The organism is Pseudomonas sp. KU26590, from assembly GCF_026153515.1.
Taxonomy (GTDB): Bacteria; Pseudomonadota; Gammaproteobacteria; order Pseudomonadales; family Pseudomonadaceae; genus Aquipseudomonas.
This window is the reverse complement of sequence record NZ_CP110644.1, coordinates 532,501-647,843: the sequence shown is the minus strand read 5'-3', so window position 1 is coordinate 647,843 and position 115,343 is coordinate 532,501. Positions and strand designations below refer to the sequence as shown.

Annotated in this window: 95 protein-coding genes, 3 tRNA genes, 4 rRNA genes and 2 pseudogenes (2 of these 104 only partly in view); 55 read left to right on the top strand and 49 right to left on the bottom strand. The window is 58.7% G+C overall.

Annotated elements, in window-relative coordinates; all coding sequences use genetic code 11:
* Positions 1 to 253, top strand: the end of a protein-coding gene (gene ggt / locus OKW98_RS02965) for a gamma-glutamyltransferase (protein WP_416147945.1). It extends 1,490 nt beyond the left edge of the window; 253 of the gene's 1,743 nt are visible here — the last part of the coding sequence; its start codon lies beyond the left edge, outside the window; the stop codon is at positions 251 to 253.
* Here the strand turns inward: ggt and OKW98_RS02960 are convergent.
* From OKW98_RS02960 to OKW98_RS02950, 3 genes are all read right to left on the bottom strand, one after another.
* Positions 235 to 570, bottom strand: coding sequence for a multidrug transporter (locus OKW98_RS02960; RefSeq protein ID WP_265387912.1), 336 nt, complete (start codon positions 568 to 570; stop codon positions 235 to 237). The two genes, ggt and OKW98_RS02960, sit on opposite strands and share 19 nt — an antisense overlap.
* 181 nt (positions 571 to 751) lie before the next feature.
* Positions 752 to 1,564 (bottom strand): bifunctional DNA-formamidopyrimidine glycosylase/DNA-(apurinic or apyrimidinic site) lyase, encoded by an 813-nt coding sequence (gene mutM / locus OKW98_RS02955; RefSeq protein ID WP_265387911.1) that lies wholly within the window; start codon positions 1,562 to 1,564, stop codon positions 752 to 754.
* Positions 1,565 to 1,602: 38 nt separating this feature from the next.
* Positions 1,603 to 2,469, bottom strand: coding sequence for an HDOD domain-containing protein (locus tag OKW98_RS02950; RefSeq protein ID WP_265387910.1), 867 nt, complete (start codon positions 2,467 to 2,469; stop codon positions 1,603 to 1,605).
* 168 nt (positions 2,470 to 2,637) lie between these two features.
* Here OKW98_RS02950 and OKW98_RS02945 point away from each other — a divergent pair, with 168 nt between their 5' ends.
* The 3 genes from OKW98_RS02945 (at position 2,638) to ilvD (ending at position 6,707) form a co-directional block, all read left to right on the top strand.
* Entirely contained in the window at positions 2,638 to 3,834 is a 1,197-nt protein-coding gene (locus OKW98_RS02945) for a class I SAM-dependent rRNA methyltransferase (RefSeq protein WP_265387909.1), read from the top strand.
* Positions 3,835 to 4,128: 294 nt separating this feature from the next.
* Positions 4,129 to 4,590: an REP-associated tyrosine transposase gene (locus OKW98_RS02940; protein WP_265387908.1), complete on the top strand. Its 462-nt coding sequence runs from the start codon at positions 4,129 to 4,131 to the stop codon at positions 4,588 to 4,590.
* 269 nt (positions 4,591 to 4,859) lie between these two features.
* Positions 4,860 to 6,707, top strand: coding sequence for a dihydroxy-acid dehydratase (gene ilvD, locus OKW98_RS02935; RefSeq protein ID WP_265387907.1), 1,848 nt, complete (start codon positions 4,860 to 4,862; stop codon positions 6,705 to 6,707).
* A gap of 56 nt (positions 6,708 to 6,763) precedes the next feature.
* Here the strand turns inward: ilvD and OKW98_RS02930 are convergent, their stop codons facing one another.
* Entirely contained in the window at positions 6,764 to 8,071 is a 1,308-nt protein-coding gene (locus tag OKW98_RS02930; RefSeq protein ID WP_265387906.1) for an ABC1 kinase family protein, read from the bottom strand.
* 8 nt (positions 8,072 to 8,079) lie between these two features.
* A complete protein-coding gene (locus tag OKW98_RS02925) occupies positions 8,080 to 8,544 on the bottom strand; it encodes a DUF3429 domain-containing protein (protein WP_265387905.1) in 465 nt (154 codons plus the stop codon).
* 143 nt (positions 8,545 to 8,687) lie between these two features.
* On the opposite strand from OKW98_RS02925, the gene OKW98_RS02920 reads away from it, so the two are divergent.
* The gene (locus tag OKW98_RS02920; protein WP_265387904.1) at positions 8,688 to 9,956 is read left to right on the top strand and encodes a DASH family cryptochrome; all 1,269 of its coding nucleotides are present in this window, start codon (positions 8,688 to 8,690) and stop codon (positions 9,954 to 9,956) included.
* A gap of 44 nt (positions 9,957 to 10,000) precedes the next feature.
* Here the strand turns inward: OKW98_RS02920 and OKW98_RS02915 are convergent, their stop codons facing one another.
* Together OKW98_RS02915 and OKW98_RS02910 are read right to left on the bottom strand one after the other, a co-directional pair.
* Entirely contained in the window at positions 10,001 to 11,056 is a 1,056-nt protein-coding gene (locus OKW98_RS02915) for a haloacid dehalogenase-like hydrolase (RefSeq protein WP_265387903.1), read from the bottom strand.
* A 303-nt stretch (positions 11,057 to 11,359) separates the two neighbouring features.
* Entirely contained in the window at positions 11,360 to 11,872 is a 513-nt protein-coding gene (locus OKW98_RS02910) for a dihydrofolate reductase (RefSeq protein ID WP_265387902.1), read from the bottom strand.
* Positions 11,873 to 12,004: 132 nt separating this feature from the next.
* On the opposite strand from OKW98_RS02910, the gene OKW98_RS02905 reads away from it, so the two are divergent.
* The 3 genes from OKW98_RS02905 (at position 12,005) to OKW98_RS02895 (ending at position 15,339) form a co-directional block, all read left to right on the top strand.
* The gene (locus OKW98_RS02905; RefSeq protein ID WP_265387901.1) at positions 12,005 to 13,384 is read left to right on the top strand and encodes a DUF2868 domain-containing protein; all 1,380 of its coding nucleotides are present in this window, start codon (positions 12,005 to 12,007) and stop codon (positions 13,382 to 13,384) included.
* Positions 13,377 to 14,762 (top strand): GTPase/DUF3482 domain-containing protein, encoded by a 1,386-nt coding sequence (locus OKW98_RS02900; protein ID WP_265387900.1) that lies wholly within the window; start codon positions 13,377 to 13,379, stop codon positions 14,760 to 14,762. Before OKW98_RS02905 ends, OKW98_RS02900 begins: the two co-directional genes overlap by 8 nt.
* Positions 14,763 to 14,883: 121 nt before the next feature.
* Positions 14,884 to 15,339, top strand: a complete 456-nt coding sequence (locus OKW98_RS02895) for a YkgJ family cysteine cluster protein (protein ID WP_074890161.1) — start codon at positions 14,884 to 14,886, stop codon at positions 15,337 to 15,339.
* A 209-nt stretch (positions 15,340 to 15,548) separates the two neighbouring features.
* Here the strand turns inward: OKW98_RS02895 and typA are convergent, their stop codons facing one another.
* Both typA and thiI read right to left on the bottom strand, forming a co-directional pair.
* The gene (typA, locus tag OKW98_RS02890; protein WP_133752346.1) at positions 15,549 to 17,369 is read right to left on the bottom strand and encodes a translational GTPase TypA; all 1,821 of its coding nucleotides are present in this window, start codon (positions 17,367 to 17,369) and stop codon (positions 15,549 to 15,551) included.
* 140 nt (positions 17,370 to 17,509) lie between these two features.
* On the bottom strand, positions 17,510 to 18,964 hold the full coding sequence (gene thiI, locus OKW98_RS02885) for a tRNA uracil 4-sulfurtransferase ThiI (protein WP_265387899.1): 1,455 nt from the start codon (positions 18,962 to 18,964) through the stop codon (positions 17,510 to 17,512).
* A 332-nt stretch (positions 18,965 to 19,296) separates the two neighbouring features.
* Here thiI and glnA point away from each other — a divergent pair, with 332 nt between their 5' ends.
* Positions 19,297 to 20,703 carry a glutamate--ammonia ligase gene (glnA, locus tag OKW98_RS02880; RefSeq protein WP_265387898.1) on the top strand — a complete coding sequence of 469 codons (1,407 nt, stop codon included), beginning with the start codon at positions 19,297 to 19,299 and terminating at the stop codon, positions 20,701 to 20,703.
* 219 nt (positions 20,704 to 20,922) lie between these two features.
* Here glnA and OKW98_RS02875 read toward each other — a convergent pair whose 3' ends face one another.
* The gene (locus tag OKW98_RS02875; RefSeq protein WP_265387897.1) at positions 20,923 to 21,333 is read right to left on the bottom strand and encodes a hypothetical protein; all 411 of its coding nucleotides are present in this window, start codon (positions 21,331 to 21,333) and stop codon (positions 20,923 to 20,925) included.
* Positions 21,320 to 22,435 (bottom strand): polymorphic toxin type 44 domain-containing protein, encoded by a 1,116-nt coding sequence (locus OKW98_RS02870; RefSeq protein ID WP_265387896.1) that lies wholly within the window; start codon positions 22,433 to 22,435, stop codon positions 21,320 to 21,322. The genes OKW98_RS02875 and OKW98_RS02870 overlap by 14 nt, the downstream gene beginning before the upstream one ends.
* A gap of 450 nt (positions 22,436 to 22,885) precedes the next feature.
* On the opposite strand from OKW98_RS02870, the gene OKW98_RS02865 reads away from it, so the two are divergent.
* The 6 genes from OKW98_RS02865 to ntrC all read left to right on the top strand — a co-directional run bounded on the left by OKW98_RS02865 (position 22,886) and on the right by ntrC (position 28,043).
* Positions 22,886 to 23,335, top strand: a complete 450-nt coding sequence (locus tag OKW98_RS02865) for a cupin domain-containing protein (protein WP_265387895.1) — start codon at positions 22,886 to 22,888, stop codon at positions 23,333 to 23,335.
* Positions 23,336 to 23,363: 28 nt separating this feature from the next.
* Positions 23,364 to 23,930 (top strand): chorismate mutase, encoded by a 567-nt coding sequence (locus tag OKW98_RS02860; protein WP_265387894.1) that lies wholly within the window; start codon positions 23,364 to 23,366, stop codon positions 23,928 to 23,930.
* Positions 23,931 to 24,056: 126 nt separating this feature from the next.
* Positions 24,057 to 24,593 (top strand): DUF4124 domain-containing protein, encoded by a 537-nt coding sequence (locus OKW98_RS02855; protein ID WP_265387893.1) that lies wholly within the window; start codon positions 24,057 to 24,059, stop codon positions 24,591 to 24,593.
* Positions 24,577 to 25,221 (top strand): DUF4124 domain-containing protein, encoded by a 645-nt coding sequence (locus OKW98_RS02850; protein ID WP_265387892.1) that lies wholly within the window; start codon positions 24,577 to 24,579, stop codon positions 25,219 to 25,221. Before OKW98_RS02855 ends, OKW98_RS02850 begins: the two co-directional genes overlap by 17 nt.
* 303 nt (positions 25,222 to 25,524) lie before the next feature.
* Positions 25,525 to 26,610 (top strand): nitrogen regulation protein NR(II), encoded by a 1,086-nt coding sequence (gene glnL / locus OKW98_RS02845; protein ID WP_074890143.1) that lies wholly within the window; start codon positions 25,525 to 25,527, stop codon positions 26,608 to 26,610.
* Entirely contained in the window at positions 26,607 to 28,043 is a 1,437-nt protein-coding gene (gene ntrC, locus OKW98_RS02840; RefSeq protein ID WP_265387891.1) for a nitrogen regulation protein NR(I), read from the top strand. The genes glnL and ntrC overlap by 4 nt, the downstream gene beginning before the upstream one ends.
* A 140-nt stretch (positions 28,044 to 28,183) precedes the next feature.
* On the opposite strand, the gene mgrA is transcribed toward ntrC, so the two are convergent.
* Positions 28,184 to 29,221, bottom strand: a complete 1,038-nt coding sequence (mgrA, locus tag OKW98_RS02835; protein ID WP_265387890.1) for an L-glyceraldehyde 3-phosphate reductase — start codon at positions 29,219 to 29,221, stop codon at positions 28,184 to 28,186.
* A 240-nt stretch (positions 29,222 to 29,461) separates the two neighbouring features.
* On the opposite strand from mgrA, the gene OKW98_RS02830 reads away from it, so the two are divergent.
* A complete protein-coding gene (locus OKW98_RS02830) occupies positions 29,462 to 30,214 on the top strand; it encodes an SDR family oxidoreductase (RefSeq protein ID WP_265387889.1) in 753 nt (250 codons plus the stop codon).
* A 111-nt stretch (positions 30,215 to 30,325) separates the two neighbouring features.
* Here OKW98_RS02830 and betT read toward each other — a convergent pair whose 3' ends face one another.
* Together betT and epsC are read right to left on the bottom strand one after the other, a co-directional pair.
* Complete coding sequence (gene betT, locus OKW98_RS02825; protein WP_265389634.1) at positions 30,326 to 32,281, bottom strand: choline transporter BetT; 1,956 nt, start codon at positions 32,279 to 32,281, stop codon at positions 30,326 to 30,328.
* Positions 32,282 to 32,702: 421 nt separating this feature from the next.
* Complete coding sequence (gene epsC / locus OKW98_RS02820) at positions 32,703 to 33,647, bottom strand: serine O-acetyltransferase EpsC (RefSeq protein WP_416148415.1); 945 nt, start codon at positions 33,645 to 33,647, stop codon at positions 32,703 to 32,705.
* Between the two features lie 215 nt (positions 33,648 to 33,862).
* Here epsC and OKW98_RS02815 point away from each other — a divergent pair, with 215 nt between their 5' ends.
* The 12 genes from OKW98_RS02815 (at position 33,863) to OKW98_RS02760 (ending at position 46,952) form a co-directional block, all read left to right on the top strand.
* Complete coding sequence (locus tag OKW98_RS02815) at positions 33,863 to 34,864, top strand: D-cysteine desulfhydrase (protein WP_265387888.1); 1,002 nt, start codon at positions 33,863 to 33,865, stop codon at positions 34,862 to 34,864.
* Positions 34,865 to 35,093: 229 nt separating this feature from the next.
* A complete protein-coding gene (gene tcyJ / locus OKW98_RS02810) occupies positions 35,094 to 35,891 on the top strand; it encodes a cystine ABC transporter substrate-binding protein (protein WP_265387887.1) in 798 nt (265 codons plus the stop codon).
* A complete protein-coding gene (gene tcyL / locus OKW98_RS02805) occupies positions 35,888 to 36,556 on the top strand; it encodes a cystine ABC transporter permease (RefSeq protein ID WP_074890131.1) in 669 nt (222 codons plus the stop codon). Before tcyJ ends, tcyL begins: the two co-directional genes overlap by 4 nt.
* Positions 36,557 to 36,559: 3 nt before the next feature.
* Positions 36,560 to 37,303: an L-cystine ABC transporter ATP-binding protein TcyN gene (gene tcyN, locus OKW98_RS02800; protein WP_265387886.1), complete on the top strand. Its 744-nt coding sequence runs from the start codon at positions 36,560 to 36,562 to the stop codon at positions 37,301 to 37,303.
* 571 nt (positions 37,304 to 37,874) lie between these two features.
* Entirely contained in the window at positions 37,875 to 38,609 is a 735-nt protein-coding gene (locus OKW98_RS02795; protein ID WP_265387885.1) for a hypothetical protein, read from the top strand.
* 496 nt (positions 38,610 to 39,105) lie between these two features.
* On the top strand, positions 39,106 to 40,347 hold the full coding sequence (locus OKW98_RS02790) for an SfnB family sulfur acquisition oxidoreductase (protein ID WP_265387884.1): 1,242 nt from the start codon (positions 39,106 to 39,108) through the stop codon (positions 40,345 to 40,347).
* Positions 40,348 to 40,384: 37 nt separating this feature from the next.
* Positions 40,385 to 41,596 (top strand): SfnB family sulfur acquisition oxidoreductase, encoded by a 1,212-nt coding sequence (locus OKW98_RS02785; protein ID WP_265389633.1) that lies wholly within the window; start codon positions 40,385 to 40,387, stop codon positions 41,594 to 41,596.
* Complete coding sequence (locus tag OKW98_RS02780; protein WP_265387883.1) at positions 41,596 to 42,954, top strand: LLM class flavin-dependent oxidoreductase; 1,359 nt, start codon at positions 41,596 to 41,598, stop codon at positions 42,952 to 42,954. The genes OKW98_RS02785 and OKW98_RS02780 overlap by 1 nt, the downstream gene beginning before the upstream one ends.
* 55 nt (positions 42,955 to 43,009) lie before the next feature.
* Positions 43,010 to 43,804, top strand: a complete 795-nt coding sequence (locus tag OKW98_RS02775) for a MetQ/NlpA family ABC transporter substrate-binding protein (RefSeq protein ID WP_265387882.1) — start codon at positions 43,010 to 43,012, stop codon at positions 43,802 to 43,804.
* Between the two features lie 2 nt (positions 43,805 to 43,806).
* The gene (locus OKW98_RS02770) at positions 43,807 to 44,934 is read left to right on the top strand and encodes a methionine ABC transporter ATP-binding protein (RefSeq protein ID WP_265387881.1); all 1,128 of its coding nucleotides are present in this window, start codon (positions 43,807 to 43,809) and stop codon (positions 44,932 to 44,934) included.
* Entirely contained in the window at positions 44,924 to 45,568 is a 645-nt protein-coding gene (locus OKW98_RS02765) for a methionine ABC transporter permease (protein WP_265387880.1), read from the top strand. The genes OKW98_RS02770 and OKW98_RS02765 overlap by 11 nt, the downstream gene beginning before the upstream one ends.
* 757 nt (positions 45,569 to 46,325) lie before the next feature.
* The gene (locus OKW98_RS02760; RefSeq protein WP_265387879.1) at positions 46,326 to 46,952 is read left to right on the top strand and encodes a class I SAM-dependent methyltransferase; all 627 of its coding nucleotides are present in this window, start codon (positions 46,326 to 46,328) and stop codon (positions 46,950 to 46,952) included.
* A gap of 79 nt (positions 46,953 to 47,031) precedes the next feature.
* Here OKW98_RS02760 and OKW98_RS02755 read toward each other — a convergent pair whose 3' ends face one another.
* The 11 genes and pseudogenes from OKW98_RS02755 to OKW98_RS02705 all read right to left on the bottom strand — a co-directional run bounded on the left by OKW98_RS02755 (position 47,032) and on the right by OKW98_RS02705 (position 61,566).
* Positions 47,032 to 50,178, bottom strand: a complete 3,147-nt coding sequence (locus tag OKW98_RS02755) for an efflux RND transporter permease subunit (protein WP_265387878.1) — start codon at positions 50,176 to 50,178, stop codon at positions 47,032 to 47,034.
* On the bottom strand, positions 50,175 to 51,245 hold the full coding sequence (locus tag OKW98_RS02750; protein ID WP_265387877.1) for an efflux RND transporter periplasmic adaptor subunit: 1,071 nt from the start codon (positions 51,243 to 51,245) through the stop codon (positions 50,175 to 50,177). The genes OKW98_RS02755 and OKW98_RS02750 overlap by 4 nt, the downstream gene beginning before the upstream one ends.
* Complete coding sequence (locus OKW98_RS02745; protein WP_265387876.1) at positions 51,242 to 52,381, bottom strand: efflux RND transporter periplasmic adaptor subunit; 1,140 nt, start codon at positions 52,379 to 52,381, stop codon at positions 51,242 to 51,244. The genes OKW98_RS02750 and OKW98_RS02745 overlap by 4 nt, the downstream gene beginning before the upstream one ends.
* Before the next feature lie 1,069 nt (positions 52,382 to 53,450).
* Positions 53,451 to 54,485 (bottom strand): ABC transporter substrate-binding protein, encoded by a 1,035-nt coding sequence (locus OKW98_RS02740; RefSeq protein WP_265387875.1) that lies wholly within the window; start codon positions 54,483 to 54,485, stop codon positions 53,451 to 53,453.
* Positions 54,486 to 54,572: 87 nt separating this feature from the next.
* A complete protein-coding gene (locus tag OKW98_RS02735) occupies positions 54,573 to 55,439 on the bottom strand; it encodes an ABC transporter permease (RefSeq protein WP_265387874.1) in 867 nt (288 codons plus the stop codon).
* 131 nt (positions 55,440 to 55,570) lie between these two features.
* On the bottom strand, positions 55,571 to 56,452 hold the full coding sequence (locus OKW98_RS02730; protein WP_416147929.1) for an ABC transporter ATP-binding protein: 882 nt from the start codon (positions 56,450 to 56,452) through the stop codon (positions 55,571 to 55,573).
* Between the two features lie 13 nt (positions 56,453 to 56,465).
* Positions 56,466 to 57,359 carry a TauD/TfdA dioxygenase family protein gene (locus OKW98_RS02725; RefSeq protein ID WP_265387873.1) on the bottom strand — a complete coding sequence of 298 codons (894 nt, stop codon included), beginning with the start codon at positions 57,357 to 57,359 and terminating at the stop codon, positions 56,466 to 56,468.
* A gap of 308 nt (positions 57,360 to 57,667) precedes the next feature.
* A complete protein-coding gene (locus OKW98_RS02720) occupies positions 57,668 to 58,456 on the bottom strand; it encodes a MetQ/NlpA family ABC transporter substrate-binding protein (protein WP_265387872.1) in 789 nt (262 codons plus the stop codon).
* Between the two features lie 217 nt (positions 58,457 to 58,673).
* A pseudogene (locus OKW98_RS02715) lies at positions 58,674 to 59,489 on the bottom strand (sigma 54-interacting transcriptional regulator); the annotation flags it as partial.
* Between the two features lie 134 nt (positions 59,490 to 59,623).
* A complete protein-coding gene (locus OKW98_RS02710) occupies positions 59,624 to 60,205 on the bottom strand; it encodes an alpha/beta hydrolase (protein ID WP_265387871.1) in 582 nt (193 codons plus the stop codon).
* 290 nt (positions 60,206 to 60,495) lie between these two features.
* Positions 60,496 to 61,566, bottom strand: a complete 1,071-nt coding sequence (locus OKW98_RS02705) for a fatty acid desaturase (RefSeq protein ID WP_265387870.1) — start codon at positions 61,564 to 61,566, stop codon at positions 60,496 to 60,498.
* A gap of 111 nt (positions 61,567 to 61,677) precedes the next feature.
* Between OKW98_RS02705 and OKW98_RS02700 the strand changes: the two genes are divergently transcribed.
* The gene (locus OKW98_RS02700; protein ID WP_265387869.1) at positions 61,678 to 62,685 is read left to right on the top strand and encodes an AraC family transcriptional regulator; all 1,008 of its coding nucleotides are present in this window, start codon (positions 61,678 to 61,680) and stop codon (positions 62,683 to 62,685) included.
* 12 nt (positions 62,686 to 62,697) lie between these two features.
* Here OKW98_RS02700 and OKW98_RS02695 read toward each other — a convergent pair whose 3' ends face one another.
* A complete protein-coding gene (locus OKW98_RS02695; protein WP_265387868.1) occupies positions 62,698 to 63,408 on the bottom strand; it encodes a Crp/Fnr family transcriptional regulator in 711 nt (236 codons plus the stop codon).
* A gap of 106 nt (positions 63,409 to 63,514) precedes the next feature.
* On the opposite strand from OKW98_RS02695, the gene OKW98_RS02690 reads away from it, so the two are divergent.
* Positions 63,515 to 64,051, top strand: coding sequence for a DUF962 domain-containing protein (locus OKW98_RS02690; protein ID WP_265387867.1), 537 nt, complete (start codon positions 63,515 to 63,517; stop codon positions 64,049 to 64,051).
* A gap of 284 nt (positions 64,052 to 64,335) precedes the next feature.
* Here OKW98_RS02690 and OKW98_RS02685 read toward each other — a convergent pair whose 3' ends face one another.
* The 6 genes from OKW98_RS02685 to dibA form a co-directional block, all read right to left on the bottom strand.
* On the bottom strand, positions 64,336 to 65,325 hold the full coding sequence (locus OKW98_RS02685) for a sulfate/molybdate ABC transporter ATP-binding protein (protein ID WP_122624358.1): 990 nt from the start codon (positions 65,323 to 65,325) through the stop codon (positions 64,336 to 64,338).
* A gap of 3 nt (positions 65,326 to 65,328) precedes the next feature.
* Positions 65,329 to 66,201 (bottom strand): sulfate ABC transporter permease subunit CysW, encoded by an 873-nt coding sequence (cysW, locus tag OKW98_RS02680; protein ID WP_074890084.1) that lies wholly within the window; start codon positions 66,199 to 66,201, stop codon positions 65,329 to 65,331.
* 12 nt (positions 66,202 to 66,213) lie between these two features.
* Positions 66,214 to 67,035 (bottom strand): sulfate ABC transporter permease subunit CysT, encoded by an 822-nt coding sequence (gene cysT, locus OKW98_RS02675; protein ID WP_265387866.1) that lies wholly within the window; start codon positions 67,033 to 67,035, stop codon positions 66,214 to 66,216.
* Between the two features lie 212 nt (positions 67,036 to 67,247).
* Entirely contained in the window at positions 67,248 to 68,258 is a 1,011-nt protein-coding gene (locus OKW98_RS02670; protein WP_265387865.1) for a sulfate ABC transporter substrate-binding protein, read from the bottom strand.
* Positions 68,259 to 68,340: 82 nt separating this feature from the next.
* On the bottom strand, positions 68,341 to 68,523 hold the full coding sequence (gene oscA / locus OKW98_RS02665; RefSeq protein WP_065990977.1) for a sulfur starvation response protein OscA: 183 nt from the start codon (positions 68,521 to 68,523) through the stop codon (positions 68,341 to 68,343).
* Between the two features lie 319 nt (positions 68,524 to 68,842).
* Positions 68,843 to 70,765 carry a phosphodiesterase DibA gene (gene dibA / locus OKW98_RS02660; protein ID WP_265387864.1) on the bottom strand — a complete coding sequence of 641 codons (1,923 nt, stop codon included), beginning with the start codon at positions 70,763 to 70,765 and terminating at the stop codon, positions 68,843 to 68,845.
* A gap of 176 nt (positions 70,766 to 70,941) precedes the next feature.
* On the opposite strand from dibA, the gene desA reads away from it, so the two are divergent.
* Positions 70,942 to 72,126 carry a delta-9 fatty acid desaturase DesA gene (gene desA / locus OKW98_RS02655; RefSeq protein ID WP_265387863.1) on the top strand — a complete coding sequence of 395 codons (1,185 nt, stop codon included), beginning with the start codon at positions 70,942 to 70,944 and terminating at the stop codon, positions 72,124 to 72,126.
* Positions 72,127 to 72,265: 139 nt separating this feature from the next.
* The gene (locus OKW98_RS02650; RefSeq protein ID WP_265387862.1) at positions 72,266 to 73,243 is read left to right on the top strand and encodes a GGDEF domain-containing protein; all 978 of its coding nucleotides are present in this window, start codon (positions 72,266 to 72,268) and stop codon (positions 73,241 to 73,243) included.
* A 28-nt stretch (positions 73,244 to 73,271) separates the two neighbouring features.
* On the opposite strand, the gene OKW98_RS02645 is transcribed toward OKW98_RS02650, so the two are convergent.
* The 3 genes from OKW98_RS02645 to gabD all read right to left on the bottom strand — a co-directional run bounded on the left by OKW98_RS02645 (position 73,272) and on the right by gabD (position 77,578).
* The gene (locus tag OKW98_RS02645) at positions 73,272 to 74,495 is read right to left on the bottom strand and encodes an HDOD domain-containing protein (RefSeq protein WP_265387861.1); all 1,224 of its coding nucleotides are present in this window, start codon (positions 74,493 to 74,495) and stop codon (positions 73,272 to 73,274) included.
* Positions 74,496 to 74,660: 165 nt separating this feature from the next.
* Positions 74,661 to 75,941 carry a 4-aminobutyrate--2-oxoglutarate transaminase gene (gabT, locus tag OKW98_RS02640; RefSeq protein ID WP_265387860.1) on the bottom strand — a complete coding sequence of 427 codons (1,281 nt, stop codon included), beginning with the start codon at positions 75,939 to 75,941 and terminating at the stop codon, positions 74,661 to 74,663.
* Positions 75,942 to 76,135: 194 nt separating this feature from the next.
* On the bottom strand, positions 76,136 to 77,578 hold the full coding sequence (gene gabD, locus OKW98_RS02635; protein ID WP_265387859.1) for an NADP-dependent succinate-semialdehyde dehydrogenase: 1,443 nt from the start codon (positions 77,576 to 77,578) through the stop codon (positions 76,136 to 76,138).
* A 365-nt stretch (positions 77,579 to 77,943) separates the two neighbouring features.
* Between gabD and OKW98_RS02630 the strand changes: the two genes are divergently transcribed.
* Positions 77,944 to 78,020: transfer RNA gene (locus tag OKW98_RS02630), tRNA-Arg, on the top strand.
* 362 nt (positions 78,021 to 78,382) lie between these two features.
* A complete protein-coding gene (locus OKW98_RS02620; protein WP_265387858.1) occupies positions 78,383 to 78,607 on the top strand; it encodes a hypothetical protein in 225 nt (74 codons plus the stop codon).
* A gap of 348 nt (positions 78,608 to 78,955) precedes the next feature.
* Here OKW98_RS02620 and OKW98_RS02615 read toward each other — a convergent pair whose 3' ends face one another.
* Both OKW98_RS02615 and OKW98_RS02610 read right to left on the bottom strand, forming a co-directional pair.
* Positions 78,956 to 79,942, bottom strand: a complete 987-nt coding sequence (locus OKW98_RS02615; protein WP_265387857.1) for a HEPN domain-containing protein — start codon at positions 79,940 to 79,942, stop codon at positions 78,956 to 78,958.
* A 914-nt stretch (positions 79,943 to 80,856) separates the two neighbouring features.
* A complete protein-coding gene (locus OKW98_RS02610; RefSeq protein ID WP_265385849.1) occupies positions 80,857 to 81,834 on the bottom strand; it encodes an IS5 family transposase in 978 nt (325 codons plus the stop codon).
* A 713-nt stretch (positions 81,835 to 82,547) separates the two neighbouring features.
* Here OKW98_RS02610 and OKW98_RS02605 point away from each other — a divergent pair.
* Positions 82,548 to 84,656 carry a P-loop ATPase, Sll1717 family gene (locus OKW98_RS02605; protein ID WP_265387856.1) on the top strand — a complete coding sequence of 703 codons (2,109 nt, stop codon included), beginning with the start codon at positions 82,548 to 82,550 and terminating at the stop codon, positions 84,654 to 84,656.
* Between the two features lie 503 nt (positions 84,657 to 85,159).
* Here the strand turns inward: OKW98_RS02605 and OKW98_RS02600 are convergent.
* Positions 85,160 to 85,318 (bottom strand): hypothetical protein, encoded by a 159-nt coding sequence (locus OKW98_RS02600; protein WP_265387855.1) that lies wholly within the window; start codon positions 85,316 to 85,318, stop codon positions 85,160 to 85,162.
* Between the two features lie 109 nt (positions 85,319 to 85,427).
* On the opposite strand from OKW98_RS02600, the gene OKW98_RS02595 reads away from it, so the two are divergent.
* From OKW98_RS02595 to OKW98_RS02585, 3 genes are all read left to right on the top strand, one after another.
* Entirely contained in the window at positions 85,428 to 85,868 is a 441-nt protein-coding gene (locus tag OKW98_RS02595) for a DUF3592 domain-containing protein (RefSeq protein ID WP_265387854.1), read from the top strand.
* 195 nt (positions 85,869 to 86,063) lie between these two features.
* The gene (locus OKW98_RS02590; protein ID WP_108120981.1) at positions 86,064 to 86,324 is read left to right on the top strand and encodes a hypothetical protein; all 261 of its coding nucleotides are present in this window, start codon (positions 86,064 to 86,066) and stop codon (positions 86,322 to 86,324) included.
* Between the two features lie 3 nt (positions 86,325 to 86,327).
* Positions 86,328 to 86,480: a hypothetical protein gene (locus OKW98_RS02585; RefSeq protein WP_265387853.1), complete on the top strand. Its 153-nt coding sequence runs from the start codon at positions 86,328 to 86,330 to the stop codon at positions 86,478 to 86,480.
* A gap of 57 nt (positions 86,481 to 86,537) precedes the next feature.
* Here OKW98_RS02585 and OKW98_RS27400 read toward each other — a convergent pair whose 3' ends face one another.
* A complete protein-coding gene (locus OKW98_RS27400; RefSeq protein ID WP_416148413.1) occupies positions 86,538 to 87,251 on the bottom strand; it encodes a methyl-accepting chemotaxis protein in 714 nt (237 codons plus the stop codon).
* Positions 87,252 to 87,392: 141 nt separating this feature from the next.
* A pseudogene (locus OKW98_RS27395) lies at positions 87,393 to 88,418 on the bottom strand (methyl-accepting chemotaxis protein); the annotation flags it as partial.
* 119 nt (positions 88,419 to 88,537) lie between these two features.
* On the opposite strand from OKW98_RS27395, the gene OKW98_RS02575 reads away from it, so the two are divergent.
* Positions 88,538 to 88,705: a hypothetical protein gene (locus OKW98_RS02575; RefSeq protein ID WP_265387851.1), complete on the top strand. Its 168-nt coding sequence runs from the start codon at positions 88,538 to 88,540 to the stop codon at positions 88,703 to 88,705.
* A 291-nt stretch (positions 88,706 to 88,996) separates the two neighbouring features.
* On the opposite strand, the gene OKW98_RS02570 is transcribed toward OKW98_RS02575, so the two are convergent.
* On the bottom strand, positions 88,997 to 89,623 hold the full coding sequence (locus OKW98_RS02570; protein ID WP_265389631.1) for a TetR/AcrR family transcriptional regulator: 627 nt from the start codon (positions 89,621 to 89,623) through the stop codon (positions 88,997 to 88,999).
* Between the two features lie 112 nt (positions 89,624 to 89,735).
* On the opposite strand from OKW98_RS02570, the gene OKW98_RS02565 reads away from it, so the two are divergent.
* The 4 genes from OKW98_RS02565 to OKW98_RS02550 all read left to right on the top strand — a co-directional run bounded on the left by OKW98_RS02565 (position 89,736) and on the right by OKW98_RS02550 (position 93,913).
* Positions 89,736 to 90,656, top strand: coding sequence for an NmrA family NAD(P)-binding protein (locus OKW98_RS02565; protein WP_265387850.1), 921 nt, complete (start codon positions 89,736 to 89,738; stop codon positions 90,654 to 90,656).
* Positions 90,653 to 91,807 (top strand): epoxide hydrolase family protein, encoded by a 1,155-nt coding sequence (locus OKW98_RS02560; protein ID WP_265387849.1) that lies wholly within the window; start codon positions 90,653 to 90,655, stop codon positions 91,805 to 91,807. The genes OKW98_RS02565 and OKW98_RS02560 overlap by 4 nt, the downstream gene beginning before the upstream one ends.
* A gap of 244 nt (positions 91,808 to 92,051) precedes the next feature.
* The gene (locus OKW98_RS02555; protein ID WP_265387848.1) at positions 92,052 to 92,477 is read left to right on the top strand and encodes a DUF2628 domain-containing protein; all 426 of its coding nucleotides are present in this window, start codon (positions 92,052 to 92,054) and stop codon (positions 92,475 to 92,477) included.
* Positions 92,478 to 92,782: 305 nt separating this feature from the next.
* Positions 92,783 to 93,913: a mechanosensitive ion channel family protein gene (locus OKW98_RS02550; RefSeq protein ID WP_265387847.1), complete on the top strand. Its 1,131-nt coding sequence runs from the start codon at positions 92,783 to 92,785 to the stop codon at positions 93,911 to 93,913.
* Positions 93,914 to 93,962: 49 nt separating this feature from the next.
* On the opposite strand, the gene OKW98_RS02545 is transcribed toward OKW98_RS02550, so the two are convergent.
* Positions 93,963 to 95,450: a YdgA family protein gene (locus OKW98_RS02545; RefSeq protein ID WP_265387846.1), complete on the bottom strand. Its 1,488-nt coding sequence runs from the start codon at positions 95,448 to 95,450 to the stop codon at positions 93,963 to 93,965.
* Positions 95,451 to 95,665: 215 nt separating this feature from the next.
* On the opposite strand from OKW98_RS02545, the gene OKW98_RS02540 reads away from it, so the two are divergent.
* Positions 95,666 to 96,358, top strand: coding sequence for an HAD-IA family hydrolase (locus tag OKW98_RS02540; RefSeq protein ID WP_265387845.1), 693 nt, complete (start codon positions 95,666 to 95,668; stop codon positions 96,356 to 96,358).
* A 163-nt stretch (positions 96,359 to 96,521) separates the two neighbouring features.
* Here the strand turns inward: OKW98_RS02540 and OKW98_RS02535 are convergent, their stop codons facing one another.
* Positions 96,522 to 97,487: a LysR family transcriptional regulator gene (locus OKW98_RS02535; protein WP_265387844.1), complete on the bottom strand. Its 966-nt coding sequence runs from the start codon at positions 97,485 to 97,487 to the stop codon at positions 96,522 to 96,524.
* 304 nt (positions 97,488 to 97,791) lie between these two features.
* On the opposite strand from OKW98_RS02535, the gene OKW98_RS02530 reads away from it, so the two are divergent.
* The 11 genes from OKW98_RS02530 (at position 97,792) to OKW98_RS02480 (ending at position 111,198) form a co-directional block, all read left to right on the top strand.
* Positions 97,792 to 98,670, top strand: coding sequence for an amino acid ABC transporter permease (locus OKW98_RS02530; protein WP_265387843.1), 879 nt, complete (start codon positions 97,792 to 97,794; stop codon positions 98,668 to 98,670).
* 21 nt (positions 98,671 to 98,691) lie between these two features.
* The gene (locus tag OKW98_RS02525; RefSeq protein ID WP_065990920.1) at positions 98,692 to 99,456 is read left to right on the top strand and encodes an amino acid ABC transporter ATP-binding protein; all 765 of its coding nucleotides are present in this window, start codon (positions 98,692 to 98,694) and stop codon (positions 99,454 to 99,456) included.
* Positions 99,457 to 99,478: 22 nt separating this feature from the next.
* Positions 99,479 to 100,300 (top strand): ABC transporter substrate-binding protein, encoded by an 822-nt coding sequence (locus OKW98_RS02520; protein ID WP_265387842.1) that lies wholly within the window; start codon positions 99,479 to 99,481, stop codon positions 100,298 to 100,300.
* A gap of 164 nt (positions 100,301 to 100,464) precedes the next feature.
* Positions 100,465 to 101,649 (top strand): MFS transporter, encoded by a 1,185-nt coding sequence (locus OKW98_RS02515; protein WP_265387841.1) that lies wholly within the window; start codon positions 100,465 to 100,467, stop codon positions 101,647 to 101,649.
* Positions 101,650 to 101,821: 172 nt separating this feature from the next.
* A complete protein-coding gene (locus OKW98_RS02510) occupies positions 101,822 to 102,826 on the top strand; it encodes an aldo/keto reductase (protein ID WP_265387840.1) in 1,005 nt (334 codons plus the stop codon).
* A 226-nt stretch (positions 102,827 to 103,052) separates the two neighbouring features.
* Entirely contained in the window at positions 103,053 to 103,796 is a 744-nt protein-coding gene (locus OKW98_RS02505) for a GntR family transcriptional regulator (protein ID WP_265387839.1), read from the top strand.
* A gap of 151 nt (positions 103,797 to 103,947) precedes the next feature.
* The gene (locus OKW98_RS02500) at positions 103,948 to 104,703 is read left to right on the top strand and encodes a thioesterase II family protein (protein ID WP_265387838.1); all 756 of its coding nucleotides are present in this window, start codon (positions 103,948 to 103,950) and stop codon (positions 104,701 to 104,703) included.
* A gap of 725 nt (positions 104,704 to 105,428) precedes the next feature.
* Positions 105,429 to 106,208 carry a DUF3050 domain-containing protein gene (locus tag OKW98_RS02495; protein ID WP_265387837.1) on the top strand — a complete coding sequence of 260 codons (780 nt, stop codon included), beginning with the start codon at positions 105,429 to 105,431 and terminating at the stop codon, positions 106,206 to 106,208.
* A gap of 49 nt (positions 106,209 to 106,257) precedes the next feature.
* Entirely contained in the window at positions 106,258 to 107,202 is a 945-nt protein-coding gene (locus tag OKW98_RS02490; protein WP_265387836.1) for a diiron oxygenase, read from the top strand.
* Positions 107,199 to 110,651 (top strand): non-ribosomal peptide synthetase, encoded by a 3,453-nt coding sequence (locus OKW98_RS02485; RefSeq protein ID WP_265387835.1) that lies wholly within the window; start codon positions 107,199 to 107,201, stop codon positions 110,649 to 110,651. The genes OKW98_RS02490 and OKW98_RS02485 overlap by 4 nt, the downstream gene beginning before the upstream one ends.
* A 43-nt stretch (positions 110,652 to 110,694) precedes the next feature.
* On the top strand, positions 110,695 to 111,198 hold the full coding sequence (locus tag OKW98_RS02480; RefSeq protein ID WP_265387834.1) for an SRPBCC family protein: 504 nt from the start codon (positions 110,695 to 110,697) through the stop codon (positions 111,196 to 111,198).
* Positions 111,199 to 111,281: 83 nt separating this feature from the next.
* On the opposite strand, the gene rrf (OKW98_RS02475) is transcribed toward OKW98_RS02480, so the two are convergent.
* From rrf (OKW98_RS02475) to OKW98_RS02450, 6 genes are all read right to left on the bottom strand, one after another.
* A 5S ribosomal RNA gene (gene rrf / locus OKW98_RS02475) occupies positions 111,282 to 111,397 on the bottom strand.
* 107 nt (positions 111,398 to 111,504) lie between these two features.
* Positions 111,505 to 111,620: ribosomal RNA gene (gene rrf / locus OKW98_RS02470) — 5S ribosomal RNA — on the bottom strand.
* Positions 111,621 to 111,766: 146 nt separating this feature from the next.
* Positions 111,767 to 114,657: ribosomal RNA gene (locus OKW98_RS02465) — 23S ribosomal RNA — on the bottom strand.
* A gap of 231 nt (positions 114,658 to 114,888) precedes the next feature.
* Positions 114,889 to 114,964 (bottom strand) — tRNA-Ala (locus OKW98_RS02460).
* A gap of 34 nt (positions 114,965 to 114,998) precedes the next feature.
* Positions 114,999 to 115,075, bottom strand: a tRNA-Ile gene (locus tag OKW98_RS02455).
* Positions 115,076 to 115,155: 80 nt separating this feature from the next.
* Positions 115,156 to 115,343, bottom strand: a 16S ribosomal RNA gene (locus tag OKW98_RS02450); it runs 1,349 nt beyond the window's last position.
* Together the 16S, 23S and 5S rRNA genes with 2 tRNA genes alongside form the textbook arrangement of a ribosomal RNA operon.

The window sequence follows — 115,343 nt, the reverse complement described above, 5'->3', positions numbered from 1 at the left end:
CACGCCGGATGTGGTCGAGTATGAGCCGGGCACATTTACAGAGCAGGAATTGGCTGACCTGCACGAGCGCGGTTATGCGCTGAAGGAGACGGCGAAGGATTTTGGCAATCAGCAGGTGCTACTGTGGCACAAGAACAGTGCCCGGGTCGAAGCGGCCAGTGACCCGCGGGGCATTGGCGTTTCGACGACCTTCAAACCCGATGGCGCGCTGAAGCTGATGCGCAACTGCGCCGATCAGTCCTGCTTGCCGTAGCCGTCACCGGTGCAACCCAGGCAGCGGACGAATGCCGCCTTGCCCGGATCCACGACCAGCGCCTTGCCGGTGCGGCCAATGCCGCCGCCTGCAGCGGTGAACGGCAGTGAAACCACAAACAACCCGGCGCCAATGATGGTGGCAGCGATGAGAATAGGCCGCGCAATCAGCAGGTCGCCGATCATGGCGTAGGCGGGAGGACTTTCGATTTCGTAGACGGGATCACCACTGCCGGTCGCGTCCTGAGCCATCGCAGGGGTGAATTGCAAGCCGAATAACACGGCCAACGTGACAGCAAGCATGCGAAACGGGCTCATGGCATGGTCCTTCAGGCTGAGGCAGATATGAAGCTGTTCACTATAAACAGGGCAGAGGCTTACGCAAGGGGCGGCGTGTCTCATTGACGACACACGCCCTGTAGGAGGGATCGGATAGTCCTTGGGGATCACGCGGCGGTCAGTCATTCCGGCCGACCGCGCTACTTCCTGCCGTCGGGAACTACTTCTGGCACTTCGAGCAGTAAACGCTCGCCCTCTGCCCCAGCTTCACTTCTCGCAGCGTGGTCCCGCACACCTTGCACGGCTGCTCGCGGCGTCCGTAGGCGAACAGCTCCTGCTGGAAGTAGCCGGGCTGGCCGTCCCCGCCGATGAAGTCACGCAACGTCGTACCGCCCCGCTCGATGGCTGCGGCCAGGATGCGTTTGATTTCAATCGCCAGCTTTATATAGCGTGCCTTGGAAACGCTCCCGGCGGCGCGGCGCGGATCAATGCCGGCGGCGAACAGTGCTTCGGTCGCATAGATATTGCCGACGCCCACGACGATCGCGTTGTCCATGATGAACGGCTTGACCGCCATCGCCCGGCCGCGCGACAGCTCTAACAGCCGCAGACCATCGAACACGTCCGTCAGCGGTTCCGGCCCGAGTCGCGCGAGCAATTCGTGGTTGAGCGGATCAAGGCTCCAAAGCATGGCGCCGAAACGCCGAGGGTCGGTGTAGCGCAAGGCCAGGCCGGACTCGAGTTCGATGTCGACGTGCTCGTGCTTGAGCGGCGGCAAACCGGCGTCCACCAGGCGCAGATTGCCCGACATGCCGAGGTGGCTGATCAAGGTGCCGACCTCCGCCTGGATCAGCAGGTACTTGGCACGACGCTCGACGGCCATGATTTTCTGCCCCGACAAGCGCACGTCGAGGTCTTCGGGGATTGGCCAGCGCAGGCGACGATCACGCACGATCACCCGGCTGACGCGCTGGCCCACCAGATGCGGCGCGATGCCCCGGCGGGTGGTTTCGACTTCAGGTAACTCAGGCATGCGGCAGCTCTATGAAGGGCGAGGTCAGGCGGGCAGGGTCAGTGCGCGCTCAGCTCACGAATGCTTTCTTTGAGGTTTTCGAAGTCGTAGCCGGACAAACCGACGTAGTCGAGGACCAGATGACCAATGCTGTTCCACTCGTGGTCGACGGGCTCGTTGCCAAGGACCCGGTGGGACTCGCAGACGTGCTCGGCCATTTTCAAGATGGCCAGCATGTTTTTCAGAGGTGCATTGCGACCCGAATCGTCCTGAAAAATCGCCAGCGCATTGTGGTGATTGGCGATCGCATTGCTGACATGTTCAGGCAAACGCCAGGACTTGGCGGTGAAATAACCGACAACGGCGTGATTGGTGTTCAGCAGCCTGTTCTCGGTGTCGACCACCCGGCACTCGGCGGTGGCGTTGGAATAGGCTTCTTCGAGCACGCTCATGTAATCGGGGAACCGCTTGATCATCAGCGGCACGCCACAGTCATGAAACAGACCCAGCGCGTAGGATTCGTCGACTGTTTGCGAGCCGATGCGCTTGGCGATCGTCAGACTGGTCATCGCCACGTCTTGCGCGGTGTCCCAGAAACGGTTGAGCACGACGATGGTTTCGTCGCTCATCTCGCCCTTGATCGACTGCGCGTTGATCAGGTTGATGACCGAGCGACTGCCGAGCAGATTCACCGCCCGTTGAATTGAAGCGATTTTGTTGGTCAGTCCGTAATGGCTGGAGTTGACGATTTTCAGCAGCGCGCCGGAGAGCCCCGGATCCTGGGCGATCAACCGGGCGATGGCACCCAGGTCAGGGTCGGGCATGTACTGCTCCATCTGCAAATCCACCATGATTTGCGGCTGGGGCGGAACGCTGATGCCTTGTAACGCCTGCTGGATCTGCTCGGACGTAAGCTCTTGGGACATAACTTCGCACTCGGGGTAAGGGCTCGATTCTAACCCCTCGCGCCCATGCATCAACAACTGTGTGACGATTCAACGGATCCGACGGACAGCCAGGCGGTAATCGAGCACGGCGCGCCCGCCAGCAGCGGTCACGCGCTATACTCCCGCTCTTTTTTCCGGAGCGACGTCATGTCCCTGCCTAGCTTGCGCCTCAAGCCCAACGCCGATCGCCGTTTGCGCAACGGTCATTTGTGGGTCTACAGCAACGAAATCGACGTCGCTGCCACCCCGCTCAACGGCTTTGCTCCGGGCGCTCAAGCCATTCTCGAAGCTGCGGGCGGCAAGCCGCTGGGCATCGTCGCGATGAGCCCGCAAAACCTGATCTGCGCGCGTTTGCTGTCCCGCGACGTCAAGCTGCCACTGGACAAGTCGCTGCTCGTTCATCGTTTGAATGTCTGCCTGTCGCTGCGCGAGCGTCTGTTCGACAAGCCGTTCTATCGCCTGGTCTACGGCGACTCCGACCTGCTGCCGGGTCTGGTGGTGGATCGCTTCGGCGACATCCTGGTGGTGCAGCTGGCGTCAGCCGCCATGGAGCAGCTCAAGGACGACGTGCTCGCTGCGCTGATCCAAGTGATCAAGCCGAGCGGCATTTTGCTCAAGAATGACTCCGCCGCGCGCGACGCCGAGGGCTTGAACCGCTACGTTGAAACCGCGTTCGGCCTGGTGCCCGAGTGGGTCGCGCTGGAAGAAAACGGCGTGAAGTTCGAAGCGCCGGTGATGGAAGGCCAGAAGACCGGCTGGTTCTACGACCACCGCATGAACCGCGCGCGCCTGGCGCCGTATGTCAAGGGCAAGCGCGTGCTGGACCTGTTCAGTTACATCGGCGGTTGGGGCATCCAGGCCGGTGCTTTCGGCGCCAGCGAGGTGTTCTGTGTGGATGCGTCCTCCTTCGCGCTGGACGGAGTGGAGCGTAACGCGGCACTGAATGGCTTCGCGGAAAAGGTCACCTGCATCGAAGGCGACGTGTTTGAAGCGCTGAAGGAGCTGAAAGCGGCTGAAGAGCGTTTCGACGTGATCATCGCCGACCCGCCTGCGTTCATCAAACGCAAGAAAGACATGAAGAACGGTGAAGGCGCCTACCGCCGCCTGAACGAGCAAGCCATGCGCCTGCTCAGCAAGGACGGCATTCTGGTCAGCGCTTCCTGCTCGATGCACCTGCCGGAGGACGACCTTCAGAACATCCTCCTCACCAGCGCCCGCCACCTGGACCGCAACATCCAGCTGCTCGAGCGCGGCGGCCAGGGCCCGGACCACCCGGTCCACCCGGCCATCCCCGAAACGCGCTACATCAAAAGCATCACCTGCCGGTTGTTGCCGAACAGCTGATAGCTGATAGCTGATAGCTGATAGCTGATAGCTGTAACATGCCGCACACTCCTACGGGCAATCTGCAGAACCTGTAGGAGCGTGGCTTGTCCCGCGATCTGCCGGGAACCGGCAGTAAAACCAGACGCCTGTGGTGTGCCTGGTTAAATGCATTCGCAGGGTTGCTGTCGCTTCGCAACAGATCGCGGGACAAGCCACGCTCCTACAATTCCGCGATCTTCTGTCACACAATTTCGCGCTGATACGATCCTCAAGCCGCTAACGTCTCTCACTTCAATAAGTGAGGACGAGTGGGTGGCTGAGATATCCAATGGAACGCATCGCTTACGCTTGGGACGGTTTTCCGAAAGCGGCCAAATTTATCTCCTAACCAGCGTGACACGAGGGCGCGCGCCTTACTTCAGCGACTGGCAAATGGGGCGTCTACTGGTAAACGCGTTTCGCCAAGCAGAGGAAGAAGGCGCCGCGAAATCGTTGGCGTGGGTCGTCATGCCAGACCACTTTCATTGGTTGGTTGAACTTCAGAACGCTCATCTACCTGTCTTGATGTGTAAAACCAAGTCAAGAACAGTGCGGGCATTCAACGAGCTGAGTGCAGGTAGCCATCGACTATGGCAGAAGGGTTATCACGATCGAGCGGTTAGAAAGGAGGAGGATTTGCAAGCGATTGCGCGTTACATCGTTGCGAATCCGATAAGAGCAGGGCTTGTGACCCGTATCCACGATTACCCGCTCTGGGACGCTATATGGGTTTGATGTCCTATTGCAGTTTGGCGGGAGAAGGTCGGTGCCTCATGACAGGGATCATACCCTCGCGTCTTCCCACCATTCCCTCCCGCCCTCACAGGTGTAGAATCAGCGCTATTCATCGCCAGTCATCCCCGGCGGGTTTATGAGCTCAGGCTGGGCGTACGGTGATCCCGTATCGTTCGGTTTCTTCGCTGCATCCGGTCACTGCCTTTTGCACACGACGTCACTAGAAGCTCACTCCCTTCCTCATTCAGCCGATTAGCCGGAGTGTTCCAATGCCTGATTACCGTTCGAAAACGTCCACCCACGGCCGCAACATGGCCGGCGCGCGCGCTTTGTGGCGTGCCACGGGCATGAAGGACGACGATTTCAAAAAGCCGATCATCGCCATCGCCAACTCGTTCACCCAGTTCGTGCCGGGCCATGTCCATTTGAAGGACCTGGGTCAGCTGGTGGCGCGCGAGATCGAAAGAGCAGGTGGCGTCGCCAAGGAATTCAACACCATCGCGGTGGATGACGGCATCGCCATGGGCCATGACGGCATGCTGTATTCGCTGCCCAGCCGCGAGATCATCGCCGACTCGGTCGAGTACATGGTCAACGCCCACTGCGCCGATGCCATCGTCTGCATCTCCAACTGCGACAAGATCACCCCCGGCATGCTCATGGCTGCATTGCGCCTGAACATCCCGGTGATCTTCGTTTCCGGCGGCCCGATGGAAGCCGGCAAGACCAAGCTCGCCAGCCACGGCCTGGATTTGGTCGACGCCATGGTCATTGCCGCCGACCCGACCGCATCCGACGAGAAAGTCGCCGAGTACGAGCGCAGCGCTTGTCCGACGTGCGGTTCGTGCTCCGGCATGTTCACCGCCAACTCGATGAACTGCCTGGTTGAAGCCCTGGGCCTTGCGCTGCCGGGTAACGGTTCCACGCTGGCGACTCACTCCGACCGCGAACAGCTGTTCCTGCAGGCCGGCCGCACCATCGTCGACCTGTGCAAAACCTACTACAAAGACAACGACGACTCGGTGCTGCCACGCAACATCGCCAACTTCAAGGCGTTTGAGAACGCGATGACCCTCGACATCGCCATGGGCGGTTCGACCAACACCATCCTGCATTTGCTGGCCGCTGCCCAAGAAGCGGAGATTCCGTTCGACCTGCGCGACATCGATCGGTTGTCGCGCCGCGTACCACAGCTGTGCAAGGTCGCGCCGAACATCCAGAAGTACCACATGGAAGACGTCCACCGCGCAGGCGGTATCTTCAGCATTCTGGGCTCGCTGGCCCGTGGCGGCCTGCTGCATACCGACTTGCCGACCGTGCACAGCAAATCCATGGAAGCAGCCATCGCCAAGTGGGACATCACCCAGACTGACGACGAAGCCGTGCATCACTTCTTCAAAGCGGGCCCTGCCGGTATTCCGACCCAGACGGCCTTCAGCCAGTCGACCCGTTGGGAAACCCTGGACGACGACCGCGAGAACGGCTGCATCCGTAGCGTCGAGCACGCCTACTCCCAAGAAGGCGGCCTGGCCGTGCTCTACGGAAACATCGCAGTGGACGGCTGCGTGGTGAAAACCGCAGGCGTGGACGAGTCGATTCACGTGTTCGAAGGCAACGCCAAGATTTTCGAAAGCCAGGACAGCGCCGTACGCGGCATTCTGGCGGACGAGGTGAAGGCCGGCGACATCGTGATCATCCGTTACGAAGGCCCGAAAGGTGGCCCGGGCATGCAGGAAATGCTGTACCCGACGTCGTACCTGAAATCCAAAGGTCTGGGCAAAGACTGTGCGCTGCTGACCGACGGGCGTTTTTCCGGCGGGACCTCGGGCCTGTCCATCGGCCACGCTTCTCCTGAAGCCGCAGCCGGCGGTGCGATCGGCTTGGTTCGTGACGGCGACAAAGTGCTGATCGACATTCCGAATCGCTCGATCAATCTGATGATCGACGACGCAGAAATGGCCGCACGCCGCGCCGAGCAGGACAACAAAGGCTGGAAGCCGGTCGAGTCGCGCCCTCGCAAGGTGACCACCGCGCTGAAGGCGTATGCGTTGCTGGCGACCAGCGCCGACAAGGGTGCCGTGCGTGACAAGGCGATGCTCGACAAGCTGATGCCGTAAGCATCAGCGCGTACTGAAAAACACCCCGCAGGTCGGGGTGTTTTTTTGTCTGCCGCTTACAGGAGGTAAGGCTCGAACACGGTTCGAACATCCACCCGGGCCTTCAATTTCGCCGCCAACAGATAAAGCCCGGCGACCTTACGATGCAGGAACAGCACATCGACCGGCGGTGTGTGCCAGAAATCCCGGTCAGTCCCCAACTGCCACCCGGCATCGCGCAGCTGCAACGCCAGATCGGACGTGCCGAAATCGTAAGCGCCGTCATACCGCAACGGCTCGCAGGCCTTGATGATCAGGTCGATCAAAATCTCGCGATGACGCGGCAGGTTTTCACCCTGAAAATAACCCACCTCAAGCGCCTCTTTCTCCAGTGTCGTCCTGTCTGCGCGCAGTCCCGCATTAAGTAAACGGCGATAGGCCTGGGCGGTGTCCGGTGCATACAGTCGTGTGGCGCCGAAGTCGAGCAGCACCAACCGGCCGGTATCCTGCTGGTAGCGATAGTTGGCAAAGTTTGGATCGGTCTGCACGCGACCAAACTCGAAAACCTCGCGCAGTAACAGGCCAAACAGCAACGTGATGATCCGGTCACGCACTGGCTGAGAAGCCTGCTCCAGCGACTCCACGGCAACGCCATCGGCAAACGACATGACCAGAATATTTGATGTACTCCACTGCCCATGGGCATCGGGCACCAGAAAGTCGCTACTGTCGGCCAACAACTCCCCGAAAGCGCGCAAATGCTCGGCCTCCTGCAGGTAGTCGGCTTCATCCTGCAATTGACGCTTGCCCTCGTCGAGCAACGGTTTCACGTCCATTTCCTTTGGTAGCAGGCCCGACATGCGCAACAACGTCGCCACGTTGTCCACATCACTGGCGATGCTCTCGCGCACGCCGGGATACTGGACCTTGATCGCCAGACGTTGACCGTCCTTGCTGACGGCCTCATGCACCTGGCCGATAGACGCGGCCGCCAGCGGTGCGAAGGAGAAACGCTCAAAGCGCGTTTCCCAGCCTTTGCCCCAGGCCTCGTTGAGGACCATCACCAATTGGCTCATGGGCATCGGACTCGCTTCAGAGCGCAGACGCGAAAGGACCTCACTAAGCTCTGGCGGCAACAGATCACCGGCGTCCATCGACAACAGCTGACCCACTTTCATGGCGGCACCGCGCAGTTGCGACAACTGCTCGGTTACCCGGTGCACATTGCCTGGCGTCAGCAACAAATCACTGAGCGAGGGTCGTTTACCCTGCGCCCATTGCCGCGCACCTTCAGTCAGCACCGCACCCGCAACGCCCGTGGCCAGGCCGCCGAAGCGCATCAGTCTTGAAAGGCGACCGCTCGGTACAGGCGAAGAACCGGACACCGGGGGTTTCATGAGCCAATGGCTACAGTGATCGCGCCCAGCAGCAGGCAGAGACTGGCGACCAACGTCAAACGCAGACGCATCGGCAAATACCAGGCGGGCAGTGTCGCGGCTTTCGCCAGACGCCGGTCCTGCCAGTAGTGCGTGACGAAACCGAAAATCAACAGCAAAAGCCCCAGCGGTGCCGGTAATAACAGAGCGGGCCAGGCGATCAGCGCCGGGATGACACTCCAGATGAACCGCTCGCGACACTGATCGGCACTCAAGCCTTGCAGGGTCATGGCGAACCCCCAATGCAGCGCGCCCACAAAGCTCAGGATCACGGCCCCGTAAGCGACCAGCGCTTGCGTCAAGAAAGGGCGGTATTCGACTGAAAACAAAATCAGCAACAGCAGCCCCACGAACGGCAGCAACCCCCCATAACCCAGCAGGGCGACATACCGTGGCGACGAAGACAGCGACGACGCTTTCATTTAAACCCCTTGCAGTCATTTACCAGGAAGACTATGGCTCAAAAGTGCAATCCTGTTTAGCTTCTCTTCGCTCGACCGGAAAAAGGACCTCGTCCTGTCACCCACTGATCAAGGCCTTGATCCATAGACACTGAGACCTTCACATGAGTACGTTGATCTATTGGTTCCGTCAGGACCTTCGGCTTGCCGACAACCCTGCTTTTACTCGCGCGTGTGAGCAGGCAGACACGTTGCTACCGGTTTACTGCGCGCCGGTGGCGACTTCAACGCCATGGGGATTCGAGCGTATTGGCGCCCACCGCGAGTATTTTGAGCAGACAGCGGCCAGCGCACTGGCCGGGCAGTTGAGCGCACGAGGCAGCGCGCTGATGCAGATTGAAGGCGATTCGGTTGAACGGCTTGTCGCCCTGGCTCACGATCTGAGTATCGATACGATCGTCTGCGAACGCATCGCAGCGCCGGAAGAAGAAGCTCAGGTGAAGGCCCTTCGCGCAGCGGGACTGACGGTGGAAGATCACTGGCAGTCGACACTGTTTACGCTGGATGAATTGCCCATGGCGGTCGAGGAGCTTCCCGACGTATTCAGCACCTTTCGGCGTCTTGTGGAAAAAGCCCACACCGCGGCGCGCGCTGTCATACCGACGCCAACGACAATTCCTGAGCTGCCCCGAGGCGTGAGCATCGAGCCGGTCACGCCGCACACGCCTCCACATCTCGACTCCCGCTCGGCGTTTCCTTATCAAAACCAGACGTTCCAAGGCGGCGAGCAGGCGGCCATTGAGCATCTGCAGCAGTATTTCCGCCGGGGTCTGGCGAACAGTTATAAAGCCACCCGCTACAACTTAAGCGCGGTGGACGACTCGACCAAGTTTTCGCCGTGGCTTGCACGCGGTTCGCTGTCAGCACCGCAGATTGATCAGGCGCTGAAGGCTTTCGAGGGCGAACACAGCGCCAACGACAGCACGTACTGGATCTATTTCGAGTTGCTCTGGCGTGATTACTTTCGCTTGTTACACCTCAAATACGGCCGCCTGCTGTACCGCGCCAGCGGCCTGAAAGGTGGCAGCGACCCGGGCCACAACCCACAGGGGTTTGCGCGCTGGTGTCGGGGTGAAACCGGAGAGGCGTTGATTGACGCTGGCATGCGGGAATTGGCGGCGACCGGCTATATATCTAACCGCGTGCGCCAGATCGTCGCCAGTTACCTGATCTTCGATCTCAAGGGCGATTGGCGCGCCGGGGCCGCGTGGTTCGAGGCGCAACTGGTGGATTACGACGTTTACAGCAATCAGGGCAATTGGCTGTACATCGCCGGCTACGGAACGGACCCGCGGGGCGGTCGACGCTTCAACACCACGAAGCAGGCCGACGAACATGATGCCGACGGCGCGTATCGCAGCTTATGGGCCTGACAAGGCGCGGCGCGGCAAATCGCCGTGCCGCGTCATGAGACGGCTTACTGAATCTCGTCCGGTTTGACGATCACCCAGTTCTTGTCCGCCGTGACCGGCAAACCCTCTTTGGCCTGAGCCTCGGCGTTGGTCTTCATCATGCCGTTGAGCTGGGTCATGTACTTGTCCTTGCGATTGACCCACAGATGAACGCCGCCTTTGCTGACGTCGACGCTGTGGAACAGCATGTAACCGTCGCTGGTAGGGGTGTCGCCGCCGACCAGCACCGGTTTTTTCCATTGATCGATGTAGGTCAGAATCGCCGCCTGCTTGCCGGCCATCCAGGTTGCCGGGGTCCACAGGTAAGGCGTCAGCTCAAGGCCGAGGTTGGCTTTCTCATCGTATTTGCCGGCGGTGATCTGCTTGCGCGCGGTGGTCAGTTCGCCTGTCTCGCGGTTCTTCAGCAGCGTGGTCACACCGATGACGTTCTGCGGCTTCACGTTGTAGCCGTACTTGGGATCAGCGGCGACCATGCGCACCAGCTCTTCGGAGGCCGCGGTCATCACATAGACCTCAATGCCGTTTTCCATCAGCTTGTTGTACAGCTCGGCCTGACCGGTGAAGACCTTAGGCGGCTGCACCTCGATGGTCTTGACCACGTCGCCTTCGTAGTACGTGCTCGGCACAGGTTTGCCCGAGGCCATCAGCTCGTCGACGTAGCCTTTGAGTTCCTTGAGGGTGAAGCCGGAGAACACTTGCGCGACCCACGGATAGCAGACCATGTCGTCGATTTCGCAGAGCCGGTAGTAATAGCTGAACAGGCTTTCCTTGTGCTCAGCGGTGTCCTTGAACGGGATGAGCTTGAGGGAAGGATCGAGCGTGTCGCGGGTGATCAGCCCTTTGTTTTCCATGAACGGCAGCAGCGACTCTTCCAGGTCGTAGCGGTAGCTGGTGTTGTCCATGTCGAAAACGGCGAAGTTACCTTTGTTGGCGTTGGCCGCAATCATGGCGTTGAGCTGCTTGGCCGCAGGCGCGGGCCAGTGGGTCAGTTCAGTGGCAAACGCCTGTCCGGCAAGGCCCAGACACAGCGCGGTGGCCAATAATGTTGGTACGAATTTCATGGTGATCTCCTCCCCTTTTTTGGTTCGAGGAGGACCCTAACAAAAAGCCATGACTGTTTCGATGCGTCCGCGACAGTATCCGTTCTCATGGCGTCACCTTGATCGCCATTTGCGACAGATGACAGGAAAACGACGTTTTTGTGACAATGCTTACCCTTCTCAAATCTGTGGGAGCCGGCTTGCTGGTGAAAGCGGCGTGTCAGGCGATTGGTGGATGGCAGACACAACGCAATCGCGGGCAAGCGCGCTCCTACAGTTGACCGCGTTCACCCTGTAGGAGTGAGCTTGCTCGCGATGGCGATATCAGGCCCGTTCCCATACCTCGAAACTGTACGCAGGCTTGTCGTCCAGTGCCGGGTTCTCTGTATTCGAGACCAGCGTCCACTGGCCCTCGTCAAACTCCGGAAACCACGCGTCGCCTTCAGGACTCAACGCCACGCGGGTGAGGTACAGGCGGTCAGCGTGCTCGAGGGCTTGGCCGTAAAGCTGGGCGCCGCCAATCAGCATCACTTCGCTGACACCTTGCTCGCCCGCCCACTCTTCAGCGCGATTCACCGCTGCTTCAAGAGAGGTGAAAACCTCGGCGCCCTCAAGCTGCAAATCCTGTTGGCGCGTGACCACCAGATTCAACCGGCCCGGCAGCGGACGGCCGAGTGAATCCCAGGTCTTGCGACCCATGATGATCGGCTTGCCCAGCGTCGTCGCCTTGAAATATTTGAAGTCCCCCGGCAGGTGCCAGGGCATGGAATTGTCGACGCCTATGACCCGGTTTTCAGCGAGTGCGGCGATCAGGCTCAGCGGGAGATTTTTTTTCATGGCGCGAGGATATCAGAGCGCCCTGCCCCAGCACATTCGCTCGCCACGCGGTCCAAGCACCGATACCCGTTCGCTGCGCGATCGCAGCCACACCGGTTATGCTCACCTACGACTTTACCGACGAGACGCCGCGTGACTGCACTGACTCCCCTTGATGAACTCTGGCTGACCGAAGCCGTGCGCCTGCGTGAAGAACACGCCGGCGCGCTTGAAGATGAGGAAGCCACCCGCCGCGCACGCGCCAGCGGGGGCGATCTGCAAACCCGGATCAAACACCGCGCCCTATGGCTTGCCGAACGTGACGGCATGCTCAAGGCTTTGCACCACTGGAAACAAGGCGCACGCCTTGCGCTGATCCTGCTGGCGGTTTTCGCGGTGGTCAGCGGCGCCGGACTGGCGTTCGCGGCATTGGGCGACGGACAGACGCCCGTCAATGTGTTCTGGGCGTTGGGCAGCCTGCTCGGGCTTAACCTGATTCTGCTGGCAAGCTGGGCCATGGGCCTGCTCTTCGCCGGAGAAAGCACCGCCGGCCTCGGTCGCCTCTGGATGTGGCTGAGCGAGAAACTGGCGCGCGACGCCCAAGCCGCGCAACTGGCCCCCGCGCTGATTTTGCTCCTGCAACGCAGACGTCTGAATCGCTGGGTGCTGGGCATCTGCGTCAACGGCCTGTGGCTGCTCGCCCTGCTCAGCGCCTTGACGCTGCTGCTGTTGCTCATGGCGACAAGGCGCTACGGCTTCGTCTGGGAAACCACGATTCTGGGCAGCGACACCTTTGTCAGCCTGACCCGAGGCCTGGGAGCGATCCCCTCGCTTCTCGGTTTCAGCGTGCCCACCGAGTCGATGATCCGCGCCAGCGGGGACAACGCGCTGGCCATCGAAAACGCACGTCAGGCCTGGGCGGGATGGCTGGTCGGCGTGCTGGTGGTGTTCGGCATTTTGCCGCGTCTGCTGCTGACGACGCTGTGTTACCTGCGTTGGCGCGTGGGTCGACGAGGGTTGGCACTGGATCTGAGTCACCCCGGTTTCGTAGAGCTGCGCGAGCGCCTGATGCCCAGCAGCGAACGGCTGGGCATCAACGATGCAGCGCCTCCTGAGCTTCACGCGGTCACCACCGGTCCGTCGGCGAGCGAAAGCCAGGGCGCGCTGGTAGTCGCCATCGAGCTGGACAATCAGCAGCCGTGGCCGCCCGCGCTTTCCGACAGCGTGGTGAACGCCGGCATTCTCGACTCCCGGGAATCACGGCGTACGCTGCTCGACCAATTGACACGCTATCCGCCCGCGCGCCTTGCCATCGCCTGCGACCCACGTCGCTCGCCGGACCGCGGCAGCCTGGCGTTGATTGCCGAACTCGCGCGATGCGCCACCGCGACGCGCATCTGGCTATTGCCTGCCCCCGCAGGACAGGCTCTGGACGCCGACCGACTGGAAGACTGGCACACGGCGTTGCAGCAGCTTGAACTGACCTGGACCGACAGCGCGCCAGTGACCTGGCTGGAGAGCGGACATGACTGACAAGGACGCGATTCGCCCGCTGAAACTGGCCGTGGTTGGCCACACCAACGTCGGCAAAACCTCGCTGTTGCGCACGCTGACGCGCGATGTCGGCTTCGGCGAAGTCTCCCACCGCCCGAGCACCACCCGGCACGTCGAAGGCGCGCGTTTGTCGGTGGACGGCGAGGCGTTGCTGGAGCTGTACGACACGCCCGGCCTGGAAGACGCCATCGCCCTGATCGACTATCTTGAGCGGCTGGACCGACCCGGCGAACGGCTCGATGGCCCGGCGCGGCTCGGGCGTTTTCTTGAAGGCAGCGAGGCGCGCCAGCGTTTCGAGCAGGAAGCAAAGGTGCTGCGCCAGTTACTCGCCTCCGACGCCGGCCTGTACGTGATCGACGCGCGGGAGCCGGTGCTTGCCAAGTACCGCGACGAGCTTGCCGTGCTTGCCAGTTGCGGCAAACCGTTGCTGCCCGTGCTCAATTTTGTCAGCAGTTCGCAGCAGCGCGAACCGGACTGGCGTGAAGCGCTGGCGCGTCTTGGCCTGCATGCGCTGGTGCGCTTTGACAGCGTCGCCCCGCCCGAAGATGGCGAACGCCGTCTGTATGAAAGCCTCGCCCTGTTGCTGGAAACCTCACGGGGAAGACTTGAGCGTCTTATCGCAGATCAACAGGCGCAGCGTGAAGCCCGCAAGCAGAGCGCAGCCAGACTGATCTCCGAACTGTTGCTGGACTGCGCAGCCTGCCGCCGAAGTGTTGCGACGGATTCCGGTCAGGTGCAGGCCGCCATCGACGATTTGCGCAAAGCCGTGCGCCAGCGCGAACAGCGTTGCGTCGAATCGCTGCTCAAGCTCTACGCGTTTCGTCGTGAAGACGCCTCGGCCAGCGACTTACCGTTAATGGATGGCCGCTGGGGCGATGATTTGTTCAACCCCGAAACCCTGAAGTTGCTTGGCGTGCGCGTGGGTAGCGGTATCGCTGCGGGCGCGGCGGCAGGTGCGGGCGTGGACTTGCTGGTCGGCGGCATCACACTGGGTGCGGCGGCACTGGTCGGCGCGATTGCCGGCGGCGCTCTGCAAACAGCGCGCAGTTACGGCGGCCGGCTGATGGACAAGTTCAAGGGTCAGCGCGAACTGACGGTCGACGATGCGGTGCTGCGACTGTTGGCGCTGCGCCAACGCCAGTTGCTGCAAGCGCTGGAGGTGCGCGGCCATGCTGCAATGGAGAGCATCAAGCTGACCGCCCCGCTGGACAAGACCTGGCGCGAAGGCAAGCTGCCGGAGGCGCTGCACAAGGCGCGGGCGCATCCGCAATGGTCGTCGCTGAATCCGGGGGCAAAGCTGAACCAGAGCGAGCGGCAGGAGCAAGTCGAGGCGTTGGCGAAGACCGTGCTGGTCTGAGATGAGCGGCAGGAATGATCTGCCCGGCAGCAGCCGACAGTCGCTCCGATGATTTTGCGGTAGGGGAATTGCGCGTGGACCGGTATGATCCCGCGCCCGATACACCCGGAAGCACACGCGCATGAAACCCACCTTGATCGCCGCTGCAGAACTCGACCGCATCGAGACCTGGCAGAAATACTCCAGCTATATGTGCGGAGGCTGCGTTTCCAGCTGCTGCACGCTGCCTGTGGAAGTGAAGATCAAGGACCTGATCCGCATAGGCATCGTTGACGAGTTCGAACAGGGTGATAACCCGAAGAACATCGCCAAGCGGTTGCAGAAGGACGGGATCGTCGAGCGCTTCAACCAGAAGTCCGGGATCTTCACCCTCCAGCGCATGAGCAACAACGACTGCCTGTACCTGGATCGCAAGAGCCGTCTGTGCACGATCTACGACAAGCGCCCTGACACCTGCCGCAACCACCCGAAGATCGGCCCGCGCCCGGGTTACTGTGCGTACAAGCCAAAGGAAGTCGTGCGCGAAAGCACCGGCACGCTGAATTCGAACTCCGGCCGGGTGCCGTTGAAGTTCTAAAGCTCTATAGGGGTCGCGTACGCCTTCCCGGCTAAAGCCGGTCCTACCAAAGGCGCGCGGGCTTCAGTGGGACCGGCTTTAGCCGGGAAGACGCCGTTTGGAGCGCCATAGGCTTGCGGCACCGACATCGGCTAAACCAAACCCACACAAACAAAAACGCCCCCGGCCTTTCGACCGGGGGCGTTTTTTTACGGCTGACTAAACGTTAATCAGTTGCCGCTTTTCTTGGCAGCGCGGGTACGCTCGCTTTCGCCAAGAATTTTCTTACGCAGGCGGATCGACTTCGGCGTCACTTCGCACAGTTCGTCTTCTTGAACGAACTCGAGTGCTTGTTCCAGCGTGAAGCGGATAGGCGGAACCAGAGCGATGGTTTCGTCTTTACCGGAAGCACGCATGTTGTCGAGCTTCTTGCCTTTGGTTGGGTTGACGCCCAGGTCGTTGTCGCGGCTGTTGATGCCGACGATCTGACCTTCGTACACGTCTTCGCCGTGACCCAGGAACAGTTTACCGCGAGCTTGCAGGGTTTCCAGCGAGTAAGTCAGAGCCTTACCGGTCGCAACCGAAACCAGCACGCCGTTCTGACGGCCGGACATGTCGCCGGACTTCATCACGTCGTAACGGTCGAAGATCGAGGTCAGGATGCCTGCACCGGAGGTCAGGGTCAGGAACTCGTTACGGAAGCCGATCAGGCCACGTGCCGGGATGTTGTACTCAAGGCGAACACGGCCCTTGCCATCCGGAACCATGTTGGTCAGATCGCCCTTACGGATACCGATCTGTTCCATGATTGCGCCCTGGGACTCTTCCGGCAGGTCGATGGTGACGTTTTCGTACGGTTCGTGCTTGACGCCATCAACCATGCGGATGATCACTTCAGGACGACCAACACCCATTTCGAAGCCTTCGCGACGCATGGTTTCGATCAGTACCGAGAGGTGCAGCTCACCACGGCCCGAGACCTTGAACTTGTCAGCGGTGTCGCCTTCTTCAACGCGCAGAGCAACGTTGTACAGCAGCTCCTTGTCCAGACGCTCTTTGATGTTACGGCTGGTGACGAACTTGCCTTCTCGACCGCAGAAAGGCGAATCGTTGACCTGGAAGGTCATGGATACGGTAGGTTCGTCGACGGTCAGCGGCTTCATCGCTTCAACATTCTGTGGGTCGCACAGGGTGTCGGAGATGAACAGCTCTTCGAAGCCGCTGATGCAGACGATGTCGCCGGCAGCAGCTTCTTCTACGTCTACACGGTGCAGACCGTGGTGACCCATCAGCTTCAGGATACGGCCGTTACGGCGCTTGCCGTTGGCGTCGATCGCCACAACCTGGGTGTTCGGCTTGACCTTGCCACGGGCAATACGGCCAACGCCGATGATGCCCAGGAAGCTGTTGTAGTCCAGTGCCGAGATTTGCATCTGGAACGGACCATCACGGTCGACTTTCGGCGCAGGTACGTTGTCGACGATCGACTGGTACAGCGGCGTCATGTCTTCGGCCATGGCGGTGTGTTCCAGACCGGCAATACCGTTCAGCGCAGAAGCGTAAACGACTTTGAAGTCCAGCTGTTCTTCGGTGGCACCCAGGTTGTCGAACAGATCGAAGATCTGGTCCAGAACCCAGTCCGGACGCGCGCCCGGACGGTCGACCTTGTTGATGACCACGATTGGACGCAGGCCGGCTTCGAACGCCTTCTTGGTCACGAAACGGGTTTGCGGCATAGGGCCGTCTTGAGCGTCGACCAGCAGCAGAACGGAGTCAACCATCGACATCACGCGCTCTACTTCACCACCGAAGTCGGCGTGGCCCGGGGTGTCAACGATGTTGATGTGGTAGCCATTCCAGTTGATCGCGGTGTTCTTCGCGAGAATGGTGATACCGCGCTCTTTTTCCTGGTCGTTGGAGTCCATCACGCGTTCGTCGTTGAGCTCGCCGCGTTCCAGGGTGCCCGATTGACGCAGAAGCTTGTCAACGAGGGTAGTTTTACCGTGGTCAACGTGAGCAATGATGGCGATGTTGCGTAGATTTTCGATCACTTGTGTATCTCGATCAGAGGATTCGGTCAGCTGCCTGATTGTAGGCAGCTATGAACGGTAGAGCCGGCGAAAGCCGTTACGGCTGACGACTGGTGTCGGGGGGCCGGTGACGCAAGCCACAGGCAAACAGCCCCGGGCACTTAGCTCGGTCGATAAACGCGCACATTGGCATGCCCCTCACTGAGCAAATGATGAGCATGCAGGCGACTCATGACGCCTTTGTCGCAATAGAGCAGGTACTGGCGCGTGTCATCCAGTTCCTTGAAACGGCTGTTCAATGCAAAGAACGGCAGCGTTTGTACTTCAACGCCAGCCAGACCCAGCGGGCGGTCTTCAGCGTCATCCGGGTGACGGATGTCGATAACCACTTGCCCGGCCAGTGCCTGACTGACTTCTTCAATCTGAACGTCCTGCCCCAACTCTTCGATCACGCGATCTATCGGTACCAGACGAGCGTTTTCGAGCGCACGCTCAAGCACGGCCATGTCGAACGACTTTTCTTCGTGCTCGACCCGATTGCGCTTGGCGGCGGTCTTCGGATTCACCGAAATCACACCGCAGTATTCGGGCATGTGCCGGGCAAAATCGCCAGTGCCGATCTGATCGGCCAGGTCGATGATGTCCTGCTTGTGACTGGCGATCAGCGGTCGCAAGACCAGCTTCTCTGTCACGCAATCGATGACCGACAGGTTGGGCAGCGTCTGGCTGGACACCTGGGAAATCGCCTCGCCGGTGACCAGCGCGTCGATTTCCAGCCGGTCGGCAATGTTGCTCGCGGCGCGCAACATCATACGCTTCAATACTACGCCCATATGACTGTTATCGACTTTTCCGAGAATTTCTCCCAGAACTTCCTCGAACGGTACGCTGACGAACAGCACTCGCTGGGAGCTGCCGTACTTCTTCCAGATGAAGTGCGCGACTTCCATCACGCCCAGCTCGTGGGCACGTCCGCCCAGATTGAAGAAGCAGAAATGGCTCATCAGGCCACGACGCATGATCTGGTACGCCGCCACGGTGGAGTCAAAACCACCGGACATCAGGATCAGGGTCTGTTCAAGCGAACCCAGCGGATAACCGCCAATGCCGTTGTGCTGGCTGTGGATCACGAACAGACGCTGGTCCCGAATTTCGATTCTGACTTCGACTTCCGGCGCCTTTAGCGAGATGCCGGCGGCGTTGCATTCACGGCGCAGCCTGCTGCCGACGTATTTTTCAACGTCCATCGAGCTGAAGTCGTGATGACCGGCGCGCTTGCAGCGCACCCCGAATATCTTGCCGGGGATTGCATCGCCGAAGTGCAGCTTGCACTTCTCGTAGATGTCGTCCATATCGCCCAGCGGATACTGGTCAACCTGCAGAAAGTGCGTGATGCCAGGCATGCAGCTAAGGCGCACGGTCATCTCGTGCAGGGCTTTAACGTCTTCGACCTTTGTTTCGACCTCAAGGTTGTCCCACACGCCATCCACCACCAACGCCGGGTCCAGATCGCGGAGCACCGTACGGATGTTCTTGGCCAGCTGTTTGATGAAGCGCTTGCGCACAGGCCGGCTTTTGATAGTGATTTCTGGGAAGACTTTGACGATTAATTTCATGAAAACAGCGCGCTAGGTCCCGGTCGAAAAAGGGGGGCGCGGATTATAGCGGAAATTGCTCAAGGTTTAACCAGTTATCGTGCAGCCAATCGTCCGCGCACCAAAACAGCCCTGTATACAATTACTTGGCACTACAACGGTGCGCCCGTTTTCGAATATGCGACGTTTAACACGCTTAAAGGCAGGTATTCCCACGGAAAACCCAACACAGGGCACTGGCATGCAAATTGCTCCCTTGTGAGGCAGGTTGCCTTGGTCGAGTATCGCGCCCGGCATCACCCAAATTGAAGGGCCAACCACTACTCAGGCCCTAATCCACCCCGGAGGACAACATGTCGAAGTCGGTTCAACTCATCAAAGATCATGACGTTAAGTGGATTGATCTGCGCTTCACGGACACCAAAGGCACTCAGCACCACGTGACCATGCCGGCCCGCGATGCGCTGGAAGACGACTTCTTCGAAGTCGGCAAAATGTTCGACGGTTCCTCCATCTCGGGCTGGAAAGGCATCGAAGCCTCCGACATGATCCTGCTGCCGGACGACGAAACCGCCGTCCTGGATCCGTTCACCGAAGAGCCTACCCTGATCCTGGTTTGCGACATCATCGAACCGTCGACCATGCAAGGTTACGATCGCGACCCACGCGCCATCGCTCACCGCGCCGAGGAATACCTGAAGTCGACCGGCATCGGTGACACTGTATTCGCCGGCCCTGAGCCAGAATTCTTCATCTTCGACGAAGTGAAATTCAAGTCCGACATCTCCGGTTCCATGTTCAAGATCTACTCCGAACAAGGTTCGTGGATGTCCGACGCCGATATCGAAGGCGGTAACAAGGGCCACCGTCCAGGCATCAAAGGCGGCTACTTCCCGGTTCCACCGTTCGACCACGACCACGAAATCCGCACCGCAATGTGCAACGCTCTGGAAGAAATGGGCCAGATCGTCGAAGTTCACCACCACGAAGTGGCAACCGCTGGCCAGAACGAAATCGGCGTGAAATTCAACACGCTGGTTAAAAAGGCTGACGAAGTTCAGACCCTGAAATACGTCGTGCACAACGTTGCCGACGCTTATGGCCGCACCGCAACCTTCATGCCCAAGCCTCTGTACGGCGATAACGGTTCGGGTATGCACGTTCACATGTCCATCTCCAAAGATGGCAAGAACACCTTCGCAGGCGAAGGTTATGCCGGCCTGTCCGACACCGCTCTGTACTTCATCGGCGGCATCATCAAGCACGGTAAGGCCCTGAACGGCTTCACCAACCCGGCAACCAACTCGTACAAGCGTCTGGTTCCAGGCTTCGAAGCACCGGTCATGCTGGCCTACTCGGCCCGTAACCGTTCGGCTTCGATCCGTATTCCTTACGTCAACAGCCCTAAAGGCCGTCGTATCGAAGCACGTTTCCCGGACCCGGCAGCCAACCCGTACCTGGCCTTCGCTGCACTGTTGATGGCTGGCCTGGACGGCATCCAGAACAAGATCCACCCTGGCGATGCTGCTGACAAAAACCTGTATGACCTGCCGCCTGAAGAGGCTAAAGAGATCCCACAAGTTTGCGGCAGCCTGAAAGAAGCCCTGGAAGAGCTGGATAAAGGTCGTGCGTTCCTGACCAAAGGCGGCGTGTTCAGCGACGATTTCATCGACGCTTACATCGCGTTGAAATCCGAAGAAGAAATCAAAGTGCGCACCTTCGTACACCCACTGGAATACGAGCTGTACTACAGCTGCTGATCCAGTCGCGCCGGCGAAAGCCGCGTGAACAAGAGGCCTCCTTCGGGAGGCCTTTTTGCAATATGTGGAAAACAAACTTGGATCAAATGGCCTGAACCTCGTCTGCAATCAAACCGGACGTTACTCCACCCTCGAAGTAGCATCCTTGGCATTCACTACTGTATTCCAGCTCCAAACGAACCAGGAGCTAACGAAGGCGGAAACAACCTCTACCCAGCTTTACATTTTTGCGGAATCCCATTCGCACGCCTTTAACCGTGCCACAGTGGTGCCGCTGCTTTCATGCATATCAATTTCTCCGTTCAAGTCCAGTTGAATATGAACCTCAAACCAGCCGGGCGTGATACTCACACAGTGCCTTCGTCCTCCTGTATCTTTCCACCAGTTGAACTCCATAAAATAATCATCGCCCGGGAACAAGTGTCCCACATCATACGCTACACCCCCAGGTTTCATCCCACCCTTATAAATCTCGTCCTGAACATTCCATATATACCTAATCTCTCTTTCACCTTCGGCAGGATACCTAACCGTAACCGATGGCCAAATAGCTTTAAAAATCAGATTGCCAAATAATAAAATCAACAACGCGTAAAAAAACAATCTGAATTTCTTTTTAGGTTTGCTCACATTTATGCACCTGTGCTCCATCCCCCCAAAGAGCTGGCTCAAAGGCCAAAACTTCATCCATAATCAAACCGGCCGTTAATCCACCTTCCCAATATTCTCCAGCCAGCTTAATTCCAATGCTGATGGAGACTCTATCAGCGACATCATCCCACGACCGCAACGAAGTCCGAGGGGTGGCTGTAGCATGAGGCCCCGGAAGCTCCCATTCGTTCCCAGGCTTGTTCCACACCTCTTTTACTTTCCTGAGAGTGTCTGAGGCAATCTGCTCAAGGCCGGCACCGTCCAACAATGCACTTTCGGAAATCCCACCGATAGTCCCTACATACCCATAATGGATGTTCGACCATATATCGTAGTAATAGTCGTACTCACCGTGCTTATGCCAAACACCTCCGAAATTTTTACGGATTATCGGTTTATGATCCCATGGCCGATTCTGCCCCACCCGCTCGGTCCACAACGCAAACGCCTCAGCTTTTTTCCCTAGCTCGATGGCATTGAAGTTAGGCACATGCCCCATCGTCAGATAAAACGGCTGTTCAAAGTATTTTTTGGTCTCTTCTACCGCATCATAACTATTCAACTCCCTCATCTTCAAAACCGAAGGATGCCGAATATTGCCATTCATCTCATCGGCAATGTAACCGGCAAGTTCATGCATACGATCAGGATGAGGACAGCTTGCCGTCACGAGCACCGGTGCGACCGTGAAAGCCGGAGGTTGCTGGGCTGCAAACGGCGACATCGGCGACGCCGAGGATGATGATGTGAAAGGCACCTGCGATGTACGCGCCGTAGCAACTCCAGGTGAGCGCATAGAGGCCGTAGCGCTTTCATAGGTGTCGCTATCTATCGAGTGCAGCAGCTTGGACTTGCATGGACACCCACTAAAACTGTCAAGCGTGCCAGCCACTCGCCGTCCGTGATAGGTAAAGTAATCAATACCGCCAGTAACTTTGTATGTACTGCCGTCCTTGCCGCAGCTCACGGGATCATCTTCACAAATACGCTCGTATCCATTGAGCGTAAAGCTAGGTGAACCCGCCAGAATTTCTCCGCCGCACGAAGTTTTGTCGCCCCGTACAAGAAAATAACCTTCCATTTTTTATTACTCTCCTTTGATGGGTTATACATCCTTCCAACCTGGAGGCGCTGCCCTAAGAACGTGAGTTCGCCTCAGCAGATCTCGCATCGCCGGTATGCAACACAAACCGGAATGCAGCCAAATCCGATTGATTGTCATCCTTGATGAACAGTTAAAGTGTCCTGGCATCCCACCAACCACGTCAGATAACGCTGATACAGAAGGAGGGCTTTTCTGTCAGATACAGTCAGCATCCAAGTAGGTAAATGAACGCCAAGTTAGCGGATAGCGACTAACTGATCTGTGGGACGAATCCGATTTTGTGTGTGATTGAACAAACGTCCTTCGGGATGTCTTTATTGTTACCGAGCGTATTTTTCGGTCGCTATAAATATGTACCGCAGATGGGAATGACGCTTCCGGCAACCTTGTGTTTTCTGCTGTTCAAAAAGCACAAGGATTTCGCTCATGTTCAATATCACCCCCGCTTGCCTGCTGCTGGCAATGATTGCCCTTGGCGGATGCGCCACCGCCCAACCGCCCAGCTCCGTTCCGGTATCAACGGTCGAGTCCACCGTTCTGCTCAAAAGCTCAAGTTCCTGGGATGGAACGGCCTATGACGCCTACCCGGTCGGCAAGCCTGAGCTGACCGTCCTCAACATCAAGATCCCCGCCAACACCGCACTCAAATGGCACGAGCACCCGATGCCCAATGCGGCCTATGTCGTGTCCGGCAATCTCACGGTGGAAACCCGCGAAGGCGGCAAATCGATCCTGCTCAATCCAGGCGATGTGCTGCCTGAAATGGTCGACAGGCAGCATCGTGGCCTGACGGGAAACACCGCAGTGGAGCTCGTCGTTTTTTACGCCGGAACACCGGGAATGCCACTTTCTACCAGCCAAAGTGTTAAACAATGATCGCTTGGTCATACGTGAGGACATAACAATGCTTAAACAGCTCCAACTCGCTGCCTTAGCCTGCGGCCTGATGTCGACCGGCCTTCACGCGGCTCCTGCTCAGCAACCTCCTGCGCAGCTTCAGCCGCTCATCGCGGCCATGGAGCAAAGGCTGGAAATCGCCAATGACGTGGCGCGTAGCAAATGGCACAGCGGCAAGCCGGTGCAGGACAGTGAGCGCGAGCGCCAGGTGATCCAGAACGCCGAATCACGGGCGGGCGAATTCAAGCTGGCCGCAGACGACGTGCGCGATTTCATGACCGCCCAGATGGAAGCCAACAAGATGGTGCAATACGCGCGCATCGAGCAGTGGCGTGAAACCGGACACTCCCCGGAGAAACCCGAATCCAGTCTCACCGATGGCATACGGGGTCGGCTGGATACGCTGCTGCCGGTGTTGATGCAAAGTTACTCGGCGTTTCAGCCTTACCGCAGCGATGCCAAATGCCTAGGGTGGGTGCAGTCGGGAATCCAGCGACAGGCCAGTGATCCTGTCATCGTGACCGCGCTGCAACGGGCCACAGGCGACCTTTGCCGGACCACGGCAGGCCAGTGAGCAGGCGCGCAGATCCGTTTCTCAAATGACACCGTCGATCAGTATTCCTCTATGCTGACCCGTGCCGCGCCATGCATTCAGCGCGGCACCATTGTGGGTTGTCCTGATCGCTGCACTGGAGTGTTCATGCGTCAATGTCTCGCCCTTCTGTTGCTGGTGTTCGCACTGCCCGCCGCCGCGCAGATCTACAAATACACCGATGCCTCCGGGAACACGGCGTACAGCAATCAGCCGCCGAACGGCACCAAAGCCGAAACCGTCGAGTTGCCGCCACTCAACAGCGTGGAGACCGTCGTGCCTGCCGCGCCGCCTCCACTGCCCGCAACCCAGAACCAGAAACAAACCCAGAACCCGCAAAGCACCGCTGTCTATCAGGTGCTCGCGCTGAAAGACCTGCCTCAGGACGAAGCGCTCCGCGCCAACAACGGCTCGTTCACCGTTGGCGTCGCCATAGAGCCTCGTTTACAGCCCGGGCATGTGCTGCAATTGATTGTGGACGGCGCGCCCTACGGCCAGCCCACCAACATTCCGCGGCTGCAGGTCATGGAGCTTGAACGGGGCGAGCACAGCTTTTCGGTTCAAGTGCTGGAGAACCAGCGGTCCATCCAGCAAAGCGAGACGGTCAACCTGACAGTGCAGCGAGTCCATGTCGGCAGACCTTAAACACCTTTGCCGGTTGGCCGTTGCCCTGTGCCTGCTGCTCTGCGTGAGCCAGACCGTTTTGGCCGAGGTGTATACCTACGTCGATGCGGACGGCAATCGGGTCTTCACCGATCAGCCTCACCGCAATGCGAAGAAGGTCGACATTGCGCCGACCAACCGGGTCGACCAGCCCACGAAGGCGCCCAGTCGGGCATCCAAACCGAAGCCAGCGGCGAGTCCCATCTTTCATTACCAGTTGCTGCGCATTCTGGCGCCGGAGCCTGACAGCACGATCCGCGACATCGAGGGCAACCTGAACGTCACCGTCAGCAATGATCCCGAGCTGCAGCCAGATCACTTGTACCGATTACTGCTCGACAGCAAACCCTATGGCGAGCCGACGCGCAGCCCGGTTTTCCCGCTGACGAACATCGACCGTGGCACTCACCAGCTGTCCGTGGAGATCATTGATCAGTACGGGCGAGTGCTGGAGCGAACCCCCAATCAGCCCTTTCACCTGATACGCATCTCTCTGGCCCAGAAGCGACTCGCACAGCCCTGCAAAACCGAAGATTACGGCGTGCGCCCCGAATGCCCCATCAAGGACAAGCCGGAAGAAGAATCGAGCTTCTTTTCGTTTTTCCGCTAAACCCTGCCTGACCGGCTATGCTCTATTATGGTGCGCAACCTGAACGAGGTTTCGTAGAAAAAGCCCATTTTGGTTCGGCCGCTTGGAATCCATGCACTGTCGCCGGGCCTGCCGTCCAAAAAACGCTCGCAATTCCTCTATCCGCGCTTCTTTTCGGAGCCTTGGTTTGGTTTTTGCATTTTGTAATGAATGCGCGAGCACATCACACGTTTCAGCGGTTTCCATACGCTGGCAAAGACCAATCAGCGCCTGCACCCACGGCCCAGTCCGTGTGCATAGAGCCAAAAGAGGTCACCGGGATTCATGACTATCAGCGATGCGTTGCATCGGTTGTTACTCGACAACCTGACCACTGCCACGATTCTGCTCAACTCGGACCTGCGCCTCGAGTACATGAATCCTGCCGCTGAAATGCTGCTGGCCATCAGCGGTCAGCGCAGCCACGGACAATTCATCAGCGAGCTGTTCACCGAATCTGCCGAAGCGCTCAGCTCGCTTCGTCAGGCCGTCGAACAGGCCCATCCGTTTACCAAGCGTGAGGCCATGCTGACCGCTCTGACCGGCCAGACGCTGACGGTCGATTACGCCGTGACGCCGATCCTTTCCCAGGCCGAGACCATGCTGCTGCTGGAAGTCCATCCCCGTGATCGCTTGCTGCGGATCACCAAGGAAGAGGCTCAGCTGTCCAAGCAGGAAACCACCAAAATGCTGGTGCGTGGCCTGGCCCATGAAATCAAGAACCCCCTTGGCGGGATTCGCGGCGCCGCGCAGTTGCTGGCACGTGAGCTGCCGGAGGAGAGCCTCAAGGACTACACCAACGTCATCATCGAAGAGGCCGACCGTCTGCGTAATCTGGTCGACCGCATGCTGGGCTCGAACAAGCTGCCGATGCTGGCGATGACCAACGTGCACGAAGTGCTCGAACGCGTGTGCAGCCTTGTCGAAGCCGAGAGCCAGGGATGCATCACCATCGTGCGCGACTACGATCCGAGCATTCCCGATGTGCTGATTGACCGCGAGCAGATGATTCAGGCGGTGCTCAATATCGTGCGCAATGCCATGCAGGCGATCAGCAGCCAGAACGAGCTGCGTCTGGGCCGCATCAGCCTGCGCACTCGCGCCATGCGCCAGTTCACCATCGGCCACGTGCGCCATCGTCTGGTCAGCAAGATCGAAATCATCGACAACGGCCCCGGCATCCCGCCGGAGCTGCAAGAAACCATTTTTTATCCCATGGTCAGCGGCCGCCCGGATGGCACCGGGCTGGGCCTTGCCATTACCCAGAACATCATCAGCCAGCACCAGGGGCTGATCGAGTGTGATAGCCATCCTGGCCATACAACATTCTCGATCTTCCTGCCGCTGGAACAAGGAGCAGCGTCGACATGAGCCGTAGTGAAACTGTCTGGATCGTCGATGACGACCGTTCCATCCGCTGGGTACTGGAGAAAGCCCTGCAGCAAGAGGGCATGACCACGCAAAGTTTCGACAGCGCCGATGGCGTGATGAGCCGCCTGGCCCGCCAGCAACCGGACGTGATCATTTCCGATATCCGCATGCCCGGTGCCAGCGGCCTGGACTTGCTGGCGCGCATTCGCGAACAGCATCCGCGCCTGCCGGTCATCATCATGACCGCGCATTCGGACCTCGACAGCGCCGTGGCGTCCTATCAGGGCGGTGCCTTCGAGTACCTGCCCAAGCCGTTCGATGTTGACGAAGCCGTTTCGCTGGTCAAACGCGCCAATCAGCACGCTCAGGAGCAGCAAGGCCTGGCCGTTCCGCCCACCCTGACCCGTACCCCGGAAATCATCGGTGAAGCGCCGGCGATGCAGGAGGTGTTTCGCGCCATCGGCCGCTTGAGCCACTCCAATATCACCGTGCTGATCAACGGCGAGTCCGGGACCGGTAAGGAGCTGGTTGCCCACGCCCTGCACCGCCACAGCCCACGTTCGGCGTCGCCGTTCATTGCGCTGAATATGGCCGCGATTCCGAAAGACTTGATGGAGTCCGAGCTGTTCGGCCACGAAAAAGGCGCGTTCACCGGCGCGGCCAACCTGCGGCGCGGGCGTTTCGAGCAGGCCGACGGCGGCACCCTGTTTCTCGATGAAATCGGCGACATGCCGGCCGATACCCAGACCCGACTGCTGCGCGTGCTGGCCGACGGCGAGTTCTACCGGGTGGGCGGACACGTGCCAGTCAAAGTCGACGTGCGCATCATTGCGGCGACTCACCAGAATCTGGAAACCCTGGTCCAGGCCGGCAAGTTCCGCGAGGACTTGTTCCACCGCCTGAACGTGATCCGCATTCATATCCCGCGCATGTCCGACCGTCGCGAAGACATCCCGACACTGGCACGCCACTTCCTCAGCCGCGCTGCGCAGGAACTGGCGGTTGAGCCGAAGCTGCTGAAGACGGAAACCGAGGAATACCTCAAGCACCTGCCGTGGCCGGGCAACGTCCGCCAACTGGAAAACACCTGCCGCTGGATCACGGTGATGGCGTCGGGCCGCGAAGTGCATGTCAGCGATCTGCCGCCCGAACTGCTGAGCCTGCCGCAGGACGCTGCTCCGGTCACCAACTGGGAACAAGCACTGCGCCAATGGGCCGATCAAGCGCTGGCCCGTGGACAATCCAGCCTGCTGGACAGTGCTGTGCCGACGTTCGAACGCATCATGATCGAGACCGCGCTCAAGCACACCGCCGGCCGTCGTCGCGACGCCGCCGTGCTACTGGGCTGGGGCCGCAACACCTTGACCCGCAAGATCAAGGAGCTGGGCATGAAGATTGATGGTGGGGATGACGACGAGGGTGATGAGGGCTGAACGGCTTCAGACCTCGTGTGTTGATGGGCTAGACCAAAAATTGTAGGAGCCGGCTTGCTGGCGAACGGAACACTGTCAACGATAGAAACGTCGCCTGACATGTTGAGTTCGCCAGCAAGCCGGCTCCCGCAGCCCTAGCGTCACTCAGCCGAAGACGGCTTCTCCCACAAGTTGATTCCGCCTTCCACCGCAAACCGGTCGATCTCGGCCAGTTCTTCCTGACTGAACTCAAGATTGTCGAGGGCGCCAACGTTCTCGATGATCTGCTCCGGACGGCTTGCACCGATCAGTGCGGACGTGACGCGCGGATCGCGCAGCGTCCAGGCCAGGGCCATTTGCGCAAGGCTCTGACCACGACGCTTGGCAATCTCGTTCAGCGCACGCACGTGCTCGATGTTCTGCTCCGACAAATGCGCCGCCTGGAGCGAGCCGCCACCGGGACGGTTGACTCGTGCATCCTTAGGAATGCCGTTCAGGTATTTATCCGAGAGCAGACCTTGGGCCAGTGCGGTGAACGCGATGACGCCCGAGCCGAGTTCTTCGGTGGTGTCCAGCAGGTCTTTTTCGACCCAGCGATTGAGCAGGTTATAAGCCGGCTGATGAATCAGCAGCGGCACTTTCCACTCCTTCAGCAGGCCTGCGATTTCCCGGGTTTTGGCGCCCGAATACGACGAAATCCCGATATACAGCGCTTTGCCCTGCTGCACGGCAGTGGCCAGTGCGCTCGCGGTTTCTTCCAGCGGGGTGTCCGGGTCGAAGCGGTGGGAATAGAAAATATCAACGTAGTCCAGGCCCATGCGCTGCAGGCTCTGGTCGAGGCTGGCGAGCACGTACTTGCGCGATCCGCCGCCCTGACCGTAAGGCCCCGGCCACATGTCCCAGCCGGCTTTGCTGGAAATAATCAGCTCGTCGCGGTACTGCCTGAAGTCTTCTTTGAGCAGGCGGCCGAAGTTGATCTCGGCACTGCCGTAGGGCGGGCCATAGTTGTTGGCGAGGTCGAAGTGGTTGATACCCAGATCGAAGGCCGTGCGCAGCATGGCGCGCTGGGTGTCGATCGGCGTGCTGTCGCCGAAGTTGTGCCAAAGCCCCATGGAGAGCGCTGGCAACACCAGGCCACTGCGGCCTACGCGACGATAGGGAATGCGTTCATAACGGTTTTCGGCAGCGATGTAAGTCATCCAGTCCTCTCTTTCTTGTATGGAAGTCAGGTCACATAACGAACCCGTGAGATTACTCGGATTTCCGTACGGTGAGGGGGTTCAAGCAAGTGGACGAATGCCACCCCTTCAGTGCAGGTAGGCAGCGATGCGCCTTCTATTGTTCGCTTTGATCGAACAACGAAGGCATTTTTGGGGCATTTATCAGGGCGCCCTGGCGTGTGAAGCTGCATGCACTTTCACATGAATCGGAGACTCACCATGACGCAGTCAACGCCAGACACCCCTCGCCCTGTCGCCATCGTCACCGGTGCCTCCCGTGGCATCGGCGCGCAAATAGCGCGGCGGTTGAGCCGTGACGGCTTTGCGGTGGTCGTGAATTACGCCAGCAGCGCGGCAGAGGCCAACGCCCTGGTTGCGCAGCTCCATGCCGATGGGGGTCAGGCCATCGCGATCAAGGCTGACGTTGCCAAGGCCGACGAAGTCCGTGCGTTGTTCGAGCAAACGGAAACGCAGTTGGGCAAGGTGGATGTGTTGGTCAATAACGCGGGCGTCATGAAGGCCTTGCCGCTGGCAGACACCAGCGATGAGCAGTTCGATCAGGCGTTTAATATCAATACCCGAGGCACCTTCAACACGCTGCGTGAAGCGGGCGCCCGGATGAACGATGGAGGCCGCATCATCAATTTCTCCACCACTGCGCTGGCGTTGAACCTGCCGGGCTACGCGATTTATAACGCGACCAAGGCGGCGGTCGAGGCCTTCACCCATGTGTTCGCCAAGGAGTTACGCGGGCGGAATATCACCGTGAATGCGGTTGCACCGGGGCCGGTGGCCACCGAGCTGTTCCTGCAAGGCAAAAGCGAGGAGCAAATCCAGCACTTCGCCAACATGCCGCCGTTGCAGCGGCTGGGGCAGCCGGAAGACATCGCCAGCGTCGTGTCCTTCCTTGCCGGCCCGGATTCAGGCTGGGTGAATGGTCAGGTGCTGCGAGCCAATGGTGGGTTGGCGTAAAAAACGAGGCTGTAGAAGCGCGCGTGCCCGCGAAGATTTCGTGTCAGTCCCCGGTGAGGTGACCGACACGACGCCGTCGCGGGCACGCGTGTTCTTACAAAACAATCAGCCTCAACGCACCAGGTGCAGGAACTGCATATGGCGTTCGTACTGGTCGAGGATGTCGTTGATGACCTGTTCCTTGGTGTAGCCCACCAGGTCGTAGTCCTGACTCCCTTCGCTCAAATGCACTTCGGCGCGGTAGTAGCGGCGGTTGTTCAGCTGCTTGGAGCCCATGCCGCCGCGTGCGAAGGACGGCGTGAAGTAGCCACGCATGGTCACCTGGTACACGAACGGACGCTCTTCACCGTGGCCGATTTCCAGGCCCACGGTGTCGTTGGCCGGATCCGGCTGGGTCACGACGGTCAGGCCCTTCTCGACGAACACTGCCGTCACTTCTTCAATCGCCGGGCGCACGGTCTGATCCAGGAAGCGGTAAACCTCATCGCGCGACGGGAATGCCACCGCCTGGGTCAGACGCTGACGCCAGCCGCCACGCCGAGCTCCGGAAACCGGTGCCAGTGAATACAGCTGCGCGATTTTGCGCTGGGATTCCATGTAGAACGCCTTGTGCAGCCCCCACATCATCAGCAGCAGAATCAGCGAGAATGGCAACGAAGTCAGCACCACCGCAGACTTCAGCGCATCGATGCTGCCCGAGAACAGCAGGCCGCTGGTGATCAGCGCGGTCATCACGCCCCAGAACACGCGCAACCATTTCGGGCCGTCTTCGTCCGGGCTGCCGCCTTTGGCGGACAGCGTCGACAGCACCACGGTGCCGGAGTCGGCCGAGGTTACGAAGAACACGAAGCTAATGAACACTGTTACGGCAATGACCGTCCGGCTCCACGGATAGGTTTGGAGCATCAGGTACAGGGTCATCGAGGGATCGTCGATGGCCGACTGGCCCAATGCAGCCATCCCGTGGTTCAGCACCAGGTCGATTGCGCTGTTACCGAAGATCGACATCCAGGCCAACGTAAAGCCCAACGGGATCAGCAGCACGCCACAGACGAATTCACGAATGGTGCGGCCACGGGAGATACGCGCAATGAACAGACCCACGAACGGCGACCAGGCAATCCACCACGCCCAATAGAACACGGTCCAGCCGCCCAGCCAGTCACTCGGGCCGTCGTACGCATACACGTCGAAGCTCTTGACCGGCAATGCGCCGAGGTAATCGCCGATGTTCTGCACCAGCGTATTAAGCAGGTGCTGCGTGGGTCCGGCAAACAACACGAACAGCAGCAGCGCGCAGGCCAGCAGCATGTTGATGTCGGACATGACGCGCACGCCCTTGTCGACGCCCGCGATGGCCACCAGGATGGCCGCGCCCATCATCAGGGTAATCAGACCGACCTGAATCCATTGGGTGTGCGGCACGTTGAACAGGTAGTCCAGCCCGGAATTCAGGTGCAGTACGCCAAAGCCCATGTCGGCGCCGAGGCCGAAGATGGTGGCGATGATGCCGAAGCCGTCGACCGCATAGCCGATCGGGCCGTTGATGCGCTTGCCAATCATCGGATACAGCGCTGAACGCAATGCCAGCGGCAGGTTATGGCGATACGCGAAGTAGGCCAGCGCCATGCCGACGAACGCGAACACGCCCCAACCGTGCAGGCCCCAATGCAGAAACAGCAGCTGCATGGCCTGACGCGCCGATTGGGTGGTCCCGCCTTCGCCTTGCGGCGGCGCCAGCATGTGGGTCAATGGTTCGGACACACAGAAGAAGAACAGCGTGATGCTGATCCCGGCAGCGAACAGCATGCCAGCCCAGGACAGGTAGCTGAACTCGGGTTCGTCGTGGTCAGCGCCAAGCTTGATCTTGCCGTAGCCTGAAATCGCGGTGACAACCACAAACAGCAGATACAGGGTCATGGCCAGCATGTAGTACCAGCCAACGGTGTTGGCGGCCCAGTTCTGCGCGGCGAGCAACCAGGCGCCCGATGCTTCCGGGAAGGCGACGACCACCAGTCCGAAGATCAGAATGAAGCTGGCGGCAAAGTAGAAAACAGGGCCGTTCATGCGAACGGGCGAGCTGCTTGGAGCGCTTGAATTATTCATATGAATACCGCCGCGCGGGCGAGGGGATCGATCATGCAACGTGTATGCGGCAAAGGTAGGCCTCCTGAGATCAGCGGGCAGCGAACCACCGGTTTAACTTGATTGAACGTTCAATTAAAGCACGAAAAGACCGCCAGAGACTAATGCACAGTGGCGTGACGCTCTCTCAGGCGAGGGTAGGACGGACGACGAAAGCCTTTCGTTCCGTGGGTTTTGGAGGGTTTTTAGAGCGATGAAGAAATTGTGGGAGGCATCAGCGATATGACGACTGACGCCTTTCCGGCTAAAGCCAGTCCTACGAAGCGTACGCGATCGATTCGTGGGACCGGCTTCAGCCGGGAAGAGGCCAGTGTGCGCGCCGTTGGATTTGGGATATGAACGGCTACTTCGGACAGCCGTCCTCGTGCTGAAGACTCGCCTGATTGACGTTGCTGCCCGCCGGGACGCCGCGGGTCAGCCACACGTTGCCGCCGATGGTCGAGCCCTTGCCAATGGTGATGCGACCCAGAATTGTGGCACCGGCATAGATCACTACGTCGTCTTCGACGATCGGGTGGCGCGCATGGCCTTTCAGCAACTGACCATCCTCATCGGACGGGAAGCGTTTGGCGCCCAGCGTGACGGCCTGATAAATGCGCACGCGCTCGCCGATGATTGCCGTCTCGCCAATCACCACGCCTGTTCCGTGATCAATAAAGAAGCTCGGGCCGATTTGCGCGCCGGGATGGATGTCGATGCCGGTCGCAGAATGGGCGAGTTCGGCGCTGATGCGCGCCAGCAGCGGCAAACCGTTGTGATAAAGATGATGGGCCAGACGGTGGTGAATCACCGCCAGAATGCCCGGGTAGCAGAGCAGCACCTCGTCAACACTGCGCGCGGCGGGGTCACCGTGATACGCCGCCAGCACGTCAGTGTCGAGGATGCGGCGAATCGTCGGCAGCGCACTGGCGAAATCCTGAATCAGCCGTTCCGCATGCACATCCGCGCAACTGGCATCCTGGCCTTTCTGCCGGGCGGCGTAGCGCAGCTCAAGCCGCGCTTGATCGAGCAACGAATTCAGCGCCACGTCGAGGGTATGCCCAACGTAGAAGTCCTCGCTCTCTTCGCGCAGGTCCACCGGGCCCAGCCGCATCGGAAACAGCGCGCCGCACAGCGCATCGAGAATGTCGCGCATGGCTTCGCGCGAAGGCAGCTCGCGGCCGCCCTTCTCTCCGCTGATTCGGCCGTTGCTGGTACGCCAGTCATCACGCGCGGCGCGCAATTCACCCACAATCCGCTGCAACTGCCAGTGGCCGGTCACGCCCTCGGCGCAGGATTCCGGGGACAGGTCGGGAATAGTGCTCACGCAGATTTCTCCTCAATTCAACGGCGAGTCAGGCTGTAACGGCCGAAGTGGAATCACTCTACGACATCCCTTCGCGGCAAAAAAATAACTATTTTTGTGGGGCTTCTGCTCAGGGGATGAAGGACGGCGGGCGGTTGCCCTGTGGGAAACGTCTGCCTATAGTCCTGCGACTCAATTGCAGACCTGTCGACGCCACCATGATCAAACAACAGCTCGCCCGTTTTAATCGTCTGGAATTGCTCGTCGGCCCGACGCCCTTTGAAAAGCTCGAACGCCTTTCGACCTGGGCCGGCCGCGACATTTACGTGAAACGCGACGACATCACGCCGTTGGCCATGGGCGGCAACAAGCTGCGCAAGCTGGAATACCTCGCGGCCGATGCCCTTGCTCAAGGGTGTGACACGCTGATCACCGCGGGCGCCATTCAGTCCAACCACGTGCGTCAGACGGCTGCTCTCGCCGCCCGCCTCGGCCTGGGCTGTGTCGCGCTGCTGGAAAACCCGATTGCGACCGACGACAGCAATTACCTGGGCAACGGCAATCGCCTGTTGCTGGACTTGTTCGATGCCAAGGTCGAGTTGGTCGAAAACCTCGACAACGCCGAGGAGCAACTGCAGGCCCTCGCCAGCCGACTGCGTCTGAGCGGCAAGAAGCCGTACCTGGTGCCGATCGGCGGTTCGAACGCCCTCGGCGCACTGGGTTATGTGCAGGCCGGTTTTGAACTGGCCGAGCAAATCAAGCAAAGCGGACTGTCATTCGCAGCCGTCGTGCTCGCGTCGGGCAGTGCCGGCACTCACAGCGGGCTGGCTTTGGCCCTGGCGGAAGAACTGCCCGAGCTGCCGGTGATTGGTGTGACCGTGTCGCGCCCGGAAGAAACCCAGGCGCCCAAGGTTCAGCGCCTGGCCGAGCAAACCGTCGAGCTGCTGGGCGAATCATTGCCCGCCGCGTTCAAGGTGCAGCTGTGGGATGAATACTTTGGCCCACGGTACGGCGAGCCAAATGCCGGCACGTTGGCGGCGATCCGGCTGGTGGCCAGTCATGAAGGGCTGTTGCTGGACCCGGTTTACACCGGCAAGGCCATGGCCGGACTGCTCGACGGCATTGGCCGGCAGCGCTTCGAAGACGGCCCGATCGTCTTTCTCCACACTGGCGGCGCGCCTGCGTTGTTCGCGTACAAGGACGTCTTTTCAGCGGAGTAGAGCGTACATTCCGCTCTGCTCGAAGGACGATGCGAACGTCATATTCTAAAAACTGATAAGCAATCCGCTTTTAATTATTTTTCATCGCTTGGTTCCGGTCATATGATCGCCGCCAGCCGGCGCGCAGCGCCTCGCAGGCGACTGAAAAAGCTGGATAAACGCGTGATGCCAACGTAGCTTCGTCGGGTCTGATACTTGCCTGACATTCCAATTAAAACAGGGGACTTTCATGAACATGTCTGCAATCCGCCGCACCTTTCTGTTGTCTGCCTTCAGCCTGGTGCTGGGCACCGGTCTGGTCAGCCAGGCTATCGCTGGCGATCAACTGGCAACGATCAAAAAGAACGGCACCCTAAACGTCGGCCTGGAAGGCACTTATCCCCCGTTCAGCTTCGTGGGTGAAGACGGCAAACTGACTGGCTTCGAAGTGGAGTTCTCTGAAGCACTGGCCAAGGAACTGGGCGTCAAGGTCAAGCTGCAAGCCACACCGTGGGCTGGCATTCTGGCCGCGCTGGAGTCCAAGCGTCTGGATGTCGTGATCAACCAGGTGACCATCTCCGACGAGCGTAAGAAAAAGTACGACTTCTCCGAACCCTACACCGTGTCGGGCATTCAAGCGCTGGTGCAGACCAAAGACGTCGGTGTGATCAAAACGGCTGCCGACCTGAAAGGCAAGAAAGTCGGTGTCGGCCTCGGCACCAACTACGAAGAGTGGCTGAAAGCCAACGTGCCTGATGCCATCGTCAAAACCTACGACGATGATCCAACCAAATATCAGGACCTGCGTGTCGGCCGTATCGACGCCATCCTCGTCGACCGCCTCGCTGCCCTGGAACTGGTCGCCAAGACCAAGGACAAGCTGGCCGTTTCCGGCGAAGCGTTCTCCCGTCAGGAATCCGGTGTCGCACTGCGCAAGGGCGAGCCTGAACTTCTCGACGCGATCAACAAAGCCATCGACAAGCTGCGCGCCGACGGCACCCTCGCCAAGCTGTCGGACAAGTACTTCAAGGCTGACGTGACCAAATGATTCCAGAGAGCCTTCAGCTCGCGCTGGACTCCGCGCCTTTTCTGCTCAAGGGCGCGTACTACACGGTGGGCTTGAGCCTGGGGTCGATGTTTTTCGGATTGGTGCTGGGCTTCGGCCTGGCACTGATGCGTTTGTCGAAGATCTGGGTCATCAGTGCCGTCGCCAGGGTTTACGTGTCGTTCTTCCGGGGTACGCCGCTTCTCGTCCAGCTGTTCATGATCTATTACGGCCTGCCGGACCTGGGGATTGAACTGGATGCGATCACCGCAGCGCTGATCGGCCTGTCACTGAACATGGCCGCGTATGCCTGCGAAATCCTTCGGGCCGCGATCGCTTCGGTGGACCGAGGGCAATGGGAAGCTGCCGCGAGCATCGGCATGACGCGCGCCCAGACCATGCGCCGCGCCATCCTGCCGCAAGCTGCACGCACCGCGTTGCCGCCACTGGGCAACAGCTTTATTTCGCTGGTCAAGGACACGGCGATGGCCGCCACCATTCAGGTGCCGGAAGTGTTCCGCCAGGCCCAGCTGATCTCCTCGCGAACGCTGGAGATTTTCACCATGTATTTCACCGTTGCGGTGATCTACTGGGTGCTGTGCAGCATCCTGGCGCATTTTCAAAATCGCCTGGAAGCACGGGCCAACCGCCACGATGTGGAGTCCTGAGGCATGATCACGGTTGAAAAACTGACCAAGCAATTCAAGGGCAACGAAGTGCTCAAGGGCATTGACCTGAAGGTCGAGCCGGGCGAAGTGGTGGCCATCATCGGCCCTAGCGGGTCGGGTAAAACCACGCTGCTGCGCTGCCTGAACCTGCTGGAAGTACCCACGAGCGGCAGCATTGTCGTGGGCGACATCAAAGTCGATTTGAGTCGCCCGTTGAGCCAGCAGCAGGGTCTGATCCGGCAGCTGCGTCAGCACGTCGGGTTCGTCTTCCAGAACTTCAATCTGTTCCCACATCGCACCGCGCTGGAAAACGTCATCGAAGGCCCGACAGTGGTCAAGAAGATGCCGCGTGAGCAAGCCATCGAGCTGGGCCGCGCATTGCTGGCCAAAGTAGGCCTCGCGGGCAAAGAGGACGCTTATCCGCGTCGTCTGTCCGGCGGCCAACAACAGCGCGTGGCGATTGCGCGGGCGCTGGCCATGGAGCCGGAAGTCATTCTGTTCGATGAACCAACGTCGGCGCTTGATCCCGAGCTGGTGGGCGAGGTGCTGAATACGATTCACGCCCTGGCCCTGGAGAAACGCACGATGGTGATCGTGACCCACGAGATGAGCTTCGCGCGGGACGTCGCCGACCGGGTGATCTTCATCGACAAGGGCGTCATCGTGGAACAGGGTGAGGCGAAAGAGCTGTTTGCCCATCCCAAAGAAGAACGCACAAGGCAGTTTCTTGAGCGAAGCAGGAATTAGTCCGACACGTTATGTGTTCAAAACGGCGCCAACAGGCGCCGTTTTCTTTGTCGTTCATATTTAGAAAAGCGTTGATCCACTAAAAGTCCTACTGTTTCGGCGCCGGCTAACCGTAATCAATCTATCTATTTTTTCTATACGAACAGCACTCACTCTCCTCGTTTGCCCGCAACGTTGATTGACTATTTCTCCGTCCACAAATAACTGGCGCTGACATTTTTCATCCGCTTGCTGGCTGTGGGATGCAGCGCGCCCGGCCGCTCAGGTAGGACCACAGTCGCAACTCCCTCCCATAAGCAACGCCCGAGTGTAGGAATCTTCTGCATTTGCATTACACAGACTTTAAAAACTTAAATGCCGTTGACACAAACACCGCAACACAATTAGCTGAAATCGCTCCCTGCTTATTTTCTTTCCAAAACAGCAACTCACTAATTGCCACCATTTGTAATGTTTGCCATGCCTGCGCATCCCGGCGTGTACTAGTGCCAGTCGTTTCCACGTTGCAGTTGCGATGAATTAATCACCTGAGCTGCCTTGAACCAGGCACACATTCGAAGAGTATTAAAAGATGATCCATACCCCTGTAATGACTCAGTCTTTCAAGTTGATGGCCCCGTATCTTCCGCAGTCGAACAAGCACGGGATTGGCGCCCTGGCGGCGGCCGATCTGCGCGTACACATTGACCCCTGGCCAGAGATGGACTGCGGCGACTTGATCGAATTGTTTTGGGGAGGCTGTTATGCCGCGTCAAAACTTTTATCGGAGTCCGACATCGGTCATACATCCGTCCTACATGTACCCGAAAGTTTTCTTCGAAGTGGGAAAGTGAAAACCTACTATCGCGTTACCAAAATTGGCAGCGAACCCATTAAGTCTCCTGGCGCCAAGCTGTGGGTCAAACTGGAGACTCCCGGCGGTCAATTGGTCAGCGGCGACGGTGATGAGAATCAGGGACTGGCGCCGGTGACGTTCGCCGAGTCGGTCATGCAGGACGGTTTGACCGAGCGCCACTTCGAAGAGGGCGTTCAACTCACCCTCGACGCTTATCCCAACATGGATGCCTACGATGAAATCACCTTGCGCTGGGGCGACATGCGTCTGGATTTGCCAGCGCTGAGCCAGGACGACATCGGCCTGCCCATCGTTGTTGACGTACCGGCGGAGTTGGTGCGCGAGGCCGGCGATGATCCCCATCTGGAGGTGAGCTACTGCGTCATCGACCGTGTCGGCAACAACTCCCGCTGGGCCCCGGCGCGGCTGATCAAGGTATCGACCGACGTGACCAACGAGGCCGAAGCTTGATATCGGCGCTGTCCAGGATGCTGTCGCGGCGCACCATCAGCGCGCTGCGACACATCTGCAGCACGCCGTCTGGCGTCCTGCAACCGTGAACGACGCCACAGATCAGCCACGGAGAAGAAACCTCCCACATCATCTGCAACAGCGTCCTACAGCCTCCCCCCTCGCCACGGGAAAAAGGGCTGCTAGCCTGCGGTGAAACCCTTCACGAGGCGTTCGCCATGCCCTGCAGACATATCGTCAAGTACATGATTCTGGCGCTGGCCTTCGGTTCATGCCTGACCTACACGCAAGCCACGGCGCTGGCGACGGCAGCCGCCATTTCGCCTTCTATGCTTATTCCTAAATGTGAGTTTATTTAATTTTTATACACGCTTAGGGTATATGCACCGGACCACCGGACCATCGTCAATTTTCTCGCCGCCACCGCGGTATTGATTCGAGGTTCGAATGGTCAAGCACAACGACCCCAGTGCTCGCGCTCGTGAAGGTCACCACCATGACTGATCTGAACGCCCTTTCTGTCCAGCACACCCTGGACGTGGCTCCCCCGCTGCTCCCTGCCAACGTACTGCACAACGACGCCGACGCCATTGCTGCGGCCCATGAACTGGCCGCCGCCGTACGCACCCATGCCGCCACGCGAGACCGCGAGCGGCAACTGCCTTGGTCCGAAATAGAGCTGTTTACCCGAAGTGGCCTGGGCAGCATCTCGGTCCCGCGCGCGTATGGCGGACCGCAAGTGTCATTCGTGACCGTTGCCGAGGTCTTCGCCATCCTGTCAGCAGCCGACCCTGCCGTGGGCCAGATTCCGCAAAACAACTTTGGCATTCTCAATTCGTTGATCGGCAGCGCCACCGAGGCGCAGAAACAAACCCTCTTCGCCAGCATTCTCGGCGGCGCACGCATCGGCAATGGCGGCCCCGAGCGCGGGACCAAAAACACCCTCGACGTGAGAACGCGACTGACCGCAGACGGTGATCATTTTTTGCTCAACGGCCGCAAGTTCTACTCGACCGGTGCGCTGTTCGCCCACTGGGTGGCGGTCAAAGCCATCAATGACGACGGCAAACAGGTGCTGGTGTTCGTGCCACGCGGGACGCCCGGGCTGCACATCATCGACGACTGGTCCGGCTTCGGTCAGCGCACCACCGCGAGCGGCAGCGTGCTGCTGGAAAACGTGCGTGTGAGTGGCGAACTCGTCGTTGATAACTGGAAGCTGGCCCTGGCGCCGAACATTCAGGGCGCGATCTCGCAGCTGATTCAGGCGGCCATCGATGCAGGCATTGCCCGGGAAGCCATCGACGAAAGTATTCGTTTTGTGCGCGAGCGCTCGCGGCCTTGGATCGACGCCCATGTCGAGCGTGCCAGCGACGATCCGTATGTGATCGCCGACATCGGCAAACTGAAGCTCGAACTGCACGCCGCCGAGGCGCTGTTGCGCAAGGCTGGCCGCGTGCTGGATGAAATTGCCGCCGAACCCATCGATGAACAGTCGGCGGCTCGGGCGTCCATCGTGGTCGCCGAAGCCAAGGTGCTGACCACGCAGATCGCCCTGCTCGCCAGTGAAAAACTGTTCGAGCTTTCGGGCAGCCGCGCGACGCTGGCCGAATTCAATCTTGATCGTCACTGGCGCAACGCGCGGGTTCACACCCTCCACGACCCGGTGCGCTGGAAGGTCCACGCCGTCGGCGCCTGGCACCTGAACGGCGCCCTGCCTGCCCGTCACTCCTGGATATAACCAGACCACTGGAAGCACACCTATGAGCCTTCAAACCTTGCCGCGTGACACGCAGGCGACCGCCGTGACCGCGATCATTCGTGACGACGCCGAGGCGCTGCGCATCGCCCGCACGCTGGCGGAAGATTTCAAACAGCAGAGCGCCGCGCGTGATCGCGAACGTCGCCTGCCATATCAGGAACTGGAAGCGTTTTCCCGCTCGGGCCTGTGGGGCATCAGCGTACCCAAGGCGTTTGGCGGCGCTGGCGTGTCCAATGTCACCCTGGCCGAAGTCATTCGGATCATCTCCGCCGCCGACGCTTCTCTGGGGCAGATTCCACAGAACCACTTTTACGCGCTGGAAGTTTTGCGGGTGAATGGCAGCCCGGCGCAGCAGGCGCGACTGTACGCCGAGGTCCTCGCCGGTCAGCGCTTCGGCAACGCGCTGGCCGAACTGGGCACCAAAACCGCTCACGACCGCACCACCCGCCTGAGCCGCGACAGCAATGGCGACGGCTGGCGCATCAACGGCCGCAAGTTCTACGCCACCGGCGCCCTTTACGCACACCGCATACCGACCTCGGTGGTCGATGACAATGGCGTGCAGCAGTTGGCATTCGTGCCGGCGAACGCCCCGGGGCTGAGCGTGATCGACGACTGGAGTGGTTTCGGTCAGCGCACCACGGGCAGCGGCTCGGTGGTGTTGGATAACGTGTATGTCGAGCCCGATGACGTGGTGCCGTTCCAAACCGCCTTCGAGCGCCCGACCACCGTCGGCCCGCTGGCGCAGATCCTTCATACCGCCATCGACACCGGCATCGCCCGCGCCGCGTTTGAAGACGCGCTGCATTTCGTACGCACGCGCACTCGGCCGTGGATCGACTCCGGCATCGAAAAAGCCGTCGATGACCCGCTGACGCTGCACAGCTTCGGCAAACTCGGCATTCGTCTGCACGCCGCCGAAGCCTTGCTCGAACGTTCGGGCGAATTCCTGGATCGGGCCCAGGCCGAGACCACACCCGAAAATCTGGCCCAGGTATCGATTGCGGTCGCAGAAGCGCGGGCGATCAGCACCGAAATCGCTTTAGAAGCCGGCAGCACCTTGTTCGAACTCGCCGGTTCCCAGGCCACGCTGGCGGAGCACGGCCTTGACCGGCACTGGCGCAACGCGCGGGTTCACACGCTGCACGACCCGGTGCGCTGGAAGTATCACGCCATCGGCAACTACTACCTCAATGACGTCAACCCGCCACGTCGGGGGACGATCTGATGAGCAAGAAAAAGATCCTGCTCAATGCGTTCAACATGAACTGCATCGGCCACATCAATCACGGCTTCTGGACGCACCCCCGGGACACGTCGACCCAGTACAAGACCCTGGAATACTGGACAGATCTGGCCCAGTTGCTGGAGCGCGGGCTGTTTGACGGCTTGTTCATCGCGGACATCGTCGGGGTCTATGACGTTTATCAGAAGTCCGTGGACGTGACGCTGAAGGAATCGATCCAGTTACCGGTAAATGACCCGTTGCTGCTGGTATCGGCCATGGCCGCCGTCACCAAAAACCTCGGCTTCGGCCTGACTGCCAACCTCACCTACGAGGCGCCCTATCTGTTCGCCCGGCGCATGTCGACGCTGGATCACCTGACGCGCGGACGCGTGGGCTGGAACATCGTCACCGGGTATCTGGACAGCGCCGCGCGCGCGATGGGCCTGACCGAGCAAATCGAACACGACCGCCGCTACGACCAGGCCGACGAATACCTGGAGGTTTTGTACAAGCTGTGGGAAGGCAGTTGGGAGGACGACGCGGTGATCGAGGACCGTCAGGCACGCATCTACGCCCAACCAGAAAAGGTCCATTACGTGCGGCACAGCGGCGAGTTCTATCAGGTGGAGGGTTATCACCTCTGCGAGCCGTCGCCCCAGCGCACGCCGGTGTTGTTTCAAGCCGGCAGTTCCGAGCGCGGTTTGCAGTTCGCCGGCAGCAACGCCGAGTGCGTGTTTATCAGCGGGCAGAACAAACCCGCGACCCGCGAGCAGGTCGACAAGGTCCGCGCCAGTGCCGTGGCCGCCGGGCGCAATCCTGATGACGTCAAAGTATTCATGGGCCTCAACGTCATCGTCGGCGCCACCGAAGAAGCAGCGCGGGCCAAGCATGCGGAGTACCGGTCTTACGCCAGCGCCGAAGCGGGACTTGCGCATTTTGCTGCGTCCACCGGCATCGACTTCGCCGAATACGAGCTGGACGAGCCGATCCAGCACGTGAAAGGCAATGCCATTCAGTCAGCCACGAAGATCCTCAAGAACAACGACTGGACGCGCCAGAAGTTGCTCGATCAACACGCCTTGGGCGGCCGTTACCTCACGCTGATCGGCTCGCCCGAGCAGGTCGCCGACGAACTGGAATCGTGGATCGCCGAAACCGGTCTGGACGGCTTCAACCTCACCCGCATCGTCACCCCGGAGAGCTACGAGGATTTTATCGACCTAGTCATCCCTGAGCTGCAACGACGGGGCTCATACAAGACCGCGTACGAGCACGGCACCTTGCGCGAGAAGTTGTTTGAAGGCGACGCGCGACTGCCGGAACGGCACGCGGGGGCGAGCTATAGAACGCGCCCCTAAAGGTTTCTCCATCGCTCACACATTCAAACCAGACCACTGACCCGGATTACCCGCCATGACCAAAACCCTCCTCACCCTCGCGCTGTCCCTGGGCCTGTTTACCGGGATCACCCACGCCGCCGATCAACCGCTCAAAGTCGGCACCACGGCGGCGTTCGCCATTCCCCTGGAAGCAGCCGTCGCCGAAGCCGAGAAGCAGGGCCTGAAGGTCGAGCTGGTGGAATTCACCGACTGGATCGCGCCCAACGTGAGCCTCAACGCTGGCGACATCGACGTGAATTATTTCCAGCACATTCCGTTTCTGGAGAACGCCAAGGCCGCGTCCGGCTTCGATCTGGTGCCGTACGCGCCGGGCATCATCAACAACGTCGGGTTGTATTCGAAGCACTACAAAAGCTTCGATGAGCTGCCGACCGGCGCCACCGTCGCAATCGCCAACGATCCCATCAACAGCGGTCGCGGCCTGCAACTGCTGGCCAAGGCCGGTTTGATCACATTGAAACCGGGCGTGGGCTACAAGGCCACCGAAGACGACATCACCGCCAACCCGAAGAAGATAAAGCTGATCCAGGTCGAAGCCGTGCAGCTGGTGCGCGCCTATGACGATGCCGATCTGGTGCAGGGCTACCCGGCCTACATTCGTTTGTCGAAGACCTTCGATGCCGGCTCGGCGATTCTGTTCGACGGCCTCGACCATCCGGAATACGTGATTCAGTTCGTCATCAAGCCGGACCACAAGGATGACCCGCGTCTGGCCAGGTTCATCGACATCTACCAACACTCACCGGTCGTGCGCGCCTCGCTGGACAAGGTCAATGGCTCGCTGTATCAGGTCGGCTGGAAGAACTGATCATGACTGCATCCGCGCAACGCGCTTTACCTCTTGAGGCTGCTGCACCGCATGCCGCCGAGCAAGCCGAACTGCATCCGCAGAAGCAACACGCCCATGTGCGCTTCATCAATCTGGGCAAGGTCTATCAAGGTCCGCAAGGGCCGGTGCCGGCACTTCAGGGCATTGATCTGGATATCCAGCGCGGTGAGGTGTTCGGCATCATCGGCCGCAGCGGCGCAGGCAAATCGTCGCTGATCCGCACCATCAATCGTCTGGAAAAACCCAGCAGCGGGCGCGTGCTGATCGATCAGGTGGACATCGGTGAGTTCAACGAAGACGAGCTGGTGGAGCTGCGCCGACGCATCGGCATGATCTTTCAGCATTTCAATCTGATGTCCGCCAAAACCGTGTGGCAGAACGTCGAGCTGCCGCTGAAAGTGGCGGGCGTGCCGAAGGCGCAGCGTCAGCGCAAAGTCGCCGAGCTGCTGGCGTTGGTGGGGCTGGAAGGCAAGCACGAGGCGTATCCGGCGCAGTTGTCGGGCGGGCAGAAGCAGCGCGTCGGCATTGCCCGGGCGTTGGTGCATGATCCGGCAATTCTGCTGTGCGACGAAGCCACTTCCGCGCTGGACCCTGAAACCACTCAGTCGATTCTCGGCCTGCTGCGCGAGATCAATCAGCGCCTGGGGCTGACGATCATTTTGATCACCCACGAGATGGCGGTGATCCGGGAAATCTGTGATCGCGTGGTGGTGTTGGAAAAAGGTGAAGTCGTCGAGCAAGGCCCGGTCTGGCAGGTGTTCGGCAACCCTCAGCATGAGGTGGGCAAAACGCTGCTGGCGCCACTGCAACACCCGCTGCCGGAGGATGTGCAAGCGCGTCTGCAGCCGCATCCTTCCGAGTATCACGCCAGCGTGGTGCTGGATCTGCAATTCACGGGTAGCGACAGCAAAGAGCCTGACCTGTCAGCGTTGTTCAATGCCTTTGGCGGGCGCGTGAGCCTGCTGCATGGCGGCGTCGAACGCATTCAGGGGCGCGTCCTCGGGCATCTGCTGCTGGCGGTGAGTCATTCGCCACTGTCGGTTGAAGAACTGCTGATTCGCGCCCGCAAACAGGCGCAACACGCGGAGGTACTGGGTTATGTGGCTTGATCGTCTGTGGCAGGGCGTCATCGACACCTTTCTGATGGTCGGCGTGTCGTCGCTGATCGCGTTGATGCTGGGCATTCCGCTGGCCGTGATTCTGGTCACCAGCGGCAAGGGCGGCATCTTTGAAGCACCCAATGTGAACCGGGTGCTGGGCGCGTTCGTGAATATTTTCCGTTCGGTGCCGTTCCTGATTCTCATGGTGGCGCTGATCCCGTTCACGCGGCTGATCGTCGGCACGACCTACGGCGTGTGGGCGGCGGTGGTGCCGCTGACCATCGCATCGACGCCGTTCTTTGCGCGCATTGCGGAAGTCAGCCTGCGGGAGGTGGACCACGGCTTAATCGAAGCGGCACAGGCGATGGGTTGCCGTCGCTGGCACATCGTCTGGCACGTGCTGCTGCCCGAAGCTCTGCCGGGCATCGTTGGGGGATTTACCATCACGATTGTGACGATGATCAATTCATCGGCCATGGCGGGCGCGATTGGCGCCGGTGGATTGGGCGACATCGCGTATCGCTACGGTTATCAGCGGTTTGATACGCAGGTGATGCTCACCGTGATCGTGTTGCTGGTGATATTAGTGGCAGTGATTCAGCTGGGTGGGGACCGATTGGCGTTGCGTTTGAACAAGCGCTGATCAGAAGAAGCCTTGCCTGTAGGACCGGCTTTAGCCGGGAAAGCGGCAGGTGCCACACTGCAAAATAGATGGCGCTGCCACGGGCCCCTTCCCGGCTGAAGCCGGTCCCACTATCGGCATGCGTTCATTCAGTAGGACTGGCTTTAGCCGGGAAGGCGTCGGGTGTCACACTGCAAAATTGATGGCGCTGACACGGGCCTCTTCCCGGCTGAAGCCGGTCCCACTATCGGCATGCGTTCATTCAGTAGGACTGGCTTTAGCCGGGAAAGCGTCAGGGGCCACACTGCAAAATTGATGGCGCTGCCACGGGCCTCTTCCCGGCTGAAGCCGGTCCTACTGACTGACCGCATGCACTTAGTAGGACAGGCTTTAGCCGGGAAGGCGTCGGGTGTCACACTGCAAAATTGATGGCGCTGACACGGGCCTCTTCCCGGCTGAAGCCGGTCCTACTGACTGACCGCATGCACTTAGTAGGACCGGCTTTAGCCGGGAAAGCGTCAGGCGGCGCACTGCAAAATTGATGGCGCTGACACGGGCCTCTTCCCGCCTGAAGCCGGTCCTACTGACTGACCGCATGCACTTAGTAGGACCGGCTTTAGCCGGGAAAGCGTCAGGCGGCGCACTGCAAAATTGATGGCGCTGACACGGGCCTCTTCCCGCCTGAAGCCGGTCCTACTAACGGCATGCGGTCCCGACAGGAGATCGCAACTCGCGAGCGGGGTATATTGGCGGCCTTATTCGCCCAGACACTCGCCCCATGAAACTCGACTCAGAAGACCTCGCTCAGATCACGGCCACTACCCTCGGCAATTATAACGAGGTCGCCGAGGGCTTTCGCGAAGGGACCCGCGACCATGATGTGAGCCAGAACATCGATGCGCTGCTGCGCAATATCACTGGCACGGCGCCGTTTCAGATTCTCGATTTTGGCTGCGGGCCAGGCCGTGATCTGCAGACATTCGCCGCTATGGGCCACATCGCCACTGGCCTGGACGGCTCTGACCGCTTCGCCGAGATGGCCCGTGTCGACAGCGGCTGCGAAGTGCTTCACCAAAACTTCCTTGAGCTGAAGCTCCCTACTGAACGTTTCGACGGCATCTTCGCCAATGCCTCGCTGTTCCACGTGCCGCGTCAGGAATTGCCTCGGGTGCTGCGTGAATTGCACGCCGCGTTGAAGCCCGGCGGCGTGCTGTTCAGCTCCAATCCCCGAGGCGACAATCAGGAAGGCTGGAAAGGCGAGCGCTATGGCGCGTTCCATGATCTGGCGTCATGGACCGTACTGCTGACCGAAGCCGGGTTCATCGAGGTCGAGCACTACTACCGACCGCCGGGATTGCCGAGGGAGCAGCAGCCGTGGCTGGCGAGTGTCTGGCGCAAGGCTTGAGGGGGTTTCAGGCTTTTCACGCAGCAAAAGATTCGTCACCCACAAGGCGAGCCGGAACAGATTCCGGCTCGCCTTTATTTTATCGAGCAGGCGTCGGCTTTTCGTCCGCGCCGCCTTGATCGCGCTCATTCTCCGCGCTCTTTTCCTGCTTCTCCCGCTCGGCATTGCGGCGGTCTTCGTCACTCGGCTCTTTGATCTTGTACCAGGCCACATACAGCGCCGGCAGGAACAGCAACGTCAGCAGGGTCGCGATGATGATCCCGCCGATCATCGCGTAGGCCATCGGTCCCCAGAACACTTCGCGGGCGATGGGGATCATGCCCAGGCTCGCTGCCGCTGCGGTGAGCAGGATCGGCCGACGGCGGTGCTCGGTCGCTTCCGCCACCGCATCCCACGGCAGATAACCGGCCACTTCGTATTCGTGGATCTGCGTCACCAGAATCACCGAGTTACGGATGATGATGCCGATCAGTGCCAGAATGCCGAGGATCGCCACAAAGCCCATGGGCGTTCCGGTCGGCACCAGCGCCAGTACCACGCCGATCAACCCTAACGGCGCGACACTGGCGACGATGAACATCTTCTGCACGCTGTGCAGCTGGATCATCAGGAAGGTCGCCATCAGGAAGATCATCAACGGCACGACCTTGGCGATCGGCCCTTGGGCCTTGCCGCTCTCCTCCACCGTGCCGCCCGTGGCAACCTTGAAGCCCACCGGCAAACCGGCGGCGAACTTGTCGATCTCGGGCTTGAGCTCCTTGACCAGATCCGTCGGCTGCATGTCGTCGCTCACGGCGGCCTTGAGCGTGATCGTCGGTTTGCGATCGCGACGCCACACCAGCGGCTGTTCCAGTTCATAGCGCACGTTGGCGAATGCCAGCAGCGGAATTGACGTGCCCTGGGGCGTGACGATCTGCAGGTTCTGCAGGGTTTCCGGCGATCCGCGCTCGGAATCCACCGCGCGACCGACGACGTTGATCAGGTAAATGTCGTCGCGCACCTGGGTCACCGCCGAGCCCGTGACGATGCTGTTCATCAGCTGTGCAACGTCCTCGGACGACAAGCCCAGTTGCCGCGCCTTGTCCTGATTGATGTCGATGCGCAGGACTTTGCCGGGCTCGTTCCAGTCGTAAATCATCTCGCCGATGTGCTGGTTTTTGTCCAACAGCGTGGCGAGTTCGATGGCGTGCTGGCGCACTTCATCAATGTTCTCGCCGCTGACCCGGTACTGAATCGGGCGCCCTACCGGCGGGCCCATTTCCAGCGCCTGAACATAGGTGCCGATGCCGACGAAGTCATCACGCAGGCGTTTTTGCAAGCGCTCGGTCAACGCGCCGCGCTCTTCCAGCCCTTTGCTGACGATCACCAACTGCGCGTAGTACGGGTTTTCCAGCTGCTGATCCAGTGGCAGGTAGAAACGCACCGCGCCTTCGCCGATGTAGGTGCTCCAGCTAACGATATCCGGATCGTCCTTGAGGGTCGCTTCAAGCTTGTCCACCGCGCGGCGCGTCTCGTTGATCGACGCGTTCTGCGGCAGGTTGAGGTCGACCAGAATCTCCGGCCTGTCCGATGACGGGAAGAACTGGTTCTGGACGAAACGCATGCAGAACAGCGACGTAGCGAACAGCAAAATCGTGATGATAATGGTCAGCCAGCGATGACGCATGGCCCAGAACATCGAGCCGTTGAAGGCCCGTGCGATGCGTCCGGGCTTGGCGTTCTCGTCGTGCTTTTTCACGTTCTCGCTGAGGATGTGCACGCCGATCACTGGGGCGAACAGCACGGCGACGACCCAGGAAACCAGCATGGCGACGGCAATCACCGCAAACAGGGTGAAAGTGTATTCACCCGCCGAGCTGGCGTTCAGGCCGATCGGCACGAAACCCGCGACCGTCACCAGCGTACCGGTGAGCATCGGGAACGCCGTCGAGGTGTAGGCGTAGGTCGCGGCTTGGGCTTTGGTGTCACCTTTTTCAAGGCGCGACACCATCATCTCTACCGTAATCATGGCGTCATCGACCAGCAGGCCGAGGGCGATGATCAGGGCGCCCAGGGAAATACGCTGCATGGTGATGCCGCTGTATTCCATGAACACGAAGACCATCGCCAGCACCAGCGGGATCGAGCAGGCAACCACCAGACCCGCACGCATGCCGAGGCTGATGAAGCTGACGATCAACACGATCACCACCGCCTCGAACAGCGCGCTGGTGAAGCCGCCGACGGCTTTCTCGACCACCTGCGCCTGATCGGAAACCACATGCACGCCGACGCCGATCGGTAGTTCGGCGGTCGCGGCGGTCATGCGCTCGTGCAACTGCTTGCCGAACGCCTGCACGTTGCCGCCCTTCTTCATGGCGATGGCCAGGCCGATAGCAGGCTTGCCGTCGAAGCGGAACAGCGGCTTGGGCGGATCAACGTAGCCGCGGGTGATTTCGGCGATGTCGCTCAAGCGATAAAAGCGATCGTTAAGGCGCAGATTGACGTTTTCGAGGTCTTTCTCCGACGCGAACTGGCCGGAGGTGCGTACGGAAATTCGTTCTGGACCGGCCTCGATGACGCCGGCGGGCGTCACGGTGTTTTGTGATTGCAGGCTCTGCACCACCTGACGCTGATCAAGCCCCAGGGCCGCCAGCTTGCGGGTGGAGAAGTTCAGATACAGCACTTCGTCCTGCTCGCCGATCATTTCGACTTTGCCCAGGCCCGGCACGTCGCGGATCTGGACGCGCACTTGCTCCACGTAGTCGCGCAACTGGCGCAGGGTCAGGCCATCGGAGGTGAACGCGTAGATCGAGCCGTAGACGTCGCCGAACTCATCGTTGAACGCCGGGCCTTGGATACCTTGGGGGAATTGCCCGCGAATGTCGTCGATCTTCTTGCGAACCTGATACCAGATCTCAGGAATGGCCTCGGCGCTGGTGGTGTCGCGCAGGTAAACGAGAACAGTGGACTCGCCCGGTCGGGTGTAGCTTTTTACATAGTCGAGGGAGTCGAGCTCTTCGAGCTTTTTCTCGATGCGGTCGGTGACCTGCTCCAGGGTTTCATCCACGGTCGCGCCCGGCCAGCGGGTTTGTATGACCATGGTCTTGATGGTGAACGAAGGGTCTTCTTCGCGGCCCAGGTTCATGTAGGAAAACACGCCCATCAGCAGGCCGACGAACATCAGGTACCAGACGAACGACTGATGCTTGATCGCCCAATCGGAGAGGTTGAACGTCCCTTTCATCGCGGGCTTTCCTTATCGACTTTGATTTTCTGCCCCGGCTTGAGGCTGTTGACCCCGGCGGTTACAACGCGATCACCGTTGTTGACGCCACCGGCCAGTACCACTGAATCATCACTGCGGCTGAGGACCGTGACGACGCGTGGGGAAACCGTCTGATTCTGCATATCGATGACCCAGATCTGCGTCTTGCCATCGATCTCCTGCAAGGACGTGGCGGGCAGTTCGATGCGCGGTTTGATCGCCGAGCTGAGGGTCACGCTGATCGCTGTGCCCAAACGGAAGGCCGCCGGCGTATCCGCCAGGGTCAACCGTGCGCGACGGGTGCGCGTGGTGCTTTCGGCCTGGGGCTCGAGTTCTCGCACCGTCGCGGTGGTGTTGATCTCCGGCTCCAGTTGGCTGGCGACTGTGAACACGACATCGCTGGGCAGTTGATCGCCCAGTTGCGCCGGCAGGTCAATCACCGCCTCTTTGATGTCCGGGCGCGCCAGTGTCACCACCTGCTCACCTGCGCTGACCACCTGCCCGGCTTCAACCTTCCATTCAGTGACGACGGCATCGTGATCGGCACGCAGCTCGCTGTAGCTCAGCTGATCCTTGGCCTGCTGCATCGCAGCCTTGGACTGATCGTAGGAAGACTGCGTGGTTTTCAGGTCGGTGACCGCGACATCCAGCGCGGCCTGGGCGCCGACGCCACGATCGAACAATTCTTGCTGCCGACGGGCGTTGGCCTGGGCGTTGATCAGCTGGGCTTCGACCCGGGCCAGATCGCCCTGGGTCGAGCGCACCTGATTCTGTTGGTCCGTTGGATCAAGCACGGCGAGCATGTCGCCCTTCTTCACCTGTGCGCCTACATCGACACTGCGCTGGGCTATGCGACCCGAGACGCGGAAGCCCAACGTGCTTTCATAGCGCGCAGCAATGTTGCCGGCGAAACGACCAAGGCTTTCCTGCGCCTGGGGCTTCACCTCGATGAACAGCACCGGCCGAATCGGCTCCGGCGGCGGCTCTTCCTTGCTGCAGGCGCTCAACAGCAGACCGGTCAGCACGATTCCCGACAGGCGCTTCATTGCCGGGCTCCCGTCGGTTGCTTCGCGGCCTCGGGGTGCACGTCGGCGAGTTCGACCTGCATATCGGGGTGCAATAACTGGTTACCGGAAACAACCACTTTTTCACCGTTTTTCAGACCGTCGACAATGATCACTTTACCTGTGAGGTAGCGCCCAACGGTGACGCCGCGCAAGCTGACCTTGTTGTCGCCATCAACCACCCAAACGGCAGGCTTGCCGAGTTGATCGCCCAGGCCTTTTGTCAACGCCGACCATGGCAGCTCGACGCTGGTCTTGGCCGGTACGGCCAGGGCTGCACTGACCACCGAACCCAGGTCCATGCCCGGCGGCAGTGAGCTGAGTGCGATTTTCACTTGCAGCGTGCCCGTCTGCGCTGAAACGGCCGGGGTGACTTCGCGGACTTTACCGACGGCCTTGACCTTGGGGTTGTCCAGCAACGTGACTTCGACCGGCTGGTCGGTGGGCGGGTTGACGAACAGCGATTCGTAAACGTCGAACACGGCGTCACGCTCGCCATCGCGGGCCAGGCTGAAGATCGGCGCCGTTGGTTGCACGACTTGGCCTACCTCAGCCTGCCGCGCGGTAATGATGCCAGGCGCATCGGCGATCAATGCGGTGTAACTCAGTTGCTCGCGGGCGTTGGCCAGTTGCGCCTGGGCGGCTTTGAGCGCGCTCTGACTGCCGCGCAACTGCGCCTGGGCCGAGTCGTATTCACTGCGGCTGGTGTAGCCCTTGGGCAGAAGCTTTTCCTGACGCACGAAGGCGGCGGAAGTCTGTTTCACCCGCGCCTGCTCGGCAGCAACAGCGGCGATGGCGGATTCGACGTTGGTTTGCAGGTCTTTGGGGTCGAGTTTGGCCAGCACTTGCCTGGCCGACACCCGAGCGCCGACATCGACCGTCCGCTGAATGATCTTGCCGCCCACCCGGAACGAAAGCTGCGTCTGCACGCGCGCCTGCACGTCCCCGGTGAGCGCGACCGCAGCGGCGTATTCACTGGTTTTGACTTCCTGGATCTGGACCCGGGGCAACACCGGTTCCTGGGGTTTTTCCTTCTCACAGCCGGCGAGAACGGCCAGGCACAGACCGATGGAGAGAACAGTCAGACGACCACGAAAAAGAGAGGGTTGGGCGGGCATGCAAGCTCCTTGTGCCAATGCCGTTGCGACACCGCGCTGCCGGACGCCGTTGCGATGTGCTAATGCGACTGTGAGCGTAGATCAGGGTTCCTTGGCGGTACTGAACTCTGCCGGAATCTACAGCGCACGCTAATCTACGCTAGAGCGCGCCGGTCCGCGATGGGGGGGGTGGTCTGTGACATCGATGTTGGCGGACATACAGCGTTCGCGGGCAAGGTGGAGCACCACCCCGGTCACTCCCACAGGTTCATGCCGCGCCAAACATCTGCGCCGGACGCAAATCCCGCTGTAGGCGCGTGGCTTGTCCCGCGATCGGCCGGGAACCGGTCGTGGAATCGGTTCGCGCGGTGGGTCAGGCAGAAACCGGTGGCAAACCTGCTGCCGCTGCGCGCCAGATCGCGGGACAAGCCACGCTCCTACCGATATTTCATACGCCAGACATCCCGCGCCGGATATAGATCAGTGCAGGAGCGCGCTTGGCCTGGGCCGCATCCGGACGAAGGCGGTGGGTCTGTGACATTGATATTGGCGGACACAACGCGTTCGCGGGCAAGCGCGCTCCTACAGGTTTCGTGCCGTGCCAAACTGCATCTGACGCAAATCCCCCTGTAGGAGCGTGGCTTGTCCCGCGATCGGCCGGGAACCGGTCGTGGAATCGGTTCGCGCGGTGGGTCAGGCAGAAACCGGTGGCAAACCTGCTGCCGCTGCGCGCCAGATCGCGGGACAAGCCACGCTCCTACCGATATTTCATACGCCAGACATCCCGCGCCGGACATAGATCAGTGCAGGAGCGCGCTTGGTCTGGGCCGCATGCGGACGAAGGCGGTGGGTCTGTGACATTGATGATGGCAGACACACCGCGTTCGCGGGCAAGCGCGCTCCTACAGTCATGCGCCGGGCCCAGCATCTGCGTCTGACGTAGATCAGTTTTGCGTCCGCGGCGAATATCTTCGACGGACGCCAATCCCCTGTAGGAGCAATCGGAGGTTACGACGGTCGCGAAGCGGGGTGACTGACACACCGCCTCCCCTATATGGCCTATCTAAACAACCCGATCAAACATTGAGGATCAACTCCCCGCGCCACCATGGGCTTCTTCGAAGAAGAAATCCTTCCAGCTGTCGGCCTTGTTTTTCAGCACACCCAGCTCGTGCAGTTTCTCGGCGTAGATAAACGTGCGTTGAGGCACGACGGTGAAGTCGATTTCTGGGTCGGAGACGATCTTCTCCACCAGCGGCAATGGCAGTTTCGATTTCTCGACGTCGATGTAGGTCTTCGCCGCCCCAGGCTTGTCGGCCTTGATGATTTGTTCGGCCTCGGCCAGCGCGTCGTAGAACGCTTTGTAGGTCTTGGGGTTTTCGTCGTGGAATTTCTGAGTGGTGTAGAGCACGTTGAAGGTCGCCTGACCGCCCAGCACATCGTACGAACTCAGCACCTTATGCACCTTGGGGTTTTCCAGTTCCTGGTACTGGAACGGCGGGCTGGAAAAGTGCGCGCTGATCTCCGAACCACCGGCGATCAGCGCCGACGTGGCATCCGGGTGCGGCAGGCTGACGGAGATGTTGTCGAATTTCTTGAAATTGTCGTTGCCGAACAGCTTCGCGGTTTCGATCTGCAAGGTGCGCGACTGGAAGCCCACGCCCGCCGCCGGCACCGCGATGCGGTCCTTTTCGGTTAAGTCGTTGAGGGTCTTCACGTTCGGATTGTTACTGAGCAGGTAATTGGGCATCGAGCCCAGCGAGGCAATCGCCTTGACGTTCTGCTTGCCCTTGGTGCGGTCCCAGATGGTCAGCATCGGTGGCACGCCCGCCGACACCACGTCCAACGCGCCAGCCAGCAAGGCCTCATTCATCGCGGTGGCGCCGGAAATGCTGTTCCAGTCGACCTTGATGTCCAGGCCCTGCTCCTTGCCGTGCTTCTCGATCAGCTTCTGCTGCTGAACGACGTCCAGAATCAGATAACCGATGCCGAACTGCTGGGCGATGCTGATCTTGCCTTCAGCGTGGGCGCCGCTGCTCAACAAGGCGCCAGCCAGACCCAGTGCGGCGGCGAACGCGGTCAGTGCCGGACGCTTGAACGGTACAGCTGTCTTTGAAAAATCCATACATTGCTCACGATGAAGGCGAAAGGGGGTGACGGCCTCATTGCCCATCCAGCTGCCACGAGGCGAAGCGTTCGTAGTTAAAGCAGATCAGCGCTGCATGCCCCACCGCTTCACAGTCAGGCGTTCGACGTTGCTGAACAGCAGGTTTTCCACCAGCAGACCGATGATGATCACTGCCGCCAGGCCCGCGAACACTTTGTCGGTGTACAGCTCGTTGCGATTCTGGAAGATGTACCAACCCAGACCGCCCTTGCCCGAAGACGCGCCAAACACCAGTTCAGCGGCGATAAGGGTTCGCCAGGCAAATGCCCAGCCGATTTTCAGGCCGGCAAGAATCGACGGCAGCGCGGCAGGAATCAGGATGTACCAGACGAACCGCAGGCCCTTGAGGCCGTAATTGCGCCCGGCCATGCGCTGGGTTTCAGAGACGCCGAGAAACCCCGCGTACGTATTCAACGCCAACGCCCAGAGCACGGAATGCACCAGCACGAAGATCAGGCTGTTTTCACCCAGGCCAAACCACAGAAGCGACAGCGGCAGCAGCGCGATGGCCGGCAGCGGGTTGAACATCGCCGTCAGCGTGCCGAGCAGGTCGCGACCCAGCTGGGTCGACACCGCCAGCGTGGTCAGGCCGAACGCCATAACGATGCCGATCAGGTAGCCCTTAATCAGGACCGTCAGGGAGATCCAGACCTTGGTCAGCAATTCTCCGCTGGCGATGCCGTCGATAAACGCCGAAGCGGTTTGCAGAAAGCTCGGCAGCAGCAGATCGTTGCCCTGAATCCGCGCGGCGATTTCCCAGATGATTGCCAGCGCCACGAGGATGACGGCTTTACGCACCCAGCTGACCTGCCAGATGCGTTGCGCGAGGGAAATGTCGCGGGCCAGGTCTTCCTGAGTGAAAGGCTCCAGCACGACTTCGTATTCTTGCCGCAGAGGGGGTGAAAGGCTCATGGGTGCAATCTCATGTGCGCCACGCCCCTGTAGGAGCGCGCTTGCCCGCGATTGCGGTGTGCCTGTGACATTGATGTCCTCTGACACACCGCAATCGCGGGCAAGCGCGCTCCTACAAGGGGATGTGCATGTTAATAGGCAATACGAACATCCTGAAACCGCAGATCCGGCTCGACCGCAGGCGCTTCGCCTTCGTCGAACAGCAGCCGGTGAATTCGCTGCGCAGACGCTTGAAACTCAACGCCGCCGAGGCTTTTCAGGGTGTACTGATGGCTGTTGATCTCGGCGCGCACGCGGCCCGGATGGGGCGACAGCAGCAGAATCCGGTTGCCCACCACCAGTGCTTCTTCGATGGAGTGGGTCACGAACAGCAGGGTGAAGCGCACCTCTTCCCACAGCTCCAGCAACTCTTCCTGCATCTTGCGGCGGGTCAGCGCATCAAGCGCGGCGAAGGGCTCGTCCATCAGCAGGATTTTCGGCTGCATCGCCAGCGCCCGGGCAATCGCCACGCGCGCCTTCATGCCGCCGGACAACGTGTGCGGATAGGCATCGGCGAAGGCGCTCAGGCCGACCTTCTCCAGGTAATACCGCGCACGCTCCTCGGCTTCACGACGCTTGAAGGTGCGCGAGGCCAGCAGCGGAAACATGACGTTCTGAATCACCGTCTTCCACGGCGGCAACTGGTCGAATTCCTGAAACACCACAATCCGGTCAGGCCCCGGTTCCGTGACCTGCTGTCCGGCCAGACGAATCTGCCCTTCGCTGGGCCGGATAAACCCGGCCACGGCCTTGAGCAGCGTTGACTTGCCGCAGCCCGACGGGCCGAGCAGAACAAAACGATCAGCAGGATCAATTTCAAAGCTGACTTGATGGGTGGCCCGCACTACGCGTTCGGGCGTGCGGTATTCAAGGCTGACGCCCTTTACTTGCAGCAGCGCTTCAGCGGTGGGCTGATTGACCTGTTGCGCGTTCAAGCGATCGCTAGCCGTGTGGCTTTGCAGAGCGGCATTCATGGAGCTCTCCTGATCAGAACGGCGCATCGCCCTGAATGGTGGTGCGGTGCAAGCGACGGCGCAGGTGATCGGGCGTGCCGCCGGCCAGATGAATCAGCGAACGGTTGTCCCAGAACACCATGTCGTTCTCCTGCCACTTGTGGCGGTAAACACCTTCCGGGCGAACGCTGTGGGCGTACAGCTCAGTCAGAATCGCCTGGCTCTCATCGTCCGGCAGGCCAACGATATGGGTCGTGAAGCCTTCGCTGACGAACAGCGCCTTACGCCCGTTTTCCGGGTGGGTGCGCACGATCGGATGGCTGACCACCGCGACCTGTGCCAGCTGTTCAGCGCTGAGGGTCGGGCGCCAGTTATCGGCGTTATGCCCATGGCTGTAACGCGAGGTGTAACTGTGCGCGGCGTTGCGCCCCTCGACGGCCTTGCGCAGATGCTCGGGCAACGTCTCCCAGGCCAGGTGCATGTCGGCGAACAACGTGTCGCCGCCTTCGCTCGGCAGTTCCTGGGCGTAGAGCATCGAGCCCAGGCTCGGCAGCTCTTTGTAGGACAGGTCCGAGTGCCAGTATTTGCCGGCATCGCCCAGCCCGACCGGCTGACCGTTCTCGACGATGTTGGAGACGATCAAAATCTCGGGATGATGGGTGAGCAGGAACTGCTTGAGCACGTGAATCTGCAGGACGCCAAAACGGCGGCTGAAATCGATCTGCTGCTGCGGGGTAATGTGCTGATCGCGAAAAACGACCACGTGGTAATCCAGATGCGCTTGATGCACGCGGGCAAAATCAGTGTCGTTGAGCGGGCGGGACAGATCCAGACCGACAATTTCCGCGCCCACCTTTTCGGCGAATGGACGCACATCGAACGGCTGACCGGGCGCTTGCACGGACGAAGCGTGGGAGGCTGCTGGCATGAGAACTCCGACTCCAAGAGGTGTGGCTAAGGAGGGAGGACTTTAAAGCTATAAGAACGGAATTTTAAATATCGATAGAGCATATGCATAGCGCCGAACGACCTAGGGACAGCCGTCGGCCATCATCGTCATCAGCGCGGCCGCAGGCCCGGAAACATTGACGGATCTTTAAGCTTCAAACGCAAAACGCGCTTACCCGCTGCGATTCCGTGCACCCGATGACAACAAGTCAGCAGACAGATGAACCAACATCGGACAAGCGCGTTTTGTACACATGAACGCGCTGCAATCGCGCATTCAGGCCTTCATCAGAACGCCGGGATAACTGCGCCGTCGTACTTCTTGTTGATGAAGTCTTTGACTTGCTGGCTGGTCAGCGCTTTGGACAGCTTCTCGATCGCGTCGGTGTGGGCGTTGTCGGTACGGGTCACCAGGTAGTTCACGTACGGCGAGTCGGCACCTTCCAGAATCAGCGCGTCCTTTTTAGGGCTGAGCTTGGCTTCCAGCGCGTAGTTGGTGTTGATCAGATCCAGGTCAACCTGATCCAGCGCGCGCGGCAGCAGCGCCGATTCCAGTTCGCGGAACTTCAGGTGTTTAGGGTTGGTGGCGATGTCTTTCGGCGTAGCCAAGGCGTCGGTCGGATCTTTCAGGGTGATCAGGCCGTTCTTCTGCAAAAGCAGCAGGGCACGACCGGCGTTGCTGCCTTCGTTGGGGATGGCAACGGTTGCGCCGTCAGGCAGCTCGGCGAGCGACTTCCACTTCTTCGAGTAGCCGCCGAACGGTTCGACGTGTACGCCGACGCCGGTCACCAGGGTAGCGCCCTTGCCTTTGTTGAAGCCGTCCAGGTAAGGCTTGGTCTGGAAGTAGTTGGCGTCCAGACGCTTCTCGTTCAGTTGCACGTTCGGCTGCACGTAGTCAGTGAAGACCTTGATCTGCAGGTCCACGCCTTCTTTGGCCAGCTCAGGCTTGATCAGCTCAAGGATCTCGGCGTGCGGAACAGCGGTGGCGCCCACGACAAGCTTCTCGGCAGCTTGTGCAGCGCTGATGCCCAGGGAGAGAGCAGCCGCCAGTGCGGTGAACAAAAACGTCTTCTTCATGCGATGTCCTTAATAGAAATCGGGTCGCCTCATGGGCGACTGTGCCTTCGGTCTGCCGCGGGATCGACCCTTGGCAGGGTGGCGGCTGATGCGGACAGTACCGAGATTTTTTATTCCGAGACAATACTTTTTAGTCGGATGGTTATGCTTTTTGGTTCTCAGTAAGCATTTTGCCATCTGGCTATCCGATGCATGAGACCCAGAGCCCTCAGCGAACCGGCAGATTCAGGTGCTCGGACAGGATCTCCGCGCCGCTGCTGACCAGCAGCGCGAAGTGAATGACGTTCTCCAGCTCCCGCGTATTGCCCGGCCAGTAATGGGCTTCAAGCACGCGCTGCGCGTCCTCGCTGATCAGCGGCATCTGGAAATCAAAGCGCTGGCTGTAGACCCCCAGGAAGTACTCGGCCAACGGCAGGATGTTGCCGGGCTGCTCGCGCAACGCCGGCAGGTCGAGACGCCCTTCGTTCAAGTAGCGATAAAGCCGCTCGTGGAATTTGCCGGCGGCGACCGACAGGCGCAGGTCGATGCTGGTCGCTGCGACCAGCCTGACGTCGACCTGGCTGGGCTGCGTGGCGCCGACGCGGGTGACTTCGTGGTTTTCCAGCGCCGCCAGCAACTTGATTTGAATCGCCATCGGCAGGTCGGCGATCTCATCCAGGTACAACGTGCCGCCGGTTGCCGAGCCAAACCAGCCGGCCCGACTGCTGGCAGAACCGCTGTGGGCGCCGGCGGCGTAGCCGAACAGTTCGGCGTCGGCGTATGTCGAGCTGATGGCGCCGCAGTTGACCGACACGAACAACCCGGCCCGGTCGCTGCCACGGTGGATATGACGCGCGAGCAATTCCTTGCCTGTGCCGGATTCGCCGCGGATCAGTACCGGCAAGTCCAGCGGCGCCAGCAGCTCCATCTCTTCGCGCAACTGCCGCGATCGTGGATCGATGAACACCAAGGCCTTGGCGCGGATGCTCAGCGGGCTTTTTTCAGCATCAGGAAAGGTCAACAGCGGGTGGCTCGAAACGTCGGAAAGGCTCATGGCAGGCTCCCGCCCCGGCCATCCAGTGACCCGAGCGTTTTAAAAAAAAGGCCGCAGCGCCTGTCGGTTCACTGCGGCGAAAATGATCGTGAGAAAAGTGGGCTCAGGCGCAACGACCGTTGCGAATGCGGTGGTCATGCGCGGCGGCGGTTGAATTGCTCGATACGCCCTTGCAGCCGGTACAGGTAAGCGAAACCCTGTTCCCAGCGCTGATGGCCGGACTTCACGTTGATATGGCCAGCGCCGCTGAGGATGCCGATTTCGGCGCCCCAGTTGCGGGCCATTTCCATCGCGCGCAACGCGCTGACGGCTGAATCGTTGTCCGAACTGACCACTTGGGTCGGGAACGGCAGCAGGTGCTCGGGAATCGGCGCGAAATTACGGATCGCCGGCGGGCAATTGGGGCGTTCGACGTCAGCGGGGGCCACCAACAAGGCCCCGCGCACCTGACGCAGACTCGCCAGTGGCGCCAGCTGCGCCCAATGGGCGACGGTGACGCAACCCAGGCTGTGGGCGATGAGAATCACCGGTGTGCTGTCGGAGGCGATAGCACGTTGCAGCTCACCCACCCAATCTTCGCGGCGCGGCTTGAGCCAGTCGGCCTGCTCCACACGCACGCTGTTGGGCAGACTGTTGTGCCAATGGGTTTGCCAATGGTCGTCGGCAGATCCTTGCCAGCCTGGCACGATCAGGTAACGGATCGATTCGTGATGCATGGCCTTCGCCTCCTGCATGTTGCGTTCATGGGGGCGAGTATAGGGACCGGACATATATTCGAAAAAGAATAAGAAGCTATTTATTAATAGCTCGAAAATATATGCCGAAGCTTCGGGGATGTCGCAAAAAAGAGGGCCACCCCCTGCCTTAAAGGGGTGACCCTGAGAATCACGCTGTCTGCCCCCAGCTCGCCGGGGATGAGCAGAGATTAAGGACCGGTTGTTACAGAAATCTTTATCCGGAAAAATTTCTGAAAGCCGCCGTCATTGGCGCAGTGGGCAGGCAGGTATCAACCGCGCGCAGTCTTGAGCGCCGTGTGGTTTTCGGTAGCCCGTTCAAACCGGTTAGCCCGCCTGAAGGTGCCGAAATCATTGAAGCGCACCCCCATCTCGGCCATCACCTTGTGCGCAACGGACGCCGTCATCTGGCGGATGTAGAACGGCTCCTTCACCACGAAGTGATGAATGCCATGGGTGCTGCCAAAGTTGAAGCAGAACGCCTGCAGCGGCCACATCCACCACGGGTTGAGCACTTGGGTCTGCTGCATGACATTGCCCATCTCGACGTCGCCGTAGTAGTGCATGTTCGAACTGACGAAATGCAGGCAGAAGGTACGCAGCACGTTCGGGCCGACCAGTACCACGACAGCGATGTCGATGACGTGCATGACCGCCAGCGTGTTCGCCGACCAATCAATCGGGCTGCCCATCTGACCGGCAATGCCATTGGCAGCATGAAAGCCAAGAAACACGTACCACGCGCCCCAATTCAACAGCGCCAGCGGCGCATAGACGCGCAGGGTGCGCTTGAGGATGCTGAATTTATGCGCCCAGGTTTTCGCCCGTAGCATGCGGATCAGCGACGACATGACGTTATCGCCCACCATCAGCAGCCGCGCCAGACCCCACGGCTCGCCATTGGTGATGGCGCGCTCTTCCATATCCGCCTCGGTGCCGGAGACCTTGTGATGATTGAGGTGCAGATGCCGACGAATCCAGGGATTGATCGTGCTCGGCCGCGCCATCCAGACCAGTGCCAACATGAGGTTATGGGGCACGCGCCGTTTGCGGAAATACATGCTGTGGATCAGGTCGTGTTCAAGCTCGTGGGTCAGCGACGCGAAGAACGCATTCAGCAGCATACACACCCACCACGCCAGATAACCCCCGAGATAGAGGGCCGCGCTGCCGATCATGCCGGCCAGTGCGCAGAACAGGATGCCGGCGCCGATGGCGTCCTGATGCCGTAGCAGCGGATAGCGCTCACGCAGCGCGGCGCCGTGGGCGGAAACCACCGCACGAATATGCGCTGATCGTTGTTGTGCATTCAGTCCGGCAGCACTTGCAGAAGTGTCGTGCATGCTTCCATTCTCCGGTTTCAGGATGAAAAAAACGTGGCACCACTGTGCCGCGTCAGAAGGGACGCTGCCTGACCGTGAACGCCAATCTGTAGACCGGAAGCGCCAACCTGTATGCCTGAGCCGAGCATCCTCGCCAGCTGGACCCGCGCCTTGCGCAAGCAACTCGATGCCCTCGGCCTCGACAGCCTCGCACTGAGCCGGGCTGCGGGTCTGGATCCGCAGCTGATGGATGATCCCAACGCGCGATACCCGGTGACGGTGACCACCCGTTTCTGGGAGCTCGCGGTGCAGGCCAGTGGCGATCCGGCGCTGGGCTTGCGGGTGTCACGTTTCGTCAGCCCGACGACCTTTCACGCGCTGGGTTACGCCCTGGTCGCCAGCGGCTCGTTGCGTGAGGTCTTCGAGCGCATCGTGCGTTATCACCCGGTGGTGAGCGACGCGCTGGTCATGAGCTTTGAACGTGTGGACGAGCGTTACGAGTTTCGTTTCCGCGTGCCCGACGGCAGTCCGATGCCGGCCAATGAGGCCATGGACGCCTTCGCCGCAATCTATGTGCGCACCTGCCGCAACCGTCTGGGGCGTCATTACGCGCCGCTGGCCGTTCACCTGATGCGGCCGCAACCGGAAGACCCGCAGCCATGGCATGACGTCTTCCGGGCGCCGCTGTTCTTCGGCGCGGCGGAGAATCTGCTGAGTTTTGCCTGCGAGGATTTCGACAGGCACCTGGACGATGGTAATCCGGAGCTGGCCGTGCACAACGAGGCTGTGCTCAACCGCACCCTCGAGCAACTCAGTGCACTGACCTGGGAGCGCAAGGTACGGGGCGCCATCGAAACTCAATTGCCGGAGGGCGAGCCGTCCGCCGAGCACATTGCCCACACGCTGCACCTGAGCCTGCGCAGCCTTCAGCGCCACCTGGCCGACGAGGGTTGCCGCTACGATTTGCTGCTCAATCAGTGCCGGCAGAATCTGGCGCTGCAGCATATGCGTGACCCCGGTTGCTCGCTCAGTGAAGTCGCCTACCTGCTTGGCTTCGCCGACACCAGCAGCTTCAGCCGGGCGTTCAAGCGCTGGACCGGCATGACGCCCAGCCAGTATCGCGAAGGTTTGAACCACTGACCGGCGGCGCCCTCACCCGCCTGCGCCGGTCAGGCGATGAAGGGCTGCCTCGCGCAGCCACTCGACGTCCAGCACGCAGATCTGATCGTGATGGCGGCGCACGATCTGCCGTTCGGCAAATTCTCCCAGCACCCGCTCGACCACCTCAGCGCTCAGCCCAAGGCAGCGATTCGACGCCATGTCTGCAAGGGGCACGCTGCGCACGGAGCGATCCATCTCGCCATAGGCTTCGGCCAGCATCAGCAGCCGAAACGCCACGCGCTCTACAGTGGGCATCAGGGTGATGTCTTCAATGGCAGGCACGGCGAGCCCGAGCTTGCGCCCGAGCAACTCGCGGAAATGCCGCCAAAAGGCTGGGTGTTCAGTCAGCAGTTGCTTGAGTGGCGCGTGGGGCATGTGCAGAAGAATGACCGCGTCCTGGGCGAAGACATCGTGGGTCGCGGGCAGGTCGTCGAACAACAAGGCTTCGCCAAACCAGAACGGCCGATAGCTTTCTGCCGGGGGCATGTCGGTTTGCTGCGGCTTGAGGGGATTGATGCGTAACGAGCCCGTGAGCAAGGCGTACAGGCCAGGCGCCGGATCGCCGCGCTGGAAGATCGATTTGCCGGGCGTCACCCGGCGCTGCCGCATGCCGATCAGCAAGCTATCCTGCAACAACGCAGGCAGATCGCGGAACCATCGGTCGTTGATAAACCATGAGCGCCATTGGGTTCCATTCGTCATGTGAATCTCCTTTTGATAACCGGCGTTTTGTAGCAGGCTGAGCCGTCCAGCGGGCTTAGCCGAAAAAAATCAGCGGCATGATCCACGTATCCATAGAGGAATAACAATGAAAAACCTCGTCGATCACCTCAGTCAGTACGCGGCCTACCATCGCGACACCCGCAATATCGTTACCCACTTCGTCGGCATTCCCCTGATCGTGATCGCGGTGGCCGTGCTGTTGTCACGCCCCGGCTGGACCAGTTGGTCCCTCGGCGGGATCTGGGTGTCGCCGGCCTTGCTGGTGAGCTTGGCCGCGACGTTGTTCTACCTGCGGCTGGATGCCTTCTTCGGCGTGCTGATGGGCGTCCTGCTCGCGCTGTGCCTGTGGCTGGGCGCAAACCTGGCGCAACAAACCACCATGGTATGGCTCAGCGCGGGCGTCGGGTTGTTCGTACTCGGTTGGGTGATTCAGTTTGTGGGCCATTATTACGAAGGCCGCAAGCCGGCGTTTGTCGACGACCTCACAGGCCTGATCATCGGCCCGCTGTTTGTCGTCGCCGAAGCGGCTTTTTTGCTGGGAATGAGAAAGAAGTTGCAGCACGCCATCGAGGCGCGGGTGGGCAAGACGCACCGGCGGGATCTGAAAAAGGCTGCGGTCTAGAGCTCGCGTCACTGTGGGAGAGCGGTTGCCCGCGAATGCCTGGGGTCAGCCGACTTGGATGTCACTGACCCACCGCCTTCGCGACCGTCGTAACCTCCGATTGCTCCTACAGTAGCTTTGCGTCCGGCCCGGATTGTGAGACACCGCACGAACCTGTAGGAGTGACCGGGGTGGCGCTCCACCTTGCCCGCGAATGCATTATGTCAGTCAGTGATGCGTGGACTGATCCACCGCTTTCGCGGGCAAGCGCGCTCCTACAAAGTCCGGTGTGAGCCTGTGACCGGTTAAATGCTCTCCCGCTTCTGCCAGACCTTCGGCTTGAAGAACAACGTCTCGCCCCGCGCCAGTCCGGTCAGGCTGTCGTGGTCTTTCACCACTTCGGCTTCGATCAGCTCCGGTTGCCCTTCGACCTTCAGCGTCACCCGCGTCGTTGCGCCCAACGGGCGGATGTCCCGCACTTCCGCCGCGTGGTGCCCTTCCACTTCATGCCGTGACAACGACACCTCGTGCGGGCGGAACAACACGTGGTTGTCATCGCCCAGGTGCAGGCGGTTCGAGTCCCCCAGAAAGTGATACACGAAATCGCTCGCCGGGTTCTCGTAGACATCGCCGGGCGAGCCGATCTGCTCGATCACGCCCTTGTTCATCACCACGATGCGGTCCGCGACTTCCATCGCCTCTTCCTGGTCGTGGGTCACGAATACCGAGGTCAGGTTGATGTCTTCGTGCAACCGCGCCAGCCAGCGACGCAGCTCCTTGCGCACCTTGGCATCCAGCGCGCCGAACGGCTCGTCCAGCAGCAAAACTTTGGGCTCCACCGCCAAGGCCCGGGCCAGGGCAATCCGCTGACGCTGACCGCCCGACAGTTGTTCCGGATAGCGATCCGACAGCCAGTCCAGCTGCACCATGTTCAGCAGCTCGTGCACTTTGACGGCGATCTGGCTCTCGTTCGGGCGCTGGTTTTTTGGCTTCATGCGCAGGCCGAAGGCGACGTTGTCGAACACGGTCATGTGGCGAAACAGCGCGTAATGCTGGAACACGAACCCGACGTTGCGATCGCGCACGTCGTGGCCGGAGACATCCTCGCCGTGGAAGACAATGCTGCCTTTGTCCGGCGTTTCCAGCCCGGCAATGATGCGCAGCAGCGTGGTCTTGCCACAGCCGGACGGGCCCAACAGCGCCACGAGCTCGCCACTCTGGATATCCAGACTGATGCCGTCGAGGGCTTTGAAGGCGTTGAAATTCTTGCTGACGTTACGGACTTCGATCGACATGAATTATTCCTCCGCCGCGTTTTTACGCAGACGGCTAATGCGCGCTTCGCTCCACTGCTTGAGCAGCAGGATGAACAGCGCAAGGATCAATAACAGGCTCGCCACGGCAAACGCAGCCACGTGGTTGTACTCGTTGTAGAGAATCTCGACATGCAGCGGCAGGGTGTTGGTCACGCCGCGAATGTGGCCCGACACCACCGACACCGCACCGAACTCACCCATGGCCCGCGCGGTACACAGCACCACGCCGTAGATCAGGCCCCACTTGATGTTGGGGACGGTCACGTGCCAGAACATCTGCCAGCCATTGGCACCGAGCAGACGCGCGGCTTCCTCTTCCTGCGTGCCCTGCTCCTGCATCAGCGGGATCAGCTCGCGGGCCACGAACGGCACCGTGACGAAGATGGTCGCCAGTACGATGCCCGGCAGGGCGAAGACGATCTGGATGTCGTGGTCCTGCAGCCAGGGGCCGAATACGCCGCGGGCGCCGAACATCAGCACGTAGATCAGACCGGCGATGACCGGCGAGACCGAGAACGGCAGGTCGATCAGGGTGACCAGAATCGCCTTGCCGCGGAACGAGTACTTACTCACGCACCAGGCCGCCGCGACGCCGAAGACCACGTTGAGCGGCACCGAGATCAGCACTGCGAACACGGTGAGCTTGAGCGCTGACAATGCGTCCGGCTCCAGGATGGCGGCGAAGAATCCGCCGAGGCCGTTACTCAAGCCCTGGCCGATCACCACCACCAACGGCAGCAACAGGAAGAACGCGAAGACCAGCCAGCCAAGGCCGATCAGAATGCGCCGCGACACCGCGCTGCCACGACGGGCAGCATTGGCGGAGGACGCAGCAATGAGCGATGAATCAGACATACATGCGCCTCCTCAGTTAGGGGTTTCGATGCGTCGCTGCAACAGATTGATCAGCAGCAACAGCACGAACGACACCAGCAGCATCATTACGCCAATTGCCGTGGCGCCGGTGTAGTCGTACTGGTCGAGCTTGACCATGATCAGCAACGGCAGGATTTCGGTCTTCATCGGCATGTTGCCGGCGATGAAAATCACCGAGCCGTATTCACCCACGCCACGGGCGAAGGCCAGCGCAAAGCCGGTCAGCCAGGCAGGCAACAAGGCCGGCACGAGGATGTGACGGAACACTTGCAGCGGTTTGGCGCCAAGGCACGCCGCGGCTTCTTCGACTTCGCGGGGGATGTCCGCCAGCACCGGCTGAACCGTGCGGACCACGAACGGCATGGTGACGAAGGTCAACGCCAGGGTGATACCGAAGGGGCTGTAGGCGATCTTGATGCCCATGTCGGCGGCAAACTGGCCGATGAAACCGGTCGGCGTGTACAGCGCGGTCAGCGCGATACCGGCAACGGCGGTGGGTAAGGCGAAGGGCAGATCGATCATTGCATCGATGATCTTGCGACCGGGGAAGGTGTAGCGCACCAGCACCCAGGCCAGCAGCGTGCCGATGATGCCGTTGATGATCGCCGCACAGAACGCCGTGCCGAAACTCAGCCTGAGTGCTGCGAGCACACGAGGCGCCGTGACGACGTTCCAGAACTGCACGGCGCTCAGCTGGGAGGCGTGGATGAACATGACCGCAAGCGGTATCAGCACAATCAGGCTGAGGTACACCAATGTGTAACCCAGCGTCAGCCCGAAGCCGGGTATGACGGGGGATATGCGTCGAGACATAAAAGTCCTTGGTTTACACACGTTACCCGGAACAAGTCCGGGTCCATTTATTCCGATTCAGGCGCGCGGCGGAACATCTGTCAGATATTTTATTGTCCGCCACGGCATCCCCTGTAGGAGTGAGCTTGCTCGCGATAGCCATCTGCATGTGCCAAATGCATTGACTGACACGACGCCTTCGCGGGCAAGCGCGCTCCTACACAGTTCAGCGACTACTGCGGGATGTAGATCTGATCGAACACACCGCCGTCATCGAAGAACTTGGGTTGAGCCGATTTCCAGCCGCCGAAGTCTTTGTCGATGGTCAGCAAATTCAGTTTAGGGAACTGCTTCTCGTACTGGGCGGCCACTTCCTTGTCACGAGGACGATAGAAGTTCTTCGCCGCGATTTCCTGACCTTCCTTGCTGTACAGGTGCTTCAGGTATTCGGTGGCGATTTCAGTGGTGCCGTGCTTCTGGGCGTTCTTCTCGACGACGGCCACGGGAGGCTCGGCCAGAATCGACAGTGAAGGGACGACGATGTCGAACTTGTCCGCGCCGCCGTCTTCTTTCAGCGCCAGGAACGCTTCGTTTTCCCACGCCAGCAACACATCACCCTGACCGTTGTTGACGAAAGTGATGGTCGAGCCGCGTGCACCGGTGTCCAGCACAGGCACATGTTTGAACAGCTTGCCGATGTATTCCTTGGCCTTGGCTTCGTCGCCGCCATTGGATTTGAGACCGTAGCCATAAGCCGCCAGGAAATTCCAGCGCGCGCCGCCCGAGGTTTTCGGGTTGGGCGTGATCACCGACACGCCGTCCTTGATCAGGTCGGCCCAGTCATGGATGCCCTTCGGGTTGCCCTTGCGCACCAGGAACACGATGGTCGAGGTGTACGGGGTGCTGGCGTCCGGCAGCTTGGTCTGCCAATCCGCCGGGATGGTCTTGCCCAGTTTGGCGATTTCGTCGATGTCGCCGGCGAGCGCCAGGGTCACCACGTCGGCAGGCGAACCGTCGATCACCGAGCGGCCCTGCTTGCCCGAGCCACCGTGGGACTGGTTGATCTTCACGGTGTCGCCCGGGTGGGATTTTTTCCAGTAGCTGATGAATTCGGCGTTGTAGTCCTGATACAGCTCGCGCGTAGGGTCATACGACACGTTCAGCAGGGTGAAATCCTTGGCGACAGCAGAACCGGCAAACACCGCACTGGCGAGCGCGGCCAGCGCATAACGACGAATGGACATGAATCAAGCTCCTGGACAAATGTTGTGTTGTTGGCTTTTTCTAATTTTAGGTCAGGCACTGTTCGTTATGCGGGAGCGTGGCTCAGCCCTGCTTGTTGCTCGGGTTCTGCAGACGGAATTTTTCCTTGCGCTCGATCTGGACCACTTGGGCGTTGTGCACCGTGATTTCAACCGCGCCGAAGCGCAGGTCACGCAGCGCGCTTTGAATTTCACGCAAAATGCTTGCTTCGTCCTGGCCGTCAACGCTACGTAGAGATGCGCTCATGTTCGTGCTCCTTGAAAGATGTGCCGCAGCGTGGGGGCGGCCGCTGCTTGTGGCGTGAGCGCGATATTAAAGACGTGGAGATATTCTTAAAAAGACTATTTAAGAATGCAGATATAACCAAAAGGCATTTGGGGAGTGAGTATGCAGGCGGTCGTTGGTTCGTAAGAGCCGGCTTGCTGGCGAACCGGGTGCGTCAGCCGCCAATGATGTGCTTGACCCATCGCGTTCGCCAGCAAGCCGGCTCCTACGGATGGGTGTGCAACCCAGGTTTAAGGTGTGACGCCGCGCCTACAAAGGCATCACTTGCCTTGCCGCCGTATCAGGCAGAGACAAACACCGGCGCATGCTGCCAGTTGATCTGCTCCGCCGGCATGGGCCGCGCGAACCAGTAACCCTGGCCCAGTTCGCAGTGGTGCTTCAGCAAAAAACAAGCCTGATTGGCCTGCTCGATGCCTTCTGCCAGCACGCGCATGCCCATGGCCCGCGCCAGGGCGATGATGGCGTTGACGATCGCGATGTCGTCATCGTCATGCGGCAGACCGGCAACAAACCCCTGGTCGATTTTCAGCTTCTGCACCGGCATGCGCTTGAGCCGCAGCAGCGACGAATACCCTGTGCCGAAATCGTCGATGGACAGCTTCAGACCCAGATCCCGCAGCCGGTGCATCTGCTCAATGGCTTGATCGGGGTCGTCCATGATCGCGCTTTCGGTGACCTCAAGCTCCAGAAACTCCGGGGCCAGGCCGGTTTCGTTCAGCACCTTGGCCACCCGCCGATCAAGATCGCCACGACCGAACAACCGGCTGGACACGTTGACCGCGACGTAGGAAATCTTCACGCCCTCCGCCAGCCACTCGCCCATCTGCCGGCAAGCTTGGGTCAGCACCCAGTTGTCGATGTCGGCAATGAGCCCGCTTTGCTCGGCAATGGGGATGAATTCACCTGGCGAGACCATGCCGCGCGCCGGATGCTGCCAGCGCACCAGCGCCTCGACGCCCTCGATGCCACGGCTGTGAAGGTTGTGGATTGGCTGGTAAACCACCCGCAGTTCGTTCTCCTCGACAGCCTGTCGCAGCTCGGCCGCCAACTCGACACAGCGCTGGGCGTGGGCGGTCAGTTCGGCGGTGTACAGCGCGTAGCTTTCACGGCCTTGATTCTTGGCCTGTGACAACGCGGCGTCGGCGTTACGCAACAACTGCTCGGCGGTCAGCGCATCGTGGGGGAAAATGCTGATGCCGACGCTGGCTGTCAGAAACAGCGATTGCCCGCTGATGAGAAAAGGTTCCCGCAGCCCTTCCAGAATGCTTTGCGCCAGCTCCGCCGACTGGGCGACCTGCTGGGCGTTTTCGAGCAGAATCGCGAATTCGTCGCCGCCCAGCCGCGCCAGGGTGACGCCCTTCTCCAGATGAGTCTGGAGCCGCTCGGCAGCGGCTTTCAGCACTTCGTCGCCGGCATTGTGGCCGAGGCTTTCGTTGATGTGCTTGAAGTGGTCCAGGTCGACGAGCAACAGCGCCAGCGTGCGCTTGTTGCGACGGGCGTGGGTGTGCGCCTGTTCGGCGCGGTCAGTGAACAGCAAGCGGTTGGGCAAGCCGGTCAGCGGATCGTAATGGGCCAGATGCGCCAGCTCGCGCTCGGAATGCTTGATCAAGGAAATGTCGGAAAACACCGCGACGAACTGGGTGATTCCACCTTGCTCGTCTCTGATCGGACGAATGCTTTGCCACTGCGGGTAGATTTCGCCGCTTTTACGGCGGTTCCAGATCTCGCCGCTCCATTGCCCGGCGCTGGTAATGGTCTTGAACATCCGTTCGTAGAACTCGGGGCCATGGCGCCCTGATTTGAATTTGCTCGGCCGCAGACCCAGCACTTCATCCTGCTGATACCCGGTGATCTCGCTGAAGGCGCGGTTCACGTGCACGATCACGCCCGAGGCATCGGTGACCAGAACGCCTTCGCGCGTGGTGTCGAACACGGCCGCCGCCAGTCGCAGGCGCTGCATGTCCTCGTCCCGGCGCGCCAGCTCGGTGACGCCCACGGATGACAACAGTCGCGAGCGGGCCAGATAAATCAGCACCGCGCTGAGGGCCAGCCAAAGATAACTGCCGACCTGTTGCGCCCGCCCCAGCAGGGTCGGGTCCTCGATCAGTCGCGGCAGCGCCTGGTCAATGACCGCCGACCACCCAATCGATACAGCCCCGTACAACGTTGCGGTGCTTAGCGCATTCCGGGTAATGCTCGGCATAGAGAGACCAACTTTGCGAAAGTAGGAAATTATAGAACAGGAAACATCTTGCGACGCTTATCTACAAGACCCACTGTTTTTATCTGTGAGCTAAGTGATAATGCGTGCTTCTGTCTCAGGGTCTGCTCAGGCGGATCCGTACATCGCACGTGTTACAACCGAGGGCAACTCAGCCTATGTGGAACAACGGTCTGCTCGACCTTTCTGTCTGGCAATTGGTCGCAGTCACCCTGGCGATGACACACATCACCATCGTCGGCGTCACGGTCTATCTCCATCGCTATTCAGCGCATCGCTCCCTGGAACTCAACGCCGGGCTCAAACACTTTTTCCGTTTCTGGCTGTGGCTCACCACGGCACAGAACACCCGCGAGTGGACCGCTATCCACCGCAAGCACCACGCCAAATGCGAAACCGTCGATGACCCGCACAGCCCGGTCATCAAGGGTTTGTCGACTGTTCTGCGCAAAGGCGCCGAGCTCTATCGCGCCGAAGCGGAGAACCCCGAGACCCTGCGCATCTACGGCAAAAACTGTCCCGAGGACTGGATCGAGCGCAACCTGTATTCGCGCTATCCCCTGTTGGGCATCGCGATCATGGGCGTGATCGATCTGGCGCTGTTCGGCGTCATCGGCATCACCGTCTGGGCGATCCAGATGATGTGGATTCCGGTGTGGGCGGCGGGCGTGGTCAATGGCCTTGGCCATGCGGTCGGCTATCGCAACTTCGAATGCCGCGACGCTGCCACCAATCTGGTGCCCTGGGGCATTTTGATCGGCGGCGAAGAGCTGCATAACAACCACCACACCTACCCCAACTCGGCCAAGCTGTCGGTCAAGCGCTGGGAGTTCGACATGGGCTGGGCGTGGATCAAGGTGTTCAGCTGGTTGCGTCTGGCGAAGGTACAGCGGGTCGCGCCAATCGCGCACCGTGTGGAGGGCAAGGGCCATCTGGACATGGACACGGCGATGGCCATCCTCAACAACCGTTTCCAGATCATGGCTCAGTACCGCAAGCTGGTCATCGCGCCGTTGGTCGCCCAGGAACTGACGAAAGCCGATGCCTCCGTACGTCATCAGTTCCGCCGCGCCAAACGCCTGCTTTCCCGCGAGCCAAGCCTGCTTGAAGACAAGCATCAAGCGCGCATCCAGACCATGCTGGAGCACAGTCAGGCACTCAAAGTGATCTACGAAAAACGACTGGCGTTGCAGCAGATCTGGGCGAAGACCAGCAGCAATGGTCATGACATGCTGGCGGCCATCAAGGACTGGGTTCACGAGGCCGAAGCCAGCGGTATTCAGTCGCTGCGTGACTTCGCCGACCAGCTTAAAACCTACTCGCTGCGGCCTGCCCACGCTTGATGCCGTTGATCGGTGACCACTCGTCCGGGTGGCACCGATCGGAACTTAGTGCCATTACTCCTATCTCACTAACACCTTCGCACTATGCTGTGTGACATGTTGTGGCATGCGCCGCACCTTATTCCGAGATGCAGTGCTCATGGACAACCAGACTCCCCACGTTGAGATTCCCGCCGCCGCAGAAACCCTTCTGGCGCTGATGCATGCCCAGGCGGAAGTCGCGCGCCTCAGCGAGCGCGAGCAGCTGTTCAGTTCTCTGCTGGTCAGCGTCAACGCCGTGTTATGGGCGTTCGACTGGCAGACGCAACGCATGATCTATGTCAGCCCCGCCTACGAGCGCATTTTCGGCCGATCCGCCGGTTTGTTGCTTGCCGACTACAGCGAGTGGCGCGACAGCATTTACCCCGACGACCTGGACTACGCCGAGCGCAGCCTGAGCGAAGTGCTCGAAAAGGGCTCCATCGAAGACCGCGAGTACCGCATCATTCGCGCTGACGGCCAGGTCCGCTGGCTGAGTGACAAATGCTTCGTCAGCCATCAGGCCGAGCACAGCCAGCGCCTGATCGTGGTCGGCATCGCCGAAGACATCACCGAGAAGAAGCACCTCGAAGACGAGCTGCAGCGCCTGGCCACCACCGACGTGCTCACCCAGAGCAGCAACCGTCGGCACTTCTTCGAGTGCGCTCAACGCGAGTTCGAGCAGGCACGCTTGCAGGGCACGCCGATGGCGTTCCTGCTGCTGGACGTGGATGATTTCAAGCTGGTCAACGACACCTACGGCCACCAAGAGGGCGATCTGGTGCTGCAACGCATTGCCGAATGCGGGCGCAAGACGCTGCGTCGTGGTGATCTGTTCGGGCGGATTGGCGGGGAAGAGTTCGCCGCCGTGTTCCCAGGCTGTGCGCCGGAAATGGCCGCGCAGATTGCCGAGCGGTTGCAGCGTGAGATTCAGCGCCTGAGCTTTCAGTGCAACGACAAAACCTTCGGCATCACCGCCAGCCAGGGGCTGACCAACCTCGGCGAGCAGGACCAGAGCCTCGAAGCGCTCTACGCACGTTCTGACGCTGCGATGTATCAGGCCAAGCGCCAGGGCAAGAATCAGATTGTGCTGGTGTAAGCCTGCTCCTCTGAAATCAACATCCCGGCTAAGCCACCGCCTTGCTGCGCACCCCTTCCAGATCTGACTCGCTGACCTTCAACAGCCGCGCCGATTTGCTTTTCGCCAGTGCCTCCAGCGGGTCCTCAAGCCCGAGCGAGCCCATCTGTCCCGCCACATTCATCGCCAACACCTCGCGGGTAAAAACGCCGGTGTTGTATTGATATACCGCCGCGATCAACTCACGCAGCTCCAGCGGCAGCCGCCATCGCGTGCGCAACGCCGAGCCGAACGAGGCCGAATACTGCGCCAACGCGCGGCGAATGGTTGCCTCATCCAGCGCACCGCCGGCGATCAACCAGTCCTGCAAACAACGCAACACCGTCAGTTCGCCCAGGCCCCTGAGCAAACCCGCGCAGTAACAGCGCTGGTGATCGAGATCCAGCTTGCGTGCCAGCGTCCGCGCGCAGTCGGCGGTGCGTTGCGAGACCTCCCAAATTTCGGTGGCGTGCAACAACAACGCTGCATCCGTCAGCACCGCGCCACGTTTGAGGGCCAGACCTTGGACCAGATTGACGCTTTGGGTGGCGCCCAATACGGCGAGCGCCTGCCCCAACGTCTGCACGGGCTTGCCCTGATGGTGCGACGCGCTGTTGGCGGCGGCAATCAACAACGCGGTGACATGGGGGTCGTGGGTCAGCGCCTGTTCCAGCAACGTCAGATCCACACCCGACGCCCCGCGACTGCTGGCCACCGCCGCCCTCACGTCGACGAACAGCGGCCCGCCGTCGGCCACTTCGCGACGCTTTTCCAGAAACGCATCCAGCCCGACACCCGGCGCCAGCGCAGGCACCGCACAGGCAACCTGCGCGCCGTCCTGCAACAGCAGCGTTTCCAGCCGATGGCGCAGCCCTTCCATGTTCAGGGGTTTGGTAAGGTAGGCAGTGGGCGCCAGTTGCACGGCCTCGCGGACACTGGCGCTGTCGCTGCGACTGCTCAACAGAATGAAACGAACCGGCGGCTGGCGACGCAACTGCCGCAGCCCGCGCAGCAGACTCAGGCCATCGACGCCCGGCAACTCGCGGGAGGCGATCACCAGGTCCGGGATGAACCCGCTCATCAGTTCTATGGCCTCCCGGCCGTTCGAACAGATGTCCAGCTGAGCGTCGCAACGCACATCCAGGACCAATTCATTGAGCATCTCGCGAGCCCAAGGGTCAGCTTCTGCGATCAACACGCGGGGAACGGCTAGCGCCTCTACATCGGTCATCATGACTCTCCGGCATCAGTCCCTTTACCTTAGTCAAAGACTGGGCAGGGAGACAGATCGAAAGAAAGTTTTCTGACGTCAACAAACGAAAAAACCCGCCGAAGCAGGTTTTTTCTGATGAAGCGGTCACATTCTTATCAAACGTGCCCGCGGCTCATCGGCATGAAGTCAGGCAATTTCAGCGAAGCATTCTTCGATGATCTTCAGGCCTTTGTCCAACTGCTCGTCCGGCGAGGTCAACGGGACCAGCACGCGCAACACGTTGCCGTAAGTGCCGCAGGACAGCAGGATCAACCCCTTGTCACGGGCCTTTGCGATCACTTGCGCGACGGCAGCGGCGTTCGGCTTGTGGGTGTCGCCATTCTCGAAGCACTCGACGGCGATCATGGCGCCCAGCGCGCGGACTTCGCCGATGACCGGGTACTTGGCCTGGATGGCGCGCAGGCCAGTGACCAGACGCTCGCCAACGGCTTTGCAACGATCCAGCAGATGCTCTTCTTCGAACACTTCCATCACCGCCAGCGCAGCAGCACACGCGACCGGGCTGCCGGCGTACGTGCCGCCCAGGCCGCCCGGGGCGATGGCGTCCATGTATTCGGCCTTGCCGCAGACGCCGGCCAGCGGGAAACCACCGGCGATGGATTTGGCGAAGGTGGTCAGGTCGGCGCTCACGCCCATCTGTTCCATGGCGAAGAAGGTGCCAGTACGGCCAGCACCGGTCTGCACTTCGTCAGCGATCAGCAGAATGCCGTGCTTGTCGCACAGTTCGCGCAGACGCGCCATGAACGCCTTCGGCGCGACGTAGAAACCGCCCTCACCCTGCACCGGCTCGATGATGATCGCGGCGATGTCTTTCGGCTCGGCGTCGTTCTTGAAGATGCGCTCGATACTGGCGATCGAATCGTCAATGCTGACGCCGTGCAGCTCGTTCGGGTAGATGGCGCGGAAGATACCGCCCGGCATCAGGCCCATGCCGGCCGAGTACGGCACGACTTTACCGGTCAGACCCAGGGTCATCATGGTGCGGCCGTGGTAAGCACCGGTGAAGGCGATGACGCCCGCACGGCCTGTCGCGGCGCGGGCGATCTTGACGGCGTTTTCAACCGCTTCGGAACCGGTGGTGACCAGCAGAGTTTTCTTGGCGAAATCGCCCGGCACCTTGGCGTTGACCTTCTCGCACAGCTCGACGTAAGGCTCGTACGCCAGCACCTGAAAGCAAGTGTGGGTGAGCTTGGTCAGTTGCTCTTGCACGGCCGCGATGATTTTCGGGTGCAGGTGACCGGTGTTCAGTACCGCAATGCCGCCCGCGAAGTCGATGAACTCGTTGCCTTCGACGTCGGTGACGGTGGCGTTCTTCGCGGACTCAGCGAAGATCGGGTGAATTTGACCAACGCCGCGTGGGACTGCAGCTTCGCGGCGTTTCATCAGGGATGCGTTAGTTTTGCTCATCATTTCCTCATTCGCCGCTCATCGGGCGGCGCGGTTCAAGGATCAAGCAGCGGGGGTCAACAGCGACAGCATACGATGATCGACTGTCGCGGCCTCCCGGCCACCAATAGGTTGGTGCCACTGAAACCTGCGAAACGGCGCTCTCGCGTCCCGCAGGTTGTCGAACAGTTACTTCACTCTGTCACTCAGCGGGTTCAGATGCTGAGGCAGAGGTATTTGATTTCCAGATAATCTTCGATGCCGTACTTGGAGCCTTCACGGCCAAGACCGGATGCTTTGACGCCACCGAACGGCGCCACTTCGTTGGAGATCAGACCGGTGTTGATGCCCACCATGCCGTACTCCAGCGCTTCAGCCACACGGAACACGCGGCTCAGGTTCTGCGCGTAGAAATACGACGCCAGCCCGAACTCGGTGTCGTTGGCCATGGCGATCACTTCGGCTTCATCTTTGAAGCGGAACAGCGGTGCCAGCGGACCGAAGGTTTCTTCCTTGGCCACGGCTGCGTTTTTCGGCACGTTGACGAGGATAGTCGGTTCGAAGAAGTTGCCTTCCAGGCTGTTGCCACCGCTCAGCACTTTCGCGCCTTTGCTCAAGGCGTCAGCGATGTGTTCCTTGACCTTGGCCACGGCTTTTTCGTCGATCAACGGACCGGTGGTCACGCCGTCGGCCAAGCCATCACCCACTTTCAGCTTGGCGACGGCAACCTGCAACTTCTCGGCGAAAGCGTCGTAGACCGCATCCTGCACGTAGATGCGATTGGCGCACACGCACGTTTGGCCGTTGTTGCGGTACTTGGAAATGATCGCGCCTTCAACGGCCTTATCCAGGTCAGCGTCGTCGAACACGATGAACGGCGCGTTGCCACCCAGCTCCAGCGACACCTTCTTGATGTCGTGGGCGCATTCAGCCATCAACTGGCGACCGATCTCAGTCGAGCCGGTGAACGACAGCTTGCGCACGATCGGGTTGCTGGTGAGCTCGCTGCCGATATCGCCTGCGCTGCCGGTCACCACGCTGAACACGCCAGCCGGGATACCCGCGCGCTCGGCCAGTTCAGCCAGCGCCAGTGCAGAATACGGAGTTTGCGAAGCAGGCTTGAGCACCATGGTGCAGCCTGCCGCCAGCGCGGGGCCGGCCTTGCGGGTGATCATGGCCGCGGGGAAGTTCCACGGCGTGATCGCCGCGGTGACACCGATCGGCTGCTTGAGGACGATCAGGCGCTTGTCCGGCTGATGGCCCGGAATCACGTCGCCATAAATGCGCTTGGCCTCTTCGGAAAACCACTCGATAAAGGAAGCGGCGTAAGTGATTTCGCCTTTGGCCTCGGCCAGTGGCTTGCCCTGCTCAAGGGTCATCAGGCGACCGAGGTCGTCCTGGTTTTCAATCATCAGTTCGAACCAGCGACGCAGCTTGGCGCCACGCTCTTTGGCGGTCAGCGCACGCCAGGCCGGCAACGCCTTATCAGCGGCCTCGATGGCGCGGCGGGTTTCAGCAGCGCCCATCTTCGGCACGGTGCCGAGAATCTCGTTGGTGGACGGGTTGTTGACCTTGATGGTCTGGACACTGTCGGCATCAGCCCAGGCGCCATTGATGTACGCCTGCTGGCGGAACAACTTCGAGTCTTTGAGCTGCATTGCGGCCTCCTGAACAGCACCGCGCGCGGCGGAGCGAATGGTTGTGTGCGGGCACCTCGACCGAGGCCGCCGCTGGATATAACTGTCGCCGGCCCTGATTGGAGAATAGAAGAAAGGCCGGGCGGGGCGTTTGAAATCTCAAACGAATCCTAGGGACAACAGGGGTAAAGGACAATAGTGCGTTCGAAAAAAAGAACGGCTGGGCTTGGGGTGAGGATGAATTCGGATCAGCGTAGCTGGGAGCATGCGTATGGGGTTGTCATGTGGGGGTGCCGATACGGCTTGGCTTGGTCTCACTAAATTGTTAACGGCGGGTCATCGGCATGGACGCGTGCAGGCCAGATGAGTATTATGGCGCCCGCGTTGCACCTGTAGCTCAGCTGGATAGAGTACTGCCCTCCGAAGGCAGGGGTCATGGGTTCGAATCCCGTCAGGTGCACCAAGATCATGTTTCTAGTTGTCTGCTGATGCCTATGAAACGCCCAACGGAGCCCGCCCTGTGCGGGCTTTGTTGTTTCTGCATGTCTCCCCTCTATAACACCTTAGTGCCCTGCATCCGAGGGACTACCCCTGGGAGATCTGAGAACTGAGGGGATACAGGCCTGCGAAACGGTCTGAAATTAGACGCAAGCAACCTTGCGACACTGCACTCGTGAGCATAGAACCTGAGACCCGCGAATATCGAGAGCTCGACGGTGACAGCTCTACCTGAAAGTTAAGTCGGACGGTCAAACATCTCGGCAACTCCGGTACAAGAACCAAGCGGGTAAATGAAGCTGGCTCGGCCTCGGGGGGTATCCGACTGTGGAAGAGCTTGCCAAGCTATCAATAATTACGAAGGCGGCAGCCCGGTTCGAACTGACCAGCATCGCACCGGGGATCAATGCCACAGATCTTGAACTCCGTCTTGAAAAGATGGTGGCAGATGAAGCTTTACTGACCGCGGCCTGCGCTGCTTACAGCGTCTGTGAGACTCAATGCATGGCGGCTGTCCGGGCTGGAGAACGGCTTACCGTCGTGTGGGCATGAGGGATGTGAAGGCAATGCCTGACGCAAGTTCACGACGCTGTTGCAGCGCCTCATCAAAGCTGGCGGCGTTCCTGCTGTAGATATATCAGCATCAATTCAAACTGCTGTACTTGGCGAGATTATTGCCGTCACTTCGGGAGGCGTCATGCCGGCACCTGATCGCTATTAGCGTGAGTTTCAGTTGAAGCAAGCTTAGGCGACGATTTCAGCATTTTCAAGCCGCTTCCGTGCGGCTTTTTTGTACTGCAGTGAAATCTTAAATACCAGTTTCGATTGTTCAATCCCTCCACGACCACAGGAGTCATTGACGCCCACTGTCAAACTTCAGTGCCTAACTGAAGAGCGCTTTTAGTAGGTCATGGGGTGATCTAGAAAATAGATGACATTGTTGTGGATGTCGTTGATGAGGTTTTGATTGTCCTCAAATAAAGCTACTGCATATTCTTTAAATTCGGCTAAACTTTCTAAATTATTTAGCAAGCCCTGCATCACATTAGCCTGGCATCTACCTACAGCACAAATCATAATCGTGCTGAATAGTTCAAGTTTTTCTTTTGTAAAGTCCATGCTACGGAATCCTGAATGGACAGAGTCGTTCCGAAAATCTCGAACTTCTTTGACTAACTCAATAAGCTGTTTCTTCCAGTATTGATATCTAGGATGGCTTTCTAACTGTGTTTTAGTTGAAGCCGTTATTATCCATTGCTGTTGTCCGTTTGGAAATCCTAAAAATAACCTAACGTAGCTCTCTACGCAATTATCGTTTTCATCTGCCTTTAATAGTGCCTCTAGGGCAAACCACAAAAATAGGATTCTCAACTGAGGATTTGTCTCATTCTTGCTATTTCTCGCCCAATGTAAAGACCGCCTATATCGGTCGCAAAGCTCATTTTTGAGTGCAAGTAAATAAACTGTAGCATCAACATATTGTGTGCTGCCATTATGCATCACGAACGAAAGAGATGGCTGAAAGCCCGTTCTTGTAATAGGCGTGATTTCGCCGGATGACAGGTCTTTTATGAGTCCAATTCGAGACGTCTTTATTGTGGATATCGAATACTCCATAGACTTGAAATCAAGGACTTCAAGGAATCTGGTGTCAGCAGCATGTATGGCTTCGCTAGGATTCCCGCAATCCACTATTGTAGCAATCCTCGCACATACTTTATGCTTTTCGTAGTCAAGCCCGTTTTCAGCTGCGGACTTTTCAAACGCGCCAACTTCATATTGGGTATCAGCCGAATAAGATCGAAGCTCAACAGAGCCAAAGTTTAAAGTGGATGGAAGAGTAAAGCTTTTGTCATCCAGAATTCTCACAACCAAATAGCTAATCATAAGCACCTCTGAATAGAATGTGCGAGCTTAGTTATGAATATTTGCTTGAACTGCTTAGCGTACCGAGCAGTTAATGTTATGTGGTTTTTTGATAGGTACTTTGCTAGCGACAGAGCTATGATGTAGCTTCTTCGCACCATACAAACCTCAATAATAGTTGACAGTCGATCAGTACTTAATTGACCGTTAAGCAACTCGCAGCATGTATTTTCGCAGGCCTTGATGTTATTTTGTGAATGATAATAGCGCAAACGGTACCAGTACACTTCACTACTATCTTTTGTAGAGCTGGTTAAAAGTTTATCGTATTTATAAACCCAATCATTATCAAAAGTTGCGATCGCTATCGTATAACCGAGTCGTATCGTTTTTGGATGATCAGGCCCCAGCTGGCACAGCTCTAAAAAGAAATACTTGGCCTCCAACAATCTCCCACCCTTTACTAGCGCATCGATATAGTCCGTAAGTCTTTTCAGATATTTTCGGCTACTCTTAGCTGTAGTTCTGTAGATCTTTTCACTCTGCTCCAAAGCTTAACCTCTTCCTATAGGCTACCTATCTACGATTGTTTTCTGGCGGCTCACCGCACCTGCATCGACTCTATATATGTGTGAGCAGCTCAATTGCTATCTAGAAGATAGCGGAACGGATGAATAGAATCGAATGTTAATTATCATTTTTTGGGGAGGGGCTGGAAGCTCAATAACGTCCAGCTCAGATCGTGCTCCGGTTGAAGCTGTGAGGAGCTTTTCGCCAAGTGCAGCTTTAGGGAAGGTCTGAAGTAGGCACGCGTTTTTAACAGCCCCGTTGCTTGAGGCTCAAAAAATGTCGACTCAATCGAAAATTAGACCTTTTGCTCTCTCAATCCCCGCTTTTTTCTGCGTACAAGCGCTTTTCAGCACTCATTTTCCGCATTAAAGGCGTACCTCTCCTGCATTGAGTAATCGTTTTCGCATCATCCACAGGTTCGACAGAGCAAACAGCGTGGTCTGCTGCGCAGTGTTTTTCAGCAGGCCTCGGAAGCGTACTTTCGTATAACCAAACTGGCGCTTGATTACTCGAAACGGATGCTCAACCTTGGCGCGCAGTTGAGCTTTCGCGTATTCGATTTTGCGACGCATGCGCCCGATCAGACTCTTCTTTGCATGCTTTTTATAGCTGCTGGGCCGCGCAGCAATCGACCAGATCATTTGGCGATCTTGATGCTCGGGGCGCTTTTCGACGCCGGTGTAACCGGCATCGCCAGAGACGTAAGTTTCTTCTCCGTGCAGTAACTGATCGACCTGGGTTACGTCCGCCACATTCGCCGCAGTGCCCACTACGCTATGCACCAAACCGGATTCGGCATCGACACCGATGTGCGATTTCATCCCGAAATAGTATTGATTTCCCTTCTTGGTTTGATGCATTTCAGGGTCGCGTTTGCCGTCCTTGTTCTTGGTCGAACTCGGCGCATGAATGATCGTCGCATCGACCACGGTGCCTTGGCGCAACAACAAACCACGGTCGCCCAAATAGCCATTGATGACCTGCAAAATCCCACCGGCCAGCTCATGTTTTTCGAGCAATCTGCGGAAGTTGAGGATCGTGGTTTCGTCTGGAATCCGATCCAGATGCAGCCCGGCAAACTGGCGCAGAATCGTAGTTTCGTACAGCGATTCTTCCATAGCTGGGTCGCTATAACCGAACCAGTTCTGCATCAGATGAACCCGCAACATCGCCATCAACGGGTATGCCGGACGACCACCTTCTCCCGTTGGATAGTGCGGCTCGATCAGTTTGACCAAGCCATTCCAGGGCACGACCTGATCCATCTCGATCAGGAAGCGTTCACGGCGGGTTTGTTTGCGTTTGCCAGCGTATTCGGCGTCAGCGAAGGACATCTGCTTCATCGGGACTCAACCGTTCAGTGCTTGGGACTGGCGTATTTCACCAGATTTGGAAGTCTTTTTCAGAGTTTCCTTAGGTTATTTTCAGCCGACCAGGCTTGCAAATCGAGCCGGTCAAATTCGATGCAAACGACTCGTAAAGTCAGATGCAAAGGGGTAGCCACTTCAGTGCCATAACCCAAAGCGGCAAGCGACGTTCCGCATGCAAGAAAGCAGCTGGGTCAGATTGTGCACCATGGCCCGCCGCACGTCGGCTACGGCATCATAAAATTGCCGCCTCTCGCAACAGCAAATGGAAGGCTGAAAGGGTTTCGCAATAACAGCGTCCTATCGAAGCGCGCCAGCAGTTTTCTCCTGGCGCGCGCCATTGTCCCCCACCACACCTGCGGTCTAAACAGGTCGCTTTTTCTGCATTACCTTCACGGTTTCAAGCAGGCGGCCTTGCTGGGCTGCGCAGGCATCCAAAGAAGCGAAGCCTCCCCTGCAAAATCCTGCAGGTAGGTAGATTTTCAGAACGGCACACCGCCACGTGCACAACGTTCTTGACCTAGCTATATTGCTTGTCTCATACATCTAGGCTTGGGACGGCTCAAAGGGGCTTGGGAGGGCTTGATGATTGTTCTCTGGATCACTAAAAATTGAGTAAAAAAGCAGTAGTGACTAAGAAACATCAACCTAGTGGATTAATATCCAGTAGCAACGCAGGATGCAAAAATATGTCTACTACCAAAGCGCCAATAACGAAAACAAACCCGCTCGGAGATAAGACTGCCGAAAATGACTTAAAAATGCTGAACGATGCATTCGTAGAAACAGCAGATTTCCGGACGCTACTCGAGTCGGATGACAGAACAGTCGTTGTAGGCCGGAGGGGAACGGGAAAAAGCGCTCTCTTCCTACAGCTGAGACAACACTGGGAAAGAGACAAAAAAGTTATAACCCTGTCTTTCTCTCCTGAAGACTCAGACATTATTGGCTTTCGCTCCGTTTTAAAGCCATTTGCAGAAAGCTTCATACTTGCCAGAGCAGCTACAAAACTTCTCTGGCGCTATTCGATCATGATGGAAATGGCTAATAGCATTGCCAATAACTATAAACTGCGAACCCACGTTGAGCGTGATGAGCTCCTTATAGAGCACCTCAAAAGATGGAACGAAGCAAAGGGAAACATAATTAATAGATGCAGGAGTGTGGCTAAAAAATATCTGTCTTCCGAAAACCCGGAAGAAGCCATTGGAGACTTGCCACTTAACTTAGACCTCACAGCCATTGAAGAACGAGTAACGAAACTTTTCGCAAGAGCAGACCGTCGAGTTGTAATATTAATGGATCGACTTGACGAGGGTTATGAATCCGACACTATTGGCATTGGGATTATTGCAGGGCTAGCATATGCGGCCATTGAACTAAACCAAAAGTCCGAGCTCTTTAGACCAATTATATTCCTGAGAGACAACATATATAGGTCACTAACATCCGAAGACCCCGATTACTCGAGAAACATTGAAGGACAAGTAATAAGACTGCATTGGGACTGGGCCCAATTACTTCAATTAGCGGCTACCCGGATGAAGGTTTCATTTGGTCTGGAAATGGAAAAAGAGCAGCGTGTATGGGATCGCTGTACTGCTGGGGAACTACAGGGCCGAGAGGGCTTTAAAAAATGCCTTCAATTCACCCTCTACCGACCACGTGACTTGTTATCACTGCTGAATGAGGCTTTTTTCTGCGCATTCAGGCATGACAGATCTACGGCGATAATCAGCGATCTTGAGCATGCAGCCAAGTCGATCTCCGTAGCTCGACTCGAAGATCTTTTCAAAGAGTACCAAAAAATATTCCCATCGATCCAACCTATAATAAACTCTTTTAAAAATAATGAACCAGAACTGACGACATATCTCGCCGTTAATAATATAGAGCAGGCAATTACTGACATCGAACAAAATGGAAATCAAGCAGCACTCGCAGAGGCTAGGCTATTAAGGCCCGCCGGATTGCTTCAATCGCTGTATAGCATCGGATTTATCGGAATTCATGATAGCAACACATCCTCCTTTTCTTTCTGCCACGATGGGCGAACACCGGATAAAGGATTTGAGAATAGCGATACCGTATTAATCCATCCCTGCTATTGGTTGGGCCTAAATCTGAAGCGCAATGCACTCGAACCAGATGAGGCTGAAGAGATAAACGATGAATACGACATCAAGGTTGAATCGGAAAACCCCAAAATTCGCAACTCTAGGATAGGCCAAATAGTATCTAGACTCGACCAAATACCTTTGGGAAGGGAGGGGGACAGAGATTTTGAAGCTTGGTGCCTAGAAGCACTTAAAATAATTTTTGCGGCTCATTTAACAAATTTAGAGCCGCATCCAAATGGTGCTGCGGTACAGCGCAGAGATATAATTGGATCAAACAGCGAAAAATCAGATTTCTGGGCGAGAATTTATAAAGACTATCGTGTTCGACACATTGTATTTGATGCGAAAAATTACATGGAGCTAGGCCCTAACGAGTACAGACAATTACAGTCGTATCTTACAGGGAGTTACGGGAAGCTGGGATTTATAATAAATCGAGACCACGATGAAAATCTAACTGCGGGCAAAGACCTAGACTGGACAAAAGAAATGCACCACTCTCACGGCGCACTTATCATAAAGCTACCTGGAAAATTCTTGTGCAAGCTTTTGCAAAAACTTCGGAGTCCGGAGAAGCACGACGCAATTGATAAACAAATGTGGACACTGCTAAATAAGTACGAGCTAAACTACCTGAATATTAAAAGCTCAAATGTTCGTAAAAAATCGGGGAAATGACACTTTGGGATTTCTCACAAAAATTTGGAGGGGGGGTATCCCTAGGTGTATCCCTCAAATCCAACACCGGTTAAGGCCTTTAAATCAGCAATCCTAAGATCTAGTTCGAATCCCGTCAGGTGCACCATCTTCTACCCCTTGCGTCGCAGGGGGTCAGCGTTACTCCCCATACCTGTTCTAGTCCTGAAAGTCGTACCCCCATCGACCGAGGCATCTTTGTCTCCCGCGTCGAGGCTGTAGGCACCGCCTTTCATCAACTCATTATCGCCGCATCTCCTAAGTCGCACTGAAGCACAAAGGCGCGTACTCGGAAATGGTGCAGATGCTTTCAGGCGTTGGTGCAAGCACAGTGATACGGGTCTCAACATCAGACATTTACCGGCCACAGCCGGTGACCTTGTTTTGAATTTTCTGGCGCCTGAAATACGGAAACCTGTATAAATCCGCTTGGCGTCATCCACCTTGAACAAGGTCACGCCAGTATATGGAAATTCAGCTTTTTCTCAGGCGCCCGCCTGGGGAACAGGGAGAAACAATGCAATGGTTTTGTCGTCGTGGGTGCACCACGCAAGTTCATCCCACCGCCCTTGCATACCCCCAATCCGCCGCACCACCACACCTGCACGCTTGCCCAGCAGCAAGGCCGCCCCGTGGATGGGCATGACGTCGCCGGTGCCGGGAATTATCAAGGCCGTTGTTGCACCCGTTGCCTTCGCTGGACTGTCGGCTGATTAACTCTCAGACACTCTTCAAGGACGACTGAATAAAGACATGAGTAATCCTTCCAACCCCTACACCTACCTGATAAGAAGCGTGATTTTTGGCCTGGCCGGTATGGTCCTGCTTGCCATTGCCGGTTCTATGGCTTACTGGCGTTACGAATTTTTGCCTCAGGCGCAGCATGCGCCTGGCGTAGTGACCAAGCTAAACGCGGGCGGTTCGCACCCCGAAATCGAATTCACCAGTGCTGACAACCAAGTCATCTCGTACCCACAGGGTGGGATGATTTCTGGTTATGAAGTCGGGCAACCGGTTCAGGTGCTCTACCTTGCCGAAGACCCCGAGATGACGGCTGTCATTGAAGACCGAGGCGCGTTATGGGGCACTCCAGTGATGCTGGGGATCATGGGCCTGGCGTTTATCTGGGGCTGTAGGTCTGAGTTTTCCAGTGGCAGGAAGCAACCTGCCGTACCGCCGTTAAAAGGACGTTGAAACGATGACTCAATCGATCATTCCCCTGCCGGTCAATGTCAGCACTTGGAGGTACCTTACAGGGAGTAGCGGCGGGCTCAGTGTTGGCTTGGTATCAGGTGGGCGGTCAATCACCCTTAAGGCACCCGATGGCAAAGAGGAGAGCTTTGGCTACGGAGGCGCAGGCATCTGCTTCGGTTTCGCAACGACGCGACTATGAACATACGGACATCAAGCGATTTGATTTGCGATCACCTGACGCAATCGTCTTTTCAGAAAGAAGCCGATGAAGTCAGCCAACTGACCGATGCCGTGCTCAACGAGACCGCATCAATGGGCGAGCGACAGGACGCTGCCAAGCAGTTGATCAGCCGATGCCATGTGAAATGGCTGGGCGATTACTTCATTGTGGGCGTGTCATACGATCAGTGGCTGAAACTGCTGACTCAGCTCAGCAAGCTGTTGAGTAAGGTGTAACGCGTGCTGGCGTTACTTTATGGGGCACATGGCGGGGGTTGGTCGATCTTCTACAGCGAGCGCGGATTGCGCACCGAAGAGCAGCGCTTCGGTGAAGAAAGCAGCGCTTGCGGAGCCTTTCTGCAGCGCCTGAAAAACATGCTAGGCATCCGCTGAGTCAGCGAAGATCGGACCGAGGCTACGCGACGGCCCTACACCTGCCTCCCTTGGTTGTTACACAACAAACTTGCTAACCAACCCCTGCAGATGCACACCCAAACGCGCCAGCTCAACGCTTGACGCTGCTGTTTGTTCACTGGCGGAGGCTGTCTGTTCGGAGATGTCCCTTACGCTGAGAACACTGCGGTTGATCTCTTCAGCCACGGCACTTTGCTCTTCGGCAGAGGCGGCGATTTGCTGGTTCATCGACTCAATAGTGGAAATTGAGCGGCTGATGTTGCCGATCGAAGCCCCTGCATCACGCGCCAGCTCCACGCTGTTGTCAGTCAGTACACGACTGTTTTCCAGTGTGGCCGCAACCTGAGCGGTTCGGGTGTGCAAACCACCAATCAATGTCGCAATTTCTTCGGTCGACGCCTGGGTGCGCTGCGCCAAGCTTCTCACCTCATCTGCGACAACCGCAAAACCTCGTCCGGCTTCGCCAGCGCGTGCGGCTTCGATGGCAGCGTTGAGCGCCAGCAAGTTGGTTTGCTCGGCAACGGCCTTGATCACATCAAGCACGCCGCCGATCTTGTTGCTCTCTTGCTTGAGCTCATCCATCGCGGTCTTCGAATAGCCGACTTCTGTCGCGAGTTTTTCAATCTGGAGCACGGCCTTGGCGACAACTGCATCGCCATCGCGGGCCTCTTTGGAGGCGCTGACCGCAGCATCTGACGCCTGCTCTGCGTTTCTCGCCACTTCCTGAACAGTGGCAGCCATTTGGTTCATGGCTGTTGCAACTTGGTCGGTTTCGGTTCGCTGACTGTTGACCCCTGCGCTGGTCTGCTCGGTGACTGCCGACAACTGTTCGGCAGCGCTCGCGATCTGAGTGACGCTGTCACGCAAGCCACCCATCAATTGCCGCAGGTTTGAGGTCATTCTTTGCATGCTGGTTTGCAGCAGACCAAGCTCGTCTCGCCTTGTCGTGACTTCGCTGTAGGTCAGATCACCGTTTGCTACCCGATCAGCCAACTGCAGTGCCTCGCGAAGCGGCCCGACGATGACGCGGGTAATGATCCATGCAGCCAATGCGCTGATGATGAGCGCGATACTGAGCCATATGATCAACATCTTGTTGGCTTGACCGACGTCCTCGATACGCAGCGAAACCTGGTTTTTTGCCAACTGATCGGCGGAAGCCAGCAGGACTTCGATGTTTTTAGTGATACCTGCCTGTCCTTGGTCAATCGCAGCCTGTGCTTGTGCGAACTGAGCGATGGCAGCCTGGTATTTAGTCAGTGAAGCCTGGAGAACTTTGATAGCGTCCGGTTGAAATCCAGCGGCTTGCAGGGATTGGGTGTTGCTCAAGGCCGCGGCGATTGAGGCCACCGCCACCTGCTGCGCGTCAGGCTTCAGCGTGAACGTGTACCCACGCACGTCAAATCGCATTTTCTGAAAAAGTGTCAGCGCTTGCCTGATTGCATCTCGCTGCTCGGACGTGCCCTCAGGCGAACTGGCGAAGGCGTCAAGGCGTTGCAGCGCCGCCGCTGCATCGTCGCCATTGCTGCCAAATACGACTCGACTGGCTTCGCGAGCGTGGGTCGCATTGATGATGTCGTTGTAAAAACCTTTGTAGGCAGTCATCGCGGCGGATGCGGTTTTTACATGGGGAATATTGAGCTCGGAATCCAGTATTTCGCGAAGATACGCCAAATGACCGTCGAGATTGTCGTAGGCTTTAAGCCAGGTGGCAGCATTGGCGTCATCAGAATTCTGGGCGTAGACCAGCCGCGCGATGCGCATGTCCCGCGTCAGTGTGGTGAGCTTCGCGATGTCAGAGACGCGTTCACTTCGCTCGCTCAGTGAGGAGATTCCTGTCCAACCCGTGAAAGCGATCAGGACAGTAAAAATGATCACCAGGGAGAAGCCGAGTACGAGCTTCGACCTGACAGTCATATTGATCAATATATTCTTTAGCATGGCACCCTCTGAAAGTTATAGGTATTCACATAGGCGAGGGCCACTCCATGCCATTCCTACAGCTTTAAACTTCGGCCACGCCTAACGAAACTTTAATGAAAAGACGCTTTTTCATTCGCTATGGACCTGATAATCAATTTTTATCGCCGATAACTATCTCAGATAAAAAAGTTCAACTCATTTGCCATTTTTTTGTGCGCCCGATGAACGGTTGCGTTGACCGCTGGCTTGGGATCCACTTGGGCTGCGGCGGTTTGGGCTGATGCCTGGCCCAAGCCAGGAGCGGCAGGGCCGGGCCTTTCTGGGCGAACCAGTCAGGGAGCGTTCCCATCGGTGGATGGGACAGGTTAAAGCCCAACACGAACGGCACTTACTCTTTTCATTAAGTGTAGGTACCGCTCATCACAGAACAACGTCGAGTTTAAATATTTAGTGCGGTAAGCGTTGAACAAATCAGCTCAAACAATGGTCGCCTTTAGTTAATGACCCTTAACTCCCGCGAGGTTTCTTCCGTTCAGAACCATTGCTTGGCCAACCGTTAGAAGCCCAATGACTCAATTCAACAAACCGGCGGCGTGAACCAGCTTCAAGCCCCATTCCACTCGCTCGGGAATGCCTTGGATCAACTGCTCCCGGTCTCCTCCCAACAGCGCTCTGAGCTGATGGGGCGCGAACACCAGATCGATAAATTGAAGGGCCAGTGCATCAGGATCGGGGGGTTGGTCCGGGCCTGCCAGAATGGCCGAACGCACTCTGGTGAACCCGCCTTCCCACCCGATGCGGTTCACTTCGGCCGCCAGCAGCGGGGTCCGACTGGAAGTCGCTATCACCAGGCGCATCATGGCCAGGGTATCGGGTTGCAACGCATGTTCGAGGATGCCTTGGCCCACATGCCTCAGGCGGCCTTCGAGCGGGAGCGCGGGAATCGTCTCGGCAGGCACCAACAAGGTGGCGACGTGGCGCCGCACCACGGCTTCGAACAAAGCCTCTTTATTGGCATAGCGCGCATAGAGAGTGGCTTTGCTGGCGCCGGCCGCCCGGGCGATGTCTTCGCATGAGGTGCCTTCGACGCCATTGGCCAAAAAGCGCTGAAGCGCGGCATCCAGCAATCGACGCTCGGCCTCGCCCGCCTGGCTTTGCCTGGGCCTGCCACCTTTGGATTTGGTCGTGATCAACGTCATGGCCGGCAACTTACATACCTCTTGTTTGCGCGTCAACTAAACGGTAACGTTCAGTTAAATCGGCATAGTCCCTCGCCGTTTTACTCTTTCAATCCGACCAGGAAGGCGCTTTGTGGCTCACACGACTGCTTTACCCATTGTGGTTGCTGGCGCCACAGGAGACTTGGGCCACCGCGTAGTCCGGGCGCTGGTTGAGCGCGGCGCCCATGTCATAGCGCTGGTTCGGCCAGGCACTGAACACGCCCGGCTGGCGGGCGTGCGTAACAGCGGCATTGCGATCACGCCCGTTTCATTGGATGACGCTCCGGGCCTGCGCCGTGCCATTGCCGGCGCGGGTTGCGTGGTGTCCACGCTCAACGGCCTGGAAGACGTGATCATCAAACAGCAAGGCAGGCTGTTGGAGGCGGCAGTAGCGGCTGGTGTGCCCCGGTTCATTCCCTCGGATTATTCGCTCGACTACACCCATACCCGCCCTGGCGACAACCGCAACCTGGACCTTCGCCGGCGCTTCGCCACCCAGCTCGATACAGCCGACATCGCCGTCACCTCTGTCCTCAACGGTGGCTTTCTGGAGCTGCTCGAAGGCGACGCGCCCATCGTGCTCCCCGGACGCCGGGTGCTGCATTTCGGTGATGCGCAACAGCTACTGGACTTCACGGCCAAGGACGACGTAGCGGCCTTTACCGCCGATGCCGCGCTTGATCACAACACGCCGCGTTTCCTGCGCATTGCCGGCAACAGTGTGTCGCCTGCGCAGATTGCCAACATCCTCACCGAGCTGACCGGGCAGCACTACCGCACCCTGCGCCCCGGGAATATCGGCACGCTGTCCGCCCTTATCGCCATGGTGCGCGCCCTTACGCCTGCCAGTGAAAAGCCTTTCCCCGCCTGGCAAGGGATGCAATATCTACGAGACATGATGAGTGGGCGCGGCAAGCTGCTCAACCTGGACAACGACCGCTATGGCCAATGTGAGTGGGCATCCGTCCGTGACACATTGGCCCGTACCCATGTGCAAGGGATCAACCCATGAGCCAACCTATCGAGTCCTTCCCCCTTCATATCCCCCAGACGCAACTCGACGACCTGGCACAGCGCCTGGCGCAAACCCGCTGGCCTGACCCCGAGACGGTATCCGACAACAGTCAGGGACCCAGGCTTGAGCGCCTGCGCGCGCTGGTCGAGCGCTGGCGTAATGGCTATGACTGGCGGGCCACCGAGACCCAACTGAACCAGTGGAACAGCAGCCGGACCGAGATCGATGGCCTTGGCATTCACTTTCTTCACATACGCTCGCCTCACCCTGACGCCCTGCCCTTGCTGATGACCCACGGCTGGCCAGGCTCCATTCTGGAGTTCAGGGCGATGATTGGTCCCCTCACCGACCCGACCGCCCATGGCGGCGAGGCCAGCGATGCGTTCCATCTGGTGATCCCGGCGCTTCCGGGTTTTGGTTTCAGTGATAAGCCACGTTCGCCGGGCTGGGGCGTGGGTAAAACCGCTGCGGCCTGGGCGCAATTGATGGACCGCTTGGGATATGGCCAGCGCTGGGCCGCCCAAGGTGGCGACTGGGGCGCGGCCGTGACAACCGCCCTTGGGCACATGCGCCCGCCTGGCCTGATCGGCATTCACCTGAACATGGTGATGTACCAACCCACCGAAGATGAAATCGCGCAGGCCACCCCTGAAGAGCAGCGCATGTTGGCCGATGCGCAACGCTATGAGCGAGAGCTGTCCGGTTACATGAAGGTGCAAAGCACCCGGCCGCAGTCGATAGGCTTCGCCCTGGCGGATTCGCCCGTTGGCCTGGCGGCGTGGGTTTATGCGCTGTTCCAGGATGCTTCCGACAGCGGTGGAGAGCCCGAGCGGGTCATCGAGCTCGATGCGCTGATCGACGACATCATGCTGTATTGGCTGCCTAATGCGGGACCCAGCTCGGTCCGTTTCTATTGGGAAGGGATGCGCGCAATGCAGCAGCAAGGCCCTGCTCCCGCCTTACCTATCCCTGCGGGCGTGAGCATGTTTCCGGGCGAACTGCTTCGCCTCTCACGGCGCTGGGCAGAGGCGCGTTTCGACGACCTGCGGTTCTTCGCTGAGGCCGAGCACGGCGGCCACTTCGCTGCCATGGAAAACCCGGCAACGCTCACCGAGCATGTGCGTGAGACCTTCCGCCTGCTGCGTTAACGGCTTCGCGGGCTTCAGCGGGGGTCACGCCTGGCGGGCATCTGGACGCTCTTGCACCTGTAAAAAATATGAGAAAAAATCCCCCACCTGTAGGAATATTCCTACTTATGAGGCTGCAGCGACGCGCGATGGAGCGTTTCGCCGCCCTTCAAGAACTTCGAGGAGTCAGCAACCCATAACAACAAGCAACACCCAGGGCATCCGGGAAGAAAAACACCACTCAAGGACCATAAGGAGATCTCAAATGAGCACGACAGATCAGGTACAAAGCCGTGACGGCTACAGCGAGAAATGGCAGCAACGTTTCGCATTTTTTGACGAGCATGGCGGGCCGAATTCACCGACGTTCAAGCCCGCATGGCTGAAGCTGCCTCTCCGGCAGAGGATCAAGATCAACGCGAACATCATCGCGTTTTTCTTCGGCCCGATTTACCTGTTCGTCCTGGGCTTGTGGAAGAAAAACCTGACGCTGATCGGCATTTTGCTGGCCGTCAGTGTCGTGTCGGAAATCTTCTATTCCGCAACCAACTTTGCCTATGCCAAACAGGTGGACATGGCTGAGGGTTTCGTCATAAATACCCTGTATGCATGGACCACAAACTACGCCTACTACCTCAAGGAAATCAAAGGCGAACAAAGCTGGAACCCGTTCAAAGGCCTCCGCTGGTAAGACTAAGACGGACCACAGAGCGTCGTCACTTTCATTGCCTCAGCGTGTGTGAAAAACAAGCCTTACCATGGTGTCGCGCGCACGCGATGCCATGGCCGCTTCAGCATGAGCCAGACAGTCAGGCATCGCCCGGTCACTAGCCCGAACTGGCCAGACCATTCGACTTGTAGTAAACGTGTCGGACGCTCTGGCTCGCTGACCCCAGCCCGTCACGATTTCAGCGGCGGCGGGTTGATCAGGGAACATTGAGCACCGAGGGAGCTCACACCTCTTGCCTTTGAACCGTCCTGTTGGTGACCCCCTCTATGGAACACGTACTTCCGCAAGCCTGGCTTAACGCCCTGCCGTTGCCTTGGCTCAACACCCTCGTGGCCGCCGCCGTCGCCATTGGCATCGCGCTGTTGGGACGCTGGATTGCGCTGGTCTTGCTCCGCCGCGTCGCCAAGTCGTTCGTCTTCGCCCAGCAACTGCTTCATCGCGCCGAACCACCGACGTTGTGGCTGATCCCGCTGCTGGCCCTGCAAACCGTCTGGACGTCTGCGCCTGATGATCTGATGTTGATCAAGGGCGTCAGGCATTTGAACGGCATGCTGGTAGTAGCCGGGTTCACCTGGCTGGCGTTGAGCTGCGTGAAGGCCATTGGCGAAGCGGTCGCGATCCGCAACCCGCTGGACATCGAAGACAACCTGCAAGCCCGCCGCATCCAGACGCAAGTGCGGGTGCTGGTGCGCTGCCTGAATGTGCTGGTGCTGCTGTTCGGCACAGGGCTGATTCTGATGAGCTTCCCGCCGGTGCGACAGATTGGCACCAGCCTGCTGGCATCGGCAGGGCTCGCGGGTCTTGCCGCCGGTTTTGCCGCCAAGCCGGTACTGGGCAATTTGATCGCAGGCCTGCAGATCGCGATATCTCAGCCGATTCGCCTGGATGACGTGGTGATCGTTGAGGGCGAGTGGGGTCGCATTGAGGAGATCAGCGGCACGTACGTGGTGCTGAAGATCTGGGATGAGCGGCGGATGGTGATTCCGTTGCAGTACTTCATCGAGAAGCCCTTCCAGAACTGGACACGCAGCACATCGAGCCTGATCGGCTCGGTGTTTCTATGGGTGGATTACGCGCTGCCGCTGGAGGAGTTACGCGAGGAAGCGGAGCGAATCTGCAAGGAAATCCCGCACCTGTGGGATGGCCGCGTCTGCGTGCTGCAGGTCACGGACACCACCGACAAGGCGATGCAATTGCGGGTGTTGTTGAGCTCGGCGGACTCATCGCGCAGTTGGGATGCGCGATGCCACATGCGCGAGCGCTTGATCAGTTTCGTTGCCCGACAATATCCGCAGTGCCTGCCGCAACTGCGTGCGGAGATGTCTTCGCGCACCGTTCAGCCGGAACGCGAAGGCCACGAAGCGCCCACGGAAATCGCGCGTCAGCCGCCAGTCTGAAGACAGGTAAGCGTGTTGCCCGGCCACCCGAGTGGTGGCCGGACCAGACTCACTGCCCGCCGCTGAACATCACAAACTTGCCCATCATCATTGCGGCAAATTGTTGCCCCGACATTTTCACGCCGTTGAAGTCCACCACATCGTTGGCGTAATGCAGGCTGGACACGACGTTGTCGCCATCGACCTTGCCCATTTGCAACATGACCGCCATGCCGCCAACAGACTCTGCTGCTGCCTGCGCCTGTTGCGCGATGGCGGCGGGGTCGGTCAGACCGGCAGACTTGGCGCGCAGTGCGGCCAGGTCCTTGATCATCGGCTTGGAGAGCACCAGTTTGGCGTCCAGCTGAGTGAGCAACTGCTTGAGCAATTCCGCACCCGGCTGATCGAGCGCCGAGGGGTTGCCCAAGTCCATCGACAGGTTGAACTGGCTCTCGCCACTGGCGGTTTTCAGCGAAAACTTTTCCAGCTCGATGTGCGGTTTGGCGCTCAGCAGCTTGCTGACTTCGGCCTGTACCAGGGCCTGATCAGCCGGGCTCAAATGCGGCGTGTAGGTTTCACCCATCGCCGCGGCGGCCTGGGCTTGAGGCTGCACTTTCTCCTGATAGATCTTCATCAGTGCCTGGGTTGAAGCAATGTCGAAATTGCCGAACTTCCAGAGCATCTGCATGGCGCCGATGTCGTTGCCATTGAAGCTGATGTTGCCGATGTCGTAGGTCACCTGAGCATTCAGGTTGCCTTCCACTTCCTGCATCAGGCTGGTGTTGACGAAGTCCTTGAGCTGAATGGCCGGCTGGCCCGCTGCCTGGAACGTTGCCGAGGCGAGTTTCGCGTCTGTATGGCCCAGGTAGAAACCCGATTTGCCCTTGGTGCCACCGGTGTTGAAGGTGAAGTCCTTGAGCGTCAGGTGCACCGGGCCTTCTTCGGAAGTTGCCGTGACGTCGACGCTGCCCAGCACGCCGTTAGCCTCAAGCTTCTGACCATCACCCGAGCCCGAGGCATTCAGGGTGAAGCCGGAAAACTTGAACGCGCCGGTCTGATCGGTAAATTCAAACGGCAGCAACTCAACACGCCCCAATGCGGCGCGGTCGTAGCCCATGCTGAAGTGCCCGGTCAGCGGCGGCTGGCCATTAGTCATGGCAAACCATTTTTCGGAGAAGGCGTTCTTCTCGATCTGCATGTTGCTGGCGGCCATGACCGGCAGCAGTTGCAGCGACTTCACGCGGCTCCACGGCAATGGCCCGTGCTCGATGTTGTCGACAAACAGCAGTTCGACCGGCTTGCCTTCATTGAACTTGGGGTCCTGGAAATTCAGCTTGTAGTGCGCGGTGCTGGTGAAGAAGTGACGGTCCAGCGACAGCAGTTCAACGCTCGCCTTGCCTTCATGCCCGACGAAGGCGGCCTGAAGCTGCTGATTGCCTTGCTGGATGGCGTCGCTGAGCGCGCCTTCCAGCCGTTTTCCGGTGTACCAGGCGCCAGCGGTGATGAGGACGCCCGCAACCACAATGACGCCTACGGCGATGTTGACTGATTTTTTCATGTGTCGACTCGAAGATGTCCGTTCTTGAAGAGAGGTATTGCCTTCCTTGACCCCGGAGGGTTTCGGCGCCACACAAAGCGGCCGAGCAGCACCTTGCGCTGCCGAGAGCCCGGCGAGATTAGCACTTGGCGAGAGCGTTTTGCAGCCGTTGCGCCTAGCCACGACGTTCGCCGAAGCGTTAGGCTGGACGCCAATTTGCTAACGGGATCGATGAGATGAGCGAAGTGCAAAAGCCAAAGGGGCCGGTCAAGGCGGTGATCTTCGACATGGACGGCCTGCTGCTGGACACCGAAGGCATCTACACCGAAGTGACCGACACCATCGCCAAGTGGCACGGCAAGACGTTCGACTGGGCCGTAAAGCAGCATTCCATTGGCCGCGGCTCCCAGGATTTCGCTGAGTACGTGATCAGCGCCCTCGAGCTGCCGATGTCACCCGAAGAGTTCCTGACGGTTCGCCAGCCGATGCTGGACGAGCGCTTCCCGCACGCCGTGCCGATGCGTGGCGCCGAGGCACTGGTGCGTCACCTCGCCGAGCACAACATCCCGATTGCGGTGGGCACCAGTTCCTCCCTCCACTATTTCCACGTGAAAACGAGCAGTCACCGCGCCTGGTTCGAGCTGTTTAAAGACGTGGTGACAGCGGATCACGCCGAAGTCACGGCGGCCAAGCCTGCACCGGATATCTTTCTGGCTGCAGCGCGCCACTTGGGCGTGGACCCGAAGGACTGTGTGGTGTTTGAAGACTCGCCTTTCGGCGTCACTGCTGCCAAGACCGCAGGGATGTACGCCGTGGCCGTGCCGGACTCGCACATGCCGATCGAGCAGTACGCCCACGCCGACCTGATATTGGGTTCGCTGACCGAGTTTCCGCTGGAAGATTGGGGTTTGCCGGGCTTTGCCCGCTGATCATGCTGTAGGTGCAGGACCGCGCTTGCTCGCAATGAGGCTGCCACATCCGCTAGGTCGCCGGCGCTCAAAAGGCGCCTTCGCGAGCAAGCTCACTCCCACAGGGAGGGTGTTTGCTGCACGCCACCGGGCTCACGTTCGCGGCAATCGCGTGAAATTTACCCTACACCCCCATCCTCAAATCCACCCCCAACGCCCGAGCGAATGCCTTGACCAGCGGGCTTCGTGGGGCGTTGTGTCTCAGGATGAGGTTGACGGGCGTGTGTAGAAAGATCAGGTCGGGGCGCAGGGCGCGGAGTTGGCCGTCGCGGATCAGATTGCGCGTGTAGTGTTCGGGGAGAAAGCCGATGAAGCGCCCGGTCAGTATCATCATGGCGACCGCTTCAACCTGGGAGGCGGAGGCGCACTGGCTGTCGGAGTTGACGAAGCTCGCCTTGTCGCGATGGATTGCATACCGATGATTCACGATGTCGAAGGCGCGCAGGCTGTCGATGCTCATGGCGCTGTCAGCCGCCTCGAACAGCGGATGCCCCACTGCGCAATATGCGTGGGAGGTCTCTTCGTACAACTCGAAATAATCAAACTCTTCGCGCCGCTGATACACCGGCACGATGCCAAGACTCACGCGCCCTTCAACCATTGCACGCTCGACTTCATCCAGTTGGGACGCTTGCAGACGCAGTCTGACTTTGGGCGCTTCATCGTGCATTAGTCTGAGTGCGGCAATGAGCGGCGAACTTTTATCGGTCAGAGTGTTATCAATTACGCCAATACTCAAATCGCCAATCAACTCATTCTGCGCAGAACTAATCCGGTCGCGAAAACTGTCCACCGATACGAACAATTCGATAGCCGCCTGATAGACGAGCTTACCTTCTTCGGTCAGATGAAACCCTTCCCGCCCTCGTGTGCAGAGGCGCATGCCGATACGGATTTCAAGGTCCGAAATCTGCTTGCTGATGGCTGCAAGGCCCACATTCAGCTCGTTCTGGGCGGCGCTGAAGCCACCGGCCTCCACCACGGCCTGAAACACCCGTAACAGCTTGAAGTCCATTCCGCTGAGAGTAAGAGGGGGGCGTATTCCCGGTTTAGGCGGCACGTTTCCAGAATTGGAAAGTGGAGTTTCCATAATGCTTATTGACCTCGCCTATTGGATTCAACAGGCTCTGACTCACAACAAAAACGTGCCCGGTTGATAATAATGAACACAGAAAAACCTGATTGGCAACCGCGCACGCGGTACTCCGCCTTATAGGTCGGAAGCGGATCCAACTTTAATTAACCTGACACTTTGATCAGGACTTTCACCTCGTAACTGCCCTCTGTCCAGGACGAATCCTTTTTGCAATCGTCGGGCCCTCGTCGGCGCACAAAGGCTGGGACGATTGAGCAGGTCAGGCAGGCGCGGTCTGCATACAGCTTCGGAGAGACACATGAATCAGAATCAGGCGGAGCAGCTGCAAGCCGAGCGCAGGAAGACCGAAAACGCGTTCGACATCACCCAGTACGAACACGTCCCTCGCCGCTATTACGGGCGCATTTTTTTCGCGACCCTGATCATCATTGCCCTCGCCGGCCTGGCCCGCGCGTTTGCCAACGGACAGATCGAGTGGAGTTATATCGGCCAGTTCCTGACCTCCCAGGCCATTCTGTGGGGGCTGCTGAACACCATCATCATGTCGATTCTGGCGATGATCCTCGGGGTGGTGATCGGCGTAATCACGGCCATCATGCGCATGTCGTCGAACCCGATTTTGCGTTACGTCGCGATCACCTACACCTGGCTGTTTCGCGGCACGCCGCTGATTTTGCAGTTGCTGCTGTGGTTTAACCTGGCGCTTATCTTCCCGGTGATCGGCATTCCCGGCGTGTTCGAGATCGACACGGTCAGCCTGATGACGCCCTTCGTTGCCGCGCTGCTGGGCCTGAGCATCAATCAGGGCGCGTACACCGCTGAGGTTGTGCGCGCAGGTTTGTTGTCCGTGGACACCGGTCAGTACGAGGCCGCCAAGTCCATCGGCATGCCGCGCCTGCAGGCGCTGCGTCGGGTGATCCTGCCCCAGGCCATGCGCGTGATCATCCCCCCGGTCGGCAACGAATTCATCAGCATGGTGAAGATGACCAGCCTTGCCAGCGTCATCCAGTATTCCGAATTGCTGCACAACGCGCAGAACATCTACTACGCCAACGCCCGGGTCATGGAGCTGCTGATCGTCGCGGGGATCTGGTACCTGGCGGTGGTGACTGTCCTGTCGTTCGGCCAAAGCCGGCTGGAGCTGCGTTTTGCCCGCGGCGCCGGCAAGCGCTCTTAAGTCAGGCCCAGGAGAATCAGCATGAGAAACATCGTCAAAGCCGTCGGCCTGAACAAGTACTACGACCAGTTCCACGCCCTCAAAGACGTCAGCATTGAAGTCGAACAAGGCGAAGTCCTGTGCATCATCGGGCCCTCGGGATCGGGCAAGAGCACGCTGCTGCGGTGCGTCAATCAGCTCGAAAAAATCGACAAGGGCGGTTTGTGGGTCGACGGCGAACTGGTGGGCTACCGCATCGTCGGCAACAAACTGCACGAACTGACGGACGCTCAGATTGCCCGTCAGCGTTTGAGCACCGGCATGGTGTTTCAGCGCTTCAACCTCTTCCCGCACATGACCGCCTTGCAAAACGTGATCGAAGGCCCGATCCAGGTGCTCAAGCGCTCGCCCAAAGAGGCCAACGAGGAAGCCACCGAGTTACTGGCACGCGTCGGGCTGGCGGACAAGCGCCACTCCTACCCCGTCGAGCTCTCCGGCGGTCAGCAGCAGCGTGTCGCGATCGCTCGCGCCTTGGCGATGCGGCCCAAGCTGATGCTGTTCGACGAACCCACTTCCGCCCTCGATCCGGAGTTGGTGGGCGAGGTGTTGTCGGTAATGCGTGACCTGGCGCACAGCGGCATGACCATGATCGTCGTGACACACGAACTGGGCTTTGCCCGCGAAGTTTCCAACCGGATGGTGTTCATGGACGGCGGCCAGATTGTGGAGGCCGGCACCCCGGAAGACATTCTAATAAGCCCACAAAACCCAAGAACCCAAAGCTTCATTTCTGCCGTTCGCACTTAAACCAGAACAAACGAGAACGACCATGAAAAAGATCTTCATCCCCAGCTTGCTCGCCGGACTGATGGCGTCCGCGCCGGTGTTCGCCGCGCTGCCCGCAAGCCTGAAGGACAAGGGCGAAATCAGTGCCGCCATCGTGCCGAATTACCCGCCGATGGATTTCAAAGACACCAGCACCAACACCCTGACCGGCCTGGATGTGGATCTCGGCAACGCCCTGGCCGAGCGCCTTGGCGTCAAGATCAAATGGCAGGAGACCGCCTTCGAGCAAATGGTCAGCGGCCTGGTCACCAAGCGCTTCGATATCATTCTGTCGGGCATGACCGACACGGCCGAGCGGCAGAAGTCGGTGACGTTCATCGACTACTTCGCCAGCGGGCCGCAGCTGTACACGCTGACCAAAAACGCTGACCTCAATGAGCCCGCCGATTTGTGCGGCAAGAAAGTCGGCACCAGTCGCCGCACCACCTGGCCTGCGGAAATTGCTGGCTGGAGCAAGGAAAACTGCGAAGCGAAAGGCAAGCCGGCGATCATCGTCAGTGGCTCCGAAGGCTCGGCCGATGCACGCGCACAACTGCGTCAGGGCAGGCTCGACGCCGCGATGCAGGGCAGCGAAACCATTCCATACCTGATGTCCCAGGAGAAGGACACCTACAAGCCCCTCGGCCTGGCGATCTCCAAGCAGTTCACCGGCCTGGGCGTCAGCAAGTCCAACCCCGAACTGGCGGCCGCCATTGCCGAAGCGATGCAGGCCATGGTCGACGACGGCACCTATGGCAAGATTCTCAAGAAGTGGGAGCTGGAGCAGGGTGCGGTGACCAAGGTCGGGATGAATCAGGGGAAGTAAACGGCTGCGCGACGTATCACGGACGAACACTAAGCACGTATTTCTGTAGGAGCGCGTTTGCCCGCGATTGAAGTGTGTCAGTCCCTGACTCGCTATCAGGCATGACGCATTCGCGGGCAAGCGCGCGCCTACACAAGGAAGCGCTGACATAAAGGAAATCCAGAGTGCCCACCTACTCCCTCGTCATCCGCCGCCTGATGATCTGCTCGCTGACCATCGTCATGAGCCGGGCGATGACCAGCCCTTTGCTGTCGCTGTTCCTGAGCACAAGACTGGGGCTTAACCAGCAAGACGTCGGGCTGTTGATGGGCATCGCCGTGTTCATCGCCACGCTCTTGGGGCTGTACGGTGGCTACGTCATTGACCGGCTGGAAAAGCGCAAATTACTTATCATGGCGATGCTGTCCAGTGCCGTCGGCTTCGCGCTGCTGACCTTCGCCCACAACGTCTATCTGACGACCCTCACGCTGGTCATCACTGAGACGGCGTCGGCGCTGTTTTTGATCGGCTCCAAAGCAATCATCAGCGAAAACCTGCCCATCGGTCAGCGTGCGAAGGTTTTTTCGCTGCGCTATACACTCACCAACATTGGCTACGCCACAGGCCCGATGCTCGGCGTGGTCATTGCCGGGCACCTGCCACTGGCGCCGTTTTTCATCGCCAGCGCCATCGCGTTCTGCAGTCTCTTCTTGATGCTCGGCATCCCGCGCGCACTCGCTGATACCGAACACCCACCGCGCAGCTTTCTCGACACCCTGATCACGCTGAAAAATGACCGCACGCTGATTCTGTTCACGGGCGGCAGCTTGCTCAGCACCATCGTGCATGGCCGGTATACGTTGTACCTGTCGCAGTTTCTGTTGGTCACGCACACGGCGGAACAGGCGCTGAAAATCCTCTCCGCCGTGCTGGCGTGCAACGCGGTGACGGTGATCCTGATGCAGTACCAGATCGGCCGTTTTCTCAAGCGCGAGCAGTTGCCGTACTGGATCTGCCTCGGCACAGCGTTGTTCGCGATAGGCCTCATCGGCTTCAGTTTTTCCCACACGACCCTGGCCTGGTGCGCCGCGATGTTCGTGTTTACGCTGGGCGAAATGATCATCTACCCCGCTGAATACCTGTTCGTCGATACCATCGCCCCCGATCACCTGCGGGGCAGTTACTTGGGTGCGCAGAATCTGGCGGCCTTCGGCGGAGCGTTGAGCCCGGTGATTTGCGGCTATCTATTGATCAATAGCCCCGCGCCGACCATGTTTTATGTCCTCGCTTGCCTGACCGCCATAGGCGGCACATTGTGCTTTCTGGCCGGACGACACGCGAAGCTCGCTCACGCTGACATCTCCCTCTGAGCCGGTGCTCAGTTGCACGCGATCCGTCAATTTGTCACTTTTCAAACCCATCCCAAACAGGTGAGTATGTCCGGCCTAGAGCTGTCGGTCTGATCGGTCTTTACGAGACCCCTTGCAAGCCTGTCCCAGACTGTCCTGATCTCCACTTCCCCGACGAAAAGGATATCGAGCAATGAAATACCGCACCCTTGGCCAATCCGGCCTCCAGGTTTCAACGCTGACGCTGGGCTCGATGATGTTCGGCGTGCAGACGGGCACCGAAGAATCCCTGCGCATCATCGACAAGGCCTGGGATGAAGGAGTCAACTTCATCGACACCGCCAACGTTTACAACGCCGGCCGGTCTGAGGAGATCGTCGGCGAAGCCATTGCCAAACGGCGTAGCGAGTGGGTCCTGGCCACAAAAGTCGGCAGCACCTCGGGCAATACCGCACCGAACTCCAGCGGCCTGAATCGCAAGCATATTTTCAATGAAATTGAATCCAGCCTGCGACGTCTCGACACCGATTACATCGATATCCATTACCTGCACAAGGAAGACCACAACACGCCACTCGAAGTGACCGTATCTGCCATCGGCGATCTGATCCGCGAGGGCAAGATCCGTTACTGGGGCGTGTCGAACTTCCGGGGCTGGCGTATCGCCGAAGTGGTCAACGTCGCTCAGCGCCTGGGCGTCGACAAACCGGTGATCAGCCAGCCGCTGTACAACATCGTCAACCGTCAGGCCGAGCTGGAACAGATCACTGCGGCGAAGTTCTACGGCTTGGGTGTCGTGCCCTACAGCCCGCTGGCGCGCGGCGTGTTGAGTGGCAAGTACGCCCCCGACGTGACACCGGACAGTAGCACCCGCGCCGGCCGTCAGGACAAACGCATTCTGGAAACCGAATGGCGCAGCGAGTCCTTGCACATCGCCCAGAAACTGCAGGCTTATACCCAGGCCAAAGGCGTAGGTCTGGTGGAGTTCGCTATCGCGTGGGTGCTGAATAACCAGGCCGTGACCTCTGCGATTGTCGGGCCGCGCACCGAGGACCAATGGGACAGCTACACCAAAGCGCTCAGCGTGAACATCAGTGCCGAGGATGAAGCGTTTATTGACTCCCTCGTGACACCCGGGCATGCGTCAACGCCGGGGTTCAACGATGTGCAGCATTTCGTGACAGGCCGGTATATCTGACAGCGACCGACTGCAAAGCCAGCCTCGATTGCCGCGAGCGAGTTGCGTCACCGAGGCTGAACATCCCGCTCCCAATCCCGATTGATGGCAATACCTGTTCCCTCAATCCCTTGTAGAATGCCGCGCCGAGGCAGCCTGCTAAACCTGTATCAACGTTTGACAAGTCCGGCAGCGGTCTCTAGTGTTCCATTGGATCCAATAACTGGTCAGCCGAAGAAGATCAAGCATGCGCAGGACTGAGAAAGAGCAATTTCTGCGGGAAACCCTGGGTGATGAGCAGCCGCCTGCGCATATGGCGCGTGCCGTCATCGAAGAAAAACTGCGCAATGCCATCCTTGAAGGACGCCTCCCGGCAGGCATCGCCCTACGGCAGCAAGAGCTGGCGACGCTGTTCGGTGTCAGCCGCATGCCTGTTCGCGAAGCACTGCGTCAGCTGGAAGCTCAATCGTTGTTGCGCGTCGAGACCCACAAAGGTGCGGTCGTTGCCCCCTTGATCAACGAGGATGCTACGGATGCCTACGCGTTGCGCATCCTGCTGGAGTCCGAGGCCCTGCGACAGTCGATCCCGCTGCTGACCGCCGAAGACATCAACATGGCGCGTGGGTACATCGAACAGCTTGAGGTCGAAACCGACTACAGCATCATGGGCACGCTCAACCGCCAGTTCCACATGGCGCTGTATTCGAAGGCCCACAACAAGCGCCTGCTCAAATTGGTCGAGGACGGTTTGAACGAGGAAGAGCGCTTCTTGCGTTTCAATCTCAAGCAAATGAACCTGGGCAAGGTGTCCCAACACGACCACCTTGAATTGCTGGAGATGGCCGGTGCCGGTGATGTAAACGCCACGGTCGAGGCGCTGGCTCACCACTTGAATCGTGGTGTTGAAGCCATCAATGCCTACTTGAGCGCCCGTAAGGCGGAAGAGGCACAACCTGCGGCGGCCTCACGGAAACGCGCTGTCACCCAGTGACATTCGCTGCTGTCTTCAATCTTGACCTTGCTCGCCACTGACTGATCGGCCGAGACGCACAAGGGATCAACGAACGCCGTTCATGACGGCGTATGCGCCGAAGGACCCGGCTCCACGGTTATGACGCCTTATCAAGGCTCGGGGAAGCTGAGTGCAAGCCGAAAAGAACAAATGGCTGATGGTAGTCAATTCCGGACAACCCGTCAGAACACGCCTGATTTGCTTTCCTCACGTAGGAGGCGATCCGGAGCACTTTCGTGACTGGTCCGAAGGCCTTGCCGATCATATCGAGCTGGTGACATTGCGCTTGCCCGGCCACGGCAGCCGGCTCAAGGAAACGCCTTACGATCAGTGGGCGCCCTTGCTGCAAGACACCTTCCTCGCGTTGCAGCCGTATCTGAGCGAACCCCATGCATTTTACGGCCACAGCTTCGGCGGTCGGGTCGCTTATGAAATGGCCAGGCTGACGCAGGCGCATTACCCGAACCTGACACGCCACCTGTTCATTTCTGGCTGCCGCAGCCCTGACAGCCGACAGCCCTGGCCGTATTTGCACACGCTGCCGCAGGACGACTTCATTCAAGCGCTGATCAGGTTGGGCGTGCTCCCGAACACGTTCCCGCAGGATAAGAAACGCCTGAAGCTGCTGGAGCCTGTCGTGCGTAGCGACGTAAAGCTGTCGGAGATCTGGTCACATCGTGCGGACGAGGGCCTCGATATTCCGCTAACCGGTCTGTATGGCAGCGATGATCCGGTGGCTACCGCCGCCAGCATGATGAGATGGCGAGAGTTCACACGTCGCGAGTTCGAACTGATCGAAGTGCGCGGCACCCATGACTTTCTCAGCTCGCAACGCGACCGCCTGCTGCACATCATCAACACGCACCTCGGCTTGCTGGGCGGCTGAAGAAAAACCGCCGCCCTCTCCTTTACGCCCCCTTCTAACGTCTCCTACGACTAAAAGCAGGCCCTCCCGCGCTCGGGCCGCCGCTAATGCACCTATCGTGAAAATTGGCCGTCGTTGACGCGGTGTACCGCCGCGTTCAGGCACACTCGAACGACGAATCGGTCTGCAGCCGGTTCAGGGAAGGCAGTTTTCATGGAGCGGCAAAAGGAGCATTGCCCTGGGCGGAGACATTGAAGTTGAACCCTAAATGTCGCCCAAATCAAAAAATCTCAAAAACTGTATTAGCCCGATAAAGCGCAACGCTGAACGAGGTATTCGTTCATTAATTTCAATTCTGACGCTACTAGCCGGAAGGGTTGCGTTCGCCCCAATAAAACTTTATTTGAAAGTTTTAACACCTTCTCTCGCGCGCGATTTAACTACGCTGTTAATTATATTAAAAAGTATTTGCGAAACCATTTGAAAGTGTTCTAACGTTTTCTGGCCGCCAACATTTAAGGGCTTTTCGCCCGCAGACGCTGGTCGGTGAGGGCATAGGCCAAGTGCGCATGCCCAATTTCAGCCTGCACGATTGTTGACCATTCACGAAATAAGTTTCGCAGCTTCTTATTGGCCCAGATTAACGGACGTCATGTTATCCGTTGTTTACACGGCAACTTAAGACGACCGTCGGCTGTGACAATTAAACGAGTTCGCGACGCACCCAATCTATCAAGGACGTAAAAATGGATATTCTGAAACAGCAACTTATCGCGAAGAAATCAGAACTCAGCACGCACCCTGTTTTTTCCGAAATCGATTCACTGCACGCCTTGCAGCGGTTCATGGAGGTGCATGTGTTCGCGGTCTGGGACTTCATGTCACTGACCAAACGGCTGCAGCAGGAACTCACGTGCACCCGACTCCCCTGGCTGCCGCCGCGAGACCCGAAGGCAGCGCGGCTCATCAACGAGATTGTGTTGGGTGAGGAGTCGGATGATCGGCCAGGGCGCCGAGATCATTACAGCCACTTCGAACTGTACCTGGACGCCATGCGAGAAATCGGCGCAAGCACGGCACGCATCGAGCATTTCGTCGAACTGTTGCGCGAAGGCATCCACTACAAAACCGCGCTCGACAGCGTTGGCGCTGGCCGAGCGGCCACGCACTTCGTCCGTGACACCCTCGACATTGCTTTGAATGCGCCCGCGCATTGCGTGGCTGCGGCGTTCCTGCACGGTCGCGAGAGTGTCATCCCGCAGATGTTCCAGCGGATTCTCGACGACTGGGGCATCACGGCCGACAAGGCACCAACCTTTCGCTACTACCTGGAACGCCACATCGAAGTGGACTCCGAAGACCACGGCCCGGCTGCAGAATCGTTGCTGACCAGGCTAGTCGCGGGCAATGAACAGCACCAGCGCGAGGTCTATGCCGCGGCCATCACCGCAGTCGAGAGCCGCATTGCGCTGTGGGACGCCCTTCGCGTGACCATGCGCGAGACCGCGCGGGAAGTCAGCGCATGAGTCCATCACGCCTCCGTACTCGACCAGCCCTCCACACAAGGACGCCATCATGAAGGCCGAAGACTACTTGTCATTCGTCGATGCCTGGGAAGGCCGCGCGACGATTCGGACACGCCCGCGCCGCATTGTCGAAAATGACGAAAAACTGATCTACCCGCTGAGCCGCCAGCCACTGGTGCTGAGCGAGACGTTCACCCGCGAATGCGCCCATCTGCGCGATCTGGCGCTGGTACAGAGCCTGTACAAGTTCATCAACGACGTGGTGATTTTCGAGACCGAAATCGTCGACAAGACCGCACGAAGCATCGCCAAGGACAATTTCGCAATCCGCTTTCCCTTTGCTTGCCGCTACGACGCCATGACTGTGGTCGTCGACGAGGATTACCACGCTCTGGTGGCGATGGATTTCATGCAGCAAACCATCGCACTCACTGGCATCCAGCCAATCCCGTTGCCACAGGAAATCGAACTCAGTCGAGCCATCCCCGCCGCTCTGGCCCTCGCGCCGGACCACTTGCGCAGCGCGGTCGAGCTCATCTGCGTGGCGATTGCCGAGAACACCGTGACCAACGATGTGGCTGCGTTCGCCAAGGACGACACGGTGAAGCAGTCCATCAAAGGCCTCATGGCGGACCACCTGCTAGATGAAGGACGGCATTCCGGTTTCTGGGCGCGCCTGGTCAGAATCTACTGGCACGCAGCGCCCGAACAGGACAGGCAGCTCATCGCGCAGATCCTGCCCGTATTCATTGCTCAATATTTGACCAATGACATCCAGAAGTCCTTTGATTTCGTTCTGATCGACAGCTTGCCCGTCGCGGAACCGATCAAACAGGCGCTCAAGGAAGAGACGCAGGCGATGTGCTTCCCGATCAACCGCCACCATCCGCTGGTGGGCAACATCATGCGTTTCTTCACCTCCAGCTCGATGCTCGATTCCACCTGCGTTCAGCACGCCCTTGCCGACTATCTACCGGCCGGAGGCTTGCTATGAAGCGCCTGGAGATTGTGCTCATCGGCCATAGCCAGGCGATGAGTGAGCTGAGTGCAGAACTCGACGCCCACGGGCATCTGATCCATCACCTGCGCGATGAGGGCACGCTGGAGCTGAGCGCGCCGCAGAACGCATCTATCCTCATCGAGGACGGCACGCTGGACCTGCCCGACGCAGGATTGGGCGCGCTCAAGACAGCCGTGCATCTTGGCCTCCGGGTAGGACTTACACCGGTGAGCGATCGGGCACTGCCTGAGCTGGAAATATTGTGCTGGCTTGGAACGGCTACGGCGCAGCGCTTGATCGTACGCTACGCCGTGGCTGCCACGCTGTCCGGCAACGGACGCGTGCTGAGGGACACTGCGGTCGCAACGATGGTCGACAACGTCGCGATGCTGATCAGCCGGTTCTCGCGTGATACCCGATATTTCGCGCGCGCCGAGCGCGTTGACCCACCGCACAGTGAGCGCCAGGAGAGCTTGCTACGGCTGGACCGACTGGCCTTCGAGCACTGCTTCAACTTCACCGCGGCCCCGGAATTGCTGCGTGTTGCCGAGCAGACGCTTGTCGCACGCCTGGATCGGAGCTTTAGCGAATTCGCCGGGCGCACGGCGCTGAGTATCGACGGCGAGCGCATCAGTTATGACCAGCTGCGCGCGCACAGCGTCGCGATCCAGACGCAGATACAGGCCATGCTGCCGCACACATCAACTGAACCGTTGGTGATTGGCATTTGTATGCCGAAATCTGCGGCGCTGTTCGCCGGCATCCTCGCCATTTTGGGCCACGGAGCGGTGTACCTGCCCCTGGACCCCAGCCAGCCTCTTCAGCGTCAGCAGTTCATCCTCGAAAATGCACAAGCCACGTTACTGCTGCATGATGGCAGCCACCCACTGGCGGGCGTGGCTGTGCCGGGGCTGGACATCAGTCACATCAAGATCGTGCCGACGGCGCGGTCGTTGATGCGCTATGGCCCGGAGGCCGACGCGCCGTGCATGGCGCTGTACACCTCGGGTACGACCGGACACCCGAAAGGCGTGATGCTCAGTCAGCGCAACCTGAGCCATTTCACGGCCTGGTATGCACACTCTGTCGAGCTCTCCGAACACAGCCGTGTGCTGCAGTTCTCGACGCTGAGTTTCGATTCATCGGTCATCGACATATTCCCCACCCTGCTCAGCGGCGCTGAACTGATCGTGGCGAACGACGATCAGCGTCGTGATCCGCTGCAGCTGTTCGAGCTGCTGGATCAGAATCTCAGCCACGCGTTTCTGCCGCCCGCCTTGTTGAGCATCCTGCCGATTGATCGACCGCTGAAGCTCAAGCACTTGTGCACGGGCGGTGATGTCTGCGAGCCCTACGTGATTGAACGCCTGGCAGCGCAATGTCACTTCCACAACCTGTACGGCCCGACTGAGGCCACGGTGCTGATCACAGCCGGCCGGTTTCAACCCGGCGGCAGCAACCGCAACCTGGGTCGCCCGATCGCTAACAGCCAGGTCCTGATTCTCGACGAGGACATGCAGCCCGTCGCGGACCAGACCCCCGGCGAGCTCTACATCGTCGGTCCGGGCGTGTGCCTGGGTTACATCAACAACCCTGCCCTCACCGATGAGCGCTATGTGCATGTCGCGCTGGGTGATGGCCAAAGCGTTCGGGCCTACCGAACCGGGGACATCGGTAAATGGACGAACGATGGTATCGAGCTTTCCGGACGGCGTGACAACCAGGTGAAGATCCGGGGATTCAGGGTGGAGCCAGAGGAGATCGAACACTGCCTGCGCGACAGCCAGCTGTACCGCCAAGTCGCGGTGGTGATTGACGACCAGCGACGCATCCTGGCTTTTCTGGCGCAACCGCACGGCGTAGAACCAGACGCCGCTCGGCATTTGCTCAAGGACCATGTCGCAGCGTTGCTGCCCGACTATATGCGGCCGACCGCCTACACGGAGTTGGCGAGCATGCCGTTTGCCAGCAACGGCAAGGTCGATCGCAAGGCGCTGTTGCTGCTGCCCGTGAATATGCTGGAGCAAGCCCCACGTCGCTTGCCCGACACCGAAAACGAGATAATGCTCCTTGCGCTGTGGGCGGATCTGCTGGAACTTCCGCCCGGCGAAATATCAACCGACGAGAGCTTTTTCAATTTGGGTGGCCACTCGATTCTGCTCTCGCAGATGCTGCTGGGGATTCGCGAACGGTTCGGCCGCAGCATACCGATCAATCGGTTCATCGAGGCGCCAACGCTGACCAATCTGGCGTCACTGCTCGACAGCGACGGCACAACCTCATGGACCGTCAGCCCGAAAGCATTCATGGATGCTTCGGCGCCCTTTGAGCTGCCGGTACTGCCTGTGGAGCGCATGGGCGACGTACATAAAGTCATCGTCACTGGCGCCAACGGGTTTCTCGGCGTTCACATCGTCGAAGCGCTGTTGGCGTGGGGCGCAACTGAGGTTGCCTGTCTGGTTCGTGAAAGCGCAGGGATGACGGCGCAAGACCGCTTTGTCCTGGCACTGCGGGAAAACCGTCTTGAGCATCTGGATCTGGCGCGGGTGCGGGTTTACGCCGCCGACATCACACGGCCACAGCTGGGGTTGAGCAGCGAAGTGTATGAGCGGCTTGATCGCGAGTTTGGCGCGCTGGTGCACAACGCTGCCAACGTCAACCACGTCCAGGATTACGAGACGCTGGCCAAGGATAACGTTGAGCCGATCTTCGAATGCCTGAAGCTGTGTGAAGGGCGCAGCAAGAAAGTGTTCAACTTTGTGTCGACGCTTTCTGCCTCGAGCGCTGTTGGGGCTGATGGTCGCGTCCTCGAAGCTCCCGCTGCCGAGACACCGCCGATCTATCTCAAGAACGGCTACAACCTCTCCAAGTGGGTCGCCGAGCGGATCCTGCAGCGAGCCCGTGAGCGAGGCGCGTGGGTGAACATCTATCGACCCGGCAATATTGCATTCAACAGCGCGACCGGTGTCTGCCAGCCGCACAAAAACCGCCTGATGCTGATGCTCAAGGGTTCGATGCAACTGGGCCAGGTGCCGGACTTCTCCATGAGTTTCGACTTGATGCCTGTCGACTTCCTCGCCCGATTCATCGGCTTTCATGCCAGTCGTTACCAGCCAGCTCACGCAGTCTTCAACCTTCACAACCCGGAGCCGTTGAGCTGGAGCAATTACGTCAGCGCGTTCCGTGAAGCGGGCAGTGATTTCGAGATGGTCAGCGTCAGTGAGTGGCAAACCCAGTTGAATCGGGTGGACAGCAAAAACGCTTTGTTCGGCGTGCTCGGCTTTTATCTCGACGGATTTGAGGAGGACATCGGAGACATATCAATGATCGCCTACCAGAACGCCCATGCGGGTGTTCAACAGATGGGCGCGTGCTACCCCTCGAAAACCCCGGCGCTGCTGCGCAAAGGCTGCGACTACCTGAAAGAGATTGCCTTCATCTGATACACCCCAACGCAACATCCCCTTTAAGTTATGGAGAACAACAATGAACGCTATTCAGCCGCTCAACACCCTTGGCTTCCTTTCGCCCGATACGCTGATTACCAATCCAGGCGGAGAACCGGTGGTGTCTGCAATCTCGATAAACGCGCCGGCACGTGAGGTCTGGAAGGTCGTAGGGAATTTCGGTGGTTTCACGCAATTCATTCCGGAGCTTGCGAGCATTGAAGTGATTGGTAACGGTCCGGGCTCTGTCCGTTACAAGAAATTCAAGGAGGGTGATCTTGTGGTGGTTGAGCAACTCAACTCACACGATGACGACACGATGGCTATGACTTGGACAACCATCTACAACAACCTTGGCGTGAGCAAGCTCTGGGCCTCAATGACGGTTGTCCCTAAGGGCAGTTCCAGCTGCGTTGCTACCTGGGCCATCATTGCCGAGCCTGTGGACAACGGATCGACAAGCGCTGAGGGCTTCAGAGAGTTTTTGCAGGGCTTTGCTGATGGTGCGATGAAGAACGTGCCAGAAGCTGTGAGGCGCTCATAGCAGAAGCCTGCGGCGCTTCAGTATAGGTGGCCTAAACGACAAAACCCCAGTCTGCGTAAGCAGACTGGGGTTTCGGAATTCAATCTTGACGATGACCTACTCTCACATGGGGAAACCCCACACTACCATCGGCGATGCACCGTTTCACTGCTGAGTTCGGGATGGGATCAGGTGGTTCCAGCACTCTATGGTCGTCAAGAAATTCTGTAGCCGATCCGTTACTGACGTAACGTTCCAGCGAAAATGTATGACCTTCACTTAAAACAAAACCCCATCTGCTTTCGCAAATGGGGTTTCGGAATTTAATCTTGACGATGACCTACTCTCACATGGGGAAACCCCACACTACCATCGGCGATGCATCGTTTCACTGCTGAGTTCGGGATGGGATCAGGTGGTTCCAACGCTCTATGGTCGTCAAGAAATTCGGGTGCTGACTCGTTCTCTCGAACGCTTCAGCAAATCGGGTATGTGATCAAGGTACAGCCTGTGTGTTCGCAAACTTTCGTCTTCATGCGTCTTCACACACCGCAACCTGCCATCTTTCTGCAGATTGCTTGGGTGTTATATGGTCAAGCCTCACGGGCAATTAGTATTGGTTAGCTCAACGCCTCACAGCGCTTACACACCCAACCTATCAACGTCGTAGTCTTCGACGGCCCTTCAGGGAACTCAAGGTTCCAGTGAGATCTCATCTTGAGGCAAGTTTCCCGCTTAGATGCTTTCAGCGGTTATCTTTTCCGAACATAGCTACCCGGCAATGCCACTGGCGTGACAACCGGAACACCAGAGGTTCGTCCACTCCGGTCCTCTCGTACTAGGAGCAGCCCCTCTCAAATCTCAAACGTCCACGGCAGATAGGGACCGAACTGTCTCACGACGTTCTAAACCCAGCTCGCGTACCACTTTAAATGGCGAACAGCCATACCCTTGGGACCGGCTTCAGCCCCAGGATGTGATGAGCCGACATCGAGGTGCCAAACACCGCCGTCGATATGAACTCTTGGGCGGTATCAGCCTGTTATCCCCGGAGTACCTTTTATCCGTTGAGCGATGGCCCTTCCATACAGAACCACCGGATCACTAAGACCTACTTTCGTACCTGCTCGACGTGTCTGTCTCGCAGTCAAGCGCGCTTTTGCCTTTATACTCTACGACCGATTTCCGACCGGTCTGAGCGCACCTTCGTACTCCTCCGTTACTCTTTAGGAGGAGACCGCCCCAGTCAAACTACCCACCATACACTGTCCTCGATCCGGATAACGGACCTGAGTTAGAACCTCAAAGTTGCCAGGGTGGTATTTCAAGGTTGGCTCCACGCAGACTGGCGTCCACGCTTCAAAGCCTCCCACCTATCCTACACAAGCAAATTCAAAGTCCAGTGCAAAGCTATAGTAAAGGTTCACGGGGTCTTTCCGTCTAGCCGCGGATACACTGCATCTTCACAGCGATTTCAATTTCACTGAGTCTCGGGTGGAGACAGCGCCGCCATCGTTACGCCATTCGTGCAGGTCGGAACTTACCCGACAAGGAATTTCGCTACCTTAGGACCGTTATAGTTACGGCCGCCGTTTACCGGGGCTTCGATCAAGAGCTTCGCGTTAGCTAACCCCATCAATTAACCTTCCGGCACCGGGCAGGCGTCACACCCTATACGTCCACTTTCGTGTTTGCAGAGTGCTGTGTTTTTAATAAACAGTCGCAGCGGCCTGGTATCTTCGACCGGCATGAGCTTACGGAGCAAGTCCTTCACCCTCACCGGCGCACCTTCTCCCGAAGTTACGGTGCCATTTTGCCTAGTTCCTTCACCCGAGTTCTCTCAAGCGCCTTGGTATTCTCTACCCAACCACCTGTGTCGGTTTGGGGTACGGTTCCTGGTTACCTGAAGCTTAGAAGCTTTTCTTGGAAGCATGGCATCAACCACTTCGTGTTCTAAAGAACACTCGTCATCAGCTCTCGGCCTTAAGATCCCGGATTTACCTAAGATCTCAGCCTACCACCTTAAACCTGGACAACCAACGCCAGGCTGGCCTAGCCTTCTCCGTCCCTCCATCGCAATAACCAGAAGTACAGGAATATTAACCTGTTTTCCATCGACTACGCTTTTCAGCCTCGCCTTAGGGACCGACTAACCCTGCGTCGATTAACGTTGCGCAGGAAACCTTGGTCTTTCGGCGTGGGTGTTTTTCACACCCATTGTCGTTACTCATGTCAGCATTCGCACTTCTGATACCTCCAGCAAGCTTCTCAACTCACCTTCACAGGCTTACAGAACGCTCCTCTACCGCATCACTTGCGTGATACCCGTAGCTTCGGTGCATGGTTTGAGCCCCGTTACATCTTCCGCGCAGGCCGACTCGACTAGTGAGCTATTACGCTTTCTTTAAAGGGTGGCTGCTTCTAAGCCAACCTCCTAGCTGTCTAAGCCTTCCCACATCGTTTCCCACTTAACCATGACTTTGGGACCTTAGCTGACGGTCTGGGTTGTTTCCCTTTTCACGACGGACGTTAGCACCCGCCGTGTGTCTCCCATGCTCGGCACTTGTAGGTATTCGGAGTTTGCATCGGTTTGGTAAGTCGGGATGACCCCCTAGCCGAAACAGTGCTCTACCCCCTACAGTGATACATGAGGCGCTACCTAAATAGCTTTCGAGGAGAACCAGCTATCTCCGAGCTTGATTAGCCTTTCACTCCGATCCACAGGTCATCCGCTAACTTTTCAACGGTAGTCGGTTCGGTCCTCCAGTTAGTGTTACCCAACCTTCAACCTGCCCATGGATAGATCGCCCGGTTTCGGGTCTATTCCCAGCGACTAGACGCCCTATTAAGACTCGCTTTCGCTACGCCTCCCCTATTCGGTTAAGCTCGCCACTGAAAATAAGTCGCTGACCCATTATACAAAAGGTACGCAGTCACCCAACAAAGTGGGCTCCCACTGCTTGTACGCATACGGTTTCAGGATCTATTTCACTCCGCTCTCCGCGGTTCTTTTCGCCTTTCCCTCACGGTACTGGTTCACTATCGGTCAGTCAGTAGTATTTAGCCTTGGAGGATGGTCCCCCCATGTTCAGACAAGGTTTCTCGTGCCCCGTCCTACTCGATTTCATTGACAAGAGATTTTCGCGTACAGGGCTATCACCCACTATGGCCGCACTTTCCAGAGCGTTCCGCTAATCTCAAATCAACTTAAGGGCTGGTCCCCGTTCGCTCGCCACTACTAAGGGAATCTCGGTTGATTTCTTTTCCTCAGGGTACTTAGATGTTTCAGTTCCCCTGGTTCGCTCCATACACCTATGTATTCAGTGTAAGGTAACGGTCTTATGACCGCTGGGTTCCCCCATTCAGATATCTCCGGATCACAGTCTGTTTGCCGACTCCCCGAAGCTTTTCGCAGGCTACCACGTCTTTCATCGCCTCTGACTGCCAAGGCATCCACCGTATGCGCTTCTTCACTTGACCATATAACCCCAAGCAATCTGGTTATACTGTGAAGACGACATTCGCCGAAAGTTTGCATTTCACAAACTTTACCTTAGCCTGGACACACACCAGTGAAAGAGGTGCCCAGTCTATATTTCAATCACATACCCAAATTTTTAAAGAACGATCTAATCAAAGACTAGAAATCAACATTCACCGTGCCAGCACGGAATGCTCATTTCTAAACTCTAACAACGAAACAGCGGTAAGTGGTGGAGCCAAACGGGATCGAACCGTTGACCTCCTGCGTGCAAGGCAGGCGCTCTCCCAGCTGAGCTATGGCCCCGTAGGTGTTCTACAGGCGTTTCCCACACAAAAATTGGTGGGTCTGGGCAGATTCGAACTGCCGACCTCACCCTTATCAGGGGTGCGCTCTAACCAACTGAGCTACAGACCCAATTTCGGGCTGTTTCTATCGTCTTCTTCAATGAATCAAGCAATTCGTGTGGGAACTTGCGAAGAAGCTGAGTCTTCGATTAAGGAGGTGATCCAGCCGCAGGTTCCCCTACGGCTACCTTGTTACGACTTCACCCCAGTCATGAATCACACCGTGGTAACCGTCCTCCCGAGGGTTAGACTAGCTACTTCTGGTGCAACCCACTCCCATGGTGTGACGGGCGGTGTGTACAAGGCCCGGGAACGTATTCACCGCGACATTCTGATTC

Bases quoted from the DNA above. Each gene is read 5' to 3' on its own strand.
- OKW98_RS02960 (WP_265387912.1), bottom strand. From the start codon at position 570: ATGAGCCCGTTTCGCATGCTTGCTGTCACGTTGGCCGTGTTATTCGGC.
- mutM (WP_265387911.1), bottom strand. From the start codon at position 1,564: ATGCCTGAGTTACCTGAAGTCGAAACCACCCGCCGGGGCATCGCGCCG.
- OKW98_RS02950 (WP_265387910.1), bottom strand. From the start codon at position 2,469: ATGTCCCAAGAGCTTACGTCCGAGCAGATCCAGCAGGCGTTACAAGGC.
- OKW98_RS02945 (WP_265387909.1), top strand. From the start codon at position 2,638: ATGTCCCTGCCTAGCTTGCGCCTCAAGCCCAACGCCGATCGCCGTTTG.
- ilvD (WP_265387907.1), top strand. From the start codon at position 4,860: ATGCCTGATTACCGTTCGAAAACGTCCACCCACGGCCGCAACATGGCC.
- OKW98_RS02925 (WP_265387905.1), bottom strand. From the start codon at position 8,544: ATGAAAGCGTCGTCGCTGTCTTCGTCGCCACGGTATGTCGCCCTGCTG.
- OKW98_RS02920 (WP_265387904.1), top strand. From the start codon at position 8,688: ATGAGTACGTTGATCTATTGGTTCCGTCAGGACCTTCGGCTTGCCGAC.
- OKW98_RS02915 (WP_265387903.1), bottom strand. From the start codon at position 11,056: ATGAAATTCGTACCAACATTATTGGCCACCGCGCTGTGTCTGGGCCTT.
- OKW98_RS02910 (WP_265387902.1), bottom strand. From the start codon at position 11,872: ATGAAAAAAAATCTCCCGCTGAGCCTGATCGCCGCACTCGCTGAAAAC.
- OKW98_RS02900 (WP_265387900.1), top strand. From the start codon at position 13,377: ATGACTGACAAGGACGCGATTCGCCCGCTGAAACTGGCCGTGGTTGGC.
- OKW98_RS02895 (WP_074890161.1), top strand. From the start codon at position 14,884: ATGAAACCCACCTTGATCGCCGCTGCAGAACTCGACCGCATCGAGACC.
- thiI (WP_265387899.1), bottom strand. From the start codon at position 18,964: ATGAAATTAATCGTCAAAGTCTTCCCAGAAATCACTATCAAAAGCCGG.
- glnA (WP_265387898.1), top strand. From the start codon at position 19,297: ATGTCGAAGTCGGTTCAACTCATCAAAGATCATGACGTTAAGTGGATT.
- OKW98_RS02870 (WP_265387896.1), bottom strand. From the start codon at position 22,435: ATGGAAGGTTATTTTCTTGTACGGGGCGACAAAACTTCGTGCGGCGGA.
- OKW98_RS02865 (WP_265387895.1), top strand. From the start codon at position 22,886: ATGTTCAATATCACCCCCGCTTGCCTGCTGCTGGCAATGATTGCCCTT.
- OKW98_RS02860 (WP_265387894.1), top strand. From the start codon at position 23,364: ATGCTTAAACAGCTCCAACTCGCTGCCTTAGCCTGCGGCCTGATGTCG.
- OKW98_RS02855 (WP_265387893.1), top strand. From the start codon at position 24,057: ATGCGTCAATGTCTCGCCCTTCTGTTGCTGGTGTTCGCACTGCCCGCC.
- OKW98_RS02850 (WP_265387892.1), top strand. From the start codon at position 24,577: ATGTCGGCAGACCTTAAACACCTTTGCCGGTTGGCCGTTGCCCTGTGC.
- glnL (WP_074890143.1), top strand. From the start codon at position 25,525: ATGACTATCAGCGATGCGTTGCATCGGTTGTTACTCGACAACCTGACC.
- ntrC (WP_265387891.1), top strand. From the start codon at position 26,607: ATGAGCCGTAGTGAAACTGTCTGGATCGTCGATGACGACCGTTCCATC.
- mgrA (WP_265387890.1), bottom strand. From the start codon at position 29,221: ATGACTTACATCGCTGCCGAAAACCGTTATGAACGCATTCCCTATCGT.
- OKW98_RS02830 (WP_265387889.1), top strand. From the start codon at position 29,462: ATGACGCAGTCAACGCCAGACACCCCTCGCCCTGTCGCCATCGTCACC.
- betT (WP_265389634.1), bottom strand. From the start codon at position 32,281: ATGAACGGCCCTGTTTTCTACTTTGCCGCCAGCTTCATTCTGATCTTC.
- OKW98_RS02815 (WP_265387888.1), top strand. From the start codon at position 33,863: ATGATCAAACAACAGCTCGCCCGTTTTAATCGTCTGGAATTGCTCGTC.
- tcyJ (WP_265387887.1), top strand. From the start codon at position 35,094: ATGAACATGTCTGCAATCCGCCGCACCTTTCTGTTGTCTGCCTTCAGC.
- tcyL (WP_074890131.1), top strand. From the start codon at position 35,888: ATGATTCCAGAGAGCCTTCAGCTCGCGCTGGACTCCGCGCCTTTTCTG.
- tcyN (WP_265387886.1), top strand. From the start codon at position 36,560: ATGATCACGGTTGAAAAACTGACCAAGCAATTCAAGGGCAACGAAGTG.
- OKW98_RS02795 (WP_265387885.1), top strand. From the start codon at position 37,875: ATGATCCATACCCCTGTAATGACTCAGTCTTTCAAGTTGATGGCCCCG.
- OKW98_RS02790 (WP_265387884.1), top strand. From the start codon at position 39,106: ATGACTGATCTGAACGCCCTTTCTGTCCAGCACACCCTGGACGTGGCT.
- OKW98_RS02780 (WP_265387883.1), top strand. From the start codon at position 41,596: ATGAGCAAGAAAAAGATCCTGCTCAATGCGTTCAACATGAACTGCATC.
- OKW98_RS02775 (WP_265387882.1), top strand. From the start codon at position 43,010: ATGACCAAAACCCTCCTCACCCTCGCGCTGTCCCTGGGCCTGTTTACC.
- OKW98_RS02770 (WP_265387881.1), top strand. From the start codon at position 43,807: ATGACTGCATCCGCGCAACGCGCTTTACCTCTTGAGGCTGCTGCACCG.
- OKW98_RS02765 (WP_265387880.1), top strand. From the start codon at position 44,924: ATGTGGCTTGATCGTCTGTGGCAGGGCGTCATCGACACCTTTCTGATG.
- OKW98_RS02760 (WP_265387879.1), top strand. From the start codon at position 46,326: ATGAAACTCGACTCAGAAGACCTCGCTCAGATCACGGCCACTACCCTC.
- OKW98_RS02755 (WP_265387878.1), bottom strand. From the start codon at position 50,178: ATGAAAGGGACGTTCAACCTCTCCGATTGGGCGATCAAGCATCAGTCG.
- OKW98_RS02750 (WP_265387877.1), bottom strand. From the start codon at position 51,245: ATGAAGCGCCTGTCGGGAATCGTGCTGACCGGTCTGCTGTTGAGCGCC.
- OKW98_RS02745 (WP_265387876.1), bottom strand. From the start codon at position 52,381: ATGCCCGCCCAACCCTCTCTTTTTCGTGGTCGTCTGACTGTTCTCTCC.
- OKW98_RS02740 (WP_265387875.1), bottom strand. From the start codon at position 54,485: ATGGATTTTTCAAAGACAGCTGTACCGTTCAAGCGTCCGGCACTGACC.
- OKW98_RS02735 (WP_265387874.1), bottom strand. From the start codon at position 55,439: ATGAGCCTTTCACCCCCTCTGCGGCAAGAATACGAAGTCGTGCTGGAG.
- OKW98_RS02730 (WP_416147929.1), bottom strand. From the start codon at position 56,452: ATGAATGCCGCTCTGCAAAGCCACACGGCTAGCGATCGCTTGAACGCG.
- OKW98_RS02725 (WP_265387873.1), bottom strand. From the start codon at position 57,359: ATGCCAGCAGCCTCCCACGCTTCGTCCGTGCAAGCGCCCGGTCAGCCG.
- OKW98_RS02720 (WP_265387872.1), bottom strand. From the start codon at position 58,456: ATGAAGAAGACGTTTTTGTTCACCGCACTGGCGGCTGCTCTCTCCCTG.
- OKW98_RS02710 (WP_265387871.1), bottom strand. From the start codon at position 60,205: ATGCATCACGAATCGATCCGTTACCTGATCGTGCCAGGCTGGCAAGGA.
- OKW98_RS02705 (WP_265387870.1), bottom strand. From the start codon at position 61,566: ATGCACGACACTTCTGCAAGTGCTGCCGGACTGAATGCACAACAACGA.
- OKW98_RS02700 (WP_265387869.1), top strand. From the start codon at position 61,678: ATGCCTGAGCCGAGCATCCTCGCCAGCTGGACCCGCGCCTTGCGCAAG.
- OKW98_RS02695 (WP_265387868.1), bottom strand. From the start codon at position 63,408: ATGACGAATGGAACCCAATGGCGCTCATGGTTTATCAACGACCGATGG.
- OKW98_RS02690 (WP_265387867.1), top strand. From the start codon at position 63,515: ATGAAAAACCTCGTCGATCACCTCAGTCAGTACGCGGCCTACCATCGC.
- OKW98_RS02685 (WP_122624358.1), bottom strand. From the start codon at position 65,325: ATGTCGATCGAAGTCCGTAACGTCAGCAAGAATTTCAACGCCTTCAAA.
- cysW (WP_074890084.1), bottom strand. From the start codon at position 66,201: ATGTCTGATTCATCGCTCATTGCTGCGTCCTCCGCCAATGCTGCCCGT.
- cysT (WP_265387866.1), bottom strand. From the start codon at position 67,035: ATGTCTCGACGCATATCCCCCGTCATACCCGGCTTCGGGCTGACGCTG.
- OKW98_RS02670 (WP_265387865.1), bottom strand. From the start codon at position 68,258: ATGTCCATTCGTCGTTATGCGCTGGCCGCGCTCGCCAGTGCGGTGTTT.
- oscA (WP_065990977.1), bottom strand. From the start codon at position 68,523: ATGAGCGCATCTCTACGTAGCGTTGACGGCCAGGACGAAGCAAGCATT.
- dibA (WP_265387864.1), bottom strand. From the start codon at position 70,765: ATGCCGAGCATTACCCGGAATGCGCTAAGCACCGCAACGTTGTACGGG.
- desA (WP_265387863.1), top strand. From the start codon at position 70,942: ATGTGGAACAACGGTCTGCTCGACCTTTCTGTCTGGCAATTGGTCGCA.
- OKW98_RS02650 (WP_265387862.1), top strand. From the start codon at position 72,266: ATGGACAACCAGACTCCCCACGTTGAGATTCCCGCCGCCGCAGAAACC.
- OKW98_RS02645 (WP_265387861.1), bottom strand. From the start codon at position 74,495: ATGATGACCGATGTAGAGGCGCTAGCCGTTCCCCGCGTGTTGATCGCA.
- gabT (WP_265387860.1), bottom strand. From the start codon at position 75,941: ATGAGCAAAACTAACGCATCCCTGATGAAACGCCGCGAAGCTGCAGTC.
- gabD (WP_265387859.1), bottom strand. From the start codon at position 77,578: ATGCAGCTCAAAGACTCGAAGTTGTTCCGCCAGCAGGCGTACATCAAT.
- OKW98_RS02615 (WP_265387857.1), bottom strand. From the start codon at position 79,942: ATGATTAGCTATTTGGTTGTGAGAATTCTGGATGACAAAAGCTTTACT.
- OKW98_RS02610 (WP_265385849.1), bottom strand. From the start codon at position 81,834: ATGAAGCAGATGTCCTTCGCTGACGCCGAATACGCTGGCAAACGCAAA.
- OKW98_RS02605 (WP_265387856.1), top strand. From the start codon at position 82,548: ATGTCTACTACCAAAGCGCCAATAACGAAAACAAACCCGCTCGGAGAT.
- OKW98_RS02600 (WP_265387855.1), bottom strand. From the start codon at position 85,318: ATGCCCATCCACGGGGCGGCCTTGCTGCTGGGCAAGCGTGCAGGTGTG.
- OKW98_RS02595 (WP_265387854.1), top strand. From the start codon at position 85,428: ATGAGTAATCCTTCCAACCCCTACACCTACCTGATAAGAAGCGTGATT.
- OKW98_RS02590 (WP_108120981.1), top strand. From the start codon at position 86,064: ATGAACATACGGACATCAAGCGATTTGATTTGCGATCACCTGACGCAA.
- OKW98_RS27400 (WP_416148413.1), bottom strand. From the start codon at position 87,251: ATGAACCAAATGGCTGCCACTGTTCAGGAAGTGGCGAGAAACGCAGAG.
- OKW98_RS02575 (WP_265387851.1), top strand. From the start codon at position 88,538: ATGAAAAGACGCTTTTTCATTCGCTATGGACCTGATAATCAATTTTTA.
- OKW98_RS02570 (WP_265389631.1), bottom strand. From the start codon at position 89,623: ATGACGTTGATCACGACCAAATCCAAAGGTGGCAGGCCCAGGCAAAGC.
- OKW98_RS02560 (WP_265387849.1), top strand. From the start codon at position 90,653: ATGAGCCAACCTATCGAGTCCTTCCCCCTTCATATCCCCCAGACGCAA.
- OKW98_RS02555 (WP_265387848.1), top strand. From the start codon at position 92,052: ATGAGCACGACAGATCAGGTACAAAGCCGTGACGGCTACAGCGAGAAA.
- OKW98_RS02550 (WP_265387847.1), top strand. From the start codon at position 92,783: ATGGAACACGTACTTCCGCAAGCCTGGCTTAACGCCCTGCCGTTGCCT.
- OKW98_RS02545 (WP_265387846.1), bottom strand. From the start codon at position 95,450: ATGAAAAAATCAGTCAACATCGCCGTAGGCGTCATTGTGGTTGCGGGC.
- OKW98_RS02540 (WP_265387845.1), top strand. From the start codon at position 95,666: ATGAGCGAAGTGCAAAAGCCAAAGGGGCCGGTCAAGGCGGTGATCTTC.
- OKW98_RS02535 (WP_265387844.1), bottom strand. From the start codon at position 97,487: ATGGAAACTCCACTTTCCAATTCTGGAAACGTGCCGCCTAAACCGGGA.
- OKW98_RS02530 (WP_265387843.1), top strand. From the start codon at position 97,792: ATGAATCAGAATCAGGCGGAGCAGCTGCAAGCCGAGCGCAGGAAGACC.
- OKW98_RS02525 (WP_065990920.1), top strand. From the start codon at position 98,692: ATGAGAAACATCGTCAAAGCCGTCGGCCTGAACAAGTACTACGACCAG.
- OKW98_RS02520 (WP_265387842.1), top strand. From the start codon at position 99,479: ATGAAAAAGATCTTCATCCCCAGCTTGCTCGCCGGACTGATGGCGTCC.
- OKW98_RS02510 (WP_265387840.1), top strand. From the start codon at position 101,822: ATGAAATACCGCACCCTTGGCCAATCCGGCCTCCAGGTTTCAACGCTG.
- OKW98_RS02505 (WP_265387839.1), top strand. From the start codon at position 103,053: ATGCGCAGGACTGAGAAAGAGCAATTTCTGCGGGAAACCCTGGGTGAT.
- OKW98_RS02495 (WP_265387837.1), top strand. From the start codon at position 105,429: ATGGATATTCTGAAACAGCAACTTATCGCGAAGAAATCAGAACTCAGC.
- OKW98_RS02490 (WP_265387836.1), top strand. From the start codon at position 106,258: ATGAAGGCCGAAGACTACTTGTCATTCGTCGATGCCTGGGAAGGCCGC.
- OKW98_RS02485 (WP_265387835.1), top strand. From the start codon at position 107,199: ATGAAGCGCCTGGAGATTGTGCTCATCGGCCATAGCCAGGCGATGAGT.
- OKW98_RS02480 (WP_265387834.1), top strand. From the start codon at position 110,695: ATGAACGCTATTCAGCCGCTCAACACCCTTGGCTTCCTTTCGCCCGAT.